The organism is Thermanaeromonas sp. DSM 22490 (assembly GCF_056378755.1).
On sequence record NZ_JBJHHE010000002.1, the window covers coordinates 1 to 111535 of the forward strand.

A 111535-nucleotide genomic window follows, 5' to 3' on the forward strand; every position below is an offset into this window, starting at 1 on the left:
GGGTGGAGGAACAAAATTTACATATGGTGACACTCAGTACTTCTTGCCAGGGAAAGGGAAGTGTGGGGTCATAGAAGTTAGGGGAGGCTGACTACAGGGCTGTCCAATTATTCCACTGGGTGCATGCCCACCAGGTTACCGACTGGGAAGCCATGACTAACCTTCCTCGAAATTTGCGACAGAAATTGGCAGAAATTTCCTTTATACCCAAAGTTCGAATAATCCGCACCCTCAAAGATAACGAGGATGGAACTGTTAAGCTCCTGCTGGAACTGCCTGATGGGGAAAAGGTAGAATGCGTTTTAATGACTTATGAGAGACAAGGTGAGGGCAGGAGGTATACTGCTTGCCTTTCCAGCCAGGTGGGCTGCCCGGTAAGGTGCAGTTTTTGCGCTACTGGTTTATCCGGTTTCCGCCGAAATCTCACGGCCGGGGAAATTATCCTTCAAGTTTTGGCTTTGCAGCGCCATCTGGGTCCGCGGGAAAAGGGGGAACGGATTAGTAACATTGTTTTCATGGGGATGGGGGAGCCGCTTTTCAATTATGATGCTGTCCTGAAGGCTCGCCGCATTTTAATGCATCCTGAAGGGTGGGGCATAAGCCATCGGCGCATTACTATTTCTACCTGTGGCGTGGTTCCCCGAATCAAGCGTTTAGCCCTGGAAGAGCCCCCTGTCGAGCTGGCTATTTCCCTTCATGCTACGACCGATGAAATACGCAATAAACTAGTACCCCTTAATCGGCGTTATCCTTTACGCGAACTACTGGCGGCCTGTCGCCATTATACTGAAGTTACGGGCCGCCGGATTACCTTGGAATATGTTTTAATAAAAGGAGTAAACGATACTCTGGAGGATGCGAAACGCCTGGCCAGGCTGGTGAAGGGTATTCTAGCTTATATAAATATATTGCTTTTTAACCCGGTTCCAGGCGTGGGCTTTAAAGCCCCTGAACCGGAAAGTGTACAGGCCTTTGTCCATCGTTTACAAGAGCAGGGCTTAGAGGTGGGTATCAGGGAAAGCCGGGGCTGCCGTATTGCTGCTGCCTGTGGGCAACTACGCGGCCAGGAAGTGTAGGAGGTATAACTGGAAATGGGATGGATGGAAACCATGGAAAATTTTTGGCGCCGCCTTTTCGAGGGTCTTTTCCAGCGGGGAAAAGAAAATCAGCTTCAACCTGTAGAAATTGCTAAAAAGCTGGTTCAGGTCATGCGGGCTAATCGTTCAGTAAGCGTAAACAGGGTGTATGTCCCCAATATCTACCTGGTTCATTTAAATCCCCGGGACTATGAGAAATTATCCATGTATAAAAAAGCCTTGGCAGAAGAACTGGCGGGGTATTTGCGCGAACGGGTGGCTGCTAGAAATTATACGTTAGTGGGAGAGGTACGGGTAGATTGGGAAATAGACGAAGAGTTGGCGCCGGGTGAGCTGCGTATTCATGCCCGGATGGAGGAAGACTGGCCAATGGAATCGCAGGAAGATACTTTAATTTACCCAGCTATAAAGAATGGAAACCCGGAGGAAAAGCAGGGGCCTGAGATGAGACTGGTGGTAATAGAAGGACCAGACCTGGGTCGCAGCTTTGTCCTTCACCCAGGAAGGCAAGTATTAGGCCGTAATCCTACTTGTGAGATTTTCCTTACCGATGAACAGGTTTCTCGCCAGCATTGTCAGATTGAAGTTGAAGCGGATAAAAGTATAGTGACGGATTTAGGCAGCCGGAATGGTACTTTAGTCAACGAGCAATTGGTTAAAAGGGCATTGCTAGCGCCGGGCGATCATATAAAGGTGGGGCGGACGGTATTGGAAGTGCGGGTGGTCTAAAGGTGTTTACCGTAGTAATAATCATTCTACGGTTTGGTGTGGTGCTCCTGCTTTATTTATTTTTATTTCATATATTGCGCTTAATGTACCGGGATTTGCATCAGGATGCCCGCAAAGTTCAACAACCTAGGGGATTCAAAAGCAAGCCCCTTGTTGCCGGTCCTTTGGTTTTACAAGTACGGGAAGCAAAAAATAGCAATGTAAAAAAAGGAGATGTTTACCCCCTTGGCGAAAGTATCATAATCGGTCGAGATGAGCTAAATGATATTGTGCTAAAGGAAACCCATGTATCCGCGCGCCACGCCGCTATTACCCGCCAGGGACAGAAGTGGCAAATTCGCGATTTAGGGAGCACTAATGGTACCTTTGTCAATGGTATACGTATTTGCGGACCCGTAGATTTGTCACCAGGAGATGAAGTGCGCATTGGAGGCGTTATTTTTGAAGTGAGGTGGGAGAATGCGGGCCGAGGCGCTTACTCATACCGGACTGATCCGTCCCGATAATGAAGATGCTTACTTAATAAACCTGGATATGGGCCTTCTAGCAGTGGCCGATGGTATGGGTGGCCACCAGGCGGGGGAAGTAGCGAGTTTCTTGGCCTTGGAGGCCTTGGCCGAAAAGCTAAAGGAAGACTATGGCCAGGATCCTCTGGCCCATCTCGTAGCAGCTGTATATTTTGCTAATGAAGTTGTTTACAGATCGGCTTGTACAACGCCGGAATACCGCGGTATGGGTACTACTTTAACAGTCGCTTGGGTAATTAACTCCCAGGCTTTTCTGGCCCACGTAGGCGATAGCCGCGCTTATCTTTTCCGGGACGGCCAATTACAAGTTTTAACTCACGATCATTCTTATGTAGGAGAGTTGGTTCGCAGCGGCGATTTAACTAACGAAGAAGCCAGGATGCATCCTCACCGTAATATTTTAACCCGGGCCTTGGGTATAGGCGCGGAAGTAATGGTAGATAGTAGGATTATTTCCTTGCAGGAGGGCGACCTATTGCTCTTATGTACGGACGGCTTGTTAGAAGTTGTAAGGGATGAAGAAATTGCTTCTGCCTTGCACCTAGGGAAAAGCCTGAAAGAAATCCTGCAAAATCTACTGAGGCTAGCTTTAGACCGTGGAGGACCAGATAATATTACGGTGGTGCTAGCAGCCTATGAGTAAAAGGCGGCGGGAGTTTGTCCTGCTTTTCTGGCCTTCGCTTATCCTTTTAATAGTTCATGCATATGGTTTCCTTACCAGGGAACAATTTGCCTACTTGGGCAGTTATGAAGTAACTCTTTTAATAGCGGCCTTTTTCGGTGCGCATTTAATTTTAAAAGCTAGCGGTCACCAAGGTGATGAGTATTTGCTACCGCTGGCAGCTATGTTGACTGCTTTAGGGCTAGTTTTTCTTTTTCGGCTGGACCCGGTTCTGGCCAGGAGACAGGTGGCCTGGAGCGTAATAGGCTTACTGGTACTGGTGGCCACAGTTTTTGGAGGTCGCGATTACGAGCGGCTCACCCAGTACCCTTATCTCTATTTAGTCCTGGGGCTCTTTTTTCTGTTTTTGACTGTAATTGCCGGGACCCGCATAGGTGGGGCTAAAAGTTGGTTAACATTAGGATCTTTTAGCCTGCAACCGGTGGAAGCGGTTAAAGTTCTGGTAGTGCTCTTTTTGACAGGATTTTTGGAGGAAAAGCGCGAACTTATGGTAGAACATTCAAGGTGGCGCTCTACTTGGGCTCCCTTAATTACGGCCGTTACCTTGTCTGTGCTGCTTTTGGTCTTACAGCGCGATCTGGGTTCAGCGTTAATTTTGCTGGTAGTTTTTCTGGCTATGATTTACTTGGCTACAGGACGTAAGCGTTACATAATCTGGGGAGGAATCTTGTTTTCATTGGGAGCGGCAGCAGCATATACCCTTTTTCCCCACCTGAGGGTGAGAGTAGCCGTCTGGTTTAATCCCTGGGCTGATCCCCAGGGAGCCGGGTATCAGGTAATACAGGCGCTTATTGCCCTGGGGAGCGGAGGCCTTACTGGAACAGGAATGGGCTCGGGTTATTCCCAGATTATTCCGGCGGTGGCCACTGATTTTATTTTTGCTACCATGGCTGAAGAAATGGGATTCTTAGGGAGTGTGGGGATAGCCCTACTTTATCTTTTACTTTGCTATCGCGGTTTTCGGGCAGCCTTATTGGCCACCGAAAGCCAGGGTACCATGCTGGCAGCAGGCTTGACAGTTCTAATTACCTTTCAGGCCTTTATTATTATGGCAGGGGTAAGCAAACTTTTACCCTTAACAGGAGTTACTTTACCTTTTGTAAGTTATGGAGGAAGCTCCCTGGTGATAAGTTATGTAATTTTGGGTCTACTCCTTAATGTAAGCGCTATGAGGCGGCAGGTGTGATTTCTTTGCTAAAATCTGTACGACATTTAGCCTTATTGTTGGCTACTTTTTTTGTAATTCTTATCCTACACCTGACTTATATCCAGGTGCTAAAGGGGGAGGAATTATATTTGAACCCCCTGAACCCGCGCCTGCGGCTGTTGGAAGAAAAAACCTGGAGGGGCCAGATTGTTGACCGGCAAGGAGAAGTATTGGCACGCTCCTATCCTTTTCAGGGCTACTTTCGTAGGGAGTACCCTTTAGGACCGGCTGGAGCCCATGTGATTGGCTACGTTAGTTCACGCCTGGGACTGAGCGGCCTGGAAGCCACCTATGACGGTGAATTATTAGGTCTGGTAGGTTGGCAGGGTTTTATCAATAAAGCACGGGGACTAAAAGGTGTGCCCAGGCGAGGGAATAGCTTGGTATTGACCTTGGACGCTTCCTTACAGCAGTTGGCTTTTCGTCTCCTGGCGGGATATCGGGGAGCAGTGATAGCCTTAAACCCTCAAACAGGTGAGGTGCTGGCCTTAGCTAGTAGCCCGTCGTTTGATCCCCATTCTGTAGAAAAAGAATGGGATTATCTCAATGATCCCCTCCAGGGTAGTCCTCTGCTTAACCGGGCGCTGCAGGGGCTCTATCCGCCGGGATCCACCATGAAGCTGGTGACCGCGGCAGCAGCTTTAGGCAAAAACCCTGACATCCAGGAACGCCGATTTTACTGCCCAGGCTATATAGAAATTGAAGGTAGGAAGCTGACTTGTCCTCAGGTTCATGGTAATATAAATTTTAACGAGGCGTTAATGTACTCCTGTAATGTTACCTTCGCTCAACTGGCTTTGGAAATAGGGGCGGAGGAGTTTGTACGGGTAGCAGCTAATTTTGGCTTTAACCAGAAGCTTGATTTTGATTTGGATTTGGCTATATCGCGGGTTCCGGCGGCAGAAAAACTTAACCTTAACGCTCTGGCCGAAGCGGCCATTGGTCAAGGAGAAATACTGGTCACACCTTTCCAGATGGCCCTGGTGGCAGCGGCCATTGCTAACAATGGTTGGCTAATGCGGCCTTATATGGTGGCCAGGGTGGAAGACGAAAAAGGATCGATAATCAAGGTAACTCGGCCGCGGTTACTGAAGGTGGCTATTAGCCCTGTTGTGGCGCAAGTACTTAAAGGTGCCATGGTAGACACGGTCAAGGCAGGAACGGGACAGAGCGCAGCTATACCCGGCATAAAAGTAGGTGGTAAAACAGGCTCTGCCCAAAATCCGCAGGGCAGAGCCCATTCGTGGTTTGTCGGTTTTGCCCCGGCGGATAACCCGCAGATCGCAGTGGCGGTAGTGGTCGAAAATGCAGGAGCCGGCGGGGCAGTGGCAGCACCCATAGCAGGCAAAATTATGGCGAAAGTCTTAGGACGGTGAAGATATGATCGGCAAGATACTGGATGGCCGTTACGAGATTAAGGAAGCCCTGGGAGGCGGCGGTATGGCCCTGGTATATCGCGGTTATGACCGGCTGCTTCACCGGAGCGTGACTATTAAAATTTTGCGGGAGCAGTTTGCCAGCGATAAAGATTTTGTAGCTCGTTTTCAACAAGAAGCTCGGGCAGTAGCCCGCCTCTCGCACCCCAATGTAGTCAGCATCTATGACGTAGGGCAAGAAGAGGGATTGCACTACCTTATTATGGAGTATGTGGAGGGCCATTCCCTCAAAGACATTATTGCCCAGAGGGCCCCCTTGCCGATCCTAGAGGCTATTGATATAGCCTTGCAGATTTGTGATGCTTTGGAGCATGCCCATGAAAATGGCGTCATTCACCGCGATATCAAGCCTCACAATATTCTTATCACTAAACACGGGCGGGTAAAGGTTACCGACTTTGGCATTGCCCAGGCGGTAAATGAATCTACTATGACTTATGGCGGGACCTTGATTGGGTCAGTACATTACCTGGCGCCGGAACAGGCCCGGGGGGAACCGACGGGAATTACGGCCGATATTTATTCCTTAGGAGTAGTGCTGTATGAAATGGTTACCGGCCAGCTTCCCTTCAATGGAGAAACACCGCTGGCTGTAGCGTTAAAGCACCTGCAGGAGGACCCCCGGGCCCCGCGGGAACTGAACCCCCAAGTCCCCCCAGCTTTGGAGCGGATAATCTTGCGAGCTTTAGCCAAAGATCCCGCTCGCCGGTATCCCAACGTGGCTTCTTTAAGGGCTGATCTGCGAGCTTTGCGCAATGTTCTGGAAGAGGATAATTTTGCTACCCAGGAATTGCCTCCGGTAATGGCTTTGGCGGCTGACCCGCCCCGAGAGAAAAAGACCAACCGCCGCCCGCGGGTATGGGCTTGGGCGCTGTTGATCCTGCTTTTTTTAGCCCTGGCGGCCGGGGGTTTGTGGGCAGGGTTTCGCTATTACTTAGTAGTGGGGGAAACAGTGGTGCCTGCGGTACAGGGGCTGCCGGAAGGAGAAGCTTTGAACAGACTGGCGGCTGCTGGTCTTAAAGGGCAGATCACCGGGCGTAAAAATGATGCCGAAGTACCTCAGGGATACGTTATTTCCCAGGACCCGGGACCAGGAGAGAGGGTAAAACGTTCGCGGCCGGTCTTGTTGGTTATTAGTCTGGGGCCCCGGTTACGCCAGGTGCCCAATGTAGTTGGCGATCCCGAACGCATAGCCAGGATGAAGCTGCAAAATGAGAAATTCAACGTAATCATAGACCCCAATGAGGTTTACCATCCCACCATTGCTGCAGATTCGGTAGTCAGGCAGGACCCGCCAGCAGGGGCCTCCCGGCCGGAGGGCAGTGACGTGCGAATCACTTTAAGCAAAGGTCCGGAGCCCCAGTGGATCAATGCCCCTAATTTGATAGGGTCTACCCTCATAGAGGCCCAACAGAAGCTAAAAGATAAAGGCCTGCAGCAGGGAGTAATAACTTACCAGCGGAGCGAAGAACAATTTGCCGGGATAATAATCGGGCAGGATCCTCCGCCGGATACCCGGGTTTTGCAGGGGAGCGCTGTCAACCTTACCATCAGCCAGGGCCCGGGCCCATCTCGCCAGGACGCGGTGGTAACCATTGAGCCCCTCAACGATGATAAAGAGCATAACATACGCATTGTAGTTATCGATGCTAAGGGACCTCATGAAGAATATAACGGTGTACAAAAGCCGGGGGAGAAGCTGGTTGCCGTGGTACCTTATTATGGCAAAGGCAAGTTACAGGTCTTTCGAGATGGGCAGATGATTTTTGAGGGACAGGTGCCTACGAAGAATATAACAGTGCAAAGGAAAAACAGGTAATTTCTGAAAGGCAGGTGCCATAGGAGGAAAGTTGTGCTGGAAGGGATATTAGTAAAGAGTGTTGGCGGTTTTTACTTTGTAGAGTATGAAGGGAAAATCTATGAATGCCGCCTGCGGGGGCGTTTACGGCTGCAAGAAGAAGAGATTTTACCCGGAGACAGGGTTCAGTTTCAAGAAATAGCGCCAGGCCAGGGCGTAATTGGGGGTATTTTGCCCCGGAAAACTAAGTTGGAAAGGCCCGCAGTGGCTAACATAGATCAGGTTATCATAGTATTTGCATTGAGCGAGCCTCCTCCTGATCTGGAACTCCTAGATAGACTCCTAGTGTTAAGTTTAGCCAGTGGCACAGAACCTGTTATCTGCTGGAATAAAGCAGATATAGCCCGCAAAGAATTTTTGTATTTACCCGGCTTATATGAGGGGCTGGGCTATCGCGTGCTGATCACCAGCGCGCGAACCGGTCAAGGCGTTGATCTGTTGCGAGAGATATTAAAGGACCATATCAGCACCTTTGCGGGGCCTTCAGGGGTAGGAAAGTCTTCCTTGCTCAATGCTATCGAACCTGGCCTAAACTTAAGGACAGGTGAAGTGAGCCGCAAAAAAGGGCGAGGACGTCATACCACGCGCCAGGTGGAACTGCTGCGCTTAAAAGAAGGCGGCATGGTAGCCGATACCCCTGGTTTTAGCCGGCTTTATTTGACGGAGATTAAGCGGGAAGAGCTGGCCACCTACTTCCTCGAGATGGCTCCACATGAGAACCAATGCCGTTTTCATTCTTGTTTACACCGCGCCGAGCCGGGATGTGCCGTGCGCAGGGCAGTGGAGGAAGGCAGGATCCCGCGGCACCGGTACGAGCATTATCTTAAGTTCTTGGCTGAAGTTATAGAAGCCGAAAGGAGTTACTAAAGAGTTGGCCATCATCGCTCCTTCTTTGTTGGCGGCTGATTTTGGAAGGTTGAGGGAGGAAGTAGCTAATATAGAGGCAGCGGGAGCTGACTGGCTGCATCTAGACATTATGGATGGACATTTTGTGCCTAATATAACTGTAGGCCCGGCGGTGGTGGCTGCTTTAAGGCCTTATAGTAAATTGGCCTTTGACGTCCACCTCATGTTAGCCCGGCCGGAGGAATACATCGTTTCTTTTGCGCAAGCTGGTGCTGACTGGATCTCAGTTCACGCTGAAGCTTGCCCGCACCTCCACAGAGTTATCCATCAGATCCGGGAAGCGGGCTGCCGGCCAGCAGTAGCTTTAAACCCGGCCACCAGCCTGAGGGTTTTAGACCACATCTTGGAAGATGTGGATATGGTTTTACTTATGACAGTAAATCCGGGTTTTGGGGGCCAGACCTTTATTTCTTCCATGCTGGCTAAAATAAAGGAATTGGCCGGGGCTTTGCACTCTTTGGGTAGAGAAGTGCTAATTGAAGTGGATGGCGGAATTACTCCTGATAATGCGGCGGCTGTTTGCCGGGCCGGCGCGCACGTGCTGGTGGCCGGTTCGGCCGTTTTTGGTGCCCCTGACCGGAAAGCCGCTATTCGCGCGCTACAACAGGCAGCGGAGCAGGGAGAGAAGGAACGTTCCTGAAGTTTTTACCACTGGCGTATCCCTAGTTTTGAGGCTGGGCCTGCTTGGCTTGCGCTCGCTCTGGAAACCTTCGCGGGCCAAACTAGCGCTTGGCTCAAGGCTCCGGCAGGCTTCCCGGCAAATTCGGCGTCCTGCCTCAGTTGCCGGCCTCGGCCATCCATGGCCTCGGGCCTGCCTCCGCCTTTCGCCAATCTTAAGTTTGGCTACCGCTCAGGTTTAGTCGCTCGCTTCCAAGCCTAAGCAGGCCTACCCTGTAAAAACTGGGGATAACTCAGGTTTTACCAACCTTGACGTTTTACCGGAACCGGTGCTATAATCAATCTGACGTCTTCGGGGTTAGGTGAAATTCCTTACCGGCGGTGAAAGCCCGCGAGCTGCTAAATGGCAGTTGATCCGGTGGAATTCCGGAGCCGACAGTGAAAGTCTGGAAGGGAGAAGGCGTCTGATAAAGTTTGTTATTTGCCGGCCCCGATGTTCGTTTGGGGCTTTTTCTTTTTGTGAGGTTTGAAGAATTATGGAAGAACTTTTTATGCGGCGAGCTCTAGAATTAGCCCGCCGGGGGTTAGGCCGCACCAGCCCTAATCCTGCTGTAGGAGCAGTTATTGTCAAGGATCAGGAGATTGTAGGAGAAGGCTACCATGAAAAAGCCGGGACACCCCATGCCGAAGTTCACGCTCTGAGGCAAGCGGGTGAGAGGGCTCGGGGCGCTACCCTTTATGTTACCCTGGAACCTTGCTGTCACTATGGTAAGACGCCTCCCTGTACCGAGGCCATTATTGCAGCGGGCATCCGGAGAGTAGTGGCCGCCATGTTGGACCCTAACCCCAAGGTGGCCGGGGGCGGTATCAGGCGCCTGCGGGAAGCGGGCGTTGAGGTGAAGGTAGGACTTTTGGAGGCAGAGGCTCGGCGGCTGAACGAGGCCTTTTGCAAGTACATTACTACAGGTGTACCGTGGGTAACTCTAAAGATGGCTTTAACCCTGGACGGCAAAATAGCCACCCGTACCGGTGCTTCCCGCTGGATAAGCAGTGAAGCTTCGCGTCTTAAAGCCCATGAATTGCGCAATACCCATGATGCTGTTTTAGTGGGCATCGGTACAGTACTGGCCGACGATCCAGAGTTAACTACCCGGATACCGGGCGGCCGGGATGCAGTACGGATAATCCTGGACAGCCGCTTGCGCTTGCCCTTAAAGGCTAGGGTGGTTAATCTTACTTCCTCCGCTCCTACCCTGGTGGCTACTACGGAGCAGGCGCCTAAAGAGAGGCAGGAAGAGCTGGCCAGGGCCGGAGTGGAAGTAGTAGTTTTGCCCGCAGTAGAGGGGAAGGTTTCCTGGCCGGCGCTACTAACAACCCTGGCTAAACGTCAAATAACAAGTATTTTAGTGGAGGGCGGAGCTGAAGTTAATGCTTCAGCCCTCGCATGTGGGGTGGTGGACAGGGTAGTGGCTTTTATAGCCCCCAAGATTTTTGGGGGAAAGGAAGCTCCCAGTCCAGTGGCCGGCTTAGGGGTTGCCCATCCCGATGAAGCCTGGAGGCTGGAAAAGGTGGAAGTAGAACGTTTGGGTGAGGATGTAATGCTCACCGGGCTTATTAAAAAAGATCGAACACCCGATAAAAACTGAAGGAGAACAGCGGCTTATGTTTACGGGGATTATTGAAGAAATAGGTAGAGTACGTAATCTGGAAATTGGAGGACAGGGCGCCCGGTTAACCCTGGGAGCTAGAAAGGTTCTGGAAGGAACTAAAATTGGCGATAGTATTGCGGTGAACGGGGTATGTCTGACGGTAGTGGAACTTCTGCCGGAGGGTTTCACCGTAGAGGTGATGGCTGAAACCTTGCGGGTTACCAATCTGGGACGGTTGTTGCCGGGAGAAGGTGTCAACCTGGAGCGCGCGCTACGTCTGGGAGATCGCCTGGGAGGGCACCTGGTCAGCGGGCACGTGGACGGAGTGGTCCGGATTTTAGAGCGACGTAAGGTAGGCATAGCGGAGGAGATCACCCTGAGTTTGCCGGAAAGCTTAAGCCGTTATGTGGTACCCAAGGGTTCGGTCGCCCTGGACGGAACTAGCCTTACGGTGATCGAAAGTGGCGGCGATAGATTCAGGGTAGGCCTTATCCCCCATACTTTGCAAGAAACGGTCCTGGGGTTTAAGAGGGAGGGGGCCGAAGTCAATATTGAGGTGGATTTGCTGGCCCGGTACCTGGAAAGGCTTTTATATTCTAGAGAAACCGGCCAACGGGAAGGTTTAAGTTGGGAATTCTTGGCTAGCCACGGTTTCATTTAGAAAGGAGGGAGCAAGCTTGGTAGAAGAATTTAAATTCAACACTATTGAAGAAGCTATCGAAGATATTAGAGCTGGAAAAATGGTTGTAGTAGTCGATGATGAAGACCGGGAAAATGAAGGGGATGTGGTAGCGGCGGCGGAAAAGGTGACTCCCGAAATAATTAATTTTATGGCCACATATGCCCGCGGCCTGATATGCATGCCTATTCACGGGCAGCGCTTGGACGAGCTGGACCTAGGGCTGATGGTAAGCGAAAATACAGAAGCCCAGGGCACGGCTTTTACTGTATCCGTGGATGCCGCTGAGGTAACTACCGGCATTTCTGCTTATGAGCGGGCCCTAACTATAAAAAAGATCATTGATCCCCGTACCAGGCCCCAAGACCTGCGGCGACCCGGGCATATTTTCCCTCTGCGAGCCCGGGAAGGTGGGGTATTAAAACGGGCCGGCCACACCGAAGCTGCGGTGGATCTGGCCCGCCTGGCCGGTCTTTATCCGGCAGGAGTCATTTGCGAGATCATGAACGATGATGGGACCATGGCTCGCGTCCCACAGTTGATGGAGTTTTGCCGCCGTCACGGATTAAAGATAATTACCATTGCCGACTTAATTAAATACCGGAGGCGCACCGAGAAACTGATCCGTCGGGTAGCCGAAACCAACCTGCCTACTCGTTACGGCCATTTCCGGGCCATTGCCTACGAAGATATATTGGAAAAACAGGGCCACCTGGCTTTGGTCAAGGGCACGGTGGACGATGGTCAGCCGGTCTTAGTTAGAGTTCACTCGGAATGTCTAACAGGCGATGTTTTTGGGTCTTACCGTTGTGATTGTGGGGAACAACTGGAGCGGGCCCTGGCTATGATTGAAGCCGAAGGACGAGGGGTTTTGCTTTATATGCGCCAGGAAGGCAGGGGCATTGGTCTTTTAAATAAAATCAAGGCTTATAAACTGCAAGAGGAAGGCAAAGATACTGTAGAGGCCAACGAGGCCTTAGGCTTTCCCGCCGATCTCCGCGATTACGGTATAGGGGCTCAGATTTTGGTAGACCTGGGGATCAGGGAATTGAGACTTTTAACCAACAACCCGCGCAAGATTGCAGGTTTGGAAGGGTATGGGCTTAGAGTGGTCGAGAGAGTGCCTCTGGAAATAAAGCCTAACGGCGTTAATCAACGCTATCTGCGAACCAAAAAAGATAAGCTCGGCCATCTACTGCAGATCTAACGTATCACCTCTCGGGCGATAGAGGCCTGCTCTGGTCGGAGAGCCGGCGACCAGACGAAACGGGTGGAAGCCTGGCAGGCCCGGAAGCCAAACTGGAGATACGCCGGACTGCAGAGGGGTTAATGGGCGAGTTCAGGTGGAGGGAAAAACATGCGTATCTTAGAAGGGAAATTAACTGCTGAAGGTCTAAAATTCGGTATCGTGGTTAGCCGCTTCAACGAATTCATTACCAGTCGTTTACTCTCAGGCGCTCTGGATGCTTTACAGCGTCACGGGGCCGATCCCGAAGCAGTGGAAGTGGTCTGGGTGCCGGGAGCTTTTGAGATACCGCTCACCGCTCAGAAGATGGCCGGGCGGGGTTATGACGCCATCATATGCCTGGGCGCTGTTATTCGCGGGGCCACACCTCACTTTGAATATGTGGCCGCCGAGGTAACCAAAGGCATCGCCCAGGTAGCTCTGGCCAGCGGCTTGCCCATCATTTATGGAGTAATTACAGCCGATAATTTGGAGCAAGCCATCGAACGGGCAGGCACCAAAGCCGGGAATAAAGGCTTTGAAGCGGCCGTAGCAGCTATTGAAATGGCTAACCTATTTAAAGAGTTGAGCTAGGGGATAGTGGCCTGACTAAATGGAGAGCCCGGGCACTTCCACCTTTGCCCGGGCCCTCAAACCACCGATTTAAACAGCGCGCTGAACTTTACCGGAGCGCAGACAACGAGTACATACATAAATTCGCTTACGCGAACCATTAATAATAGCCTTTACCCGTTGAAGGTTGGGGAACCACTTCCTTTTGGTCTTAATATTGGAGTGGCTGATTTGGTGACCTACAGCGGCCTTTTTCCCACAGATGCTGCAAACGGCCATGCTAATTTTCACCTCGCTTTAGACTACCACTCGCTTATTTTACCAGAGTTCCCCGCCGGACGCAAGGAGAAGCAAGGATATTAGTAGCTGAGTTATTCCCAGTTTTGATTCCAGGCCTGCTTGGCTTCAGCTCGCTCCAGAAACCCTCGCGGGCCAAACTAGCGCTTGGCTTAAAGGCTTAAGGCAGGCTTCCCGGCAAATTCGACTTCCTGTCTCAGTTGCCGGCCGCAGGCTTCTCATGGCCTCGGGCCTTTCTTAAGCCTTTCGCCAAGCTTGAGTTTGGCTGCCGCGAAGGCTTGTTCGCTCGCTTGAAGCCTAAGCAGGCCTCCCCAGCCAGAGTGGGGATTCGCCAGTATTAGCAGGGATATTGTGGTCACATGTCGAAAATAGAACTACTAAAAAATTTCAAGGAGTGAACACTATGGCCGAGGGCAAAAAAGCAGAAGTCATCCCCCTCAAGATAACCAAAGATCTTTCCATCCTGGAAGTCTTACGGGCCTATCCTGAGGTGCGACCCATTTTTGCCCGTCACGGCATGGGTTGCCTGGAATGTATGGGAGCTATGGCCGAGACCATCGAAACCGGTGCCCGGATGCATGGCATTAAACTGGAGGAATTGTTGGCGGATCTAAATAGTGCAATTAAAAAATAGTAAAAAATAGTAAATTGGGAGGAAGATAGAGATAAGAGCATGGAAAGGCCGATAGCCAGCTTAAAATACGTAGGTCCTCAGCGTAAAAAACAGCTGGAGCGACTGGGCATTACTACCGTAGGCGAGCTTATTTACCACTTCCCCCGGCGCTACGAAGACCGGCGTCAGCTACAGTCCCTGGACCGGTTGGTTCCGGGAAGCAGGGCTACAGTTAAGGTTACTATCGGAAGCTGGGAAGAAAAGAATGTACGGCCTCGCTTGACGATAGTAAGGGCTCAAGTGGAGGACGGCAGGGGACAGGGATACGCAGTCTGGTATAATCAACCTTATATTAAATGGCGGCTGCTGCCCGGAAGTCAAGTTATCCTTACAGGTAGAGTAAGCCGCCGTTCTATTTTTCCGGAAATCCAGGTGGAGGAATATGAGCTTTTGGAGGGAGATAATACAGGCTTAAATACCGGATATCTGGTACCCTTTTATCCTTCCACTGCCGGATTAACCCAGCGCTGGTTCCGGCAAGTTGTATACCAGGCTTTGGCAGAATGTCTGCCGCGGATCAAGGAGACAATACCTCTGGAACTAAGGCAGAAATACCGTCTGGTAACCCTGGCTACTGCTTTAAAGGATATCCATTTTCCTTCCGATGAAAAGGCTTTACGCCAGGCCAGGAGAAGACTGGTTTATGAAGAACTTTTGGTTTGGGAACTAGCTCTGTCTTGGCATAACCAGAGGAGGAAGCTGGCCAGAGCAGGGATTTCCCATATCCGGGATAACACCCTGGTAGAGAAATTTTTAAAGGCTTTGCCCTTTTCCTTGACTAAAGCCCAACACAGGGTTTTGCAAGAAATTTTTGCGGATATGGAGGCTCCTCACCCCATGACCCGGTTGCTCCAAGGGGACGTGGGGTCGGGTAAAACAATTGTAGCGGCCGCTGCCCTCGTTAAAGCAGTGTCTGGCGGCTGGCAGGGAGCCCTGATGGCCCCCACCGAAGTTTTGGCGGAACAGCATTTTTTGACCTTTAAACGGTTATTAAAGCCCTTAGGCTTGCCCCTGGCCTTGCTCACAGGCAGCACCTCGCGCAAGGAAAAAGAGCATATTTTAGAGGGACTAAAAGAGGGAGAAATCCCCCTGGTTATAGGGACTCATGCCCTTATTCAAGAAGGAGTGGAATTTAAAGACTTGGGTTTAGTGGTCATCGACGAGCAGCATCGTTTTGGTGTGCGCCAGCGGGCCGAGCTGTCAGCTAAAGGCAAGCTGCCTGATCTCCTGGTTATGACCGCCACTCCCATTCCCCGGACTTTAGCCCTGGTCGCCTATGGAGATCTGGATGTTTCTTTAATTGATGAATTGCCCCCGGGTAGAAGGCCGGTTTTAACTTATATTTTAAACCAAAGCCAGCGCCACCAAGCCTATCGCGTCGTTGCCAAGGAGGTTCAGGCTGGCCGGCAGGCCTATATTATTTGCCCCCTTATCGAAGAAAGCGAAGCCCTGGAGGCTGCTGCAGCTACGGCCCAAGCTAAAGAATTGCAGGAAAAGGTATTTCCGGCCTTTAAAGTAGGTTTGATTCACGGTCGCCTGCGGCCGGCGGAAAAGGAAGAAGTTATGGAACAATTTCGTCAAGGTGTAATCCAAATATTGGTAGGTACTACAGTGATAGAAGTAGGAGTCGATGTACCCAATGCCACGGTCATAATAATTGAAGGTGCGGAACGTTATGGACTAGCTCAGCTGCACCAGCTGCGGGGGAGGGTGGCCCGCAGTCAGCATCAGGCTTATTGCTTTCTCATAAGCGCTAACAGCAGTAGTACCGTCAACCAGCGCTTAAAGGTGTTGGTACATAATAGCGATGGATTTGCTATTGCTGAAGCAGATCTGCGCCTACGAGGCCCGGGGGAGTTTTTCGGCACGCGGCAGCACGGCTGGCCGGAATTCCGTTTAGCCGAATTTCCCCGGGATCTAGCAGTTTTGGAGCAAGCCCGTAAGGATGCCCACTTTTTAACCCTTTCCGGACAGCTTAGTCAGCCGGAGTATGCTGAACTGAGGAGATTGGCTGAAGCCAAGCTTATGCAGCTGCAATTATGAATGCCCCCTTTATTTTTAAGGCAAACTAGAGGCAGCCGAAAAAAATAAGGGGGCTTTTTTATATGCAGCTTAAGGAAGGAGAACAATCTTTATTGGCATCTTTTCCCAGTAGCACTCGAGCTCAGGAATGTTTAGTAGCTTTAAAAGAAGCTGGCTTCAGGGAGGTGCAACTGGATCGGGTAGGCCGGTTTGGCGTTCGCTTTAACGACCGCTATAATAATCCTTTAGCTAACCAGGCCAATACCATTACCGGTTTAACCCTTTATAGCGCTGACATTAACCCTCTGGTCAAGACGGATACCAGGGCCCTTTTAGGGGCAGATCCCTCCGTTAGCGGTGTGGGGCTAAATAACTATGGGGTCGCAGGTAATGAAGGATTCTTACTGGTGGTAGTAACCTCTAAAGACAGGATCGCTGAGGCCAGGAGAATTATAAAACAACATGGTGGACAAGTTTAACCAAATTAAAGATAAAAGCCGTTTTTCTTTTTTTTAGTATGAAAGTAAGAATTTCGCTGACCAAATAATGTTAGCCGCTATCTAGCATAAAAGATTTTTAAGGACACATACTAGAACTAGACTTAAGGCAGAAGGAGGTGAAGTAAATGCCGCGAGGAGGTAGGACTAACCGTCTGTTGATCCCCCAAGCTCGGGCTCAGATGGAGAGATTTAAACAGGAAGTAGCCAGCGAGCTGGGGATCTCCAATTACGACGGTTACCTCGGCGATCTGCCTTCCAAAGTTAACGGTTCAGTTGGAGGGCTGATGGTTAAGAAGATGATCGCCGCCTACGAACAGACGCTGGCCGGGACTGCCGCTGGCGGTGGCCTTGGTGGCGATGTAGAACTAGGTGCTGCCGAGCAAGTTACTGGCCGTATTAGCGGGCCCAACCCTGCTTTTACTACCGGCGGCCAGAAGCTGAATATCAACGCTCAGCAGTATAACGCCCAGTCTACCGGTTTAGTCGGTGGAACCGGCGGTATAGTAAGCTAAGGCCAACTTTTTCCCTGCTTGCCAGAGCGGGCTTAAAAGCCCGCTCTTCTTTATCGGGTTTAATGAAGGGGTATAGCAGCTTTTGTTTGTAACAGAGTGGTATGGAGACTTTGGTTCAAGGCTGCTCCTATAACCCAGGCCAGATTACGTACAAGATCATCAATTTCTTTAGGAGTTACTGTAAGGTTACCACCAAAAGGCTCCAGGATTTTTTGCGTTAATTTTGGTACTGGGTCCTGATTTAGTTGCCAATTGAGCCCCGGAAAGACCTGGCTCATTTGGGCCAGGGTTTCATAAATGATTACCGCAGCATGTACCACCGTCGGTATGCCGATGGCTATAACCGGGATTCCCATATTTTCTTTATTTATAGCCAAGCGCTGTTTACCCACGCCTGAGCCGGGGCTGATCCCTGTATCTGTTATTTGAATGCTAGTACCGATGCGATGAAGGTCGCCAGCGGCCAGAGCATCAATGGCTATTAGGGCCCGGGGTTGTGTTCTGTCTATAACACCCCGAATTATTTCTGCTGTTTCAATACCTGTAGTCCCAAGAACTCCCGGAGCTAGAGCGCTAACAGGCCTGCTGCCTGGTGGTAAGGCTTGAGGCGCATATTTAAAGAGGTGTCGCGTTACGGTAAAGTCGCCAACTACCCTAGGACCTAAGGAGTCGGGAGTAGCTTGCCAGTTTCCTAAGCCCACTACTAAAACAGGTTCGGTTGCTTTGACCTGAAGTTTGTTTAACAAAAAGGTAATTTTTTGGGCTACTAAACTGGCAATGGCTTCATGAGCTGGAGGATCAGCTGTAAGCAAGACAGGTGCTTCGATGGTAATGTATGTACCCTGCGGTTTACCCAGCGCCTGTTCTCCTACAGCATTTAAAATTGTTATGGTACTAACACTAGCATGGGGATGAGTTTCTTTTTCTTCTTTGACTCCCGGAACTTCCTGTTTGGTAGCACCGCGCAGGAGAGCATGGGCTTCCAGCGCGAGATCTAACACTACCCCACATGATCGATAAAATTGATAACGGTCCAAGGGTGTTCTCCTCCTTGAAACTCCTCTCATAGGGTATCCAGATTTAAAAAAAATATACATAAGCAGGGAAATCCTGTAGAAATGTTGAATTAATGTTTTATGGCAACTTATATTGACGGCGAAATACAACTATAGTATAATCCTAAACAAAGGAGGGAAGGAGAAATGGAAATACGTATTTCACCGAAAGCAGAGGAGTTTATAAAAGGAAAAACCAAGGCCGTTACCATTAAGATGGAATGGTGTGGAGGTTGAGCTGGCCTGACCCTTCGCCCTGCCGTGCATGCAGGGGCTCCTCATGATGTCAGCAGTTACCAGGTAAAGCAAATTGATGGCTTGCAAGTATATATCCAAAAAGGTATTAAAGCTAGCTCTGAAGGCATCGATATTGATCTGGTAGGTTTTGGGCCTTTTAAGCAGCTGGTGGTGGATGGAGTATTACTTCACTAAAAAAGGGGGAATTACATTAATGGCTGGGCAGGTTATTAATATAGATCAAAACGAATTTGAAGCCGAGGTGCTAACTGCACCACAGCCGGTAGTGGTAGATTTTTGGGCTGCCTGGTGTGGGCCCTGCCGTATGATGGCTCCGGTGCTGGAGCAGTTGGCTGCAGAATATAACGGCCAGATTAAATTCGTAAAGATCAATGTTGATGAAAACCAGGAAATTGCGGCCAGTTATGGCATCATGAGCATCCCTACCCTGATTATTTTTAAAGAGGGCCAGGAAGTAGGGCGTTTGGTCGGTTATATGCCCAAAGATAAATTAAAAGATAATCTGGAAGCTCTCCTTTAAATCCTAAACAAGGGGCAAGAAACAATGCAGCGGCGACAAGCTTATATCGATCCTTCTCGTTGCGATGGGAGTGCAGATTGTCCTCCGCTAGCTAATTGTCCAGCGCGTGCTATTTTCCGGGAAGGGAAAGAAGGACCTTATTTTGTTGGTCCCGAGTGCCTGGGCTGTGGTCGCTGTATTTCTCATTGTCCGCTGAAGGCTATCAGTCTTCTCTGATACGCCGGACATACTGTCCATAAAGAAAGGCTAACAAGAAAACAAAGCTGGCAATTAAGACTATAGTGGCGCCGGAAGGTAAATCCAAATAATAAGATACGAGAATCCCCGATAAAACTGCCAGTAGACTGGCTGTTAGAGAATAGACAAGCATCAGTCGGTAGTCCGGGGCCAGTTGATATCCGGTAGCTGCAGGGAGTACTATAAGGGCGGAAGTTAAAAGAATCCCCACTACTTTTACGGCTACAATAACAGTTAACGCCAGGAGCGTTAAGAGTGCGAAATAGAGGGGAGCCACCGGGATTCCGGTGGCTTCCGCTGTTTCCTCATCAAAGGTTAGGGCTAAAAGATCATGAAAATAAAAAGTAAGAAACAAGATGACCACCATAGTTATTCCACCCAAAAGCCGAAGTTCGGGTAGAGAGACGGTTAGAATATTGCCAAAGAGGTAGCTGAAAATGTCCACATATCCCTTATAAAAGTTTAAAACAATTAACCCGAGGGCCATGGCAGCGGAAAAGGCGATACCAATGGCCGTGTCTTCAGGTAGATGCCCCTTCCGGCTTAGCCATCCTATTACCCAGGCGCTGCTGGTAGCCAGCACGCCGGCGGTAAAAAGAGGATTTATGCCCGTGACCAAACCCACGGCAATACCACCAAAGGCTGCATGAGCAATACCGTTGCCGATAAAGGCGAGGCGTTTTAATACGACGAAAAAAGAAACCACTGCCGACAACAGGGCTACAAGTATACCAGCTATAAGAGCGCGCTGGATGAAGGTATAGCCTAACATTTCCATGGGGCTCACCTCTGGTGTATCGCCAGTTTTGCCTAGCCGACCCCCTGAGCCGGGATAAGATGGGCCCCGGCGAGGGGGTTATTAAAAAATTGATAAAGAATTTTAGAAGGAGGACCGGAAGCGATAATTTTTTTATCCAGGAGCAAAAAACGATCGGCTACCTGCGCCAGGGCCAAGATATCGTGGGAAACTGCTAAAATAGTTAAATTTATCCTCTGGCGTAATTCAGCCAATAAATTATAAAAGCGGTGTTGAGCGGCTAGATCCAGGGCGTTAGTAGGCTCGTCCAGGAGCAGCAAACTGGGTTTATGAACTAGGCAGCGAGCCAGAAAAACGAGCTGCTGTTGGCCGCCCGAGAGGGACCGTAGGGGTGTATCCAAATATTTTTCCATTCCTACTAAAGCCAGAGCCTCCCTTATTTTAGCCCTTTCGGCGGAATTAGGGCCCAGGGCAAAGGGGCGACGGGGTAAGGTCAAAAATACGGCTTCACCCGCGGTCAGGGGAAAATGAGTATTGTAAACAGCGCGCTGCGGTAGGTATCCTATCCTTTGGCGTACAACCGGGTCTTTGTAAGGGTTACGGCCCCACAGGTAAATCTCACCGCTGTAGGGCTGGGCTAGCCCTAGAATTAGCCGGAGTAAAGTAGTTTTACCCGCACCATTGGGCCCGATAAGGCCTACCAATTCTCCCTCTTTCAGGGCGAAAGTTACTCCGTGAAGAACGTTGCGCGGACCGTAAGAATAGGATACTTCTACTATTTCCAGAGGCTTCACTAATTGGTGCCCCCTCCGCTCAAGGCTTCCTTAAATATCCGCAAGTTGTAATACATTAAATCAAGATAACTACTTAAGTTGGCACCCACCGGATCTACGGTATAAAGGCGGCCCCCATATTCTTGGGCTACCACTTGAGCTGCCTGAGGATTAAACTGGGGTTCGATAAGTATTGGCGGTTTGCCTTGCACTCGCGCCTTCTCAACCAAATTAGCCAGGTGGCTGGCTGTAGGCTCTTGTCCGGGTTTTTCTTCTACCACTTCTAGTTCTATAAGATCATAACGGCGGGCAAAGTAGGACCAGGCCGGATGGAAGCTAATAAAGTATCGCTGGGGTACTCCCTTTAGTGCTGAACGAATATCGGCATCAAGCCTGGTAAGCTTTTCTTGCCAAAGTTTGAGGTTGTTCATAAAGTAATCTTTTTCTGGCGGTACCAGCTCGGCTAAAGCTTGGGCCACGGCCGGCCCCAGATGATCTCGCATTAGAACGGGGTCCAGCCAGATGTGAGGATTGAAGGCGCTGTCCTCTGAGGACATGTGGCCCGAGTTTTGGCCTTCGTGCGAGCCGTTTTCCCCCTCATGTGCGTCTTTACGGTGTTCATGTTTTTCCGGTATAAGCTCCAGGCCCTGGCTCAAGGTTAAGATTTTAGCTTCCGGGGCGGTGGAAGTGGCTACCTTACCGACCCAATCATCCAGGCCCGCACCGATTTTCAAGATGAGGCTGGTGCCAGCAAGGGCTTTTACCTGGGCCGGAGTCGGTTCGTAAGTATGGGGACTGGCTCCTGGTGGTAGAATGGTAACTACTTGGACCTTTTCTCCGCCAATCTGGCGGGCTATATCGGCCAGAGGCATGATAGTAGCGGCTACCTTCAAAGGGGCCTTGACACCAGAGGGTGCTCCCTTGTTACAGCCATTTAAGAATACTGGGATAAGGAGGAAAAAAATTAAAAGCCAGGCCCGCTTGCTCCAACCATACTTCCGCAACCTTATCCTGCCTCCTTCGTGTGCCCCCGGCAGCGTCCGCAATAACCGTGGAGTTCAAAGGAATGGCCTGTCACCAGAAAATCGCCCAGAATATGGGAGGGTGGCTGCCAGTCATTGACGGGGCAGCCGGGTAAACAGGTTATGGTGCCGCACTTCAGGCAAACTAGGTGACAGTGATGCTCTTTAAGCAGCTCGAAACAGTCGCTATAAGCCGTGCTGGAACGTATTTGGGCTACCAAACCTAAGGCGGCCAAAAGGCGCAGGTTGCGATAAACAGTATCCTGGCTGGTATCCGGGAAAAGGGGCTGAAGTTGCTGGCTTATTTCAGCAGCGGTTAAGGGTTTGGCAGCGTGCAGCAAAATTTGCACTATAGCCCTCCGTTGCGGGGTTATTTTATAGCCGGCCTTTTTCACTGATTCTAATATATTGACCAGGGTCATATTATATTCTCCTATTTAGGATTTTTCTTATTAAGTATTAATCATATTTGGTAATCTGTCAAGGCTTCCATTAAAATTTTACTTTATTTAGAAGGTGTTAATTGAGTAGTGTAGAACGTTATTTAAATAAGGAGGCAAGAGTCCATGAAAAAACTTCGGGTGGAAGATAGCATTGGTCATGTTCTGGCCCATGATTTAACCAAAATTGTCCCGGGCCAATTCAAAGGGCGACGTTTTAAGAAGGGGCATATAATTAAACCGGAGGATATCCCGGAGCTTCTACAAATGGGGAAAGAGCATATTTATGTTCTGGAACTGGGACCCGAGGAGATCCATGAGGATGAAGCTGCTTTGCGGCTGGCTCAGGCTGCTATAGGTCAAGGTGACAATGGTATAAGGCTGGGCGAACCTAACGAAGGAAAAGTGAATTTGGTGGCCAGCCGTACTGGGCTCTTTAAGGTTAATCTTCCTGCCCTGCAGGAGGTTAATAAAGTGGGAGAGGTTATTCTAGCCACCCTGCATAATAATTATCCTGTGCAGGAAGGGCAGGTAGTGGCCGGTACTCGCCTCATTCCCCTGGTAACTAATAAAAAGGTGATAATCGAGGTGGAAGAAATTTGTAAAGAGGCAGGAGGAATCTTGCAGGTAGTACCTTACCGCCGAATGCGGGTAGGGCTGATTACTACAGGAAATGAAGTGTATAAGGGCCGGATAAAAGATGCCTTTGGGCCGGTGGTGCGGGCTAAAGTGGCCCAGTACGGTTCGGAAGTCCAGGAAGAGAGAATTGTTCCCGATGATGCTGTTATTATTAGCCAGACTATAAGAGAGATGGTAGGCCGCAACCTGGATTTAATTATTTTAACCGGCGGCATGTCGGTGGACCCTGATGATGTAACACCGGCGGGAATACGCTTGAGCGGGGCGGAAGTAGTTATATACGGAGCCCCTGTATTGCCGGGCGCCATGTTTATGCTGGCTTATCTGCATCATATCCCCCTGGTAGGGCTTCCCGGCTGTGTAATGTATTACCGCGCCACTATTTTCGACCTAGTGCTACCCCGGCTTTTGATCGGCGAGCGTCCCACCAGAGAGGATATTGCTGGCCTAGCGGCAGGCGGGCTGTGCTTAGGCTGCCCGGAGTGCCGTTACCCCGCCTGCCCTTTTGGCAAAGGAAGTTAGTAGAAGGCCTCATTCGTCCCGGTAGTCAAAAACACGCCGGGTTTTCTTTTCGCTCCGCGGCAGGCTTCCCTGGGGCACTACTGTTACTTGAACCGTTATCCCAATTTTACTTTTAATATGGTGGCGACAATGGGCGGCTACGGCAGCAGGATCGGCTCCCGGTTCAGATTCAATTTTAATTTCCATCTCATCTTTCCCCTGGTTCCGGCGGAGAATAATTTGGTATTCGCTGCTGGCACCGGGAACAAGGTGTAAGACATGATCGATCTGACCCGGATAAATATTTACACCTTTAACTTTAATCATATCATCCGTACGGGCAAGAATTCTATCGATGAGGGGATAGGGGGAGCCGCAGGAACAAGCTTCTAGCTTAAGCCTGGTAAGATCGTGGGTGCGATAACGCAAAAGGGGCGCCCCTTCCTTGGTAAGGGTAGTTATAACCAGTTCGCCTTCTGTTCCGGGAGGTAGCGGTTCTCCGGTGTCCGGATCGATGATCTCTAGCAAGAGATGATCGGTCCACATATGAATACCTTCATGGGCCGGGCAATCGATACCTATACCGGGACCGTAGATTTCGGTAAGCCCGTAGATATCAAAGGTTTCTATTTCTAACATTTGTTCGATGCGCTGGCGCATTTTTTCGCCCCAGCGTTCCGAACCAAATATACCTAAGCGCAAGTGCAGTTTAGGCCTCAAGCTGCGCCGGCCTATTTCTTCCGCCAACAGCAGCCCGTAAGAGGCTGTAGCAATCAACACCGTGGTCTGCAAGTCCTCCATGAGCTCTAGCTGTTTTTCCGTATTACCGGCTCCGGTGGGTATGGCCATGGCACCCAGCTTTTCTACTCCTGCCTGGAAACCAATGCCGGCCGTCCAGAGCCCATAACCCGGAGTAATTTGCACCCGGTCACGAAGGGTAACTCCCGCCGTTTGTAGACAGCGGGCCATCATTTCGGCCCAGACGGTTACATCTTTTGCCGTATAAGGAATGATAATGGGTTTGCCTGTAGTGCCGGAAGAAGAATGGATGCGCACAATATCTTCTTCCGGCACAGCTGCCAGGCCTAAGGGGTAACCCTCGCGCAGCTCATGTTTGTCGGTAAAAGGAATCTTAGCCAGGTCGGCCATGGTGCGTATGTCTTCCGGAGTTATCCCGGCGGCCTCTAATTTTTTACGATAAAAGGCTGAGTTTTGGTACAGGCGCTGGATAAAGGCGGGGAGCTTTTTTTCCTGCTCTTGATATAAAACTTCATAATCGAAATTCCTGCTCATTGTTTTTATCCCTCCAGAGCTTGCCGGCCTAAGGCAAAGGCACGGCGATTAACATGATGAATTTCAGGCGGTAAAAGTTTAAGGGCTGTACTCAAAAGTTCTTCTGCGGGGAAAGGTAGCTCCAGGGTGGATAGAGCGCCTAGCATTACCATATTAAGGGCCTTGAGGTTTCCCGCTTCTCTGGCTAAACTGGCAGCGTCCAGAAAATAAGGCTTATCAATGTGATTTTGAAGGAAATGCAGGATAGTGGATAAATCGTAGGAAGAAGCCCCCAGAGAAACGGAAACCGGTATAACAGGAGAAGTGGAAATAATGGCCCGGCCGCCCTTTTTTAAAAAGGCTAAATTGCGGGCTCCTTCTGCCGGTTCGCAGGCTACTAAAATATCAGCTGCACCGCGAGGGATTAAAGGGCCGTAAGTTAGTCCGCCTATTCTAATATGACTGACGACCGGCCCTTCCCTCTGGGCCATGCCGATGGTTTCGGCTGTCCGCACAGGCAGTTCAGCAGCCAGGGCTGCTTCGGCAATGGCCCGCGAAGCCAGTATGATCCCCTGACCGCCGACGCCGGCAATAAGTATGTTCATCTTAACACCTCCCGTATGGCACCAGAAGGGCAGATCTGGGCACAGAGTCCACAACCGTTGCAAGTGGGATTAATGGTTATCTTATCCTCATTTTTAACCAGGGCCGGACATCCTAGCTCTTTAAGGCAAAGGGCACAACCGGTACAGGCCGAAGGGTCCACTGCGCAATAGATGGAAGAAGGCACCAGTTGCGGGCAGGGCCGGCGCAGTAAAACTAGGGAAGGGCCTGGTGTGGCCAGAGCCTGGGAGGCGGCAGCTACCGTAGCCTCAAGATTATAGGGATCAGCTTCCAGAACCGTTTCTACACCTAATCCCCGGGCCACAGCAGCGATATCTATGGATAGTCCGGGATGGGGCTGGTGCCCGGTCATGGCTGTAGTGCCGTTATCCAACACCGCAATGGTAACCTTCGTCTTGTTATGCACCGCATTGGCCAGGGCCGGCAGGCCGGCGTGGAAAAAAGTAGAGTCACCGATGAAGGCCACCACCCGCCGGTGGGGTTCTACCCTGGCCAGCCCTTGGGCGAGGCCCAGGCTGGCTCCCATGCACAGGCAGGTATCCAGGGCTTTAAGGGGTGGCGCAGCTCCTAAAGTATAGCAACCGATGTCCCCCGAGAAGATAACATCCTGTCCCCGCGCAGCGCGCTTAAAGGCGTAAAAGGACCCCCGGTGAGGACAGCCGGCGCAAAGTAAGGGGGACCTGCCGGGCAAATCGGGCAGGCTCACTTCTTCCGGTGGGGCTACCCCTATACCTAAAAAGCGGCCTAAAGCATTTTTTACTATATCTACATTGAACTCCCCGGTTCGGGGCAGGTAATTATCATGTTTCCCTGAGACGTGGCAGGGAATAAGATGGCGCCAGGCCATACGGATGACCTGGTCTTCGACCACGGGCTCTTGTTCTTCCACTATTAGAACTTGATCCAGGTGGGTCAGGAACTCCACTACTTTTTCTTCCGGGAGAGGATAAGGGGTGCCGATTTTCAATAGAGAAACCTCTGCTCCCAAGGCCTCCAGAGCCTCCACCACATAACTATACGAAATTCCGCTGGCGATAACCCCTGTACGGCCCTGTAACGAGGCGTAATTAAAAGGGCAATCATTAAAAAGGATTCGGGCTCGGTTCTCTTGTTCAATTAACCAGTGATGCTTGCGGGCGGATAGAGAGGGCAATATAACCCACTCGGGGCTTTTGGCGAAACCGGGCACCGGTCTGGGGGGAGATATGGTACCCACTTCTACGTCTTGGCAGGAATGGCAGCAACGCGTGGTGGGACGCAAGATTACGGGTAGCTGGAGTTCCTCGGAAAGGGCAAAAGCGTACTTAGTCATGGCGTAGGCTTCGGCAGGAGAGGAGGGGTCCAGGACCGGAAGACCTGCAAAGCGGGCGAACAGCCGGGTATCCTGTTCAGTCTGAGAACTGTGGGGTCCGGGGTCGTCGGCCACTACCAAGACCAGCCCGCCGCGGACACCGATATAGGCCAGGCTCATAACCGCGTCGGCCGCCACATTCAGGCCCATCTGTTTCATGGAAACGATAGCCCGGGCACCGGCATAGGCAGCTCCGGCGGCCATTTCCACCGCTACTTTTTCATTGATAGACCATTCAGCATAAAAACCCACGTCCTCAGCGTGGCGGGCCAGAGCCAAAAAAATTTCCGAAGCTGGAGTGCCCGGATAAGAGGTGGCCAGATTTATCCCTGCTTCCACAGCTCCCCGGGCGATAGCTTCATTCCCCATGAGCAACATTTTCATATCCAGCTAACTCCCCTCGCAAAAGTAAAGGCCGGGTCGGAGCCCGGCGCAAAGCTTTTTCTTCGTTACTCGACTAAGCTTAAGCTCCTCTCCTCTCATCTCACAGCTTTGGGTATTAAATTTGGTTTGCTTTAAGTATACCATATGGGCTGTAGTGAAGAATAGTGCTAAAGAATAAAAATAAAAAAAGCCGCTCCTGTGGGGAGCGGCAACAAGTTGGACCGCCGGTGGTTAGCCGGCGGCCTGGGAGAGGAGAAACCGGAGGAAGAGCTCATGGGGGAGGGTTGAATAGATAACCCTTAGCTCTTCTGGTAAATTGAATTTACCAGTATATATTATGGAATTTAACGGGCCTTATTATACCTGGACATGGAAAAATTTTTACCTAAAAGTCAAATTGAGTCAAAAAAAGTGTTATAATACGCCCAGGGATGTCCGATGATACGAGTCATAGGGGGAACAGCGCGAGGTAGGCGGCTTAAAGTACCCCCGGGCGGGATAACCAGACCTACTTCTGAACGTTTACGGGAAGCTCTCTTTAATATAATACAAGTAGGCGAAAAATCTTTTCTGGATGTTTTTGCTGGCTCAGGGGCAGTGGGTATAGAGGCCTTGAGCAGGGGGGCCAGCAGAGCTACCTTTATAGAAAAGCACCCCCTGGCTTTAAAGGCTTTGCGGGAAAATTTGTTGCTGACCGGGTTTACCAGCAGGGCTGAAGTTATGCCTTTGGATGTCTTCAAGGCTATACCCGAGCTGGTAGCCAAGGGGCGCCGGTTTGACTTTATTTTTGTGGACCCGCCTTATCAGCGGGGGTTAGGGGAAAAGGTTTTACCCTGGATTGTTCAGCTGTTAACAAATGAGGGATGGTTAATTCTAGAAACAGGCAGCAGAGAGGTAGCTCCTGTGGTAGCAGGAGTTACGTTAAAGGAAAGTCGACGTTATGGTGATTCCGTTTTAAATTTTTACCAAAAAATATGGGGGTAGGCCAGGGTGAAGGTCATGGAGGTTATCGAGGAACTGGAAAAGATGCTAGAAAGGGCACCGCGAATTCCTTTTACGGGCCGCATTTTTGTGGATGGCGATTTATTGTTGGATTACCTGGACCGGCTGCGCACTTTGTTACCGGATGAGCTCCGGCAGGCCCAGTGGATTAGACAGGAAAAAGATCGGCTGCTGGAAGAAGCCAGACAACAGGCGGAGCGTTTGGTGGCCGAAGCAGAACATAAAGCCCAACTGCTGGTCCAGGAAACCGAGGTAATAAGGCAGGCTCAGGCCCAAGCGGGGGAGATAACGGCTAAGGCCCGGCGCACGGCAGCCGAACTTAAAGCAGGAGCGGTGGCATATGCTGACGAAGTGCTGAGGAACCTGGAAGGGCATTTATCAGAAGCTTTGGCCAGGGTGAGGCAGGGGCGCCAGGAGCTGGAAGCCCACCGGCCTTCTCTGCAAGATAAATAATTATCTTTTGCGAGCTAAAAGAGCATAAGCAAGCAACCCTAAAGCAGTTAAAGAAGTAAAGAACATCAGGGTTAACAGAGCGAAGCCGGTATAATATACCCAGATGGTAATCCAGGATGCTGGAAAGGAGAGGGGGAAGGGTGCCTGCAACAAGGCCATTACAGGCTTTACCGGGCCGTAGAAGAGCAGGACCAGCCTGGAGGCCACCAGGGCATGAAGGAAACGGGCTAGGATAAAGGGGGCCAGGCTGAGATCAGTAGAACTTATCATGGCCGCCACCTGGGCATGGATGGAAAAGCCAGCCCATCCCAGGATAAAACTAATAGTTATCAGGCGAGTGGTTATAGGCAAGGGCAATTCGCTGGCCGTTTTGGTTCCTATGGTCATTTCCAGTAGGCCGGCGGCCACGGCCGGAGTACTTTGCGGGTCCAGGAGAATAAACCGGAGAAAAGGTGACAGGAGGTGAGCTAGCCAGCCGATTATCCCGAAAAGCTGGGCTAGCTGGATAACTACCGAAAAAACAGTGATAAAACCTCCGATGGTGAGCAGAACCTGAAAAGAGCGAGTGACGGCATCGCTCAGGAGTTGTCCGAGGGGGCGGCCATCTTGCCGTTGGGCCCATAGGAGGGCCTGCCAGGCGCGGCGGGGCAAATCCCCAAGAGAAAAGATGGGCATGGGTGTAGAAGCTGCCCCCCGACGGTAAAAGCGAAATAAGAGGCCTAAACATAGATTGGCCCCATAATGGGCGGCAGCTATTGCAGGCCCTAAGTGAGGGTCCTGTAACATGCCCACAGCTACTGCTCCCAGCATAAAGAGGGGGCTGGCATTATTAGTAAAACAGATCAACCTTTCACCTTCGGCTTGAGTGAGGAGGCCCTGGTTTCTCAGCTGGGCAGTTAGCAAAGCGCTTAAGGGTGCACCCGAAGTGTAACCCATAATTACCACGAAGGCGGCTGTCCCGGGCACATTGAACAGAGGTCTCATGAGGGGTTCCAAAAACACCCCCAAGAAATGGACAATACCCAAGCCCATCAGGAGCTGAGAGAGGATAAAAAACGGCAATAACGCGGGGACGACTATCTGCCACCAGGCTTCTAAGCCGGTCAGGGCGGCTTGAAAAGCCTGGCGAGGATAGAGGACGATACTGGTGCAGAGGAAGACTATAGCGAGGGCAAAGATTATGTAAGGCCATTGGAGGCTATTTCTGGATGACGGCAAGGACTTCACACCTCACCGGGCAAGGACTTGTTTTAGCTCCGTTATCCCAAATATACTGGAGGAGAAGGCCATTTATACCGGTATTATTGGATACCGGGGAAAGAAACAGCAAAAAGTCTACGTTAAAAAGGGAGGGTAACCATGAAAATCCTGGTTCTTAATTGCGGCAGCTCTTCAGTAAAATACCAGCTTTTTGATATGGCGGAAGAAAAATCTTTGGCCAGGGGTCTGCTGGAAAGAATCGGCCTCAGCGGTTCTCTCCTGACTCACCGGCCCGCAGGGAAAGACAAGCTGGTTAAAGAAGTGGAAGCCCCAGATCATGAGGCGGCTATCAAGCATTGTTTGGAGGCTTTAACGGATCCCGGATACGGGGTGATTAAAGATTTCAGGGAAATCGAAGGGGTGGGTCACCGCGTAGCTCACGGGGGCACCTTCCCCGGCTCGGTTTTAATAAATGTTAACACCAAAGCCCGCATCGCTGAGCTCGTGACCCTGGCTCCTTTGCACAACACTCCTGCCCTGCGCGGCATCTCCGCTTGCGAAAATTTGTTACCGGGTGTCCCCCAGGTAGCCTGCTTTGACACCTCTTTTCACCAGACCATGCCCGACTACGCCTATGTCTATGCTCTGCCATATGAACTGACGGAAAAATACCATATACGGCGCTACGGCTTCCATGGCACCTCCCATAAATACGTAGCCCAGCGCGCCGCCGAGCTGGTAGGGCGATCCTTTGATGAGTTAAAAATTATTACCTGCCACCTGGGCAATGGTTCCAGCATAACAGCCATTAAAGGCGGCAAATCCTATGAAAATAGCATGGGCTTCACCCCCATGGCCGGTTTGCCCATGGGCACTCGTTGCGGCGATATTGATCCGGCCATTGTTACTTTCCTGATGGAAAAAGAAGGATATGAGCCCAAAACCATGGAAGATGTCTTGAACCGTCGCTCCGGCGTGTTGGGGGTTTCAGGGGTGAGCAGCGACTTCCGGGACATAGAGGAGGCCATAGACAAAGGACATGAACGGGCCCGTCTAGCCTGGGACCTTTTCGTGCATAGCGTGCGAAAATATATCGGAGCCTATACTGCCGTCCTGGGCGGGCTGGATGTTCTGGTCTTTACTGCCGGCTTAGGAGAAAATTCCCCGCGCGTGCGCGAGGCCATTTGCCGGGACTTTGAATACCTGGGCTTAAAAATTGATCCCGAGAAGAATAAGGTGCGGGGAGAAGAGCGGGAGATAACTGCTGACGGGGCCAGGGTACGAACTTTTGTAATACCTACCAATGAAGAATTGATGATTGCCCGGGACACCCTAGCTATTATCCAGGGGAAGCTTTAAGGGAGGCTGAGTTATCCCCAGTTTTTATCCCAGGCCTGCTTGGCTTACGCTCGCTCCGGAAACCTTCGCGGGCCAAACTAGTGCTTGGCTCAAGGCTCCGGCAGGCTTCCCGGCAAATTCGGCCTCCTGCCTCAGTTGCCGGCCTCGGCCATCCATGGCCTCGGGCCTGCCTCCGCCTTTCGCCAAGCTTAAGTTTGGCTACCGCTCAGGTTTAGTCGCTCGCTTTCAAGCCCAAGCAGGCCTGCCCTGCAGAAAGTGGGGATAACTCAGTTAAGGGAGGTCGTTGACAGGCGAAAAGCTCTTCCGCTATAATGGGCGAGGTGAACCTTAAGTGATGAAAATAGAAGTGGCCGAGCTAAAGCTTAAGCGCGGCAGCCGCGTAAAATTCGATTTCACGGAAACCTGGCCGGAACTGGAAGTGGGCGGCGAAAGCATCCCCTTGACCGAGCCCGTCAATGTGGAAGGGGAAATAACCAATATGGGCAAGTTCCTTTCCCTTAAGGGCAAAGCTTCTACCACCTTCCAGTTAAGTTGCGGCCGCTGTCTGGAAACCTTTGCCTGTTCAGTAGAAGTGCCATTACGGGAAGAATACTGCACAGAGAGCGTATATGCCTCTCTCCCGCCGGATGACGAACTGAGGGACGAAGTGCGCATCTACGAAGGGGACAGCATTGACGTTACAGCAGCGGTGGAACAAGCCCTCATCCTGGCCCTGCCCATGAAATGGGTTTGCCACGACGAATGCCAGGGTTTATGCCCATATTGCGGCCAGAATTTAAATGACCACCAGTGTGATTGTCGGGAAAGGGAAATAGATCCGCGCTTGGCTGTTCTGGCCAAGCTCTTATCCCGGGAAGAGAAAGGGGGTCCATAAGTTGGGTGTACCGAAGCGAAGGGTTTCCAAGGCCCGGAAGAATAAGCGCCGTTCTGCCTGGGCCAAGATGGCGCCGCCTACCCTGGTGGAGTGCCCACAGTGCCATGAGCTAAGGCTAGTACATCGTGCTTGTCCCAAATGCGGTTATTACAAAGGGCGTGAGGCGCTAAAAGTGGCCGAAGAATAGATAAATTGGTAGGATGATCCCCTTACAGGTTGCTGGTAAAATCTAGGTTTAGCTTAAGAGTGGAGGTTTAGGGAACCTGGTCCTTTATCCCTTTTCTGGGGATAAAGGGCCAGGTTTTTTGTTTTCTGAGGCTATAGTATTTACGAAAATACTTTTCGCGATGACTGGGAGCAAAAGGGGAGTGGAAGCGGAGTGGAAGTGGAGCGGGTCTTCACTATCGAGCGAAATAGATTTAGCGAAAAAAGATGGCGATGATAATCCCAGGCCAGCCCAACTCCTGCAGTTTTGAGTCAAGAGCGGCGTTTCAATTGAAATGCTAGTATTTGAGTATTATAATACTTAAGAGGTGATAAGGGATGCGGACGACCATTGAAATCAGCAATGAAACCCGGGCTAAACTGAGGGCTCTGGCAGCCAAACGAGGTCTAAGAGGCTATTCAGAAATTGTCAATGAAGCTATTGAGGAATATTTAGCGAGGGTGGAGAGGCGGGAACAAGACATAGCAGAGATCCTAAAACTGGCTGGTAGCTTAAGTGAGGAAGAAAGCCAACAATACGCTGCCCGTACTAAGGAGTTCTGGTCGCGATGGCAGCCGTAACCGATACCTCTATCATTATAGGCTTTTTAAAGGGCCATCAGCCCGAAATTGATTATGTCGAGAGAGCTTTAAAAAGTGGCACCTTAACCATCACTGCTGTTTCAGTTTTTGAGCTTAAAATAGGCCTCATTACTAATAGTAAACGAGAAAAACTGTTGGAGAAGTTTTTCCAGCAGGTCACCATATTACCCTTTGACGGCCCGGCAGCCCTGGCAGCAGCCAAAGTGGAAAATGATCTGCGGGCTAAGGGCGAGGTAATTGGGGTCCCTGATACTCTGATTGCTGGCATCTGCTTGGCCAGAAATCTCCCTTTGTACACCTTGAATGGGGAGCATTTCCGGCGCGTCGCTGGGCTGGAAGTATATGAGTTGCCCCCAGGAACTGCTAATTCACCAGCCGGGCAACGGCAGACTGACTCATAGCTGAACGCGCGAAGAGTTTGCCAGGAAGCATATTCTATTTTTCGGTGGGCTGGGTAGCAGCGTGGGACGTGCCTTCTTTGGTGGAGGAAATGGTAGAACAATACGAACGACTAAAGGGAGGAGAGCACCCGGTATGGCGGGCTGCGTGGCTCCACTGGCGGCTGGTGTGGATACACCCTTTTACGGACGGCAACGGCAGGACGGGGAGATTGCTGATGAACTTTTCTTTGATGAGGGAAGGTTATCCGCCTGCGGTTATTAGGAAGGAAGACCGGGAGCGGTATCTGGAAGCTCTGGAGACAGCTTCTATCGACGGGAATCTGGAACCGTTCGTAGAACTTGTGACGGACCGGCTCACCCAAAGCCTCCATCTTTACCTGGAAGCAGCGGGCGCGCGATAGTCAAATTTAGTACTTTGAGAGGAGCCGGTGGACAGAAGGGCCAGCCGGCTCCTCCCTTCAGGGTTCTGACGTATCCCCACTCTTTGCAGGGCAGGCTGTGGTCTTTGCAATGTGGCCTCATTTATGCTATAATGTAGCTACTGGAGGTGATTTTATGAAAGCGGGTATTAGAGAGGTGAAGAACCGTTTCAGCAAGTACCTCAAACGCGTGAAACAAGGGGAAATCCTCCTCATTACCGAACGTAACATACCCATTGCTAAGCTGGTTCCAATTAGAGATAATGAACAGTTGCCTATTTTAACTCTGATGGAACAGGGAATAGCTTCCTGGCGTGGAGGGAAGCCACAAGGAATGGTCTCGCCGCCAGCGATTCGCAGTACTGCTTGTATTGCAGCTTTGGTTGTGGAGGACCGTCGATGATCTGCTACCTGGATACCAGTGCTCTGGTGAAGCTCTACGTCCAGGAACCAGGCTCAGAGATGGTGCGTAAATTGGTGGACGAAGCTTCTGTAGTATCCACTTGCAAAGTTGCCTATCCAGAAGCACGTGCCGCTCTCGCCCGGGGTTTCCGGGACGGTTTACTGGAGGAAAGGGATTACCACCAGGTTGTCGCTGCTCTGCAAAACGACTGGCCGAGCTACCTTGCCTTGGAAGTATCAGATTCCCTCGCTTGGCTTGCCGGGGAGCTCGCCGAAAAACACCGCCTTAGGGGTTTTGATTCCATTCATCTCGCCGCGGCAGTAACCTTGAAGACACGGGTAAAAGGCCGCGTGGTGGTAGCCTGCTTCGACGACAGGCTGTGGGAAGCTTTATGCGCTGTGGAGCTCGAAGCGGTGCCAGAAGTAAAGCCTTCTCTGTTCCTGGGCGGGTATCCGGTTGAAGCTCGCGGGCCTTAATGAGGATATTTTTGCCCCTGCTGCCTTAGATGCTATCTATGCCATAACCCACGGCTTACCTGGGGGACATTCAAGTGGGTCTAATGAATTATCTCGCCGGTTATATCTTCCGCATTATATAATGTCCAAGGATCAATGGTCAGGCAGTTTGTTTCATCCCTTTTTCCTGTTAAATCCCATGCAGCCGTATTATCCAGGATCGTTAAAGCGTTTCTAAACACATCCTTGTTTTTCAGGGGTTCAAAAACCCCATATAAGAGATTTTTCATATCGTAGCGGGTAACTTTGCCGTCAACGAACTGGCAGATAATGGCGTAATCCCTTTCCTTATCAGCATATACCTGTATTAATGCCGGGGGAATCATGTTTATCACGCTCCTATCTGAGGGGATCGATTTTAAACAGCTCTTTCTTATGATAAGCATTGTGCCAGTTATCCATTAATTCATCCTGGTGCAATAAAGTCCATGCTATGACCAAACTTGCCTGTTTTTTAGGAAGCTGGCCTTTAATAATTACCGCCTTTTGGATATCCACAATGGCATGGTATTCTCCGTATTCTACGTGGAAATGAGGCGGCAAATGTTCGTCGTAAAACATGGAAATCTTGATGCCATAGAACCAACTGATTTGTACCATAGAAAACACCTTCCCGCACTGCCCTGCAAACCTCAGTCGGCTTTGTCATTCCCTAAAGACTGCTTATACCTATAATTATTATACCATGATGTACGCCTCAAAAAAGCCTCTTTCTACCTTATGACATCAAGTCAAAATACGCCTGGCACATAGGAGGTGCCAGGGGTTCTCCTTGACCTATGCCAACGCCACCTACTGGCTCCTACACCCTACTTGTGATTATTGATATTATGGTAAGATTCCTACACCGACCAAGGTCTTTGTCTGACTGTATCTCACAGATGGCTCACAGCATCTCATATTTTTTCTTGCATAAAAAGGCCATGATGTTTATACTAATGCTATAGCCTGGTAATATTACGTGGTACCAAAAGCAGCTTGGGGTGAACTCCCGGTGGCGCGGACTCAGAGTAAAAGAGAAGAGCGCCAAAAAGCCCTTCTGCATTACTTACAAGAACAACCTTTTGCCACCGATGAGGAACTGGCAGCGCGGTTTAAGGTAAGTATTCCCACTATTCGCCTGGATAGGTTAGCTTTAGGTATTCCGGAAGTGCGTGAGCGGGTAAGAAGTTTGGCCCAGGAAGCCAGGGCCCGGATGCGGGGAGTTACGTCAGAAGAGCTGGTAGGCGAGCTGGTGGAGCTCCAGCCGGGGCGTCTGGGTATTTCTTTTTTAGAAATACTGCCGGAAATGCTGTTAAAACCTGGGGGGGTATGCCGGGGATATTATCTCTTTGCGCAAGCCAACTCCTTAGCCCTGGCCACCGTAGGAAAGGAAATGGTGTTGACCAGCAGTGCCCGGGTACGCTATCGCCGGCCGGTGTATGAGGGGGAAAAGGTGATAGCCAGGGCCATGGTGAAAGTTCAGCGGGGTTGTACTTTTTTAGTTTCTGTCCATTCGCGGGTGGGTTCGGAGATAGTTTTCAAAGGGCAATTTGTGATTATAGCGCCTGAAGTACAGACAGAGCAGGAGGAGTGAATCTTTGAAGATAGCCGTAGATGCCATGGGTGGGGATTACGCCCCAGGGGCTGTTGTCCGCGGTGCCTTGGCCGCCGCCCAGGAAGGTATAGCGGATATCATCCTGGTGGGGGATGCCCTGGCCATTGAGAAAGAACTAAAGAATTGTCCTGCGCAGGCTAACTTGGAAATAATACATACGGATCAGGCCATTGCCATGGATGAGCAACCGGCCCTGGCTTTGCGCCGCAAAAGGGAGGCGTCTATTGTTCTGGCTACCCGCCTGGTGAAGGAAGGGAGAGCCCAGGCAGTAGTTTCGGCGGGGAGCACCGGTGCCCAGATGGCAGCAGCCCTTCTTATCCTGGGCCGCAGTGGCAATATACAGCGCCCGGCCATCGCTACCCTGTTGCCCACCCTGGAAGGAGCCAAGCTCTTGCTGGATGCCGGGGCTAATGTAGACTGCCGGCCGGAGAACCTTTACGAATTTGCCCAGATGGGAAGCCTCTATGCCAGCAAAATATTAGGCATCCCCAACCCCCGGGTAGGGCTCATCAATATCGGTACCGAACCTAACAAAGGGAATGAACTCACCCTTAACACTTATGCCCTCCTTAAAAACTCTTCCCTCAATTTTGTGGGCAATGTAGAGAGCAGGGACTTGCCCCGGGGAGTAGCTGATGTCTATGTCTGCGACGGTTTTACCGGTAACATCCTTCTCAAATTCGGGGAGGGTTTGGCCCAGGCTATATTCGCTAAAATCCAGGGAGAGGTAAAGCGCAGCTTTAGCGCGCGCCTGGGCGCGGCTCTTATGTTACCGGCTTTACGGCGGCTGAAACAAGAAGTGGACTATGCCGAGTACGGCGGTGCTCCCCTTTTGGGCGTGCAGGGTATTAGCATTATTTGCCACGGTAGTTCGGATGAGAGGGCTATCAAAAATGCCATCAAAGTAGCGGTGCGCTGTGTGCAGGAAAAATTGGTAGAAAATCTGGGTTACCTGCCCGGAATAAATGAGAGAAAGAAGGTGGAGGATTGTCAGCCCATATCAGGCAGGTAGGAATTATAGGTACTGGTTCTTGCCTGCCAGAAAAGATATTGACTAATCATGATCTGGAAAAAATAGTGGATACTAGCGACGAATGGATACGCACCCGGACCGGAATCCGGGAACGCCGGGTGGCGGGAGACGATACGGCTGCCTCCGATTTGAGTGTAACGGCAGCCGAAAGAGCGCTGGCCAGCGCGGGCGTCTCCCCGGAAGAAATCGACCTCATTATTGTAGCTACGGTTACCCCGGATAACCTCTTCCCGTCCACCGCCTGCCTGGTACAGGAGCGCCTGGGCGCCCAAAAGGCAGCTGCTTTCGATCTGTCGGCGGGTTGCACCGGTTTTCTTTATGCCCTGGGGGTAGGGCAGCAGTTTATCGCCAGCGGGACCTATGAAAAGGTCCTGGTCATAGGGGTGGATCTGCTTACGAAAATTATCAACTGGCAGGACCGCAATACCTGCGTGCTCTTCGGCGATGGAGCCGGTGCTGTGGTCTTGGCTCCCGCTCCTCCGGGAGAAGGGATCTTATCCCTTTACCTGGGTGCCGACGGCAGCGGTGGCCCCTTGTTAATTATACCTGCCGGAGGTTCGCGGCTGCCAGCCTCTCTGGAAACGGTTAACCGGAAGTTGCATACCATCCATATGCAGGGATCGGAGGTCTTTAAATTTGCCGTTCGGATCATGGGAGAGGCCTCTTTAATAGCCCTGGAGAAAGCCGGTCTAAAGAAAGAGGAAGTAGATCTTTTGATTCCCCACCAGGCCAATATTCGCATTATTGAAGCGGCCTTAAAAAGGCTGGGGCTACCGCCGGAAAAGGTGTATGTTAATCTGGACCGCTACGGCAATATGTCCAGCGCCTCCGTTCCCGTGGCCCTGGACGAGGCGCGCCGGGAAGGGAAACTGAAGAGGGGAGATAAGGTGGTTCTGGTGTCCTTCGGGGCCGGCCTTACCTGGGGTGCAGCAGTGGTCAAATGGACTATGGATTAAAAGGGGGCTTAAGGAGCATGTGGCGCACGCCCTTGTGCGATTTACTGAATATCAGGTATCCCATTTTGCAGGGCGGTATGGCCTGGGTGGCCACCGGAGAACTGGCTGCAGCTGTTTCGGCGGCTGGAGGTCTGGGTATCATAGGTGCGGGCAATGCTCCACCGGAAACGGTGCGCCAGGAGATTCGTAAAGTCAGGGAGCGTACTGACCGCCCCTTTGGCGTAAATCTATATTACATGTCCCCTTACATAGAGGAACTGGTGGACTTGGTGGTTGAAGAAAAGGTGCCCGTGGTGACCACCGGAGCCGGCAACCCAGGCAAACACTTGCCCCGGTTCCGCGCGGCGGGCATCAAAGTTATTCCGGTGGTAGCCTCGGTAGCCCTGGCCAAACGGCTGGAGCGCCTGGGTGTAGATGCCCTTATCGCTGAAGGCATGGAATGCGGGGGGCATATAGGGGAGATTACCACCATGGCCCTGGTGCCCCAGATTGTAGAGGCCGTAAAAATCCCGGTTATCGCTGCCGGGGGCATTGCGGACGGGCGCGGAGTGGTAGCTGCGCTAGCCCTGGGAGCCGTGGGGGTCCAGATGGGCACCCGCTTTATCTGTGCCGCTGAGTGCACCGTGCACCCCAATTACAAAGAAGCTATTCTTAAAGCAGAAGATCGCGATACTGTAGTTACGGGCACTCGCGGACACTACGTCCGCGTCCTGCGCAATAAGCTGTCCCGCCAGTTTGAGGAGTTAGCTGCCCGGGGAGCTAGCTGGGAAGAGATGGATAAACTGGGGGCCGGGAAGTTGCGAGCTGCCGCCGTGGATGGCGATGTGGAATACGGGTCGGTAATGGCTGGCCAGATTGCCGCTCTGGTGAAGGAGATTAAGCCGGCGGCAGCTATAATTGAAGAAGTGATGACCGAGGCAGCCCAGATCATGGCTAGGCTGGGCAAGCTGGTAGGAGTATAGGGGGTAAAAGCTTTGCGGGAAGGCATTGTTCTTGTATTTCCCGGCCAGGGTTCTCAATATGTGGGTATGGGAAAGGAGCTGGCGGAAAAGTTTCCGGTGGCGGCGGCTACCCTGGCCGAAGCGGAACGGGTGCTGGGCTGGCCTTTGACCAAGCTTTGCTTTGAGGGGCCGGCGGAGGAATTGGCCTTGACTAGAATTACCCAGCCGGCGGTCCTAGCGGTGGAAGTCGCCTGCTTGCGGGTGCTGCTGGAGGAGGGAGTAAAGCCAGCTGCAGCGGCCGGCCATAGCCTCGGTGAATACGGTGCCCTGGTAGCCGCCGGGAGCCTGGAGTTTAGCGACGCTTTACAGGTAGTGGCTCGCCGGGGAGAGCTGATGGCCAGGGCTTGTGAGCCGGGCAGAGGAGGCATGGCTGCCGTCTTGGGCCTTCCGGCCGAAAAGGTAGAGGAAATTTGTCGCCAGGTGAGGAAGGGCCTGGTGGAACCGGCCAATTACAATGCTCCCGGCCAGGTAGTTATTGCCGGCGATAGAGAGGGTTTAAGGGAGGCGGAGGAGCTGGCCAAAGAAGCCGGGGCCAAGAAAGTGATACCCTTAAACGTAAGCGGGCCCTTCCACTCTTCCCTGATGCGGCCGGCGGCGGAGGGTTTAAAGGAAGTGTTGGCCGCTATCGATATAGCGCCGCCTGGAATTCCCGTAGTGGCCAATGTGACGGCTGATTATTACCTGGCAGATGCCGGGGAAATTCGAGAGCTTCTGGTGGAACAGATGGTACGTCCCGTGCGCTGGGAAGAGTCTATCCAGAAACTGGTGGCGGACGGTTACCGCCAGTTTGTAGAGGTGGGCCCGGGTAGTGTTTTGAGCGGGCTGATTCGCCGCATAGCTCCTGAGGTCACTGTCACCCGAGTAGAAGATAGCGTAACTCTGGCTAAAACACTGGCGCAATTCTGAAGAGGGGGTATAAAATGGTATTGGCGGAGCAGGTGGCCATAGTGACAGGGGGGTCGCGGGGCATTGGCCGGGCCACGGCTTTGACTCTGGGTAAAGCAGGGGCCAGGGTGGTGGTGAATTATCTCCACCAAGAAAGGGCAGCCCAGGAAGTGGTAACCCTTATTGAGCGGCAGGGAGGCCAGGCGCTGGCCCTTAAAGCGGATATTTCCTGTCAATCCGAGGCTCAAGCCCTGGTGGAAAAAGCCCTTGAAGCCTTTGGCCGGGTAGATATCCTGGTAAATAACGCTGGCATTACGCGAGATAACCTTTCCCTGCGAATGAAACCTGAAGAATGGGAAGCGGTTCTACATACTAATTTAACTGGTGTCTTTTTCTGCTGCCAGGCGGCTTTAAAGCCGATGTTACGCCAGAAGTCGGGGCGCATTATCAATGTTACCTCGGTAGTCGGCTTGACAGGTAATGCCGGGCAGGCCAACTATGCGGCAGCCAAGGCGGGTATTATAGGTTTAACGAAGTCCTTGGCCAAGGAGGTTGCTTCCCGCGGTATCCTGGTAAATGCGGTGGCACCTGGTTTTATTTCTACGGATATGACTGAAGAATTAGGGGAAGATGTGCGCCGGGCCTTTTTGGAACGGATCCCCCTAGGCCGCGCAGGTTCCCCGGAAGAGGTGGCAGATGTTATACTTTTCTTGGCTTCACCTGCTTCGCGGTATATTACCGGACAGGTCATTGTAGTTGACGGTGGCCTGACTATGTGACAAGCTAAGGATTATAGGAAGGAGGTGAGGTCAGTGGACAGCATTTTTAACAAGGTCAGGAGTATAGTAGCCGAACAACTAGGGGTAGACGAAGAAGAGATAACTCTGGAAACCTCCTTTGAGGATCTCAATGCCGATTCTTTGGATATTGTTGAACTCATCATGGCCCTAGAAGAAGAGTTCGATATTGAGATCCCCGATGAGGATGCTGAGAAGCTTACCACCATAGGGGCGGCAGTGGAATACATTAAAGAACATACCAAGTAAAAAAGGGTATAAGTCCCGTGGGGAATGATTTTTCTTCCCTACGGGACCATCCTTAGGAATGGCGAGGGAGATCCTTTGCGCAAACGTGTGGTTATAACCGGACTGGGAGTTATTTCACCGGTAGGCAACGACAAAGAAAGTTTCTGGGAGGCGCTTAAAGAGGGCAAATCGGGGATCGGCCCCATCACCCGTTTTGATGCCTCAGGGATGCCTGTGCGCTTTGCGGGGGAAGTGCGTGGCTTTGATCCCAACCTCTTCTTGGATCGTAAAGAGGCTAAGCGCATGGACCGCTTTAGCCAGTACGCCGTAGCCGCAACTAAAATGGCTTTAGAGGATGCCGGATTGGATATAGCCCGGGTGGACCCTGAAAGAGTAGGGGTGGTTTTTGCTACGGGCATTGGCGGTATGGAGACCTTTGAAGAGCAAAGCCGTGTTCTACTGGAAAAAGGCCCCGCCAGGGTCAGCCCCTTCTTTGTGCCCATGATGATCGCCAATATGGCCGCCGGCCAGATTGCCATAAATATCGGTGCCCGGGGAATCAATTTTACAGTAAACACTGCTTGCGCTTCGGGTACCAATGCCGTGGGGGAAGCTTTCCGTGTTTTGCAGCGGGGAGAGGCTGAGGTGGTAGTTACCGGGGGGACCGAAGCCAGCGTTACACCCCTGGCCGTAGCGGGCTTTAGCTCTATGAAAGCCCTGTCCACTCGTAATGAGGACCCCCAGGCTGCCAGCCGGCCTTTTGATCGCCTGAGGGATGGCTTTGTTCTGGGAGAAGGCGCAGGTGTCCTGATACTCGAAACCCTGGAACATGCCCTGGCCCGGGGAGCGCGGATCTATGCCGAAGTAGCCGGTTATGGCTGTACTGCCGATGCTTATCATATAACGGCACCAGACCCTCAAGGCGAGGGCGCGGCTCGCGCTATGGCTTTAGCTCTGGCCGATGCCAACCTTTTGCCGGAAGAAATCGACTATATCAACGCCCACGGAACCTCCACGGATCTCAACGACCGCCTCGAAACCTTGGCCATCAAAAAAGTGTTCGGGCCCCATGCCTATAAGCTGGCTATCAGTTCCATTAAATCCATGATCGGTCACCTGCTGGGAGCAGCCGGGGCAGTAGAGATAGTGGCTACCGCTTTGACTATTTATGAAGGCATTATACCTCCCACCATTAATTATCAGGAACCGGATCCTGATTGCGATCTGGATTATGTACCTAACAAAGCGCGCCAGCAAGAGGTAAGGGCAGCCCTCTCCAATTCTTTCGGCTTTGGCGGCCATAATGCAGTTGTTTTGTTAAAGCGATTGGAGGTATAACACCTGGTGGGGTGGAGTAAGTGGACGCTAAAAGGCGGCAGCAATTAGAAGATTTTCTACAGAAACTTGGTTTACAGGTGCAAGACTTGAGCCTGTTAAACTTGGCCTTAACCCACCCCACTTATGCCTTTGAACATGATCTGCCTGCCCATAACCAACGCCTGGAATTCCTGGGCGATGCGGTCCTGGGGTTGGTGGTGACCGAATGCCTGTACCAGGAGTTTCCTTCCTTACCGGAAGGAGATCTTACACGCTTAAGGGCAGCTATAGTTTGTGAGGCGAGCCTGGCTCGGGCTGCCCGTCGGTTAGGGTTAGGGGACCTGCTTTTGTTGGGCTATGGCGAAGAGCAAAGCGGCGGACGACAGCGCCCCTCTAATTTAGCCGACGCTCTGGAAGCTGTAATAGGCAGTTTATATCTTACAGAAGGTTTATCCGTGGTTCAAAGACTGGTGCGCCAGCTATTTGCTGATTCTCTTAAGGAATTGGACAGCCGGAGGATAATGGATAGTAAAACGAGGTTGCAGGAATGGGTGCAGAAAAGGGGAACGGATAATGTAAGCTATCAGATTTTGGCCGAATGGGGGCCTGATCACGCTAAACAATTTAAAGCAGGAGTTTTTTACCGGGGCAGGTTATTGGCGACTGGTGAAGGGAAGAGTAAAAAAGAAGCTGAACAAGAGGCTGCCCGGGCAGCCCTGGCCTTGCTCATTTCCGCCGAAGAAGGCCCTTCTCCTAGTTGATCAAGGGTTATTACAAAGGAAGGATTTGTAACTTCTGCGTCGAAATAATATTCTATAACTTTTTAGAGCAAGACGCGAGAAAGAAAGTTACACAATCCCTAGTGAGAAACGAATTCCAGATCGAGGGAGGAGGACCATGGAGGTACTAAAGGTATCCGCACAATCTAATCCTAAGGCTGTAGCTGGGGCTCTGGCAGCTGTCTTTCGCCAATACGGTAGAGCGGAAATACAAGCAGTAGGCGCAGGCGCCGTAAACCAAGCAGTTAAAGCTATAGCCATTGCCCGCGGTTTTATCGCACCCAATGGAATCGACCTGGTGATGATCCCCGCCTTTACTGAAATTAATATTGATGGGGAAACAAGAACCGCTATAAGATTTATTGTCGAACCTAGATAAACAATAAAAATTACCAGCGAAAAGGGGAACTGCTCTAAGCGAGCAGTTTCTTTTATGGAGGTCAAAGCATCCTTGTTGCTGAAGGCTCTGGAGATGCAAGGTTTTAAAACCTTCGTGGACAAGATCAGGTTAGAGTTTGGCCCTGGCATCACCTGTATTGTGGGTCCTAACGGGAGCGGTAAAAGCAATATTGTCGATGCCATTGCTTGGGTATTGGGCGAGCAGAGCGCCAGGGTTCTTAGAGGAGCCCATATGGAAGATGTTATTTTTGCCGGCAGCGAAAAACGCCGTCCGGTGGGCCTAGCTGAAGTTACCCTGATTTTAGATAACAGTGATGGCGCTTTACCCCTCGATTATCCGGAAATAGCCATTACGCGGCGTATTATGCGCTCGGGTGAGAGCGAGTACAAGTTGAATAAAGTCCAGTGCCGCTTGCGGGATATACAGGAGCTGTTTTTAGATACGGGCGCAGGTAAGGAAAAATTTGCTATTATAGGCCAAGGGAAGCTAGAAGAGATTTTAACCCTTAAGCCCGAGGAAAGGCGTTTATTTTTAGAAGAAGTAGCCGGCATAGCCCGTTATCGCTGGCGTAAGGAACAGGTGGTACAGCGGCTAATAGAGACGGAACAGAATCTAGTACGCTTAAGGGATATTTTAAATGAGCTAGAATTACAATTACGTCCTTTAAAGCAAGAAGCTGATCGGGCACGGCGGCACCTGAAACTGGTGCGGGTCCTTAAGCTGGTGGAACTGGTCCAGGAGGCGGAAAGGCTCAAAAATTTGGCTAGAAAACGGGATAAGATTTATCAGCTCAGGCGGGAGATTAAGGAAACCCTGGTAAAGCTAGAGAAGGAAAAAGACCAATTAACCCGGATTTTGGCGGAAAAGAGCCGGGAAATTGAGGAAGGGACAATAAAGAAGCAGAAGCTCCAAAGGGCGCTGCAAAACCTCCAGACGCAGCTGGAGCGGGCCTGTGGGGAGAGAGAGCTGGTCAAGCAAAAATTGGAGAGCCTGACCAACCAGTACCGGGAATATCAAAAAGAGGCTTCTTCGCTGGAGCAAGAGGAGAGGCTCCTGAACCAGGAAAGGGAAACTGGTAAGAACCGCCTGGAGGCTTTGCGCGAGGAAGAAGAGAACCTAAGGATAGAAACTGCCAGGCTGGAACAGGTAATAAAAGAAGAGCAAACCTTGAAGGCCAATTGCTTGAATCACCTGGCCCGTTTACAAGAAGAGATGCGCAGGATCGAGGAGGATATTTCCCTCCTTAAAGGTGAACGGACCAGAATGGAAGAGCGCCAGGGGCTGGAAGAACGCCACCTTGGTAGCAGAAAGCAGGAGCTGCAGGAGCTAACCTTGAGGCTCGACCGGCTACAAGGAGAGATAAGCGCCTGGCGTGAAGAACTTAAGGACCTGGAAGCCAGGTTGGAACTCCTGGAGACCGAGAAACATCTGCTGGCCGGTGAACTGCCCTGGCAGGAAAAGGAATTAAAAGAACTGCAGCGCCGTTTAAAATCTCTAGAAGAACGACGCCAGATGGCCCTGGCCAATTTAAGGGTATTGCACCAGGCTCAGCGGGAGCGCGAAGGATTCGGAGAAGGAGTAAAGCTGGTACTGGCTGCCAGCGAGGAAGGAAAAATAGGAACCGGCATCCTGGGGGTAGTAGCCGAAAAAATAGTGGTCCCTCCCGGGCTGGAAAGAGCTATAGAAATAGCCCTGGGTTCGTCGGCTCAAAACATAATTGTGCGCACTGCCCGGGATGCGGAGGAGGCTATTAAATTTCTTAAGGCTTCCCGCCGGGGGCGGGCTACTTTCTTGCCTCTGGAGTGGCTCAGTCCCAGAGCTCTCCCGGTAGATGCCAGGTGGATATTGCAAGAAGAGGGTGTCTTGGGGATAGCTTCGGAACTGGTCCAATATGAAGAGGACTTGAAGCCTGCCGTGCAGTACCTTTTAGGGCACACCATTATTGTAGCCGAACTGAAACAGGCGCTGGCGTTAGCTCCCCGGTTGCGGGCTCCCGTACGGCTGGTCACCCTAGATGGGGAGCTGATTCAACCCCAGGGGCCCATAACCGGTGGAACCGGCTATAAACGGCGCAGTTTCTTCAGCCAAACCTCGGAGATCAGGCGCTGGGAAAGGGAGTTGGCAGAGGTTAATTCCGGGTTGACAGCCGGGAGAGAAGAGGAAAAAGAGCTAACTTCCTCCCTGGAGGAAAGGCGTGGGCAACTTGCCCGGTTGGAGCAGGAGATAGCTACTTTGCGCAATAAAATTCACCTGCTTTTGCAGAAGATAAGCGATGCCGTTGAGGAATCCAAGGGTTTAGAAGAAAAAATAAAGATTAAAAAGGAAGAGTTAGCCCAAATAGCAGGTGTTTCCCTAGGTGCCGGCCACAGGAAAAAGCTCATAGAGGAGGAATTGGCCGCTCTAGGAGCCAAAAAGGAAAGCTTGGAGCAGGAATTGAAAAAAGGCCAGGAGGAGTTGGCCCGGGTAGAGGAAGCCCTGCTGCAGCATCGCCAACAGCTGGCAGGTGTCAAGGCCCGACTGGATACGCTCCAAGTGACGGCCAGGGAGCTTAAGGCCAGTCTGGCTTCTTTAGACAGGCGGTTAGAAAACCTGGTGCGCAAACAGCAAGAGCTTGAGAGAGGGCAGGAAGAAGCTCTGAAGGCCAGTGATAACCTGCAAACTGAATATAATAACTTAGTGGAAAGAATAAAAAGCCTCACTGAAGACTATTCCCGGCTGGAAGCCACCCTTCAGGCCCAGGAAGAGGTTGAAGAGAAACGGCAGGAAGAGCACAACCAGCTCCAGAGCCAAAAAGAGGCGTTGTCCGAGGAAATAGCCAGCTTGAACTGCCGTTTGCAGCGAGAGGAGATAAATTTAGCACGGTTGGAAACTACTATAGAACACGGTTACCAGCAGTTAACGGTTACGTACGGACCCAACTGGCAGGAGGTGGTGGCCAGACCCTATCCTCATTTGACCAGAAAAGCTGAAGAAACAAAAACTAGGCTGGCAGCGGAATTGGAGAAATTGGGCGAAGTTAATCCGGGAACTATTCAGGAATACAAAAGATTGCACGATCGCTACCAGGAGCTGACCTCCGAAATTGCCGATTTAGAGGGCGGTAGATCGGCCCTGCAAAAAGCTCTGCAAGAAATAGATGCTTTTATGGCTCAAAAGCTGCAGGTTACTTTGCATGCTGTGCAAAAAGCCTTTAGTGCCCTTTTTGGCGAGCTTTTTGGCGGGGGTACAGCTGAACTCGTGCTGACCGGAGAAGAAGATATCTTAAAGGCTGGGGTGGAAATTATGGCCCAGCCGCCAGGCAAAAAAACGCGGCATTTGGCTCTGCTTTCGGGAGGAGAAAAGTCCTTAACTGCTTTGGCTTTTATTTTTGCCCTCCTTAAGGTAAGGCCGAGGGCCTTCTGTATCTTCGATGAAATTGACACGGCCTTAGACGATGCCAATGTGGAGCGCTTTGCCAGGCTGCTGCGCTCCTTCGCGGCGCAGACACAATTTATCGTCGTCTCCCACCGTCAGGGCACTATGGAAGCTGCCGACGTGCTTTATGGGGTAACCATGGAAGAAGAAGGTGTTTCCCGTTTGGTTTCGGTGCGCATGGAACAGATTTCGGCCTAAGAGGAGGTACGTGTTTAAAGTTGGAGGTACTAAAAAAGCTCAGACATAGTTTGGCCAAGACCAGGGAAAATATAGCCGGTCGCCTGGTGAACCTTTTGGGAGGAAAAAAACACCTGGATGAGGATTTTTTTGAAGAACTGGAGGAAATCTTACTTACGGCAGATGTGGGCGTCGCTACTACCCTCAGGCTAGTAGAAACGCTGCGCCAGAGGTCCAAGAAAGAAAATATCGTTGATTCCTTTTCCTTGAGTGCTATACTACAAGAAGAAGTGGTAAGCTTGCTGGGCGAAGAGGTGCCGCGCTTAAATTGGTCACCTTCCGCTCCCACTGTTATTCTAATAGTAGGGGTTAACGGCACAGGTAAAACAACCACCATCGGTAAACTTGCTTATCGCCTGCGGCAGCAAGGGAAAAGGGTGATACTGGCGGCTGCTGATACCTTCCGGGCTGCAGCGGCCGAGCAACTGGCTATTTGGGCCGAGCGGGCGGGGGCAGAGCTCATACGGCATCAGCCTGGGGCAGACCCTGGAGCGGTGGTCTTTGATGCCCTGAAGGCGGCGCGTAACCGGCAGGCGGAAGTAGTGCTGGTGGATACGGCCGGTCGCTTACAGACCAAGACCAATTTGATGGAGGAACTGAAAAAAATTCGCCGGGTCATTGAGCGAGAGTTGCCGGGAGCCCCTCACGAGGTGCTATTGGTGTTAGATGCCACCACCGGCCAGAACGCCCTCTCCCAGGCCCGACTTTTCCACGAAGCCGTGGGCGTTACCGGGATCGTTTTAACCAAGCTGGACGGTACGGCCAAAGGCGGGGTTATTTTGGCTATTGTAAACGAGTTAAAGATTCCGGTGAAATTAGTGGGCTTAGGGGAAGGGCTGAATGATTTGGAGGAATTCCGCCCCCGAGAATTCGCCCTGGCTTTATTTGGCGGAAGAGAGGAGTAAAAAGGTTAAGACTTAACACGAAGGGAGAGAACAAGCCTTGGGCAAACTGCTCATCAAAGGGTGTACCATCGTTCCCGTCAGAGGCCCGGTTATTGCCAAGGGGGCTATAGCTATCGAGGATGACCGCCTGGCCTATGTGGGCCCTGAGAGAGACCTGCCTTCCGCCTGGGAAGCCGAAGAAACAATTTTGGCCGAAGATATGGTGGCCCTGCCCGGACTGGTAAACTGCCACACCCATGCGGCCATGACTCTCTTCCGGAGCTACGCAGATGATCTGCCTTTGCGCCAGTGGCTGGAAGACAAAATTTGGCCCCTGGAAGGCAAACTACAAAAGGAGGATATCTACTGGGGCGCCCAGCTAGCTTTAGCGGAAATGATCCGTTCGGGTACCACCACTTTTGCGGATATGTATTTTCATATGGACATGGTGGCCCGGGCCGTAGTAGAGGCCGGAGTGCGGGCTTGCCTCAGCCAGGGCCTTATAGGCGTGCAGGACGTAGCGGGACTCAGGCTGAAGGCAGGGGAAAGTCTGGTTCGCGAGTGGCATGGCGCCGGAGAAGGCCGTATTACTACCATGCTGGGCCCCCATGCTCCTTATACCTGCTCACCTGATTATCTGGTAAAGGTGGCCGACCGGGCCGCCAAGCTGGGTGTAGGCCTGCACATTCATCTGGCCGAAACGAAGCAGGAAGTAGAGGAGATACAGGCCAGATATGGCTTGCGGCCGGTAGCCCATGTAGCCAAATTAGGGTTGTTCCAGGTACCCACTTTAGCCGCTCATTGCGTACATTTAACAGAAGAAGAGATAAACCTTTTGGCCGAGAATAGAGTGGGAGTAGCGCACTGCCCAGAGAGCAACTTGAAATTGGCCAGCGGCGTAGCGCCAGTACCTGCTATGCTGGCCTCTGGGGTGGTGGTGGCCATGGGAACCGACGGCGCTGCTAGCAATAACAACTTGGACCTGCTGGAGGAAACCCGCACGGCTGCCCTCCTGGCTAAAGGGATTTCCGGTGATCCTACTGCCCTTAAGGCAGACGAGGCCCTGGCCATGGCCACTATCAACGGGGCTAAGGCGCTTGGGCTGGAGAAAGATATCGGTAGTTTGGAAGTGGGTAAGAAGGCGGATATTATTCTGGTCAATACTCGGGTACCCCACTGGCAACCCCATAATGATGTAATCGCCCATCTGGTTTACTCGGCCCGGGGGAGCGATGTAGATACGGTTATCGTCAATGGCCGGGTTTTGATGGCCGGCCGCCAGCTAAAAACCCTGGATTTAGAACGAATTTATGCTGAAGTCAACGGCCGGACAGCCTTACTTAAGGGGCTGTCAAAGTAATGCCCTTGACAGCCCGATACAGAGGGGTTATAATCTAAAGCCGATGGCCAACGTTTTAGATCGCCTGACACGCATTGGCCGGTTGTATGATTTTTACGGCCCTCTGCTTACCCCTAAACAGCGTCAATGGCTGGAACTGCACTATCATCATGATCTCTCTCTGGGAGAAATTGCGGCTCTGTGCCAGGTGAGCCGTCAAGCTGTTTATGATGGCCTACAGCGGGCCGAGAAAGCCCTGGAGGAGTATGAAGCTCGTCTGGGGTATTTAGCTCGTTACTTACAGGAAAGGGAAAAATTGGAAGAAATAGTCCGTCACTTGATAACCTTTCGCCAGAGCAAGTGCTGGGAGGAGTTTGAGAAAGCCTTGGAATTGTTGGACCAGCTCCTTACATGGCCATGGGATACTAATGGAGCTCAGGGAGGATCATGATGATGCTTTTCAGTTCCTTGGCGGAAAAACTGCAAAACACGTTAAAGAAACTTAAGGGCAAAGGGAAGCTCACCGAAGCTGATGTCAATGAAGCGCTGAGGGAGATAAGATTCGCTCTGCTAGAAGCAGATGTCAATTTTAAGGTTGTAAAGGATTTCCTGAATAAGGTTAAGGAGAGGGCTGTCGGCCAGGAGGTCTTGAAAAGCCTTACTCCGGGCCAGCAAGTAGTAAAAGTTGTTTATGAAGAATTAACCGCTCTTATGGGGGGTGGTGAAACCAAAATAAATTGGGCCAGCCACCCGCCCACAGTTATAGTGCTAGTAGGGCTCCAGGGAGCGGGCAAGACGACCACAGTGGTCAAATTAGCCTCTCATTGCCACAAACAGGGTCGGCGGCCCCTCTTGGTGGCTGCTGATGTCTATCGCCCGGCGGCCGTTAAACAGCTGCAGATTCTAGGAGAACAGGTAAAGCTACCGGTTTTTAGTTTAGAGGGAGAGCGGAACCCCCTTAAAATTGTACAGCTAGCCTTGGAGCATGCCGGTAAATTTGGCCATGATCCCGTGATTGTGGACACAGCAGGGCGTTTGCATATCAATGAAGAAATGATGGCCGAACTCAGGGCCATAAAGGAAGCCTTTAATCCCCACGAGATACTGCTGGTGCTGGATGCTATGACCGGGCAGGATGCCGTGCGAGTGGCGGAAACTTTTCACCAGCAGCTGGGGTTAACGGGGGTTATTTTGACCAAGTTAGATGGCGATACCCGGGGTGGGGCGGCCCTGTCGGTCCGGGCCGTTACTGGGTGCCCTATTAAATTTATCGGTGTAGGGGAAAAAACTGACGCCCTGGAAACCTTTCATCCGGACCGCATAGCTTCCAGGATTTTGGGCATGGGCGATGTTCTCACTATTATTGAGAAAGCCCAGGCTGCCCTGGACCAGGAGCACGCCCAGGAACTCCAGCGGAAACTGCGGCAGCAGGAATTTACTCTGGAAGACTTTTTGCAGCAGCTAAAGCAGATGAAGAAGATGGGACCCTTGGAGGAGCTCTTAAGCCTTTTGCCGGGTGTAGGCCCCTGGAAGCAACTAAGGGAACTTCAACTGGACCCCAAGGAGCTTCTGCATGTAGAGGCTATCATCCAGTCCATGACACCTGAGGAGAGGCGGAATCCCAGTATTATTAATGCCAGCCGCAAAAGAAGGATCGCCGCAGGTAGCGGTACCCGGGTACAGGATGTTAACCGGTTACTGCGCCAATTTCACGAAGTACAAAAGTTAATGCAGCGTTTGGGCGAGCTCAGCGGAGGTAAGAAGTTCAAAAGTAAGGGAAAATTTCCCTTCTGGTAAGTTAACTTTAATAAGGAGGTGAAAGAGGTACAGTGGCAACCCGAATCAGGCTTAAAAGGATGGGCGCCAAAAAGGCTCCCTTTTACAGACTAGTGGTAGCCGATTCCCGCTCTCCCCGGGATGGCCGGGTAATTGAGGAGCTGGGGTACTATAACCCGGTTCGGCAGCCCGAGGAAATATCCATAGACGAAGAGAAGGCCTTGCGGTGGTTGAATGTAGGGGCTCAGCCCTCGGAAACAGCTCGGGCGCTTTTGAAAAAGGCAGGAGTTTGGCAGAAATTTCTAGCTGCTAAAGAGGCCAAGTAAGCAAGGGGGTGCAACTGTGAAAGAGTTGGTAGAAACTCTGGTTAAGGCTCTTGTGGACAATCCGGAACAAGTAAGCGTAACTCAAATTGAGGGAGAAAAGTCGGTAATCCTGGAGCTGAGGGTAGCACCGTCGGATATGGGGAAGGTTATCGGCAAGCAGGGGCGCATCGCCCGGGCTATTCGTACGGTAGTTAAGGCGGCAGCCGCTCGCGAAGGCAAGCGGGTGGTGGTGGAAATTATTTAGTAAGCTTATGATGGAAAATAGTGGAAAACGCATTGCTGTAGGTAAAGTGATTTCCACCCACGGTCACCGGGGTGAGGTAAAGGTGTGGCCGTGGACGGATTTTCCGGAGCGTTTTCGTCCGGGAACTAGACTTTTTTTGCGCGACGAGGGAAGTTGCTGTTTGACCGTTACCGACTCTCGCCTTCAGGGAAGAAACGTAATCCTCAAGTTTGCTGAAATTCCTGATATGACTGCAGCTGAAAAGCTGCGAGGAGCCATTTTAGAGATAGAACCCTGGGAAGTAGAGCCTTTACCCCCGGGGAGATACTACATTTTTCAGCTGGTAGGTTGCCGCGTGTATACAGAAGAAGGGGAGTTACTGGGGGAGCTCAAGGATGTCCAGCAGACAGGGGCCAATGATGTTTTCATCGTCGGAGGCCCGGGGGCCAAGGAGATTTTAATTCCGGCCCTTAAAGAGGTAGTAAAAGAAATCGATATAGCTAGAAAAACTATCAAGGTGAAGCTATTACCCGGATTGCTGGATTAGGGGGATAAATCTCCAGTGCGGATTGACGTATTAACCCTTTTTCCCGAGATGTTTAGCGGTCCCCTGAACGAGAGCATCATTAAGAGGGCCCGGGAGAAGGGAATATTGCGAATCAATCTAGTAAATATCCGCGATTTCTCCCAGGACAAACACCGCACAGTAGACGATTATCCCTATGGCGGCGGTCCGGGTATGATCTTAAAACCCGAGCCCGTTTTCCGGGCTGTGGAGTTTTTGTTACAAGGGGTAACGGATAAGCGTCCCCCGATAGTTCTTTTCTCTCCCCAGGGAGAGGTGTTTGACCAGGACATGGCCATTGAGCTGGCCAGAGAAGACTGGTTGATTCTTATCTGTGGCCATTACGAAGGCGTGGATGAGAGGATACGCACGCATTTGGCTACCCGGGAAATTTCTATCGGCGACTATGTCCTGACTGGGGGAGAACTGCCGGCCATGGTTTTGATCGATGCTATTACCAGGCTCTTACCGGGAGCCGTGGGGGCAGAAGACGGGCCTTGGGAGGACTCCTTTACCTGGGGCCTACTGGAATACCCTCAATATACGAGACCCCGTTCCTTTCGCGGTCTAGAAGTGCCGGACGTTCTCCTCTCCGGGGATCATGAAAAAATAAGGATCTGGCGCCGGAAGAAGGCCTTGGAACGTACCCTGGAAAGAAGGCCTGATGTTTTAAGCAAGGTTAATCTGACAGAGGAAGACCGTCGTTTATTGGCTGAGATTGTAAAGGAAAGAAAGGACATGATATAATATTTGCTGGTGCACCAGCGGGAAAGGAGGGCTAGGACATGAACATAATGGAGACTCTGGAAAAGGAGCAAATGCGCCAGGATATTCCCTCCTTCAAGCCTGGTGATACTGTCCGGGTGCACATTAAAGTTATAGAAGGTAACCGCGAACGTATCCAGGTTTTTGAAGGTGTGGTCATCGGTCGCCGGGGCAAAGGTTCCCAGGAAACCTTTACCGTACGTCGCGTTTCTTACGGTGTAGCCGTGGAAAGAATTTTCCTGTTGCATTCGCCCCGCATTGAACGCATAGAAGTGGTACGCAGGGGTGACGTGAGGCGCGCTAAGCTGTACTATCTACGGGAGCGCGTGGGCAAGGCGGCTCGCATTAAGGATGAAAGATAGTTATCACAACAAGGGGTTGGTTGAGAGGCAGCCCCTTGTTTAACTTTAGGAGGTCTAAATTGGTGATGGATATGGATATTACGGAAAAAAAAGAAGCAAAGAAGGGGTCCTTCCTTACAGAACTGTTACAAGCTCTGATAATGGCGGGTATCCTGGCTTTTATTATTAGGGCTTTTTTAATAACACCCTTTTATATTCCTTCCCGTTCCATGGAACCCACCCTTTACCCTGGGGATCGTATACTCGTTAACCGGCTGGCCTACCGTTTTGGTGAACCTCAGCGGGGAGATGTAGTAGTTTTTCGTTATCCCCTAGAACCTAACCGTGATTATATTAAGCGGGTCATTGCTGTGGGTGGTGATACGGTAGAAGCCCATGACAATAAGATTTATGTTAACGGCGAACCTCTGGTAGAAACCTATCTGCCTCCTGGAGTGGTTTATAGCAATTTTGGTCCCCTAAAAGTTCCGCCCAATACTTATTTCATGATGGGAGATAACCGAAATATTAGTGCAGATAGTCGTGTTTGGGGCCCCTTGGAGCGCAAATTTATTATTGGTAAGGCGGTGCTCATTTTTTGGCCTTTAAACCGGCTGGGCCTGATAAGATAAGTAGGTGAGGCTGTGCCTGTCCCTTTAACTTTGCAGCGTTATTTGAAGGTAGTGGATGTGGTACTCGAGGTGGTAGATGCCCGTTTGCCTGCTTCTAGTCGCCACCCTGAACTAGGAAAATTATTAAGGGACAAAAATTTAATCCTTGTTTTAAACAAGGCTGACTTGGCCCACCCACTGGCTACCAGGAAGTGGCTAAATTATTTTAACCTACAGGGAACCCCAGCAGTAGCGGTCAACTCCAAAACAGGTGAGGGGTTAAACAGATTAAAGCAAATGCTTAAGGAACTTGCCACTCGTAAAAAGGAAAAGTTAAGCCGGCGAGGAATTCAGCGGTCCGTTCTAAGGGTTATGATAGCGGGCATTCCCAATGTAGGCAAATCCTCCTTGCTCAACCGGCTGGTGGGTAAGGCCGTAACTCGGACCGGGGACCGACCGGGTATAACGAGGGGACCTCAGTGGGTGCGCCGGCCGGACGGGTGGGAGATATTGGACACCCCGGGAATTGTAACTTTCCCGCAGGGGGACTCCAGGGAGGCCTTGCTCCTGGCGGCTTTGGGCTGCGTTCCTGAAGTAATAGCTCAGCCGGAAAAAATAGCCGGCGAACTGGTAAGGGTGCTCCAACAGCAGGATCGCTGGAAAAGTGAGGAACCGACGGAGGAAATCCTGGAAGAAATCGGCCGGCAACGCGGCTTTTTGTTAACAGGGGGTGAAGTAGACCAGGAAAGGGCGGCCTTGAGCTTGATCAACGAGTTCCGTCGAGGCGAGCTAGGAAGGATAACCCTGGAATGGCCAGGGGAGGAGAGGAAGGAAGGCATTGATGAGGGCGAAGGGGGAGGGTAGAAGTGGAGTATGAAAACAAAATAACTGTCTTAATTGCTGACGATCATCCGCTGGTGCGGGAGGGAATACGCAAAATTCTGGCTTTGGACTCCCGCCTGGTAGTGGTGGGCGAAGCGGAGGATGGTAAAAAAGCCATAGATTTAGCCCGGCATTTGAAGCCTCGCGTTATTTTGATGGATATCAACCTGCCTGTTTTAAACGGTATTGAGGCCACCAAAATCATCCGGCAAGAGGTGCCGCAAGCAGCGGTTATAGCTCTAACTATACATGACGATGAAGAGTATATAGTCGAATTATTGAAGGCCGGAGTCGCTGGCTATATTCTAAAGGATATCAGTGCGGAAGGGCTCCTTAATGCAGTTTTACAAGTGGCTGAGGGTATTCCTGCCATGCACCCGGGTGTAACCAAAAAGGTATTACGCTTTTTGCAAGAAGTCAAGGTGGATAAAGGGCAAGGGGCTGAAGTAAACCTAACTCCTCGAGAAAAGGAAATCTTAGCCTATGTAAGCAAGGGAGCTTCCAATCGGCAGATAGCCACTCGATTATATATCAGCGAAAAAACTGTTAAAAACCATTTAACAAGGATATTTCGCAAGATCGGGGTACAAGACCGCACACAGGCAGCAGTTTACGCCTTGAAACATGGGCTTACTGATGTTAATCTAAAATAGGTGAGTTGGGGGATGGAGGAGGAGCTTTATACCTGGGAACGGAACTTGCTTTCCCAGGGGATAAATTACATAGCCGGGGTTGATGAAGTAGGGCGAGGTCCCCTGGCGGGGCCGGTGGCTGCCGGTGCCGTAATTTTACCTGCAGGACTATACCTGCCAGGCTTGGCGGATTCCAAGAAGCTATCACCCCGGCAGCGAGAGATTTTAGCAGTGGAAATAAAGGAAAAGAGCCTGGCTTGGGCTATAGGGTGGGCTTCGGTCGTGGAGATAGACTGTTTAAATATTGCCGTGGCTGCTCGTTTGGCCATGCAGCGAGCGGTAGCGGCCTTAAAGCTTACACCCCAGCATATTCTGGTAGATGCTTTTTATCTGCCGGGCATAAAAATTCCCCAGACCCCTTTGGTGGGGGGAGATACTTTAAGCGCGTCTATAGCTGCTGCGGCTATTATAGCCAAAGTGGCCAGGGATAAGCTTATGGAAAATTATGACAAAGCCTTTCCCGGATACGGTTTTAGCCGGCATAAAGGATATCCCACTCCCGAACATCGGGCAGCCCTAGCCCTACGCGGTCCCAGCCCTATCCACCGGCGCAGCTTTAAGCTGGAGAGTTTAGGAAACAGCAGGAATTCTGCTCTCAGTGGCGAATAGATACATAGATTTTTGTTCAATTTTTTTGAGGAGGTGTTCAAAAATACTATATCAATATATCATTGTGGCTGTATTTTTGCTGGGAGCTATAGGCGTAGCTGTGGCTGCGATAGTCACTAACTGGTTTGTAAGGCCCAAAGGGGTAGCAGCAGGTGATAAGCAGGAAACTTATGAGTGCGGGCTGCAAACCAAAGGGCCCACATGGGTCCAATTTAAAATCAGTTATTTTCTTTATGCCCTTATCTTCTTGTTGTTTGATGTGGAGACTGTTTTCTTGTATCCCTGGGCGGTGAAGTTCAAAGTTCTGGGTTTATTTGCCTTTATTGAAATGCTCATTTTCATTGCCATCCTGGTCCTGGGCCTCTGGTACGCGTGGAAGGAGGGAGCACTGGAGTGGCTATAGTAAGGTTAAAACCCCAGGAAGTGGAAATGCCCCAGAATATACTTCTGGCTTCTCTGGAAAAACTGCTGAATTATTGCCGGGCTCACTCCTTTTGGCCGCTTACTTTTGGCCTGGCCTGTTGTGCCATTGAAATGATGGCCACCGGCGGAGCCCGCTATGATATAGCCCGCTTCGGCTACGAAGTATTTCGTCCTTCTCCGCGCCAGGCGGACCTAATGATCGTGGCCGGTACCGTGACGCACAAGATGGCGCCTTTGGTAAGAAGGCTGTATGAGCAAATGCCGGCCCCCAAGTGGGTTTTAGCCATGGGAAGCTGCGCCATTAGCGGCGGCCCTTTTGTAGATTCTTATAACGTTGTCCCCGGCGTGGATACCATTGTACCGGTGGATGTTTACGTTCCCGGGTGTCCTCCGCGACCGGAAGCGTTGATCCATGGTCTGCTAAAGTTAAGGGACAAAGTTATAAATCCTGAAATCACGTTGGTGAAGCAAAAATGATGGAGTTAAAAGAGCGTTTTCCCGGCCTTGAGCTTAGCGAAGGCCTCGATATGCCTACGTTATTAGTACCGGTGGAACAATTTTTGGAAGTTATGGTTGCGTTAAAAGAAGAATATGGTTTTAATTTTCTGGCCGACTTGACAGGCGTGGACTTGCCAGCTGAAGAACAGTTAATTTTGGTATACCATTTGTTGGCGGTGCCCGGGGGGCAAGCAATTCGAGTTAAAGTGCAGGTACCGCGCGCGAAACCCCAGGTACCTTCTCTAGTTAATTTGTGGCCGGCGGCCAACGTACAGGAGAGGGAAACTTATGACCTGCTGGGGGTAGTCTTTTCCGGCCACCCCCATTTAAAGCGCATTCTGTGCCCGGATGATTTTACAGGTCATCCGTTGCGGAAGGATTTCCTAATAGCTAGAGAGGAAGGGGTGAGCGCGAATGAAACCTGAGCCTCAGCTGGCCACCGAAGAGATAATTCTTAATATGGGTCCACAGCATCCCAGTACCCATGGGGTTTACCGGGCTATACTCACGCTGGATGGCGAGACGGTGGTAGGGGTAGAAAATGTTATAGGTTATCTCCACCGGGGTATCGAGAAGCTGGCTGAAGACCGGACCTACACCCAGGTGATCCCCTATACGGATCGTTTGGATTACCTGGCTGCCATGCTTAACAATTTGGGATACGTGCAGACAGTAGAAAAGCTCATGGGTATTGAAGTGCCTGAAAGGGCCGAGTACTTGCGCATTATTATGGCGGAACTTTCCCGTATAGCTAGCCACCAGGTAATGCTGGCTTCTATGGCTCTAGACGTAAGCGGCTGGACGGCCTGGTTTCCGCCTTTCCGGGACCGGGAGAAGATCCTGGATCTTTTTGAAATGACTTGTGGTTCCCGCCTAACCTTAAGCTACATGCGCATTGGCGGTGTGGCCGCCGACATTCCTTCTGAATTTATCCCGGCCTTGAAAAGCTTCCTGGCCGAACTCCCCCGGGGGCTAGAGGAGCTGAACGGCCTTATTACGGGAAATGAAATTTTCCAGGCCCGTTGCCGGGGAGTGGGTAAGATCGATTTGCAAACAGCCCTGGCTTACGGTATTACTGGGCCCAATTTAAGGGCCTGCGGTTTGCCCTTTGATCTGCGTAAAGTTAAACCCTACGGTATTTATGACCGCTTCGAATTTGAGGTTCCTACCTTAAGTAATGGCGATGCCTATGACCGCTTTGTAATCCGGATTTTAGAGATAGAGCAGAGCGCTAGGATCATTGAGCAAGCTCTAAGGGATTTGCCCGAGGGTCCCATAATGGCCAAGGTGCCGAGGGTAATAAGACCGCCCAAGGGGGAAGTTTACCACCAGATTGAAGGGGCCAAGGGGATTTTAGGATTTTACCTGGTAAGCGATGGTTCAACCAAGCCCTACCGGCTGCATATTCATAGCCCTTCCTTTGTGAATTTAGGGGCCTTTCCCCTGATGGCCTATGGCGGAACCATCCAGGACGCAGTGGTCACCCTGGCCTCTATTGATATAGTGCTGGGCGAGGTGGACCGGTAAGGGAAAAAGAATTTTATCTTTAGGGGAGTGGAGGTATGCCGGCAGCGGAGAATATTCTAACAATATGGTTAACCGGGTGGGGCTTTCCTCCCTGGCTAAATAGCCTCCTTACAGGGCTTATTTACTTGGTGGGCGTGCTGGCCTTTGTGTTTTTGAATGCTATTTACCTGATTTACCTGGAACGGAAAGTCAGCGCTTACATGCAGCAGCGCCTGGGTCCCAACAGAGTAGGGCCCCATGGATTGCTGCAGTCGGTGGTTGATGCTTTAAAGCTATTGGGCAAAGAGGATATAGTCCCCCGTCATGTGGACAAGTGGGTGTTTATAATAGCGCCCATTGCCATCTTTATCCCGGCCATTATGCTCTATGCCGTTATACCCTTCGGCAAGGGTATAATAGCTGCGGATCTGAACATCGGTGTATTTTATTTCCTGGCCGTAGCTTCTACTACCACCATTGCCATACTAATGGGCGGCTGGGCGGCCAACAACAAGTATGCCCTCCTGGGGGCTATGCGGGTCGTAGCGCAGATGGTGAGCTACGAAATCCCCTTAACTTTTTCTATCCTGGGAGTAGTTATGCTAGTGGGATCTTTGAAGACTTCGGACATTGTGGCAGCCCAGAAGGATATCTGGTTTATCTTCTTACAGCCGGTGGCGTTTTTGATCTATTTTATTGCTGCTACCGCGGAAGTTAATCGCGGCCCCTTTGACCTGGTGGAAGGGGAACAGGAGATCATTGCCGGGCCCTTTGTCGAATACACGGCCATGCGCTATGCTCTCTTTTATCTTTCCGAATACGCCAACCTGGTAAGTGTTTCAGCCCTGGCCGTAACCCTTTTTCTAGGGGGCTGGCAGGGACCTTGGTTACCCTCTTGGTTATGGTTTATAATTAAGGTTTATATTATGATTCTCCTTTTTATGTGGGTACGCTGGACCTTCCCTCGTATCCGGATTGATCATTTGCTGCAAATAAACTGGAAGTTTCTCTTGCCGCTGTCCCTGGCCAATATCTTGGTTACGGGTATAGGTATTAAAATTTACCAGTTGCTATCTGCAGGGAGGTGGTGAGGGTGTTTGGGAAGGGATTGCTTAAAGGTTTAAGCATTACCTGGCATTTTGCCTTCGGCAGGGCCATCACTGAGCAGTATCCGGAAAGGCGCCCAAAACTTGCTCCGCGTTCGCACGGTTCCTTTGTGCTGGAAAGGGAAAAATGCACAGCCTGCGGGGTTTGCGCCAACGCCTGTCCCAACCATGTGATTAGCGTGGAAAGCCGGCGAGATGAGAATAAGAAGCGCCATTTAACTAAATACAGTATGAAATTGGGGCAGTGCCTTTTCTGTGGCCTGTGTGTGGAGAGCTGTCCCAGTCAAGCCTTGCATTTTAAGCCCGATTTTGAGCTGGCCTGTTACCATTATGAGGATACTATCCACGTTTTGGCGGAAGACAATGGGTATTCGGCAGCGGAAGGGACAGTTTAAGTAATAGAAGGGAGTGAGGGAGTTTTATGGGCGGCGCAAGCCTGGCTGTCTTCTGGATTCTGGCAGCAATAACTATTGGTTCGGCTCTGGCGGTAGTATTGCTTTCTAACATTGTGCACAGCGCCCTGTACCTGGTTCTCACCTTTATTGGGGTAGCCGGTATCTACCTTTTACTGGAAGCAGAATTCTTGGCAGCCGTCCAGGTCTTGGTGTATGCGGGCGCAGTGGCTATCCTCGTGATCTTCGGAGTTATGCTTACCAGGAGAGGGGATATCAGAAAGAGCAATCCTTTTAATAGCTACCACACAGCAGCGGGGGTTGTTTCCCTGGCTCTCTTTATCCTAGTAATACTGGCCTTGGGCCGGAGCGCTTATGGGACTCAGCCTGGCTCTTGGCCGGAGAACACGGTAGGGGCTATTGCCGAAGCCTTTTTAGGCCCCTTTGTCATCCCCTTTGAGATAGCGGCGGTGCTGCTGCTGGTGGGCATCATAGGCGCGATCCTGCTGGCAAGAGAGGTGAAGCAGGAAAAATGATTACGCTAAATCACTATTTAGCCCTGGGCGCCCTTCTGTTTACTATAGGCCTTTTCGGTGCCCTGGCCAAGAAGAATGCGATAGCAGTATTGATGGGTATAGAGTTAATGCTGAACGCAGTCAATATTAACCTGGTGGCTTTTAATCGCTTTCTTAACCCGGCGAACGTAGGGGGACAGGTTTTTGTTATCTTTGTAATTGTGGTAGCGGCAGCAGAGGTGGCCGTGGGCTTGGCCATCGTCATCAATCTTTACCGCCAGCGGTTGGCCAGCAATGTAGATGAAGCCGACTGGCTTAAGTGGTAAAAAATATTTGCTTAATAGGCAGGTGAAAGACAAGCCATGATTGAATATGCCTGGCTGGTACCCCTTTTTCCGGCCCTGGCCTTTCTGGTAATTGTGTTTATTACCCGTAGGCTGAGACTCTTGAGCGCCCTGGTGGGTATTGCGGCCATTGCTGCTTCCTTTATCCTGGCCGTAGGTATTTTGCGGGAAGTGCTGCTTACTGGGGTGACTATGGAGAAGCCGGTAGAATATGCCGTCAACTGGCTGGCTATTCCCGGTCCCAAGGAATGGTTATTAAGGATTGAAGCCGGGATTTTGATAGATCCCCTGACAGCAGTTATGCTCTTAGTGGTTACCCTGGTAGCTCTGCTGGTAGAGATCTACTCGGTGGGCTACATGCACGGGGATCCCGGTTTTAGCGTTTTCTTCAGTTACCTATCCCTCTTTAGCGCTTCTATGTTGGGCCTGGTAGTAGCCAATAATTTTTTCATGATCTTTTTCTTCTGGGAACTGGTAGGCTTGTGTTCTTACTTGCTAATAGGCTTTTACTTTCATAAACCGGAGGCAGCCCGGGCCAGTTTAAAGGCTTTTGTTACTAACCGGGTGGCGGACTTCGGGTTTATGCTGGGGTTCTTCTTCCTTTTCCTTATGTTCGGCACCTTTAATTTCCGGGAGCTGGCCGAGGCTATACCGCATGCCCAAAACTTGGGGCTTTTAGCCCTGGCTGCTGTCCTGGTATTTATCGGCCCTATAGGCAAATCCGCCCAGTTCCCCCTCCATGTGTGGCTGCCGGATGCCATGGAGGGTCCTACTCCCGTTAGCGCTTTAATCCATGCGGCCACCATGGTAGCCGCCGGTGTTTATTTGCTGGCGCGAGCCTTTGTCTTATTTGCCAGTGTACCGCAGGTAATGTGGATTGTGGCTTATGTGGGCGGATTTACAGCCCTTTTCGCGGCAACCATCGGCGTGGTGCAGAGGGATATCAAGCGTATCCTGGCCTATTCCACCATAAGCCAGCTGGGCTATATGGTCATGGCCATGGGTGTAGGGAGTATGACGGCGGGTATGTTCCACCTGACCACTAATGCCTTCTCTAAGGCCTTGCTTTTCCTGGCAGCCGGCAGTGTTATTCATGCCCTGGAGGTGCAGGATATTTTCCGCATGGGCGGTTTAGCTAAAGATATGAAGATAACGGCTATTACCTTTATAATAGGCGCCCTGGCGCTGGCCGGAATCCCACCCCTGGCAGGCTTTTGGAGTAAAGATGAAATTCTTCTGGCAGCTTATACCCACGGCTATACAGGGCTGTATATCCTGGGCACCATAGTAGCCTTTTTGACTGCCTTCTATATGTTCCGCCTAATCTTTGTGGCCTTCTTTGGACCGAGACGGGCCGGCCTTCATGGTCATGAGTCTCCCTGGGTCATGACCGTACCCTTGATTATACTGGCCGTATTATCGGTGGTGGTGGGCTTTGTAGGAGCTCCCTTTGTGCCTAATGGGTTCAGCTCCTGGGTATATTTTGGCGAACCCCATCACCTGGAACCCAACTACTTCGTAATGGTGTCCTCTACTCTGGTGGCCTTGTTAGGCATCTACGTGGCCTGGCTCATTTATGGCCGGGAGGTTATTTCTCACGAAGCTCTGGCCCAGCGCTGGCGAGGCATCTATACGGTCCTATACAACAAGTACTATGTGGATGAGGCCTACTTATGGTTCTTCCGCAGGGTAGTTCTAGGACTGGCCGAGGCCTTTAACTGGCATGACCGCCACGTGGTAGATCGTATTTTCGATGGTGTGGGAGATATGGTGCGCTGGGCAGGGCGCAAATTGCGGTACCTGCAAACCGGTAGTTTGCCCACCTATGCCTTGGTTATCTTTGCCGCGGTAGTTGTCTTAGTAATCTGGATGGCAGCGCCGGTGATAGGAGGGATAAAATGAATTTTCCGCTTTTAACCTCGATTCTTCTAGCGCCGGTAATAGGGCTTATCCTGATTTTGTTTATACCGGAAAGGGAACAACTGCTCATTAAAATTACAGCAGCAGTGGCCACTTTTGTTTCCCTGGTACTGTCTATCTATGCTTATGTGGCCTATGACCAGGCAGCAGGTGGCCTGCAGTTTTTGGAGGACATTACTTGGGTGCCTGCCTTCGGTATCAATTATTCTGTAGGCGTGGATGGAATAAGTTTGCCCATGGTATTGCTCACGGCCATCGTAATTTTTACCGGGGTCTTTGCCTCCTGGGATATGACCAACCGGATAAAAGAATTCTTCATTTTCCTTTTGATGCTGGTTACCGGGGTTTTCGGCGTGTTCATCTCCCGCGATCTCTTCTTTTTCTACCTCTTCTTTGAGGTAGCAGTAATTCCCATGTATCTGCTTATCGGTATATGGGGCAGCACCAGGAAAGAATATGCAGCTATGAAGTTAACCCTCTATCTTTTGGTGGGCAGCGCCTTTGCCTTGATCGGCATTATCGCCCTGTTCCTCTATGCTGCCAACCAACTGGGCTATCCCACTTTTGATATTCAAACCCTGGCTACAGTGAAATATGATCTGGGCTTCCAAAAATTTGTCTTCTTCCTCATGCTTATCGGCTTCGGGGTGCTGGTCCCCATATGGCCCCTGCACCTCTGGTCACCGGACGGCCACGTGGCGGCTCCCACGGCGGTGAGCATGCTGCACGCCGGCGTATTAATGAAATTAGGAGCTTACGGTTTAATCCGGGCGGGCGTTTTCTTTTTCCCGGAAGGAGCCAAGTTTTGGGCTCCCCTTATTGCGGTGCTCTGTATTGTAAATGTGGTATACGGGGCCATGATAGCTATGGTCCAAAGGGATTTGAAATTTGTCATCGGCTATAGCAGCGTTAGCCACATGGGCTATGTGTTGTTGGGGATAGCGGCTCTTAACACATTAAGTTTGAGCGGAGCTGTGACGCAGATGTTCGCCCACGGCATAATGACCGCCCTATTCTTCGCTCTGGTGGGCAATATTTACCATAAAGCCCATACCCGCGAGATCGCCCGCTTTGGCGGGTTGGCCCACCAGATGCCGCGGGTAGCGGCCGGTTTCCTGATAGGTGGCCTGGCCTCGTTAGGTCTACCAGGGCTTAATAACTTCGTTGCAGAGTTCTTGATTTTCTTAGGAGCCTTTACCAGGGAACAAACCCTGTGGGGCGGCATTTTGAGCTACCGTATTTTAGCTATTTTGGCTATTTTAGGCATTGTAATTACGGCCACTTATGTTCTGCGAGTAGTGCAGAAGACCTTTTTTGGACCGCGCAAGCCTGAATGGGACGAGCTGGAGGATGCCCGCGGGGTAGAGTTGGTGCCCATTGTGGTGCTGTGCTCTACTCTCCTCTTCTTCGGCCTGTTCCCCTCCTTTATGGTGGATCTTATTAATACCGGCGTAGCGCCGCTGGTGGCTAGGATCGAGGCTGCGCGGGCGATAGGGGGGATTTTCTAGATGGCTATTTGGCGGCTACTGAGCGTAGAACTCTTGACGGCTGCTCTGGGCCTGGGATTGCTGGTTGTGGGGCTCTTGGTGCCGCGGGAGGAGAGGAGAGGGATAGCTTACCTCGCCACCGTGGGGTTAATAGGTATTATGGCGGTTGCCTTTGCCTTAAAGCAGGCCCGGGGCGTGATTCTCAACAGTTATATAATCGATCCCCTGGGAACCTACTTTAAAGTCCTTTTTCTAGCAGCTGCCGTACTAACTTGCATATGCTCTTTCGATTATATTGGCCGACTTAAGTACGGCGAAGGAGAGTTTTATGCCTTAATAGTTATAGCTACCCTGGGCATGATGATTATGGCCTCAGCGGGCGAATTGATTACTTTATACCTAGGACTGGAATTGATGACCATTAGCCTCTGTATCCTCGCATGCTGCCGCAAGGGCGATATGAAATCAGCCGAAGCCGGTATTAAGTATATTATCTTGGGAGCTCTGTCCTCGGCGGTTTTGTTGTACGGCCTGAGCTTAATTTACGGAGCTACAGGCAGTACCATAATCAAGGAGATCCGCCTGGCTATAGCCGGCGATGGTGTACCGCCTCTTTTGGCTCTGGGCATAGTTTTTGTCCTAGCGGGTTTTGCCTTTAAAATGGCAGCCGTACCCTTTCATATGTGGGCGCCCGATGTATATGAAGGAGCACCTACCCCGGTTACCGGTTTTCTTTCAGTGGCTTCTAAGGCTGCCGGGTTTGCAGCTTTCTTGCGCGTCTTTTTCGGGGCTTTGCCCGAAACTCACAGCCTCTGGGCAGAGTTAATCATTGCCCTGGCGGTCTTAAGCATGGTAATAGGTAATTTGGTGGCTATTCCCCAGAAGAATATCAAGAGGTTGTTGGCTTATTCGAGTATTTCCCAGGCAGGATATTTGCTGCTGGGCGTGGTAGCCTTTTCCGTTCTGGGTGTGGGCGCCATCCTGTACCATTCCATGCTCTATGTATTTGCCAATATGGCAGCTTTCATGGCGGTCACAGCCTTTTACAATGCCCGGGGAAGCGATGAGATAAAGGATTATACGGGCCTGGCGCGTCGTTCACCCTTGTTGGCAGCCTCCCTGCTTTTTTCCCTTCTCTCCCTGGCCGGCATACCGCCGCTGGCGGGGTTTGTGAGCAAGTTTTACCTGTTTATGGCGGTTATTAACCGGGGCTATATCTGGCTGGCCATCTTGGGCGTCCTTATGAGCATGGTTTCCGTATATTACTACTTGCAAGTGGTGAAAGCCCTCTATTTTGGTGAACCACCGGCAGGCAGCCCGTCTGTAGATGTGCCCCTGGGGATGCAAGTGGCCCTGGTCGTATCTCTGGCTATACTCTTTTTCTTCGGCCTCTATCCCACTCCCCTTACCAGTTACGCTTTTAACTCGGCCATGGCTTTTCTTGCCCCTTAAAGAAAATTGCTTGAGGGCCAGGATGAGGATTTTGCTCCTGGCCCCAAAATTTTGGGGAGGTACCCGTTAGTGACTTTAGTCAAAAGGCAGAGAGGGAAACAGGGGGAGGCCGCAGCGGCCTTTTTTCTTCAGGAGAGAGGTTACCGCTTAAAGGAGAGAAATTTTCGTTGCGGTTTGGGCGAAATAGATATAGTGGCCGAAGAGGGCGGAGATATAGTTTTTGTGGAAGTCAGGACTCGTTCCTCGAATCTTATGGGTACCCCCCAAGAATCGGTAGACTGGCGCAAGCAAAATCGCTTGCGCCGGCTGGCGGACTATTATCTAAAACACCGGGGATTATGGGGGCAGCCCTGTCGATTTGATGTGGTGGCCGTATGGCTGAATAAAAGAGGAGAGGTGGCAGCCATAGAGCTGATACGCGGCGCCTTTTAGGTAATACAGCTGAACCATATCCGGCTTTGTTTCTAGGCCTGCTTGGTTTACGCTCGCTCCTGAGCCTCAAATAGGTTTCATTTCTTAAGTAATATATCCCGCGGCCGGTCCTGGAGGTACACACGGGTATAGCTACGCCGTTCGGCCTCCCGGAAAAGCCTTTCGCCCTCCTGGCGGCAGCGAGGGCAGGCATCCCGGGGAATGAAGATGGCCAAAATATGCTCGCCCCGCTCTGAACAGCGGGACTCTATCCAGGTAAGGCCGGCACACTCTTCACAAACTAAGGTGGTCTCCTTTTGTATTTCCAGGAGCCCTTCGGTGTCGTAGTAGACGCGGCGCTGGCGGGTGATTTGTTTTTGCCCCCGGGCAGTCTGCGCCCGTATTTCCTCGCGCTGCTGCCAGGCTGCATAGGTTTCGCGGCACAGGTGGGCAATATAGTCGGTAATTTCCTTGGGCTGAGATACTTTAGCCGGGCTGTAATCGGGTTCGCGGACGTAGGAATAATCCAGCCCCGCCAGGGCCAGGATGATGCCTAGGTTGACATAGGGGAGGGCGCCTTCAATGGAGTAGCCCCCTTCCAGGACCGCGATGTGGGGCTGCAAGAGTTCGGTAAGCCTGGCGTAACCTCGGGCGGAGAAACGCATATTGGTAATGGGATCAGTGTAATGGTTATCCTGTCCCGCCGAGTTGATAATCAGGTCGGGCTGAAAATCGTTGAGTACAGGGAGGATCAAATTTTCCAGGGCATAGAGGAATCCTTCCTCCCCGGTTTCCGGGGGTAGAGGGAGGTTCAGGGTATATCCGCAGGCATTGGGACCGCCGAACTCGGGCAAAAAACCGGTGCCCGGGTAGAGGGTGCGGCCGTCCTGGTGAATGGAGATATAGAGGGTCTCCTTGTCGTGCCAGTAAATATCCTGGGTGCCGTCACCATGATGGCAATCAGTGTCCACGATGGCAATGCGTTTGGGCCCGTACTTTTGGCGGATGTATTCGATCATAATGGCTTCAGTGTTGATATTGCAGAAACCGCGGTTGCCATAGACAATGCGCTGGGCATGGTGGCCGGGGGGACGTACTATAGCGAAGGCCCGGTCTACTTCCCCCTGGAGGACGGCGTCAGCCGCCACCAGAGCCCCGCCGGCGGCAACGAGGTCGGATTCTGTCGTTCGGCTTTTAACCTCAGGAACGCAGATGTGAACCCGCTCAACATCCTTGGTGCTTGCCAGCCGGGGACGGTATTCTGTGATCCCTTCGATATCCAGGATACCCTCTTCCCAGACCTGATCCTGGGTATAAAGGAGGCGCTCCTCCCGCTCCGGGTGGGTAGGAGAGATAGCCCAGTCGTAGGCCGGAAAGAATATCAGGCCCAGGCGGCGGGGAGCCTTAAGCATAGGTGGAGGTTCCCCCTTTCAACCCGGTAATGGATGGCTTATTCTGCACCTTGAGGCGAATATTCCTGCCGACAGTGTAAAAACCGCGCACCATATTGAAGGCTTGCTCCTCTATCACTTCCAGCTCAGGAACGCCCTCAGTGTAACCCAATTCCTTAAGACGCTGCTCCAGCAAAGCGAAGGCCCGCTGCCGCGCCTGCTCCAGGGAAAAATGAGGCGAAATGTTCTCATTCCACCCTATTTCGGGAACAGTCAGGATACCCCTTTCGGTATCGGCGAAGAGGGCCAGGCTGGCCGTAGGTTGGCTTAAAGCCGCGCCTATGGCATTGGCTACCCCGGCCAGGGAAGGTACTTCTACCGGTAAGCCTGAGGCTTTTTCCAGGAAGGGTTTTAAGAGTGGAGCAGGAGCGCCTACGGCAATTATCCGGCTCGGCTCCAGCTTCTTTTCGGTCAAAACTTCCCGGACCGTGTACACAGGCCGGCTGTTTAGGTGGTGGAGAAGCTGTTTTATAGTTCGGGCTATACGTACGGCAAATTCTTCAAGGATACTTTGAGCCGTTTCCTTAAGGGATAAGCCTAAAGCCTTACCCAGATTTTCTATAGCAGCTCTGGCCAGCCTTTCCTCTCCCAGTTGTACCAGACCCAAAGTAATCAGGGCGTCGGTAGGGGTGGGAGCGGGGCCGCCCAGGGCAGCCGGAGGGCCCTGGCGCTGGGGACCGATGACCATACGCCCGTCTATGATTTTGATGGAGCTATCCCCGCCTAAGCCCAGGGAGTGGGTGAAAAAGGACCGCACCAGAGTGGGATAAGGCCCCAGGCGTATGCCCTGAGGTTCAAAAAGGGGGATACCCCCTGCGCAGAAGGCCATATCCGTGGTGGTACCCCCGATGTCCAGGATGAGGGAATCTTCTTCAGCCGGTACTAGGGCTAAAGCCCCGATGATGCTGGCCGCCGGTCCAGAAAGAATAGTTTCCACGGGGGTATTCACCGCGGCGCCTAAAGTTAAGGTACCCCCGTCGGCCTTGAGCATAAAAGGCTCTAACTTTAAACCCTTACTTTCTACATAGGACCGGACTGCTTCGGCAAATTGATTATAAACCCGCCAGACGGAGCTGTTCAGGTAGGCCGTATATACCCGCCGGGGGAATGCCAAGCGGCCCGATAACCTATGGCCCAAGGTGATAAAATCATAGCTTCCTTCCAAAACTTGAGCTATTCTTAACTCATGGGCTGGGTTGCGCACGGAGAATTTTCCCACTGCCGCCAGGCAGCGGATACCGTTAGCCTGGAATTGCCGCCTGGCGGACTCCAGTTCCTCTGGTTTAAGGGGGCTGGTTTCCCGGCCCCGGTGGTCAATGCTGCCCTGGAGAATTACATTTACTTTTCCGCAGGTTAAAAAAGAAGGGTTAAGTCCCGGACCGGGTATAAGGAGCAGGCCCACGGGTTCCGTTTTCCCTTCCACGATAGCGTTGGTGCACACAGTGGTGCTCAAGTTTATGCGCCGTATGGCGGCAGGATCAATGTTTTCCAGCAGGGAGTCCAGGGCCTGTCTGATGGAAGCCAAAAAATTGGCGGGATTGGTAAGGGCCTTCACGTGGCGAATAATCCGGCCTCCGGAGATAAGTACAGCATCGGTATGGGTGCCGCCCATGTCCAAGCCAATAAGCATGAGTATGCCGCCTCCGGATTTAGTAGGGTTTTAGAGTCAATAACCCTTCAACAGGCTCAAAGTGCTTCGTATTCCTCGTCACCAGCGGGACTTTCAGGTCTAAGGCAGTACTGGCAATAATGGCATCTACCGGGGTAAGTCCATGGGTTCTATATTTTCGCAAAAGCTCTCCGGCGCGCCGGGCAATAGTAGACGATACAGGAAGGGGATTGAAACGCTTCAGGAGTCTCTCTACCTGCTCTTTTTCACCTTTCTTGGGCATAGTGCCAGCCAGCAATTCCATTTCCGTAAGTACAGATATATGGCCTGCAAACTCACCCTGAAAGATACGCAATAAAAAATCAGTGGCAGGCTGAAAGCCCCGAAGGTGATCAATGAGGATGTCTGAGTCTATTATAATGCTATTCATCTAGTAATTCCTCCAGGCGCCGGCGGTCTGATTCACGTAATTCCCGAATGAAATCCTCATGGAGATCAGTTCTATCTTTCCATAAGCCAGCCGTAGCCTTGAGTATATCTTCGCGTGTACCCTGGTTACCAGTTGAGACCTTCCTTTTTACCTCAAGTATAATACTGTTTTCTCCCAACGCTTTGACCAGCAGGGTATCACCAGTATGAATTTTTAACTGGCGTCGAATCTCCGAAGGTATGGTTATTTGTCCTTTCGAAGAGATGCGTGTTTCCATAAAAAATATCTCTCCTTACCAGCTGCTTTACCGGTTATAGTTTATCATACTTAGTAAAGCAAAATCAAGAAAGGCAGGAGATGGAAGCTATCGATCAGGGTGGACACTAGTGGAGGCGGGTACTGCTCAAAAAGGGCCAAACTTAGCGTAGAGGGGACTAGCTCAAGGAGACTTAATTGCGTATAATAAGAGGCGTAATGGCTTTAGCTAGCGGAGGTGGCAAAATTTGCGGCATGTAGTAACTTTGATACCTGGGGATGGGACAGGCCCGGAAGTGATTGCCGCCGCCCGGCGGGTCCTGGAGGCTAGCGGGGCCCAGCTGGAGTGGGAAGTGGTGGAGGCAGGAGAAGCTGCTCTAAATAAATACGGCACTGTTCTGCCCGAGGAAGTGCTGGAATCCATCAGGCGGAATAAAGTGGCCCTGAAAGGACCTATTACCACCCCTGTGGGCACCGGTTTTCGCAGCGTGAATGTAGCCCTGCGCAAAGAGTTAGATCTCTATGCCAATGTGCGGCCGGTTAGGAATTTGCCCAATGTACCTTCCCGTTATCAGGGCATAGATCTGGTAATTTTCAGGGAGAACACCGAAGACTTATATGCCGGTATAGAACATATGGTGGGCGAAGAGGCGGCGGAGAGCATAAAAATTATTACCCGTAAAGGTTCGGAGAGGATAGCCCGGGCTGCTTTTGAGTATGCGCGTAGGAAAGGGCGGCGCCGGGTGACGGCGGGACACAAGGCCAATATTTTGAAGTTTACTGATGGGCTTTTCCTGCGCTGCTTTTATGAGGTGGCCAAAGATTATCCCGAAATCGAAGCTGATGACCGGATTGTGGATAACTTGAGTATGCAGCTGGTACAAAAGCCGGAACAATACGATGTGCTGGTATTGCCCAATCTATACGGCGATATTCTCTCGGATCTCTGCGCCGGCTTAGTGGGCGGCCTGGGGGTAGCTCCGGGAGCCAACCTGGGCGAAGGGGTCGCGGTTTTTGAGCCCATACATGGCAGTGCGCCCAAATATGCCGGCCAGAATAAAGTTAATCCTCTGGCTACTATCTTATCCAGCGTTATGATGTTGGAGCACCTGGGTGAAGAGGAGGCTGCGGCGCGCATCCAGCAGGCCATTATCGAGGTCTTGACGGAAGGCAAATATTTGACCTACGACCTGGGTGGCACGGCAGGAACCCAGGAGATGGCGGAGGCCATTGCACGGAGGCTGAAACAAGGCACAGGAGGATAAAAATGGCCCTTTTTGCCCTAGGAGACCTGCATCTGGGTCGCGATATGTCCCTGTTCGGACCGGACTGGGAGAATCATGAGCAAAGAATTGTGCAGGAATGGGAGAAGGTGGTTCAACCACAGGATACCGTTTACCTCCTGGGAGATCTTAGCTGGGCTATGCGCCTGGAAGAAGCCCTACCCCATTTGCGGCTGTTAAAAAGTTTGCCCGGCCGTAAGAGACTGCTTAAAGGCAACCACGATTACTGGTGGCAAACAGAGAAGAAGATGCGGGCTGCTATTTTGGATGCTGATTTCGACCTCTTGAAACCTGAAGTGGTAGAAGGATTGGCCATCTGCGGTACTCGCGGCTGGTTGGTGCCGGGCCATCCCCTTTTTAACCCGGAGACAGACGAGAGGGTTTACCGGAGGGAAGCCCTGCGGCTGGAAAGGGCCCTGCAGGAACTAGCCCGGCTCAGGCAGGGAACAGAGCCCATAATAGTAATGCTACATTTTCCACCAGCTCTGCCGGGTGAGCTGTCGGCTTTTGTAGAACTTATGCGCAAGTACGGCGTTAACCGTTGTTATTACGCCCACCTCCATGGCCAGGACCGCTTAAAAGCCCTGGAGGGAAGCCACTGGGGAATGGAATTTCATCTGGTATCGGGAGACCACCTAGCCTTCAGACCGGAGCGGTTAAACTGAGAAGGTCCCTCGAATGGTGAGGGACCTTTTATATTTAACGGTCGAAATAAATGTTTTTTCCGGTAGCCGAGAGGGGTATGCCCACAGCTATTTCCGCGTCAATGAGGCCCAGACGCCTGGCTACCACACCTATACGATACATAATGCGATTATCAACATTGAGGATACTGGCCATTTTGACTGCCGAACCTATGGCTATCCCTAAATCCAGCAGGCGCCAGGCGCATATAGGGCCGGCAAACTCCGGGCCAGGCTGTAAGTCCTTTAGTTCTGCGCAGCGGGGTTCCCCGCAAGCACCACAATCCAATCCGGTCTTTTGGGCGTTCTTTAACCCTATCAGCAGAACGGCTGCGGAACGCCTCACGTTTTCCCCGTCCCGGTCGAAATTCTTGCGGTTGGTCTGGCGCCCGTACTCGACCATAGCATCCGCCAGCCTTTCCAACTGGTCGCCTTGAAGAATTTCCAGAACTACGAAGTCCTTACCGACAGCCTTGGGAGCTGTGCGGGCGGCTACGGCCATGAGTTCGGCAGCGGTAAACATAATGCTGGACATTAACTTATCGCTCCTCTCCTATAAGAATTGTATATTAGTCGGAAAACTTGCCTCCCGTGGTTTATATTTCGGCAAGGCAGTTTTAAAATCCTTCCAGTTTCTTAGCTTAACCCAGTCGATACTTGATTAAAAAGGAGACTTAAGCAGGAAGTAAATTTTTAAGCAAAGAATATTATCTTGGAGGTGGTCTGCATGTCCCTTAATGTTCGACAAGCCTTGAATATTGGGCCTTTGCGCCGGGCTAAAGTAGTAGCCGGTCTTCAGGGTTTAGATAATGAGATAACCTTTGTAAACATCATGGAAGTTCCAGAGGTAGCCCGCTGGATGAAAGGCGGAGAACTCCTGCTCACCGCCGGTTACGCTTTAAAAGACAATCCTCAACTGCGCCAGAGGATTATATATGATCTGGCGGGCAAAGGGGTAGCTGCCTTCGGGATTAAACCAGGCCAGTATCTCCATAGGGTTCCCGAGGATATGACTGAACATGCTGATAGGGTTGGTTTGCCCCTGCTGGAGCTGCCTCCCGATGTGCCCTATATGGACATTATGCTGCCCATCTTCGAATTATTGATTAATGAACAACTCTACCGACGTCGGCGGGCTGAAGAAATCCATGATCTTCTCCTCAATGTACTTTTGGGTGGCACCGGGTTACAAGGGGTATGCATGTCTTTAGCCCAATTTACGGCTAATCCTGTCTTTATCTTTAGTCATGGCACCTGTCTCGGAGCCGGTTATCCGTCCCTGACCAATAGTGAAGACTTGTTTGTTTTGGAGCATGCTTTGGAACGAATCTTCCATGAGGTGCCTAAAGAATTAAAGGAGTTGGTTCCCCATCGAGCTACCCTCCTGCAACTAAGCCCGGATCTGCCAGAAAGTGTGGTTGTGCCGGTAGCCTCCCAGGAAAGAATAGATGGTTATCTCGTCATCCTGCAAAGCAATCGCTATTTAGACGATGTGGAAATAAGAGGGATCGAAACTGGTGCTACCATCGTGGCTCTGGAGTTTGCCAAGGAGAAAGCTGTTGCCGAGACGGAAATTCGCCTGCGGGGCGAACTGCTGGATGAGCTGCTCCAGGGGAAGATAGAAAATATAGAAATAACCATGAAGCGGGCTGCCCACTTGGGCATAAACCTGGCAGGACGCTTGGCGGTGATGATAATAGGTTTTTATTCGGAAAATAAGATGTCTTCTTATCAGGTAAATCTTCATTCAGAAGTGATTCACCTTTTACGATCTCGATTTTCCCGGCATCCCGGCGGTATTTTATTGTCTAGCAGGGGGAATCGGGTCGTAGGGCTACTCCGTTTTTATTCGGAGACAGAAAAAGAACTCTCTGACCGCCTCTGCGAGATTTTGCAGGTGACTAAAGTCCGATTTCCCAAAGTGAAATTGGGTATAGGTGTGGGCAGAACCTACGAGGGGCTGCAGTATATTAAAACTTCTTATGAAGAAGCACAGGTTGCTTTAAAGATAGCCCTGGAAAAGGGTGATTATAGCCGGCCTGTGTTCTTTTCCGAGCTTGGGCCTTTACGCATCCTTTTTAACGTTAAAGATCTGCCCCTGGTCAATGACTTTTGCCGGGAATATATAGGGAAACTCCAGGCCTATGATGCTCAAAATAAAACCGATTTAATAGCCACCCTGGCCTGCTATTTACAAAATGATGGTAATTTACGTAAGACAGCTCAGGCTTTATTTGTCCACAAAAACTCTGTTATATATCGGATTAAAAAGATAGAAGAAATTACCGGCCTCAATTTAAACGATGCGGAAAATAGATTTACTTTAATGCTGGCTCTAAAACTGGCTCAGCTAACCCCTTAAATAAAAGGCGTGGCTTTACCCAAGGTCCAATAAAAGTGTAATTTGTTTGTACCATAAGTCTAAAGGCAAAGCCCAAGGAAGTGTAGAAATATTCTACCTACAATGCAAGGCAAGTGACAACCACAGGGGGAAGTGACAGATGTACCAGCGGCTAGGTTTATTAATACCATCTTCTAATTCGGTTATGGAAGTGGATTTTTATCGCAATCTCCCCAACCATGTTACCCTCCATGTAGCGCGTATGTACCTCAAGGACACCACTGTAGCGGGCGAAGAGGAGATGCTCGATATTCATTTCCCCCGCGCCCTTAAGGATTTGACTACGGTAGAACCTCATGCGATTGTGTTCGGTTGCACTTCGGCAGGAGCGCTACGGGGTAATGCTTATGATGAAGAATTATGCAGGCGAATAAGCGCTACTGCCCGTTGCCCGGCCATCAGCACCGTAGCCAGTGTGCGAGGGGCTTTAAAGCAAAGAGGTATCCAAAGGGTGGCCGTTATAACACCTTACGTTGAAAGCCTAAACCAACGAATACAGAAAAGTCTAGAAGACGATGGGCTAGAAGTAGTGGTAATTGCCGGGTTGGGAATAGATTATAATTTCGCTATTGCCAGTGTTCCTTCCGAGGAGATTCTGGCCCTTGCTTTAAAGACCATAGAAGGGCTGTCTGTAGACGGCATTTTTATTTCGTGTACCAATTTCCGTGCTTTGGAAATTAAGGACCGGCTGGAATACCTTACCGGCCTGCCCGTAGTTACCAGCAACCAGGCTGCACTTGAACAAGCTTTGAAGATACTGCAACAATTGAGTACAGCCGCATAAGATAAACATTTTATAATTGTTCCTTTAGCCCAAAGGTAACTAAATTTATTCGGAGAATTTTAAGTCATGACCTATACCCTAAAAAGATAAAAAAGAGGTGTCTTGCTGTGGCAGATCTTAAGGTGAACTTCGCCGGTGTAACTTTCCGCAACCCTTTGGTTCTTGCTTCGGCTACGCCGGGTTGGGATGGTCTTAGGCTAAAGAAGGCCGGAGAAGCGGGTTTTGGTGCGGTTATACCTAAAACAATAGGGCCTATTCAGGATTGGGCTGTTCATCCAAGAAATGGGCGCCTGTTTCTTTACCGGGTAGGCAACCGCCCCATAGGTATGGTTAACTTAGAATTATTTACTACCAAGACCCGTGAGGAATGGATCGCGGAGGATTTAGCCCTGGCCCGGGAAGGCGGTGCTAAAATCTTCGCCAGTATCCTGGCCATGCCGGAACCCGAACAGACGGCCGAACTGGCCAGCCAGGTGGAAGCTACCGGTCTGGTGGACCTTTTTGAATTAAACGTTTCCTGTCCTATGCCGGCCTCTACCGTAGGTATGCATATCGGCAAAAATCCGGAATTAACCTACCGCCAGGTCAAGGCGGCCAAGGGAGCCATTAAACTCCCCCTTTCAGTTAAACTGACACCCAATGTATCCGATATGGTAGAAATTGCCCAGGCTGCGGTAGAAGCAGGAGTGGATGCCATTACCATCAGCAATTCCATTCGTTCTTTTGCTGGAGTAGATATTGAGACGGGGAAACCTTATTTGAGGGGTTATGGCGGTTATACGGGTCCGGCCATTAAACCCATAATCATGCGCCATTTTTCGGAAGTAGCCCGGGCAGTAAAGGTCCCTCTTTCGGCTGTGGGCGGTGTGAGCAGCTGGCGAGAGGTAGTAGAGTATATTATGCTGGGAGCCACTACCGTGCAGCTGGCTACGGCCGTTATGTGGGAAGGTTTGAGCAAAGTAGGCAAGATATTGAGCGGATTAGCAGAATTTATGGACCGCAAAGGCTACCGCACTATTGAGGATTTCCGCGGCATTGCCCTGCCCTACATCAAAACTGTGGAAGAACTGGCCCAGGAACCTCCTCGCTTTGCCACCATCAATCCGGATCTTTGTAAGAATTGCGATATTTGCTCCCGGGTCTGTTTTTATGGTGCCATTCACCAGGAAGATGGCCGCACCTGGGCGGATAGAGATGCCTGTGATGGCTGTGGCCTCTGTGCCCAGTGGTGTCCGGCTGGAGCCATTGAGTTGAAGGAATAGGGGGTTCTCTTAAATGCTGGTGAGCCTCGAAGGGGCAATCGACCTTCACGTGCATACTTATCCCTGTCTCTTTCCCCGGCTGTGCGACGATTATACTGCGGCCCAAGCTGCGGCTCAGGCGGGGATGGGAGGTATGGTCATAAAATGCCACCATGAAAGTACAGTTTCGCGGGCCAGGGAAGTATCGCGCCAGATAGAAGGATTTCAAGTGTTTGGCGGTATAGTCCTTAACTCTTACGTGGGCGGCATTAACCCGGCTGCCGTGGAGGCCTCCCTAAAGATGGGCGGGAAAATGGTCTGGATGCCTACTATTGATGCGGCCTACCACGCCGAGGTTCATGGTTCCCGGGGCAAGTATGATGTGCAAGAGGGAGGGAATACGGGCTCAGCAGGGGATGGGCTGGGAATTACCATATGGGATGAAGAAAAGAAGCTTACTCCGAATACGTGGGAAGTGTTAGAGCTGATCGCTAAATACAAGGCCGTCTTAGGTACCTGTCACCTTTCGCCTGAAGAAATTTATTCCCTCGTCAAAGCCGCCCGCCAAAAAAAAGTCCAAAAGATTTTGATCACCCATCCCTTTTTTAAGGTGCCTAGGCTGTCCGTTCAGCAATTGAAAGAACTGGTAGCTTTAGGAGCCATAGCTGAGTTCGGTTACTGTACCGTTTCTCCCATGTGGCATTATGCTACTGTGGAAGAAATTTTTGCGGCCATAAAGACTATCGGAGTGGAAAATGCTGTCTTAATCAGCGATGCCGGTCAGAGGCACAATCCCATGCCTCATGAATCCTTACGAGTTTTTGCCCAGTGTTTGTATGAAAAAGGCCTAACCGAAAAAGAAATCCGCCAGATGGTGGTCACTAAACCCGCCGAGCTATTAGGAATTGAAGTGAGGTGAAGTGGGGTGTCTAAACGCCAGGTTAGTTTGACCGTTAATGGAGAGCGGGTAACGGCTACGGTAGATGCTGATTTGACGCTGCTCCGTTTCTTAAGGGAGACCCTAAGGCTAACAGGCACTAAAGAAGGTTGCGGTCAGGGTGAATGCGGCGCGTGCACGGTCTTGGTCGATGGACAGGCTGTAAATTCCTGCCTTATTCCGGTGGTGGCGGTGGATGGTTGTGAAGTGGTCACCATAGAGGGTTTAGCCCGGAACGGTGAGCTGGATCCTCTGCAACAAGCCTTTATCGATGAAGGGGCTATCCAGTGCGGTTTTTGCACGCCGGGAGCCATTATGTCTGCCAAGGCTTTGCTCCTGGCCAATCCTAAGCCCTCGGAGGAGGAGATCAGGGAGGCTTTATCGGGTAACCTGTGCCGTTGTACAGGGTACCAGAAAATGGTGCGAGCCGTAAAAGTGGCTTCCGGCCAAGTACCTCCGAGAGAAATACATCCTTCCTCCCCAAATGACAGTGTCATTGGCCGCAAAGTCCGGCGACGTGACGCCATAGACAAAGCTACCGGCAAAGCCACATATGCGGATGATATTTCTTTACCCAATATGCTTTACGGGAGAGCGTTGCGGAGCGCTTATCCCCACGCGTTAATTAAGGGGATCGACTGTTCGGCTGCCGAAAGGGTACCAGGCGTAGTGGCTGTGCTAACGGCTAAAGATGTTCCTGGCCTAAACCGTTATGGCCTGGTTTACCTGGACCAGCCCGTATTAGCCGATGATAAAGTACGCTGCCTGGGAGATGCGGTAGCCCTGGTAGTAGCGGAAAGCGAGAGGGCAGCAGAAGAAGCCTTGGGACTTATCCAAGTAGATTATGAGGAATTACCCGGTGTCTTTTCCGCTGAAGAAGGGCTCAAGCCCGGTGCGCCTTTGGTCCATGAAAAGGGCAACTTAGTTCAACACACGAAAGTGAGGAAAGGAGATGTTGCGGCCGGTTTCGCCCAAAGTGAGGTGGTGGTAGAAAATACCTTCCGTACCCAGTGCGTGGAGCATGCTTATATAGAGCCGGAGTGTAGCGTAGCTGCCCTGGACCACCACGGTAACCTCACGGTATGGACTTCTACCCAGTATGTTTTCCGGGACCGGCGGCAGATCGCTCCTGTTTTGGGCCTACCGGTTAATAAAGTTAGGGTTGTACAAATGACTACCGGTGGAGGTTTTGGCGGTAAAGACGACATTACCACCGAGATTTTAGCCGGCCTGGCAGCCTTAAAAACCGGTCGACCGGTCAAGGTCCGCTTTACCCGTGAAGAATCCATGCGGGCGACCACCAAGCGCCACCCCATGGTGATTAAAGCCCGCCTGGGAGCTAACCGGGAAGGCAAATTGCTGGCTCTGGAAGGAGAAGTCTACGCGGATACCGGCGCTTATGTATCCCTTGGTGTTTACGTGGTGAAAAAAGCCGGTCTACACCTTAGCGGACCCTATTACATTCCTAACATTAAGGTGGATACCTACACGGTTTATACCAATAATCCTCCTTCGGGAGCGATGCGGGGCTTTGGGGTAGTCCAGGCAGCTTTTGTCCATGAGTCTTTAATGGACCTGCTGGCAGAAAAGTTGCAGATGGATCCCTGGGAGATCCGATATAAAAACGCCCTGGAGCCGGGATTGAGCACGGGTACGGGCCATGTATTAAAACACGGGGTGGGCATTAAAGCTGCTCTGGAAGAAGTGAAAAGATATTTAGAAGCTCACCCTTTATAGGAGGCTTTCTTAAAGGTGGGGGTGATTAACAGATGAAGAAACGGGGTATAGGTTATGGCTGTATGATGTACGCTCTGGGCTTCGGCTTTGGGCGCCCGGATAATTCTGCGGCTTCGGTAGAAGTGGGGGAAGATGGCACGGTTACAGTCTTGAGCGGTTGCGCCGATATGGGCCAGGGCTCCACGGAGATGATCGCCCTTATCGTGGCAGAAGAATTGGGTATTCTACCTGAAGATGTGCAAATTTTTACCGCTGATACGGCCACTACTCCTGATGCGGGTCCCAGCACGGCCAGCAGGCAAACTTACGTTACGGGGCATGCTGCCAAGAAGGCAGCGGCTGAAGTGAAGGAGAGCCTGATCCAAAGTGCCGCGGAATTACTAGGGGTTAACCCAGAAGGCATTACCTTTAGGAACAGGGAAGTGTACTATAACGGGGAAAAAACCCGGCTGACGGTGGCCGAGGCAGCTGCTCATTGCCGGCGCACTGGCCGTAAATTTATCGGCTGGGGATGGCACAACATCACTACGCCGGATGTGGACCCGGAGACCAATCAAGGTGATGCTTATGCGGCTTATACCTTTGCCGCCCAAGCAGCCGAAGTGGAAGTAGATACGGAGACGGGTGAAGTAACTGTCTTGCGGGTAGTGGCTGCCCACGATGTAGGAAAAGCCATTAACCCCTTAGCCATTGAAGGCCAGATTGAAGGCGGGGTGGCCATGGGCCTGGGTTATGCGTTGATAGAAGAGGTAATTCTAGATCGGGGTAAACCCTTAACCCCTACCCTGGCAGAGTACCTTATACCCACCGCTAAGGACGTCCCGCGCGAGGTCGTTAGTTTAATTGTAGAAGAAGAGGAACCCACCGGCCCCTTCGGAGCCAAGGGAGTGGGCGAACCCCCTAACATAGCCACTGCGCCGGCTATTATAAATGCTATTTATAACGCTGTGGGGATAAGAATTACCGAGTTGCCGGCCACACCGGAAAAAATTCGCCAGTTGCTCAAGGAAAAGGGGTACTAGACAGGGAGGTGGGAATATGTGGCAGGAGTATTACCGGCCCCACACGCTAAAGGAAGCCCTGGAAATTCTGGCCTCTCATAACGGTGAAGCAAGGGTGATTGCTGGTGGCACCGATCTAATACTCGATCTTAAAAAAGGGAGCAAACACGCGCGATACCTGGTAGACATTCGCAGTATCGAAGACATGGATGTGATCGAGGAGAGGGAAGGCAAAATTTACCTTGGCGCCGGGGTAACCCATAGCCGCGCAGCAAATAGCCCACTCATCAGGGAAAAAGCTACCGCCCTGGCAGAAGCGGCAGCTCAAGTGGGAAGTGTGCAAATTCGCAATGTGGGCACGGTTGTCGGTAATGTGGTTAATGCGCAACCTGCCGCCGATACGGCTGTAGCCTTGGTGGCTTTAGAGGCAGAGGCAGAAATAGTTCATATTGATGGTAGCCGGCAATTGATAAGAGTGGAAGACCTTTACACTGGGCCGGGAGAATCCAAAGTCGACAGTACCCGTAGCATTGTGACCGGTATATACGTTCCTTTAAGGGTTAATAACAAGTCTACTTTTCAGCGGATAGCTCGCAGGCGAAGTTTGGCTTTGCCGGTCATAAATGTAGCTGTGGCTTTAATGTTGGAGGAAGGCATTATTACCGGTTCCAGGATGGCCGCCGGGCCGGTGGGGCCTCAGCCTACGCGCTTAAAGGAAGTGGAAGATTTCCTGGTAGGCAAAACTCTTACCAAGGATATTATAGCCCAGGCGGGCAGGATGGCTGCTGCTATAGCCCGGCCCAGAAGTTCTGTATTAAGGGGAAGCCGGGAATACCGGCAGCATCTGGTGGAGGTGTTAATTAATCGCGGTCTCCAGGTGTTAGCTAATACAGCCTAAATAGGAAGCGATGCTTTATGGAAGGTTTGGGTCAGTCCGTTGCCGGGTAAATTAGGGAGAAAACGGACCACAGCAGTGTTCCAAAAATAGAAAAAATTATTTGTGTCATTGGTCCAAAGGTAAATATACACTTGAAGTTGAAATATTCTTCAGTACTCTCGGGGCCTATCTGTCCGCCAAGGGAGAAGATAAGCCTGTAAAAAAGGAGGATTTAGAAATGCTTAAAAAGAACTTGACTGTTCTGGCGTGTTTACTCTTTTTGGTCTTTCTGCTAGCCGGATGTGGACAAGCCAATAAGCAATCAGGGGACACCAAGCAGGAGCAAAGTAGCAACCAGAAGGTAGAGAAGATTGTACTGCGGGCCGTTACACCTTTTCAAAAAAATTCTCCCGAACATGTAGGTTTTTGGATGTTTGTGGAAGAAGTGGAAAAACGCTTGGGTGACCGTATTGAGATTAAGTACCTTGGAGGTCAAGAGGTGATACCTGCCTTCCAGCAGATAGAAATGTTAGGCAAAGGTAGTTTTGATATAGGACACCTACCGGGGAATTATGCGGAGAACTTTGTACCGGTGGCTGATACTCTGCACCTAAGCCGCCTTAAGCCCTGGGAAGAGCGGGAAAAGGGTGTTTATGATACCTTGCGCCAGGAGTTTGAAAAAGCGCTAAATGTAGTTTATCTCGGCAAGACATCGGGGCCGGGATACCTTTATCACCTGTACACCAATTTTGAAGTAAAAAGCCTGAATGACTTCAAAGGTAGGACTATACGGGTAGCACCTGTATATGTCCCGCTTATTAAAGCTCTAGGCGCGGGTTCAGCTTCCATACCGCCAGGTGAAATCTATACCGCCATGGAGCGTAAGACCGTTGACGGCTATGGCTGGCCTTCTTTGGGTGTACTGGCGTCGGGTTGGGCGGAAGTAACTAAGTACCGCATTGATCCAGGTTTCTATCCGGTAGGCATGGGATTTTTCATTAATGGTAACGCATGGAAAAAGATGCCAGAAGATGTGCGCAAAGAATTAGAAAAAATAATGGCCGACACGGAGAAGAAAGCCTATGACAGATATGCGGAGTTAGTGGACAAAGAGACTAAAGGGATACAAGAAAAGGGGATGAAAATCCTTAATTTACCGCCAGAGGAGGCTGAGAGATTCCTAAAACTGGCCTTTGAGGAAGGTTGGAAACAAGTTATTGAAAAGGCACCACAGCTTGGTCCCAAATTAAAAGAGTTGACCACTCCCAAGCAATAGTATAAGAGCGCGGGCGGGTGAGGTGGCGCGGGGTATTCACCCGCCTTACTTTAAATTAAATATTTTTGAAAGCCTGGGACACTGGGCGGTTCCCGAGGGGGTGAAAAAAAGATGGAAAGTATGGCGTCGTATGCGCGGAGGATTTGCAGTGCGTTTATAGTAATTATCGACCGCCTTACCGAGGGAATGGCCATCGTAAGCGGTGTACTTCTCTTCGCTTTGGCACCTATGATCACGGTGGCGGTCCTGTTACGCTATTACTTCAAAGTATCAGTGGCTTGGTCTACGGAAATCGAGGAATATTTTCTCTACCTGGGCGTTTTACTGGCCTCCGCCTGGGTGCTCAGGAACGACGAGCATGTGCGGGTAGATGTGGTTGTTAATCTGATGAGCCCCCGGGTAAAGAGGGTTATGAATTTGCTTAGTAATTTCCTGGGAGCGATAACAAGTGTAGGGCTTTTCTATTACGGGCTACTGGCTACTTATGAGAACTATGTCAAAGGCACCTTAACTATCAAAGTAATGCCTATACCAAAGTATTTACCCTTTTTATTTGTACCAATTATGGCAGCTATGGTATTCTTTCAGTTCCTACGCAAAGTAATTTATTACTGGCGCTTGTCTCCCGATGGGGAGGAGAAAAAGAAAAGTCGGGCCTGATTTTGACTGCTAGAGGTGAGAATTGTGGAGTGGAGCGCACTTTTGATAATCCTTTTACCCTGTATGTTGTTGTTTGCTCTAGGTATGCCCGTAGCCTTTGCTTTCTTGGCTGTAATGCTCGGCGCCTCTATTGTGTTAATGGGGTCGCCGGTAGGCCCCTACCAGACCATTCACAGCCTTTTTGACTCCATTGCTACTTTTAGCCTCACACCCATACCGCTCTTTGTTCTCATGGGGGAAGTGATGACCCATTCAGGTTTAGCTACCCAGAGCCTCGACGCCCTTTCCAAACTGGTAGGGAAAATCCCTGCCCGGTTGAGTATTCTAGCCAATATGGCGGGCGCCCTTTTCGGGATGCTGAGCGGGTCCACCGCTGCCAGTACTGCCGTGCTGGGTTCTTCCTTGGTACCTGAGATGCTGAAACGCGGTTACAGCAAAACGCTGACCTACGGCCCTATAATGGCGGCAGGGGGATTGGCCATGATTATTCCGCCCAGCAATATAGCCGTAATATATGGCACCATAGCCGAAGTTCCTGTAGGCCGCCTCCTTATTGCTGGCTTTATTCCCGGTTTTATAATGGCTTTGCATTATATACTTCTGATACTCATTCGCGTGAAGTTCAATCCTTCCTTAGCCCCCCCTTACGAAGTGCCCAAGATAAGCTTGCAGGAAAAACTGCGATTGTTTCTGGTGGACTTATTGCCCTTAAGCATCATTGTTTTTCTGGTGACGGGCATTTTTGTAATTGGGGTGGCCACGCCTACAGAAGCCGCTGCTTTGGGCGCGGTAGGTACTATCATAGTAACTGCTTTTTACCGCCGCTTAAACTGGCAAGTGATATATAAGTCTGTGCGCGGTACTGTCAGCATTACCACCATGATCTTGTTGATCATTGGCGGTTCCCAAATTTTCAGCCAGCTGTTGAGTTATTCGGGTCTCACGCAGGCCGTAGTAAATTGGGCCACAGGTTTAAGTGTTCCACCCATGATTTTATTAATTTCCATGATACTGGTGGTAATAGTTTTAGGGTGTTTTATGGAATCCGTCCCTATTATCATGGTCACAGCACCCATTTTCGTCCCCATAGCCAACCACCTCGGTTTTGATCCTATATGGTTTGGGGTGATAATGCTTATCAGCCTGGAAGTAGGCTTGCTTTCGCCCCCCTTCGGACTGGTCCTTTTCGTTATGAAAGGGGTGGCCGGTGAAAAGGCCACCATGGGAGATATTTATCGCAGTGCCATACCCTTTGTGCTATGTGATGCCCTGGCCATCACCTGGGTAATACTTTTCCCGTCTCTGGCGCTGTGGTTGCCCAATCATATGTTGAAACCCATGTAGTACTCACAACTTGCCACGCGACAAAGGTGACTCTCAGATATCAACCTGGGAGTTTGGGCGTAGTTAAACATCTTTCAACTTTGTCTGAAAGGGCGAGGTGGACATGCAATACGAGATCCGGTTTCATGGTCTGGGAGGGGAGGGGGTAGTGAGGGCCGCCGAAATGTTGGGGAAAGCAGCTGCCCTGAATGGGAGATGGTCCCAATCCTTCCCCTTTTTCGGGACGGAATTGAGGGGTGCTCCGGTCAAAGCTTTTACCCGGGTCAGCGATGCGCCGGTCCGGAAGCATTGCTTTATCTATGCACCCGATATACTGGTGGTGACTAACTATGTTGTGCTGTCCAGCCCAGGAGTCATCGAAGACTTGAGGGAGGATACCAAGGTAATTATCAATGCACCGGCCGGTACAACCTTACCCCAGCTTCGTGGCAGGGTAACTACCTTGGATGCTACTCAAATAGGCTACCGGGTCTTTAAGCGCCCCATTGTAAATACCGTTATGCTGGGGGCCCTGCTTAAGCTCGCCCCCATAGTATCCCTGGAGTCCGTATTGCAAGTGATCCAGGAAGAGTTTCCAGGTGATTTAGCCGCTAAGAATATACAGGCTGTAGAAGCCGGATTTGCGGCAGTGGAAGGGGAGGTGTAAAATGGCAGTTCATCCCTGGGAAGAACAACGCCCCTTATCTTCGTGGTTGCCAGGGGGGGCCTCGGAAAAGCTGGCAGGAAAGGTAAGCAGGAACCTCAGGCCGGTTATAGACGGGGAGAGGTGTCGCCAGTGCCTCCTTTGCTGGCTGTATTGTCCCGATGGAGCCATCAGTCGGGGGGAATTATATACTGTTGATTATACCTTTTGCAAAGGTTGCGGGTTATGTGCCAAGGAATGTCCACATGCGGCCATAACCATGATCAGGGAGGGTTAATGGTGTCACGGCGATTGTTTTTGTCCGGCTGCAGTGCAGTGGCAGAAGGTGCCTGTCTGGCCGGTGTCCAGGTTATCGCTGCCTACCCTATTACGCCCCAGACAGGCATAGTAGAAGCTCTGGCCCGCAAGGTTTATGAGGGTTCTTTGAAAGCAGAGATGATACCGGTAGAAAGTGAGCATAGTGCCCTGTCGGCGGTGGTGGGCGCTGCCTTAACTGGAGCCCGAGCCTTTACAGCCACAAGTTCCCAGGGGCTGGCGTTGATGCATGAGGTTCTTCCCTATGCCTCTGGCTTGCGTTTGCCCATAGTTATGGCTGTAGCCAACCGCTCCCTGGCCTCCCCGGTGACTATTTTTGCCGATCACCAGGATAGCCTCCCCGAAAGGGACTCTGGCTGGATACAGATTTATGTCGAGAATGCCCAGGAAGCCCTGGATACTTTGCTCATCGCCTACCGCCTGGCGGAGGACCCGAGGGTTCTCCTGCCGGTGATGGTTTGTCTCGACGGCTTTTTCGTTTCCCACACCTCCGAGCCGGTGGAGATCCCCGACCCGGATCTGGTAGCCAAGTTTTTGCCGGCTCCTGTTCCCCGTTATCCCCATATAGATCTGGCAGAACCGAAGATCTTTAACGTTATGGCCTTCCCCCAATATTTTGAGGAGTTCCAGCGGGATAAACACGAAAGCTCTTGTCAGGCTGGGTTAATCCTCCAGGAAATATATGATGAATTTGCAGCTATCTTTGGTCGTCGGTATAAAACCGTGGACTGCTATCGTACCGAAGACGCGGAACTGGTGCTCTTCGGCCTCGGATCCATGATGGGTACGGCCAAAGAAGTTGTTGATGAATTAAGGGCTCAGGGTCATAGGGTCGGCGTGGCCCGCATTGCTTGTTTCCGCCCTTTCTGTGATCGGGAAATTGTGGCTGCGGCGCAAAACGCTAAGAAAATCGGTGTCTTGGACCGGGATATAAGCTTCGGTTCAGGAGGAATAGTTTATAAGGAAGTTTTACGCAGTTTATATGTTAATGGCTTTACCCTTCCCGCCCTTAACTTTATTGCTGGCCTGGGCGGCAGGGATGTTTCTCCCCAAACTATTAAGCGCTGCTTTGCCATTCTGAATGAGGATGAAAGTGGCAGGGAGAAAAATCGCGGAGAAGACGTGGTCTGGGTGGACGAAAATAAGAATTTGCTTAAGGCATGGGGAGTTGGTGAACGATATGGCCGTTAGTTTGAAAAACTTGCCGGAGGAAGAATATATAGCTCCCGGTAGAGGAGGGTGTCCGGGCTGCCCTGCAGTCCTTGGCGCCAGGATGGCCTCCAAGATTCTGGGACCAAGAGCTATCATGATAACTCCTACGGGATGCATGTGTGTAAACTACGGCTATGCCGGAGCCCCCAGGTTTCCCTTCGTACACACCCTTTTTGAAAATGCCGGTTCCATCCTATCCGGGATCGATGCCGGACTTAAGGCTCTGGGCAAAAGGGAGGGGATTAACCTTTTTGCTTATGCCGGGGACGGAGGTACAGTTGATATCGGCCTTCAAGCTTTATCTGGCGCTGTAGAAAGAGGGCACCGCTTTCTATACATCTGTTATGATAACGAGGGTTATATGAATACAGGCACCCAGCGTTCGGGTGCCACTCCTCCTGGTGCTAGGACGAGTACGACGCCAGTTACGGAACACAGAGCCGGGGAATCCAGGCCTTTCCGGCGCAAGAAGGATATGGTCCGCATTATGGCTGCCCATGGCATACCTTATGCTGCTTCGGCCTCCCTGGCTTATCCTCTGGATTACCTTAAAAAAATCCAGAAGGCCCTTCAAATAGACGGCCCTACCTATATTCACCTTCAGAGCCCCTGCATCAACGGCTGGGGTTTAAAGGAGGACCAGGGGGTGGAAGTGGCCCGCCTGGCGGTAGAGACTTGTGTCTTTCCCCTTTATGAGATTTATCATGGTTATGCCTTGAAGATTACCGTACGCCCACGGCAAAAGAAACCGGTGGAAGAATACCTGAAACTCCAGGGACGTTTTCAGCATTTGTTTAAGGAAAAGTGGCGCTGGCAGATTCAGGAGTTCCAGCGGCAGGTGGATGAAAACTGGGCTGTATTACAGGCCTGGGAAAAGGTGTCCCCGTTAATGGAAAGGGAGGTATTGGATGGGCAAAGGTCAACTTGAGACATTTTTTTACCCCGCAAGCATTGCCATAGTGGGTGCCTCGCGCAATCCCGGTAAAGCCGGCTACCAGATAGTCAAAAATCTGATACAGCGGGGATATAAAGGTGGAATTTATCCGGTCAATCCTTCTATTCCGGACATTGAGGGCCTTCCCTGTTATCCAAGCCTTCAAAGCATCAATAACCAGGTCGAACTGGTGGTAATAGCCATTCCGGCTCCCGGTGTGTTAGATGTTATGCGGGAAGCAGTGGAACGCACCGATGTTCGAGGAGTGGTAGTTGTTTCGGCAGGCTTTGCTGAAACCAAGAGACCGGAAGATATAGCCAGAGAAAAAGAGTTGGTGCGCCTGGCCCGTTCAGCGGGTATCCGTATTTTCGGGCCTAACTGTACTGGAGTAATCAATACGGAAATAGGACTGGACACAACTATTGAACCTACCGGGGAGCAGGTCCGGGGTGGCATAAGCATATATTCGCAGAGCGGTGCCATGGGGGGCAGTATTCTCTTATTTATGGAGGACCAACCGGTACCCCTGGGGTTCAATAAATGGGCCCATACGGGGAATACCTGTGACATTAATGTTCTGGATGTCCTATCCTATTATGGCGAAGATGATAGCACTAAGGCGGTTCTTCTTTACGTGGAAGCCATTGACCGGGGGAGAGATTTCCTGGATATTGCCAGCCAAGTCTCCGCCCGCAAACCCATCTTAGCCTTGAAAGTGGGCAAAACCGACCTGGGAGCTAAGGCCGCTTATTCCCATACCGGCGCTCTGGCAGGGAGCGACCGGGTCTACGAGGCAGCCTTTGCCAAAACCGGTGTCATTCGGGTGCAAAACCTGGAAGAAATGATAGATACAGCCAAGGCTCTAACGATGCAACCCCTGCCCAAGGGCAACAGGATTTGCATCTTGACCGAGGCCGGAGGACCGGGAACTATGGCCATGGATGAAATTGGATCCTGGCGTGAAGCCGTTCTGGCGGAGATTTCGGAGAAAGGTAGAAACGATTTGACCAGGGTTTTACCACCTATGGCCATAATATGCCAGCCCCAGGGATATATTGATATCACAGCAGCAGCTATGGAACAGCACCACTATGATGCCTTACGTATTGTCCTGGCCGAAGAACAGGTAGATGGGGTAATTCTTATAAGTGTGCCTCCTACTTTTCTCCGCCCGGAGAGCCTGGCCCAAGCCATTATAGAGGCTGCGCATGATAGCCAAAAACCCATTCTGACCTGTTTGCTGGCCGGCAAGTGGGTGGAAAGTGCTCGGAGAATGCTGGAAGAGGCTGGCCTGCCTACTTTTGACACACCGGAGAGAGCGGCACGGGCCATGATCAATATGGTCCGGAGGCGGCGCTACCTGTCTCAGCACTGCGAGGGGGGAGTAAGTTGAGGGACGAGCACAAAACATGCAGGCATCTCCTGGAACCGGAAGGAAGAGCTTACCTGGCCGCCAGGGGCATTCCCGTTCCCCCTTATAGGGTAGTAACAGAGGCGGAAGAGGCGGTGCGGGCTGCTGAAGAGCTTGGTTATCCAGTAGTTATGAAAGTAGTTTCTCCTCAGATCATCCATAAGAGCGAAGTAGGGGGAGTTAAAACTAACCTTAAATCACCAGAACAGGTGCGGCAGGCCTTTGCGCAATTGAGCAGTATTAAGTTATCCTCAACTCCTATAAGCATTGACGGGTATTTGGTTACCCGGCAAGTTGATAACGCCCTTGAAGTTATTATCGGCAGTATCTGGGATCGTCAGTTTGGGCCGGTAGTCATGTTCGGCTTAGGGGGCATTTTTGTGGAGGTATTTAATGACGTGGCCTTTGGAATTGCTCCCTTAAAGAGATTTGAAGCTCAGAACATGGTTAAAAGCATCAAGGGTTATCCGCTTTTGAAAGGCATCAGGGGTCAAAAGGCCAAAGATGAGGAAGCCCTGGTAGAACTCTTGCTAAAAATTTCAGAGCTCGTTTGGCAGGAAGAAGAGATCCGGGAATTAGATTTAAATCCGGTATTCGTTACAGAAAAAGGGGTTCAAATTGGAGATGTAAGGCTTCTCTTAAGCACGGTCTAGTTCCATAGCCTAATCCGCTGTCCATCTCAGGCTAAAATGTGCCGGTATTGGGAATTACCCCTGGCCGGCTTTATTTTTAGAAGTATAATTAAATAAAGAGCAGTAGCGGCGACGGGAGGGAAAAAGATGGATCTTGCAGAGATTAACCGGAAAGCGCGAGAGGTTTTAAAAGGGATCTGTCAGGTATGCCCGGTATGCGATGGACGGAGTTGCCCCACTGGGGTACCGGGTATAGGGGGTATAGGTACGGGAGAGGCCTTCCGCCGGAATATCGAGGCTTTGAAGCAGTGGAAACTAAATTTGAGGGTTTTGCATGATAAAAAAGCGCAGGATATTTCTTTGAAATTTTTGGGGCATAGTCTGCCTTTTCCCATATTAGGTGCACCGGTAACCGGGACCAGAGTGAATTTCGGGAGCCGCGTGGGAGAAGTGGAGCTGGCCAGAGCCATGGTTCAGGGGGCTAAACTTGCGGGGACGCTGGCCATGACGGGCGATGCGCCGGACCCAGAGGTTTTTAAGGCGGGCCTTATTGCTATAAGGGAAGCCGGGGGTTGGGGTATTCCCGTTATTAAACCGAGAGCCAACAAAGAGATTATCGCCTTAATACGGCAAGCAGAAGAAGCAGGGGCCTTGGCTGTAGGTATCGATGTAGATGCAGCAGGCTTTATCAACATGACCAGGGCCGGTCAACTGGTGGAACCCAAGAGTGTGGAGGATATAAGAGAAATTGTACGGGCTACCTCCTTGCCGGTAATTTTAAAGGGCATAATGACGGTAGCCGATGCTGAAGCGGCAGTAGAGGGCGGCGCAGCAGCTATTGTAGTATCCAACCATGGTGGACGCGCTTTGGACCATACCTTGGGGACGGCCGATGTCCTGCCGGAGATTGCCAACAAAGTTAAAGGGAAGATAGCCATTTTAGCCGATGGCGGGATACGCACTGGGGTTGATGTCCTGAAAATGCTGGCTCTAGGAGCTGAGGCGGTATTGGTAGGGCGTCCGGTGTTTATAGCTGCCTGCGGAGGTGGGGCAGAAGGGGTGCAGAAAAAATTGCTGGCTATAGTTGAAGAATTGCGGGCGGCTATGCGGCTAACAGGGTGTGGGTCTCTGCCAGATATCAGTGTCTCTATCCTTAGGCATATATGACCCGGAAGGTCCTGAGGAAGATCTGCTTAATACTTGGCTGGTATGCTGCGCTAGCGAGGCTTGGGATAAGATTTTGGGGGCCTCAGCGGTTGAGCCTTGGAAGTTTTTTGCCTTGAAGAAGGGGGAGAACAGCGGAGCCCTATTTTGGAGCGCGCCCTGCAGAGTAAGAATTATCTGGACAAACTCAACGCTAAAATAGTAATATGGCTGTAAAAAGAGGTTAAATCTGGTTAGGGGAAGAGGGGTGAAAGGGTGGAATTATTGAGAAACTTTTTTAGCCCCCGGTCAGTAGCTGTTATTGGAGCCTCCCGTACTGTGGGGAAAGTGGGACATTCTATTGTCAAGAATTTACTGAATTCCGGTTACCCCGGCAGGATATATCCGGTAAATCCTAGGGAAAAGGAAATAGAAGGTCTCAGCGCTTATCCTGCGGTTAATGACATACCTGAGCCGGTGGAGCTAGCGATAATAGCTATACCTGCCGCTGGTGTAATCGAAGCAGTTAAAGAGTGCGGGGAAAAGGGAGTAGAGAACCTGATCGTAGTAACAGCAGGGTTTAAAGAGACCGGCAAAGAAGGCCTAGATTTAGAGAAAGGTCTGGTCGCCACTTGCCGACGCTATGGCATGCGTCTGCTCGGCCCCAACTGCGTGGGCATGATGGATACCCATACTCCTATTAACGCTTCTTTTGCCAAGAATTTTCCCCTTAAGGGGGATATAGCCTTTCTTTCCCAGAGCGGGGCTTTTCTCATCGCCATCCTGGATTGGAGCTTGTCCACCGGCATCGGTTTTAGCAAAATGGTCAGTCTGGGCAACAAAGCAGATCTTTCGGAAATCGATTTTATCGCCGAGGCCGCGGAAGATCCTTATACCCGGGTGATAGCCTGCTATCTGGAAGATGTGGCCGGTGGTGAGCGCTTTTTAGAAGTGATCCGGGCTGCTACCGCCAAAAAGCCGCTCATTATTTTGAAATCCGGAACTAGTCAGGCGGGTGCCCGCGCGGCTTCCTCTCATACTGGAGCCCTAGCAGGAAGTGACCTGGCCTATGATACGGCTTTTCGGCAGTGCGGTGTTATTAGAGCTCGTACCATGCCCGAACTTTTCGAGCTGGCCGTAGCTTTCTCCCGTTGCCCGGTACCGGCGGGGAAGAGGGTAGCCATTGTGACTAACTCGGGAGGCCCTGGAATAGTAGCTACCGATGCTGTAGAGTCTAATTCCCTCACCATGGCGCGCTTCGAAAAAGAAACCCTAGAAGAATTGCGCGGCGGTCTTCCTCCTGAGGCGGCCGTGTACAATCCGGTAGATGTTTTAGGGGATGCCAAGGCAGACCGTTATCGCTTTGCCCTGGAGAAGGTATTAGCCGATCCTAACGTGGACAGCGTACTAGTGCTCATGTGCCCTACAGCCGTAGCAGAACCTTTGGAGACTACTAGGGCTATAATTGAATTACATCAAGAATATCCTCATAAACCGGTGATAGGAGTCTACCTCGGCGGGGAATCGCTGGCTGAAGGCGTCAAGCTCATGAGTGAAGCAGGGATACCTTGTTTTACCTTTCCTGAGCCCGCCGTATCGTCTCTAAAAGGGCTGGCAAGTTACGGCGAGTATCGGAAAGCGGCCGTCGAAAGAGGGGATTTAAATTATCCTGATGTAGATCGAAAAACAGTCAAGGCTGTGTTTTATGATGTATTGCGGGACAAGCGACTGGTCCTCTTAGGCAGCGAGGCTGCAGCAGTGGCCCAGGCTTATGGTATACCTGCCGCCCCCATAGTCCTGGCTACTACCCCTGAACAAGCTGTTGAGGCGGCAGACAAAATGGGTTATCCGGTTGTTCTTAAGGTGGCCTCTCCCAAAATACTCCACAAGACGGATGTGGGCGGAGTAAAGGTAGGATTGAATTCACCGGAAGAAGTGCGCCAGGGATTTACGGAAATAATGGAAAACGTGCACCGCCTTATGCCCCAGGCCTCTTTGTACGGCGTGGAAGTACAGAAAATGATGCCTAAAGGGATTGAGATGATCATCGGGATGACCCGGGATGTGCAGTTCGGACCTTTAATGGCCTGCGGACTGGGGGGGATATACGTAAATTTGCTAAAGGATGTTTCCTTCCGCCTGGCCCGGGACCTTACGCGCAAGGAAATAGAAGCTGTGCTCAGCGAGACTAAAGCTTACACTCTGCTCCGGGGATATCGGGGAGAGAAGCCGGCCGATGTGGCAGCTCTGGTCGAGGCCATTGGCCGTACAGCCCGGCTGGCGCTGGATTTTCCGGAGATTACAGAAATCGATATTAACCCGGTTTTTGTATATCACCAGGGCCTGAGCGCCCTCGATGTAAAAATAACCATATCCTAAGGAGGTTAGGAAATGAAAAGCCTCTATATAATGGGAAGCCCGGCGAGCGGCAAAACCGCCCTGGCCTTGGGCCTGGCCCAAAAACTGCAGAAAGAAGGCTTTCGGGTGGCTTATTTTAAGCCTATAGGGAATCCCACCCATGGCCCGAAACGGTTGGATGAAGATGGGGTGTTGATGAAGGAAGTGTTGGGTATGGAGGCACCCTTAGAGGTTATAGTCCCCCATATGGTCGGCCCTTCTTATCTTTCCAGTGAGTGTTGTAAAGAAGTTTTCCCCAGGGTACGGTCGGCTTATGAGGAAATCGCTCGGGAAGCGGAAGTGGTAATTATAGGGGGTGCCGTTTATCCTTTTGCTTATGCTTGTTGCGGTACGGATGATATAACCCTGGCCAGAGAATGGAATGCTCTGGTAATTTTAGTTATTAACGTAGAAAACGACTTCAGCTTGGATCAAGCCCTTTTCTTTAACCGCCATTTAGCCCTGACAGGGGTTAAAGTTTTGGGCAACGTATTTAATAATATACCGCGCCCCCTTTGGTCTAAAACGGAGGGCATTTATGGCCCTTTGCTGGAAAGGCATGGCTACCGTACCCTGGGAATTATACCTCGCCGGCCTGAGATAGCCTCTCCCACGGCTAGGGAATACTACGAAGTCTTGGGAGGGGAAATATTGGCAGGGGAAGAAAACCTGGATCGACTCGTGGAAGAAGTTATGGTGGGGGCTATGACGGCGGAAAGCGCTCTTTCTTATTTTAGGCGTGCTCTAGATAAAGCGGTAATACTGGGGGGCGACCGGGCGGATGTGGCCCTGGCTGCACTGGAAACCAGCACCTCGGTGCTTATCCTGACTGGCGGTTTATATCCAGACGTTAGGGTCATTGCTCGGGCTCAAGAAAAGGGAGTACCTCTTATCCTGGTCCACTACGATACTTACACTACTATTGAAAAGATCCGGCATCTTTCGCGCCGTTTAAGTCCCAACGATGCTGCTAGCATCAAAGTGGCCCTGGAAAACATAGAAAAATACTGCCAGTGGCAGGCCATAATGGAAGCACTGGGTTAACCTCACAAGGCACGGGCTTTGGCAAGACCCGGGACATTCTAATCTTCGGCCCGCAACCTCTGGGCAACTTCTTATTTAGAAGGAGGTGAGGAAGTTATGCCGGTAATTCAAATTGACGCGGGTGTAATGACCAAAGAAAAAAAAGCAGAGTTGATCAAAGCCCTCACTGAAGCTGCGAGTTTAACCCTGAACATACCGGCCCAGGCTTTCGTGGTCATTATCCGGGAAAATTCACCGGACAATGTCGGCACCGGCGGCCGCCAGCTATCGGAATTGCAGAAGTAATTGGCCTTCCTGTAATGGACCTTAATAAAGAGCAAACTACCAGACAAAAGAGTATATCAGAGTAAAAAAATAACCACATTTGTAAGCAATCCGCTTTGTATTTTCGGAACTTCCATGATATCTTAGGTTTAAGATTTAAAACCTGCCGTCAAGAGCAAACCCACCGAAAGGCGGGGGCGCAAAGCTGGGGGGCCTAAAGCTGTTGGCAGGGCTATGGCAGCCGGGCCACCGGTGGGGAAGGGACTTGCATTAATGGGTAGAGATATGATCTGCACCAGGTGTCACGGTTGCCGCCTGGTGTTTTTTTTGTCCGGTGTCCCCGGCAAGGGACGTAGACTTGAAAGCTTGCGCTGGCTACTTCTTACAAAATTAAAACCTCAACCTTGGGGGGCAGAAGTCCTTATTTAACTCCCTAACCTATTTGGAAAATTCACGGGTAAAAGTTATAATCATCTTGGGACAGGGTCAATGGCTTGCGTCCTGGCAGCAGGAGGGGTTTTACTCCCTCTGGCACGACTTCAAGGTTTTGGCCCTGGCTCTGCGGTGATCCCGTTTAGCCGGGTTCGGACAAACCTGGCAGGCGTTTTGACAGAGCGGCCCGGGCGGCAATTACCCTTGTCCCGGGGACTCAACCTGCGGGTGCTTTAAGCACCCCGCAAGTCTGTACGGGTTGAGGCCGGGGCAAGAGGGCAGGGAACCGCCCTGTCCGGGTTCCGGGTGGGACTCCCGGGACGAGACCCCCTCGCACCTGCCTGGTAAAGGCAAATTTTGGAGAAAAGGAGGTGTGCGCCTGGTTCAGGGGGTCGCTTGGCCGGAGTCAAAAACGGTCACGCTTTACGAACCAGGACAGGTGCATGGTGGAAAATTTTCATGGAGTATATCAAAAAGTGTGGTATGAATGGAATAGGTACCTCAGCACTAGTACCATTTCGGGACAAATCATAAGGCCGGAAATACTCAACTCTTGGGAAAGATGTAAGAATATAGGCGTCAATCCATACCAGAAGCAAGGGCAGGAGATTATCGGGGGCTCGGCCTTAAAGGAAGCCAGAGAGAGACAAGAGGAGCTGATCCGTGCTGCCCGGCCGGTAATGGAAAAGCTTTTGGCGCTATGCGGTAGCTTGGGCTTCCTCGCAGTTTTAGTAGGAGAGGACGGCTATATACTGGAGATATTAGGGAACTACCCGGAAACTATAGATATGGCTCGAAGGATTAATTTTATTTCTGGCGCTTGCTGGCGAGAAGATAAGGTGGGTACTAACGGTATAGGTACTGCCTTGGTTTTAGGGCAAGCCCTGGAGGTCACTGGAGCCGAGCATTTCTGTTGTGGCCTTCACTCCTGGACATGCGCTGGTTCTCCCATTTTTGGCCCCGAAGGGCAACCTATTGGAACAATAGATCTCTCTGGGCCTTGGTACCTGGAAAATAAACAGGCACTAGCTACTGTAGTAGTTGCTGCCCTAGCTATCGAGAACAATTTGAGGCAGAGTAGGGCCCAAAAAGAAACTATGACTTACAGGCAACTCACAGAATACTTCTTAGAAAACAATGGTGATCCCTTATTAGTGATAGATAGGACGGGAAGGTTAGTCAGAGTTAATTGTGCTTCTGAGAAGGTTCTGGGATGGAAAATAGAAGAGTTAATAGGGCGAAGAGTTGAGGAAATATTTGATAATTCGCAGGAAATTTTATCCTTTATAGAGATGCGACAAGGTATAAAGGACAAAGAAATATTGGTACAAAGCAGGAAAGGAATGTTGCGGTGCAGGGCGGATGTTTCACCTGTAACTGGTAACTACAATGAAAGTGTAGCGGCTCTGATAGCCCTTAGACTGTCTGACAGCAGCCAATTTTATGTAAGCTCTCCCCTAACTTTACAAGGATTCGAACAGATTTTAGGATATCATCCTCGTTTGCGCGAAAGCGTACGATTGGCCTCCATCGCGGCCCGTAGTGATGCTCCGGTGCTTATTCTAGGTGAGACAGGGACCGGTAAAGAACTTTTTGCTAGGTCTATACATGAGGCTAGCGGTCGGAAGGGGCCTTTCGTGGCGGTAAATTGTGGCGCCTTGCCGCGGGAGCTAGTAGGTAGCGAGCTCTTCGGGTATACTGGCGGGACTTTTACTGGGGCACGGCCGGAGGGTAAGCCGGGCAAATTTGAACAAGCCCAGGGGGGTACTCTGTTTTTAGATGAGATTGGCGAGATGCCTCTGGATATACAGGTGTATCTTTTACGAGTGCTGGAGGAAAAGAAGGTAGTACGGCTGGGTGGATATAAGGAGATCTCGTTAGACGTCCGAGTTATTGCGGCGACCAACTCGGATTTACCGAAGCTGGTTAGGGAGAAAAAATTCCGAGAGGATTTGTACTTTCGTCTGGGAGTTTTTACTATCCACCTATGCCCATTACGCGAGCGCAAAAGTGATATACCCCTTCTCTTTGAGCATTTTGTCCGTAAAGTTTCGCAAAAGTTGGGTAAAAATATCACCTATATAGATCCCTCGGTTTGGCGTTTATTAGAGAATTATGACTGGCCGGGAAACGTGAGGGAACTGCGGAACGTGGCCGAATGGGCAGTAAATTTGGCGGAAGGTAATATTCTTTTGCCCGGTCATCTGCCACCTTACTTATCGGATTCCCGAACTCCCCGTGAAGACAGTTGTTGCTCTTCTTCAGTCACTCTGGCCGAGCTGGAAAAACAGGAGATCAGGCGCCTTCTCGAGTATTACGGTGGAAATATAACTAAGGTGGCAAAGGCCTTGGGCATAGCCCGGAACACCTTATATAGGAAACTGTATAAGTATGGGCTTAAGACTCGTTAGCGTGTTCCAAAACATAACGTTTTAAAAGGGGACAGAAGTAACAGGTCGGCAGTTTATGATCTTCCTAGCTTTTAGAGGAAATCAAGGGGCGAGCGAGCCAGCACTCCATAACGGGTGCTGGCATATTTTTTGCAATAAAAAGAACGTAGAAAGATAAATTCAGCTAAAGGAGGGATTAAACAAAAATAACTCACTCAAACTTATTCAAATGATTTTTTATAGTATCGACAAGCACAAAACGGGGGATTCTAAACCTATCGAGAGCATTTTGATGGGTCGCTGCTGTGTACAACCCCCAAGGATGTAAGTCAACTAATTTTAGCTTAGCAATTCCTGAAGAAAGAAAGCACTGCAGTAATCTAGGCAGGATCAGTTGGGCTGGTCGTGCCTATCTAAGAGAACACAAGAGATGTATTCAGCAGCGACTTCGTACGGGCTAGTGGCATAGTACGAGAAATCTGGCAATTTGTGTCCGGTAGGAGTGATGAAGCATGAACATTCCCAAAGAAACCCTCTTGCGCATGTACCTCGACATAGTCACTATCCGGTTGTATGAAGAAACCATGGCGGAGGCCTACCAGGAGGGGAAGCACCCGGTCTTTAACATCGCAGTGGGCCCGGTCCCCGGGGAGATGCACCTGGCCGCGGGCCAGGAGCCGGTGGCTGTAGGAGTATGCGCGCACCTGCGTAAGGATGACGCCGTGGTCGGCACCCACCGGCCGCACCACTTCGCCATTGCCAAGGGCGTGGACCTCCGGCGCATGACCGCGGAAATCTTCGGTAAGGCCACCGGTCTGGGGCGTGGAAAGGGCGGTCACATGCACCTCTTTGACCCTGACGCGCACTTCGGGTGCAGCGGCATCATCGGTGCCAGCATTCCTCAGGCAGTGGGGGCGGCCCTGGCCTTCAAGATGCGCAAGGAGGAACGGGTAGCTGTGGCCTTCTTCGGTGATGGTGCCGCGAATCAGGGTGCCTTCCACGAGGGGCTTAACCTCGCCGCCCTCTGGAGGCTGCCCGTAGTGTTCGTGTGCGAGGACAACAGCTGGGCAATTTCGGTACCGAAACACAAATCCACGGCCATCAGCCGGAACGCTGACCGCGCCGTCGCATATGGCATGCCCGGAGTCTACGTGGGAGAGAACGACGTCTTGGCCGTTTACGAGGCCGCTGGCGAGGCGGTGGCCCGTGCCCGCCGGGGTGAGGGACCAACGCTGATCGAGGTCAAGACCGACCGCTTATTCGGGCACTTCCAGGGCGATCCTGAGGTCTACCGGCCGAAGGACGAGGTTCCACGCCTCCGGCAGAACGACCCGATCAAGCGGTTCCGCAGCCACCTCCTGGAGAGCGGCATCGCCAGGGAGGCAGAACTCGACCAACTGGACGTTGAGGCTCGGCGGCGGGTGGAGGACGCCTTCACGTTCGCCCGAGAGTCCCCCTACCCGGCACCGGAAGAAGCCCTGCTCCACGTTTTCGTCGAGTAGCGCCGGTTCTGCTTTCGGTTGGGACTAGCACAGTGAAGGAGGAGAAGGTTGTGTCGGTGACCACCACGCGAAAGCTCACCATGGCCAAGGCGATCGCCGAGGCCATCAGTCTGGAGATGGAACGAGATCCGAGGGTCTTCGTAATGGGCGAGGATGTGGGTGTGTATGGTGGCATCTTCGGTGCCACGACTGGGCTTTATGAAAAGTTCGGGCCGGACAGAATTATCGACACCCCCATTTCTGAAACCGGCTTCATTGGTGCGGCCCTGGGAGCCGCCATGGAGGGAATGCGTCCCATCGTCGAGCTGATGTTTGTGGACTTCTTCGGAGTTTGCATGGATCAGATCTATAACCACATCGCCAAGAACACGTACTTCTCGGCCGGAAACGTCCGGGTACCCTTGGTGTTGCTGACGGCGGTGGGCGGCGGTTACAACGACGCGGGTCAGCACTCCCAGTGCCTGTGGGGGACTTTCGCCCACTTGCCCGGGCTCAAGGTGGTTATCCCGTCCACTCCCTACGATGCCAAGGGGCTGATGATTTCAGCCATCCGGGACGATAACCCGGTAATCTACATGTTCCACAAGGGCCTGCTGGGGCTGGGCTGGATGACCCTTATCAAGGACAGCACCGGCCCGGTCCCGGAGGAGCCCTATATGGTCCCGTTCGGCAAGGCAGACGTGAAACGGGAGGGGAAGGACGTTACCATTGTCAGCGTGTCCATGGGCGTCTACCAGGCCTTGGAGGCCGCTAGGGAGCTGGAGAAGGAGGGTATCAGCGTCGAAGTGCTGGACCTCCGGACCTTGGTACCGCTGGACCGGGAGGCCATTATCAATTCCGTGAAGAAAACCCGCCGGCTGCTGGTAGTGGACGAGGACTACCTGAGCTACGGCATGAGCGGTGAAGTAGCCGCCACCGTCGCTGAGCACGCTTTTGACTACCTAGAGGCGCCGGTCAAGCGACTGGCCGTGCCGGACGTCCCTATCCCGTATTCGCGGCCGCTGGAACAGTTCGTCTTACCTCTGGCTCCCAAAATTGTAGCAGCGGTTAAGGAATTGCTCAGGTCCTGAGCCATAATTCCCGTGCTTGAGGAGTGATACCCCATGCCATACGAGTTCCGCCTGCCCGCCGATGTCGCAGTCCCTGAAATGGATGGATTCGTTGTGAATTGGTTCAAGGACGAGGGTCAGCCGGTGCAGGCAGGCGAACTGCTGTTGGAAGTCCAGTTCGAAAAAGTGACGTTCGAAGTTAATTCCCCGGTGAGTGGGGTGCTAACTAAAATCCTCTGCCCTCAGGGGCAGGTGGTAAGGGTCGGGCAACCGCTCTGCCTCATCGAAGAAGAGGCTATGGCGGAGGCCGGGGGTAGCGAATCCGCACCGCCCCCGGCCCGTACGCCAGAGGAAGCGTCCTATATCCACGGTGAGACGGATCAGAGATCCCGGACTACAGTGGAACCTCAGGCCACCGGTAAGGAGACGGGGGAGGTACGGGCCACCCCGGCGGCCCGGCGGCTGGCTCGCGAGTTGGGGATCCCGTTGGAGGCAGTACCGGGTTCCGGGCCGGGCGGCCGCATCACCGAGGAGGATGTGCAGGCCTTTGCTCGCCGTTCCACGGGGGCGGCGGGTAATGAGCTAACTGGCGCTGGCCCAGCCGCGCCGGCCGCGATCCCCGGAGCATTTGGAGGTACCACCGAGGCAGATACCAGCCCCCGGCGGGTGCCCCTGACGCCTACCCAGCGCCTGGTCGGTGCGCGAATGCTCCAGAGCCTGCGAGAAACCGCCCAGTTCACGGTGGGGCGGGAGGTCGATGTCAGCGCCTTGACCGCACTCCGGGCAGAGCTGAGGAGGGCGGGTTCACCGGTTACCATGACGGATCTTATTCATCGGGCCGTGGTCCTGGCGCTTTTAGAACACCCTGAATTCCAGGCCGTTCTGGAGGGGGAGGAGCTGGTCCTGCCTGCCGCGGTGCACCTGGGGTTCGCCGTCGCCCGCGGCGATGACCTGCTGGTGCCGGTGATTCGAAACGCCCAGAACCTAAGCCTGGACGAACTGGCTGCCGAGCGGCGTCGGCTCACCGAGGCGGTGCTACAGGGCCGTATCCGGCCCGAGGAGCTCCAGGGTGGCACTTTTACGGTTACGAACCTGGGCACTTATGGTATCGATTTCTTCACCCCGGTGCTCTATCCGCCCCAGCCGGCAATCCTGGGTGTCGGGCGAACGGTGGAGCGGCCGGTCCTGGAGGGTGGTAACGTCCGCCCGGCGCATATTCTAACCCTCAGCCTTACTGTGGACCACCGAGTGATCAACGGTGCACCTGCGGCCCGGTTCCTGGCCCGGCTGGCGGAACTTCTTTCCCGACCCGAAGCCCTCTTGGGGGCGGAAGGGCGGACCCTTTAAGAGGAAAATCTGCAGCGTGGAACCCGTTTCTTATACGAGAAAAAGGGCAGCGCGCCTGCGCTGCCCTTTTGGAGTACACCGACCGAAGAGGTAAGCCATGGCCTCCCGGTTAATGCGCTGCAGCATAGCTCTTGCAATAAAAAACTGTATTTAAACCGGAGGAGTGGTTTCCTTGAAGTATCAAATCGCTATTCTGGGGGCGGGCCCGGGTGGCTACGTGGCAGCTATCCGGGCAGCTCAGCTGGGAGCCAAGGTGACGGTAATCGAGCAAGATGCTTTAGGCGGTACTTGTCTAAACCGCGGGTGTATCCCGACTAAGGCCCTCCTGGCCGGAGCATCCTTAGTGGAAGCCATAAAGAGGGCGGGCTCCTTTGGGATACAGGTACAAGGTTACCGGGTTGATTATAGCCGTCTGGTAGCCCGCAAGGACACGGTGGTGAAACAACTGCGGCAGGGTATTAGCTACTTATTTAAAAAGAACAAGGTGGATCTATTCCCTGGCACAGGTTATCTCACCGGCCCCCACCGGGTGGCAGTCACCGGTCCCGATGGGGTCCGGGAGATAGAGGCAGAGAATATTATCCTCGCCACCGGGTCAGAACCAGCTATATTCCCAGACCTCGGTTACAACGGTAGAACTGTGGTAACTAGTACTGAAGCGCTGGCCTGGGATAGCTTACCCGAGAGTATAATTGTTATCGGTGGCGGCGTTATAGGGTGCGAATTTGCGACCCTATTTAATACCTTGGGTGTGAAAGTAACCATAGTGGAGCTACTGCCCTCCATTTTGCCTATGATCGACAGCGAGCTATCGCGCCGCTACCAGATGCTGCTCAACAAGGCCGGTGTAGAGGTTAAAACCCAAGGCCGGGTTACAGCAGTAGAGGAGGAAGGTGAACAGGTTAAGGTAATCCTGTCCAGCGGCGAAACCTTGGTTGCTAATAAAGTGCTGGTTTCCATCGGTCGGAAGTTTAACACCCAAGGACTGGGGCTGGAAAAGGTGGGAGTAGCCCTCGGGCCAAAAGGGGAAATTGCGGTGGATGATTACCTGCGCACTAACGTAGAGGGCGTGTACGCCATAGGAGATGTAACGGGTATAATGCAGCTGGCCCATGTGGCCTCGGCCCAGGGTATTGCGGCTGTACAAACTATACTTGGGCGTCCGACGAAGGTAAATTATGATGCTGTGCCCAGTTGCATTTTTACCTCCCCGGAGATTGCCACCGTAGGCCTTACCCAAGAGGAAGCGGAAAGGCGCGGATTTAAGGTTAAAGTAGGCAAATTTTTATTCCTAGCCAGCGGTAAAGCAGTGGCCAGTGGAGAAACAGAGGGTTTGGTTAAGATAGTGGCTGATGCCTCCAATGATCGGGTTCTAGGGGTTCACATCATGGGTCCCCATGCTACGGAGCTTATTGCTGAAGCGACACTTGCCGTAACCCAGGGAATTAAGGCCCGGGAGCTGGCGGATTGTATCCACGCCCACCCCACCCTTTCCGAAGCTGTAATGGAGGCGGCGGAGGCAGTCCACGGGTTAAGCATACATTCTTAAAGTGTAGTTCAAAAATTCGCCCGGCCGGGTGACGCTGTTGGAGTAGGGCTGCTTTTCTTCCTCAAGCAACCAGTGTATTATAGAGAGGAAGGGCCCGATAACTTCTGTGGTCCTTTGTTTCGTCAAGCCGTACTTGGGGGGGACGGCGGGAGCCAGTACCCCCCTAACGGTTTGGCGGTCCGACTGCAAGATGCGGTTTATCCTAACCGGAGCAGTCATACTACTGGCCCTAAGTTTGATTTTTTTGGCCATTATTCGGGGCAGGAGGAAGATTTCACGCAGGATGGACCGGCGGCTGGGACAATACTGTCTATACCTGGATTAAAACTAAATGTAAAATGGCCGTTTGGCCCTGGAATTAGCTGAGGTTTGGCAAGTTGGATACTGGTTATTATGAAGTACACTAAAGACGGAGGAGGTAGTTACTAGCCTTTACCCCCGGCTCGCAGTTCCCAGATGCGCGGGTCTTCTAGCCCTAGGCGCCAGACACCGATGCCAGGAAGGTCGTACTCCCGCACCAGCCCCAGCTTTGCGCTAAAGCTCCGCACATCTTCAAACCATACTACATGGGGAATATTATCTTCTACATAGCTAAAGGTGGATTCCTGGGCCGCCTGGTCATAATAAATAGTTGCGCCCACGCGGCGGGCAAGCTCTAAAGCTTGGCTATGGGAGAGGGTTACGGGAGTGGGCGCTCCTTCAGCCCAGTCGTAACCATAAACAGCCATACCGAGGCGTATTTTTTCGCGGGGGATAACGCTTACAGCGTAGTCCAGCACCCGGCGAACAAAACCCAGGGAAGCGATAGGGCCCGGTGTACCGAAATGTTCGTCGTAAGCCAGAATATAGACCTGGTCACTAAGGGCTCCCAGTTCCGGGTAACTAAAGGCGCCCGAGAAGGGGTGGCGGGGGTTATCCTCCAGTTCTGCCGGTACGGAGATGGTGGTTAAAAAGCCTGCCGGGCGGAGGGCTTGGGAGAGTTGGCGCATAAACCCGGTCAAGGAGGCACGATCCTCCGGAGGCACAAATTCAAAATCGATATTGACGCCGGCGAAACCCCAGCGGTACATGAGGGTTAAGATACTGTTTACCAAGGTCTGGCGCAAGCTTGGCGTAGTCAACAAGCGGTGTATCAGGGGGCCGTACTGGGGACTGGAATAGTTATGGACTATGGCCAGCACAGGGAGATTAAATTGCCGGATAGCCGCCAGGCCTTCGGTGTCGGCTTGATCCACGAGGCTTCCTGTCTCGGTGACGCCGAACCAGAAGGGTAGGATATATCTTAACAGACGGCCGTGGCTGCGTAAAGAAGCTAGCCCCGGAGGATCGGGAACATAATACCAGTTGTTTTCTAGCTGTCGTTCCTGGATGGCCATGTTTAGAAAACACCTCCTGTTTGTATTACATAATATGTTATTCCTGGCAGATGTGCCCGGTAGCCTGGCGGAGAGCCAGGCCTGAGGTTTGTCACACATATGAAGTGGGAGGCTTTCAAGTGTACCGCGAAATAAGGAGCGAAGCACTTTTATCCCGGCCGGTGCTGGCTATAGATATAGGGGGCGGTACCCAGGATATCTTCCTGTATACTCCCGGTTTCCCGGTGGAAGGATGCGTGCAACTGGTGCTCCCTTCCCCTACTGTGGTAGCCGCCCGGCAGGTAAAAGAAGCTACTGCTAGAAGGAGGCCTTTATGGCTTAAAGGTACTATTATGGGCGGCGGTGCGATAGTCGAAGCTTTGAGGAGCCACCTTAAGCAGGGTCTGCCTGTGTACGCCGAACCCCAGGCTGCTAAGACCGTGCATAACAGTTTAGAAGTGGTTCGAAGCTTAGGCATTCGGGTAGGGGAAAAGCCGGATAAGGAAGCGGTTGTGGTGGAAACCCGGGACCTGGATCTTGCGCGTCTGGCTGCTCTCCTTAGGCCTTATCAAGTAGAACTTCCCCCTTTAGTACTGGTAGCTGCCCAGGACCACGGTGAAGCACCAAAAGGGGTAAGCAACCGCGCCTTCCGGTTTCAATACTGGAGGGACTTTGTGGAGGCAGGAGGCCATATCCAGGAACTCCTATACCGGGAGCCGCCTTCTTATTTCACCCGCCTAGTAGCCATCCGGGATTCTGCTCCAGCCGGGTATGAAGTGCTAGTGATGGATACCTGTGCAGCGGCCGTCTGGGGAGCCTTGGCCGATCCCCGGGTACGCGCATGGGCTGAGGACGGTGTTACAATTTTAAACCTGGGCAACCAACATACTCTAGGTGTCCTGCTTAAAGGTCAGAGGGTGCGGGGCCTGTTTGAGCATCACACTGCCATGGTGGATGAAGAGAGGCTGGCTAGCCTGGTCGAGGGATTACAGGAGGGCCAGCTTACCCACGAAGAGGTATTTAATGATGGGGGTCACGGGTGTTTTATTGGTCCCCATTTCCGGCCTCAAGAACAGTACCGGAGGGTAGCAGTCATCGGTCCCCAGCGGGAGCGGGCCCGTGGGCTGGGCTACTACGAAGCTGTACCCTATGGTAATATGATGCTCGCTGGTTGCTTTGGCCTCTGTCTGGCTTTCTTAGCTCAGGAAGAAGCCAGGGGGGAAGCTTAGGCTGGTGGGGTGCCTACCTAGCCTACTGGAACCTTTCGGGCATAATGCGCTGCTTTAAGACATCCTGAAACGTAGGTACTCCGGCGAAATCACTAGGGAGGAATTTGAACAAGGAATTTGAACGTATGAGACACGAACTTAAGGAATAAAGAAGGTGGGCTTGTTTGTGGCCCCATATCCCTATCCGGTAAAAGAGTCGAACTTACCAAGCTAAGCCAGAGGTGATAAAATAGAACAGGGAGGCGGTGCCGCTTCCCTGTTGTGGTTTAACGATATTGCCTTTATAGTATTTTTGGACAAAGGCCGCTCCCAACCATAATTTATATTATTGGGGCGGGATTTGGGGCTCGGCAAAGGACGGAGGTTGGGGGTTATGCAGGGAGGAACCCACATATTGGCCGGGTGTAGACAGGTTAAAAACGAGACGGGCGTCCTTGTCCACACCCCAGTCCCGGGTGGAGCCGGTGCCCTGAACCTTCTGGAAGCATTCCCGGAACATGGTGTTGTGCGCCTCTTCTCTGTTCAACAAGAAATCGATCATCTGCCGCACATACCGGTCCGCGATTTGCCGGTGCAGATATTCATAAACAACCTTGGCGCGTTGTTCAGCAGCGATGTTGGAAAGCAGGTCAGCGGGCAGGTCACCGGTGGCTTCGATATAGGACGCGGTCCACACCTGACCGGAGGCGTTGCTGTAAAAGGGATTGAGTCCGGTGGTTACATGCGCCTGAACATTGCCGATGGTGGCGTTCATGGCCTGAGGTTCATGGCCGTTCAAGAGGTTGACTGCCGTACATACCATTTCCAGGTGACTGAGTTCCTCCGCGGCGATGTCAAGGAAAATATCCTTGATAGCCGGATCTTGGATGCGAAAACTTTGGGCCAGGTATTGTAACCCTGCTTTCAGCTCACCGTGGGGGCCCCCAATCTGCTCCTGCAAAAGCGCCGCGTAGTTTGGGTTCGGCCGTTCCACACGTACCATTTCTAGCAGATTCTTATCGTGCTTGAACATGTGATTCCCCCTTTCTAAGTCTAGTATCCCATGCTGGGCTACATGGTATGTACTTAATTCGGCGGTGACGGATGGAATAGGCTGGAAAGCAATGGGGAAGTATGTTGGTTGCCGCAGGGCCCCTTTTAATCATGGATCGGCCGGGACGGTAGTGACAAATTTACGTGAAGTTAGCGCCGCCCGAGGGCGGGGTGAAGTCGGTTTTGGTTTCGTCAAATGCGAGGACGCTAGGTCTGTATTCAAGGAGAGGCTTATAGAACGCCGGGGAAGAATTAGACCCGAAACTATGGAAGCTGTGGAAGACAGGTTGAGGATTTTACTGGGGCTTTTGTTTACTACCTGGAGGCGGCTCCTGCGGCAACAATACTTAGGGAAGATCGTGAGATCGTGCCCCTTCGAGGAGCCCTTGCGAATTATGTTTAACGCCACGTTGCCGTCAGCGTGCCAGACCAAGCCGCAGTATAGCTGCCGTCCACGTTGTTTTTCGCTCTCTATCGCTTAAATCCTTTTTTCTGGAACCCGAAAACATACCTAACTTCACTTGGCAGCCTCACAGTCGGCCTGAGAATTGAGAGATTTGCTGGCTTATGGTACGATATTACTTGGAACGCTTTTCCTTCCCTTTAATTGTATACCCACTATTTTTTAAGAAAGGGGCTAAATCTATGGAATGTTCAGCGGCACAGGAAATGGTATTCGTCAACACCTTTACCAATGGTGTCTTGGATCCTTCTCAACCGATGTTGGGTCCTGTGCGTGACAAGGGTTACATCGTAGCCCATACGGCTCCAGGGTGTTGGGGACCAATGATCACTCCAAGCATCCGAGGCGGTCATGAAGTAACGCAACCGGTCTACGTGGAAGGAGCAGAGGTGGGCGATGCCATTGTCATTCGCATCCTCTCCATCCGGGTAACCTCTACAGTGACAGCTTCTGGGAACGATCGGGCTATAGAAGGTAGATTTTTGGGGGACCCATACGTTGCAGGCCGCTGTCCGGGGTGCGGTGCATTATACCCTGAAACGCATGTTGTGGGAACCGGGCCGGAGGCTGTACGATGCGTACATTGCGGGGCAGAAGCCTCGCCGTTTGTATTCACCCACGGATATACCATAGCATTCGATCACCGACACCAACTGGGTGTAACTCTTCACCGCGAAGCGGCAGGCCGTATCGCTAGTGCCGGGCGCTATTACATGGCAATCCCGGGAAACTCCCAACAAAACCCTATTGTTACATTCGCTCCGAGCGACTTGGTAGGAACCGTGGCCAGGATGCGCCCGTTCTTGGGCCAATTAGGAACCACGCCTTCCGTTCCGATACCGGATTCGCATAATGCGGGTGACTTTGGGACGTTTTTGATCGGAGCCCCCCACGAGTATGCTCTAACACCCGAGCAGTTGACCCAGGCCCGCACGGATGGCCATATGGACATCAATCGTGTGCGGGAGGGAGCCATTCTGATTTGCCCTGTTAAAGTTCGAGGAGGAGGCGTGTATATGGGAGATATGCATGCCCTGCAGGGAGATGGTGAAATCGCAGGGCATACTTGCGACGTCTCAGGTGTAGTAACATTACAAGTTGAAGTAATTAAAGGACTAACACTTGAGGGCCCAGTTCTCCTCCCAGTCCCTGAAGACCTCCCATATTTAGCACGCCCCTTGAGTGTAGCAGAGAAAGAAATTGCCCTACGGGAAGCCCAACGGTGGGGATTAGACCGGATCGAAGAGACGGCTCCAGTTTCCGTAATTGGCACCGGACCGAATTTAAATGCGGCGACTGAAAATGCTCTTGAACGGGCCGCCAGACTGTTTGATATGTCTATACCAGAAGTGAAGAACCGGGCAACTATTACCGGGGCGATCGAAATCGGGAGACTTCCTGGTGTGGTGACGGCCACTTTCCGGGTACCGGTAGACCGGTTGGATAAAGTAGGTCTGCTGCCACTGGTCCGGGAACAATACGGTTTAGAATAGGCGAAATTCTGGGATCAGGTGAAACGGGTTAAGTTTTACCAGTCCTTCCGAAGCGAAGGGATGAAAAAAAGAGGGTGGCATGGAGCCAACCTCCTGTGCTTGCGTCAACAACAGGCGTATCCGGGTAAGGCAGGGGCTCCTCGGCAGGACTGCGGCTTGCGAGGTGCCCTGCTTTTTTGTTTTCCCGGTGAATGACAGGGTCGATGCAGTAAGGGCATTACGCTTAACATCACTAACTGAAAGCGCCGGAGAAGGGGTGGCGGGGGTTATCCTCCAGTTTTGCCGGTATGGAGATGGTGGTTAAAAAGCCTGCCGGGAGGAGGGCTTGGGAGAGTTGACGCATAAAGGCAAAGACGGTCATTGGAGGGGCCAGGCTGCAAATGAAAAACGCCACGGCATATAGCTAAACCTTCAATTTCAGGAGCTCTTCTTTGAAGGCAGGCTTTCTGGTATAAGTTGTTAGGAGCTGGGAGATGACCTGGCGGGCTTGATCTTTCCCGCCTGCCTGGGCCAATCTCAATTACACTGCCTATGTATCCACTAGAATCGTCGGCATATTGAAGCAACGGGACCATTTCTCAAAATTAAACAGGTTCATCTTTGTCCACTCCTATAATAGGCTCAACGTACAAATCCCCTGGTCACCAGAGCGGAAAGTCTTGGGCTTTAGAAGAGATGGGGAGCACGAAATTACCTGCTCCACTTGAGAGCTTCTCAAATGGATTAAATATTGGAATGTCCTTTTTTCATACGTTAAAATAAGATTACATAAAGATTTCTACTGTGTAGGAGGTTTTTGTCTAATGTCTGAGGATATCATTATGGAAACACTAAAACTCGGAACCAGGTGCCAAATGGTTTTGCCTTATAAAATCCGGAAAAGCCTCAACCTGTCCGGAGGGGACGAAGTTTTAGTTCAAAAAATAGGAAACACAATAGTAATAATCCCTAAGCCGAAGAGTTACGCCGATCACCTCCTAGGCCTCCACCGCGATATATGGAACGGGGTAGACCCTGACAGCTATGTTAAGAAGGAGCGGGATTCATGGGAGAATTAGCCCAAGTTGTTCGCAGTCATAAAAAATTGCACTTGATACCAACTGCTTTGTTCACTACCTGGAGGCGGCTCCTGCGGCAACAATACTTAGGGAAGACGTTTTTAGCCCTTTAGAACAAGGGAGATTTCAAGCGGTTACTTCCACCTTAACACGGGCATAGATACCGTCCGCTGTGCAGAGATCCGGGCCGAATACCGTGTACGCATACCCGGTGCCATACAGTTAGCCACAGCAATCGAAAGCCAAGCTACCCTATTTCTCACCAACGATCTGAATTTACCCCGACAGATAGGCCCACTTACCATATTGTTTCTTAAAGATTATTTACAGTCTTGAAATCGTGGTGTAGAGCCATATTTAGCCCTGTAGCCTTAAGATTTTTAGCCACTCGATCTTCATAGCATTTATGTATTGGTGCTGAAAAAATGGTGCTGCAAAAGGAGTACTAGGTTTACCGCAATGAATGCTCACATTAAGGTTGAAAAAGTGACGGTGGAAGAGGAATTGGATGAACGTGATCTACCGTTACTCAGAGATATAATAGCTCGCCTGGGGCTACCCTTGGCCACCTTGAGGTACAAGAAAGACTATAGAGGTAGACCCCAAATTATCCAGCAGTGAAGACAGTCTAGAAACGGAGAAGAGGGATACCACTGGAATTGTACAATGAAATGCATTTTCCTCCTACCTTAAAGGTTCCACCACTAGGCAGGCGAGGAGGCGAGACGTATAGGAACTCCCTGCTGACAGCAGTCCCGAATAAACCAGCTCTCGGTGCAGTAACTCCGCCGCCCGGTTGTTGATGAGACCGGCGATTACCGCCGAGCTAAGACGAGTTTGCGGACGGGAGGCATGCAGTGCCATAACATCCTTGGCGAGCCGCTCCAGGTACGGAGTCCGCTCACCGTCCGCACTGATGCCTAACCTAACTATCCTTTGAGTTATCCGGCCATCCTTGCCTTGAACCGTTACGTGCCACACGGTGACCAAACCCGTCGCCTCACTGTTGCCTTCCAAGTTCCCGATTAGAGCCCGCTGCTCGGGTAGAAGGGAAGAATATTTGTTAAGCCACACCTTGATAACAGGGTGCTCAAGACCGAGAAGGTGAAGGTCATCGCGTTGCAAAGCCTTCGTGCGATCAGTCGTGAACAGCAGTTTCCCTTCTTTACCGGGTTGGACCAACTCATAAATCCCTTCTTCAAGCTGGCGAAATTCGCCGCCGTCCACACGAGCCGCCCGCTGGGCAAATGCCACCAGCCGGCGCATACCGTGCCCTTTGTCTTCAATGTTCTTATATTGGCTGAGGTCGAACTTCTCGAGGTCCTGAAATAGCTCGAAGACCACTTCCCGGGCCAGATTGGCATTGGCCAGAGCAACTTCGAGTTCCCTCCGGCTCCGTTCAAGCGAGGGATCAAGGATCGCTTCCCGGTAAAGTTGATCGTAACTTAGGCGGCTGCTTAGCTGCCCGAGAACCTGAGCCCGAAAATCCTCGGCGATCTGGCCCTGCTCATCAATTTTCCCTAGGGTTTTGGCAATCTCCTGAAGTTTCTCCTCCAATAGCAAGAAAATGCGGCCTTCGATGGTATCAGTGGCTACTAAATTGTATACCTGGGCAGTGTGCATCTGCCCGTAACGGTGAATGCGGCCGATGCGTTGCTCAAGATCCATCGGATTCCAGGGCAGATCGTAGTTGAAAAGTACCCTGGCGAACTGCAGGTTAATTCCTTCGCGGCCCGCGGCCGTGCACAGAAGTACCTTCGGTCCATCCTGGCGACGGAAGCGGCGCTGGGCCGCCAGCTTTGCACCGTGGTCACCACCTTTGAGGACTTCTACTCCTTTGTCGGGGAATGCCTTCTCAATGGCGTCTTTCAACGCCTCTATACTACCCAGATAGGTGGCAAAGACGATGACCTTTTCGCTCGGGTTGATGTGCCATAGTTGCTTCAAAGCATTAAGCAACACAGCAGTTTTGGTTTCCGTACCGGCCGGAATCTTCTGCAGAAGGTCCCGAATTTTTTGCCTTTCCCTAGGCAGGGCCGCAGTAACCATCGCGGCGGCTGATTCTTCGCTTGCTGCGACCGCAGTCTCAGAGGCATCGTAGGATTCAGCGGCCGACGCAAAGGCCACTGCCTCCCTCCACTTCTTTAGCAGTTGGACCCGGGCCTCCGCGAGAAGTTGATCCGCCTGGGCCCGTCCCACCGCATCGTCGGGAAGCCCATGCATCTCCCGGATGAGGGCCCGAGCCTCCTGCAAGGCCCGATCGCGGCCGTCCACGTCCAAGAGTTCATCTCGTTCAATGGCCTCCTGGATCGTAAGCATCAACAGGCGCCTCTTGAGGGTGGCTTTGACGGCAGCGAAACTGCTCGCCGCTATCTTTTGGAAAACCGTCATCACAAACCCGAGCGCCCGCCCTTGGTTCCCTTGCTTGGCGGCCAGACTATACCCTTCGCGCAGGTAGTCCAGCAGGGCACCGTAGAAAGCCCGCTCGGGCACGGAAAGGGTGAA

The 111535-nt window shown here is 51.6% G+C and carries 120 protein-coding genes, 1 pseudogene and 2 riboswitches (1 of these 123 cut by a window edge); of the genes and pseudogenes, 99 read left to right on the forward strand and 22 right to left on the reverse strand.

What is annotated here, in order from left to right:
• Positions 1-86: 86 nt before the first annotated feature.
• The 13 genes and pseudogenes from rlmN to ribH form a co-directional block, all read left to right on the forward strand.
• A pseudogene (gene rlmN, locus AC1BI1_RS01545) lies at positions 87-1076 on the forward strand (dual-specificity RNA methyltransferase RlmN); the annotation flags it as partial.
• A 15-nt stretch (positions 1077-1091) separates the two neighbouring features.
• Positions 1092-1826 (forward strand): FhaA domain-containing protein, encoded by a 735-nt coding sequence (locus AC1BI1_RS01550; RefSeq protein WP_476715509.1) that lies wholly within the window; start codon positions 1092-1094, stop codon positions 1824-1826.
• A gap of 2 nt (positions 1827-1828) precedes the next feature.
• Positions 1829-2332: an FHA domain-containing protein gene (locus AC1BI1_RS01555; protein ID WP_476715510.1), complete on the forward strand. Its 504-nt coding sequence runs from the start codon at positions 1829-1831 to the stop codon at positions 2330-2332.
• Positions 2286-2996, forward strand: coding sequence for a Stp1/IreP family PP2C-type Ser/Thr phosphatase (locus AC1BI1_RS01560; protein ID WP_476715511.1), 711 nt, complete (start codon positions 2286-2288; stop codon positions 2994-2996). Before AC1BI1_RS01555 ends, AC1BI1_RS01560 begins: the two co-directional genes overlap by 47 nt.
• On the forward strand, positions 2989-4221 hold the full coding sequence (locus AC1BI1_RS01565) for an FtsW/RodA/SpoVE family cell cycle protein (RefSeq protein WP_476715512.1): 1233 nt from the start codon (positions 2989-2991) through the stop codon (positions 4219-4221). Before AC1BI1_RS01560 ends, AC1BI1_RS01565 begins: the two co-directional genes overlap by 8 nt.
• A gap of 5 nt (positions 4222-4226) precedes the next feature.
• Positions 4227-5618, forward strand: coding sequence for a peptidoglycan D,D-transpeptidase FtsI family protein (locus AC1BI1_RS01570; RefSeq protein WP_476715513.1), 1392 nt, complete (start codon positions 4227-4229; stop codon positions 5616-5618).
• Positions 5619-5622: 4 nt separating this feature from the next.
• Positions 5623-7497, forward strand: coding sequence for a Stk1 family PASTA domain-containing Ser/Thr kinase (gene pknB / locus AC1BI1_RS01575; RefSeq protein WP_476715514.1), 1875 nt, complete (start codon positions 5623-5625; stop codon positions 7495-7497).
• Positions 7498-7530: 33 nt separating this feature from the next.
• Entirely contained in the window at positions 7531-8403 is an 873-nt protein-coding gene (gene rsgA / locus AC1BI1_RS01580) for a ribosome small subunit-dependent GTPase A (RefSeq protein ID WP_476715515.1), read from the forward strand.
• A gap of 4 nt (positions 8404-8407) precedes the next feature.
• The gene (gene rpe / locus AC1BI1_RS01585; RefSeq protein ID WP_476715516.1) at positions 8408-9082 is read left to right on the forward strand and encodes a ribulose-phosphate 3-epimerase; all 675 of its coding nucleotides are present in this window, start codon (positions 8408-8410) and stop codon (positions 9080-9082) included.
• A gap of 322 nt (positions 9083-9404) precedes the next feature.
• Positions 9405-9526, forward strand: a riboswitch (FMN riboswitch).
• Between the two features lie 85 nt (positions 9527-9611).
• On the forward strand, positions 9612-10706 hold the full coding sequence (gene ribD, locus AC1BI1_RS01590; protein WP_476715517.1) for a bifunctional diaminohydroxyphosphoribosylaminopyrimidine deaminase/5-amino-6-(5-phosphoribosylamino)uracil reductase RibD: 1095 nt from the start codon (positions 9612-9614) through the stop codon (positions 10704-10706).
• Between the two features lie 16 nt (positions 10707-10722).
• Entirely contained in the window at positions 10723-11370 is a 648-nt protein-coding gene (locus tag AC1BI1_RS01595; protein ID WP_476715518.1) for a riboflavin synthase, read from the forward strand.
• Between the two features lie 16 nt (positions 11371-11386).
• Complete coding sequence (locus AC1BI1_RS01600; RefSeq protein ID WP_476715519.1) at positions 11387-12595, forward strand: bifunctional 3,4-dihydroxy-2-butanone-4-phosphate synthase/GTP cyclohydrolase II; 1209 nt, start codon at positions 11387-11389, stop codon at positions 12593-12595.
• 150 nt (positions 12596-12745) lie between these two features.
• Positions 12746-13207: a 6,7-dimethyl-8-ribityllumazine synthase gene (gene ribH / locus AC1BI1_RS01605; protein WP_476715520.1), complete on the forward strand. Its 462-nt coding sequence runs from the start codon at positions 12746-12748 to the stop codon at positions 13205-13207.
• Between the two features lie 69 nt (positions 13208-13276).
• Here ribH and rpmB read toward each other — a convergent pair whose 3' ends face one another.
• A complete protein-coding gene (gene rpmB / locus AC1BI1_RS01610; protein ID WP_476715521.1) occupies positions 13277-13465 on the reverse strand; it encodes a 50S ribosomal protein L28 in 189 nt (62 codons plus the stop codon).
• 421 nt (positions 13466-13886) lie between these two features.
• On the opposite strand from rpmB, the gene AC1BI1_RS01615 reads away from it, so the two are divergent.
• From AC1BI1_RS01615 to AC1BI1_RS01630, 4 genes are all read left to right on the forward strand, one after another.
• Complete coding sequence (locus AC1BI1_RS01615; protein ID WP_476715522.1) at positions 13887-14117, forward strand: DUF1858 domain-containing protein; 231 nt, start codon at positions 13887-13889, stop codon at positions 14115-14117.
• A gap of 6 nt (positions 14118-14123) precedes the next feature.
• Positions 14124-16199, forward strand: a complete 2076-nt coding sequence (gene recG, locus AC1BI1_RS01620; RefSeq protein WP_476715746.1) for an ATP-dependent DNA helicase RecG — start codon at positions 14124-14126, stop codon at positions 16197-16199.
• Positions 16200-16261: 62 nt separating this feature from the next.
• Complete coding sequence (locus tag AC1BI1_RS01625; protein WP_476715523.1) at positions 16262-16657, forward strand: hypothetical protein; 396 nt, start codon at positions 16262-16264, stop codon at positions 16655-16657.
• A 146-nt stretch (positions 16658-16803) separates the two neighbouring features.
• A complete protein-coding gene (locus tag AC1BI1_RS01630) occupies positions 16804-17190 on the forward strand; it encodes a small, acid-soluble spore protein, alpha/beta type (protein WP_476715524.1) in 387 nt (128 codons plus the stop codon).
• 59 nt (positions 17191-17249) lie between these two features.
• Here the strand turns inward: AC1BI1_RS01630 and gpr are convergent, their stop codons facing one another.
• Positions 17250-18227 (reverse strand): GPR endopeptidase, encoded by a 978-nt coding sequence (gpr, locus tag AC1BI1_RS01635; protein ID WP_476715525.1) that lies wholly within the window; start codon positions 18225-18227, stop codon positions 17250-17252.
• A gap of 165 nt (positions 18228-18392) precedes the next feature.
• Between gpr and AC1BI1_RS01640 the strand changes: the two genes are divergently transcribed.
• The 3 genes from AC1BI1_RS01640 to AC1BI1_RS01650 are packed head-to-tail and all read left to right on the forward strand — an operon-like array spanning position 18393 to position 19239.
• Positions 18393-18677, forward strand: coding sequence for a CC/Se motif family (seleno)protein (locus AC1BI1_RS01640; RefSeq protein ID WP_476715526.1), 285 nt, complete (start codon positions 18393-18395; stop codon positions 18675-18677).
• Between the two features lie 19 nt (positions 18678-18696).
• Entirely contained in the window at positions 18697-19023 is a 327-nt protein-coding gene (trxA, locus tag AC1BI1_RS01645; protein ID WP_476715527.1) for a thioredoxin, read from the forward strand.
• A gap of 24 nt (positions 19024-19047) precedes the next feature.
• Positions 19048-19239: an ATP-binding protein gene (locus tag AC1BI1_RS01650; protein ID WP_476715528.1), complete on the forward strand. Its 192-nt coding sequence runs from the start codon at positions 19048-19050 to the stop codon at positions 19237-19239.
• Here AC1BI1_RS01650 and AC1BI1_RS01655 read toward each other — a convergent pair.
• The 4 genes from AC1BI1_RS01655 to AC1BI1_RS01670 are packed head-to-tail and all read right to left on the reverse strand — an operon-like array spanning position 19226 to position 22234.
• Positions 19226-20038, reverse strand: coding sequence for a metal ABC transporter permease (locus AC1BI1_RS01655; RefSeq protein ID WP_476715529.1), 813 nt, complete (start codon positions 20036-20038; stop codon positions 19226-19228). The genes AC1BI1_RS01650 and AC1BI1_RS01655 overlap by 14 nt on opposite strands.
• A gap of 32 nt (positions 20039-20070) precedes the next feature.
• Complete coding sequence (locus AC1BI1_RS01660; RefSeq protein WP_476715530.1) at positions 20071-20811, reverse strand: metal ABC transporter ATP-binding protein; 741 nt, start codon at positions 20809-20811, stop codon at positions 20071-20073.
• Positions 20811-21794, reverse strand: coding sequence for a metal ABC transporter substrate-binding protein (locus AC1BI1_RS01665; protein WP_476715531.1), 984 nt, complete (start codon positions 21792-21794; stop codon positions 20811-20813). The genes AC1BI1_RS01660 and AC1BI1_RS01665 overlap by 1 nt, the downstream gene beginning before the upstream one ends.
• 2 nt (positions 21795-21796) lie before the next feature.
• On the reverse strand, positions 21797-22234 hold the full coding sequence (locus AC1BI1_RS01670; protein WP_476715532.1) for a Fur family transcriptional regulator: 438 nt from the start codon (positions 22232-22234) through the stop codon (positions 21797-21799).
• 144 nt (positions 22235-22378) lie between these two features.
• On the opposite strand from AC1BI1_RS01670, the gene AC1BI1_RS01675 reads away from it, so the two are divergent.
• Positions 22379-23413 (forward strand): molybdopterin-binding protein, encoded by a 1035-nt coding sequence (locus AC1BI1_RS01675; protein WP_476715533.1) that lies wholly within the window; start codon positions 22379-22381, stop codon positions 23411-23413.
• Positions 23414-23422: 9 nt separating this feature from the next.
• On the opposite strand, the gene AC1BI1_RS01680 is transcribed toward AC1BI1_RS01675, so the two are convergent.
• The 3 genes from AC1BI1_RS01680 to iorA are packed head-to-tail and all read right to left on the reverse strand — an operon-like array spanning position 23423 to position 27023.
• Positions 23423-24685 carry a phenylacetate--CoA ligase family protein gene (locus AC1BI1_RS01680; protein ID WP_476715534.1) on the reverse strand — a complete coding sequence of 421 codons (1263 nt, stop codon included), beginning with the start codon at positions 24683-24685 and terminating at the stop codon, positions 23423-23425.
• A 5-nt stretch (positions 24686-24690) separates the two neighbouring features.
• Positions 24691-25269: an indolepyruvate oxidoreductase subunit beta gene (locus tag AC1BI1_RS01685; protein ID WP_476715535.1), complete on the reverse strand. Its 579-nt coding sequence runs from the start codon at positions 25267-25269 to the stop codon at positions 24691-24693.
• Positions 25266-27023, reverse strand: coding sequence for an indolepyruvate ferredoxin oxidoreductase subunit alpha (iorA, locus tag AC1BI1_RS01690; protein WP_476715536.1), 1758 nt, complete (start codon positions 27021-27023; stop codon positions 25266-25268). The genes AC1BI1_RS01685 and iorA overlap by 4 nt, the downstream gene beginning before the upstream one ends.
• 438 nt (positions 27024-27461) lie before the next feature.
• Here iorA and rsmD point away from each other — a divergent pair, with 438 nt between their 5' ends.
• On the forward strand, positions 27462-28007 hold the full coding sequence (gene rsmD / locus AC1BI1_RS01695) for a 16S rRNA (guanine(966)-N(2))-methyltransferase RsmD (RefSeq protein WP_476715537.1): 546 nt from the start codon (positions 27462-27464) through the stop codon (positions 28005-28007).
• A gap of 6 nt (positions 28008-28013) precedes the next feature.
• Complete coding sequence (locus tag AC1BI1_RS01700; protein WP_476715538.1) at positions 28014-28478, forward strand: ATPase; 465 nt, start codon at positions 28014-28016, stop codon at positions 28476-28478.
• On the opposite strand, the gene ylbJ is transcribed toward AC1BI1_RS01700, so the two are convergent.
• Positions 28479-29696, reverse strand: a complete 1218-nt coding sequence (gene ylbJ, locus AC1BI1_RS01705; protein ID WP_476715539.1) for a sporulation integral membrane protein YlbJ — start codon at positions 29694-29696, stop codon at positions 28479-28481.
• Between the two features lie 141 nt (positions 29697-29837).
• Here ylbJ and AC1BI1_RS01710 point away from each other — a divergent pair, with 141 nt between their 5' ends.
• Positions 29838-31037, forward strand: a complete 1200-nt coding sequence (locus tag AC1BI1_RS01710; RefSeq protein ID WP_476715540.1) for an acetate/propionate family kinase — start codon at positions 29838-29840, stop codon at positions 31035-31037.
• Positions 31038-31061: 24 nt separating this feature from the next.
• Here the strand turns inward: AC1BI1_RS01710 and AC1BI1_RS01715 are convergent, their stop codons facing one another.
• A complete protein-coding gene (locus AC1BI1_RS01715) occupies positions 31062-31193 on the reverse strand; it encodes a hypothetical protein (protein ID WP_476715541.1) in 132 nt (43 codons plus the stop codon).
• 178 nt (positions 31194-31371) lie between these two features.
• On the opposite strand from AC1BI1_RS01715, the gene AC1BI1_RS01720 reads away from it, so the two are divergent.
• The 7 genes from AC1BI1_RS01720 (at position 31372) to AC1BI1_RS01750 (ending at position 34417) form a co-directional block, all read left to right on the forward strand.
• Positions 31372-31911, forward strand: a complete 540-nt coding sequence (locus AC1BI1_RS01720) for a YceD family protein (protein WP_476715747.1) — start codon at positions 31372-31374, stop codon at positions 31909-31911.
• Position 31912: 1 nt separating this feature from the next.
• Positions 31913-32098, forward strand: a complete 186-nt coding sequence (gene rpmF / locus AC1BI1_RS01725; protein ID WP_476715542.1) for a 50S ribosomal protein L32 — start codon at positions 31913-31915, stop codon at positions 32096-32098.
• A gap of 356 nt (positions 32099-32454) precedes the next feature.
• Complete coding sequence (locus tag AC1BI1_RS01730; protein WP_476715543.1) at positions 32455-32697, forward strand: CopG family ribbon-helix-helix protein; 243 nt, start codon at positions 32455-32457, stop codon at positions 32695-32697.
• Entirely contained in the window at positions 32685-33119 is a 435-nt protein-coding gene (locus tag AC1BI1_RS01735; protein ID WP_476715544.1) for a type II toxin-antitoxin system VapC family toxin, read from the forward strand. Before AC1BI1_RS01730 ends, AC1BI1_RS01735 begins: the two co-directional genes overlap by 13 nt.
• A gap of 17 nt (positions 33120-33136) precedes the next feature.
• Positions 33137-33520, forward strand: coding sequence for a Fic family protein (locus AC1BI1_RS01740; protein ID WP_476715545.1), 384 nt, complete (start codon positions 33137-33139; stop codon positions 33518-33520).
• A 154-nt stretch (positions 33521-33674) separates the two neighbouring features.
• A complete protein-coding gene (locus AC1BI1_RS01745; RefSeq protein ID WP_476715546.1) occupies positions 33675-33941 on the forward strand; it encodes a type II toxin-antitoxin system Phd/YefM family antitoxin in 267 nt (88 codons plus the stop codon).
• On the forward strand, positions 33938-34417 hold the full coding sequence (locus AC1BI1_RS01750; protein WP_476715547.1) for a type II toxin-antitoxin system VapC family toxin: 480 nt from the start codon (positions 33938-33940) through the stop codon (positions 34415-34417). Before AC1BI1_RS01745 ends, AC1BI1_RS01750 begins: the two co-directional genes overlap by 4 nt.
• 80 nt (positions 34418-34497) lie before the next feature.
• On the opposite strand, the gene AC1BI1_RS01755 is transcribed toward AC1BI1_RS01750, so the two are convergent.
• Positions 34498-34782 carry a DUF2442 domain-containing protein gene (locus AC1BI1_RS01755; protein ID WP_476715548.1) on the reverse strand — a complete coding sequence of 95 codons (285 nt, stop codon included), beginning with the start codon at positions 34780-34782 and terminating at the stop codon, positions 34498-34500.
• A gap of 13 nt (positions 34783-34795) precedes the next feature.
• On the reverse strand, positions 34796-35056 hold the full coding sequence (locus AC1BI1_RS01760; RefSeq protein WP_054937554.1) for a DUF4160 domain-containing protein: 261 nt from the start codon (positions 35054-35056) through the stop codon (positions 34796-34798).
• A 394-nt stretch (positions 35057-35450) separates the two neighbouring features.
• Between AC1BI1_RS01760 and fapR the strand changes: the two genes are divergently transcribed.
• From fapR to AC1BI1_RS01940, 36 genes are all read left to right on the forward strand, one after another.
• Positions 35451-36032, forward strand: a complete 582-nt coding sequence (gene fapR / locus AC1BI1_RS01765) for a transcription factor FapR (protein ID WP_476715549.1) — start codon at positions 35451-35453, stop codon at positions 36030-36032.
• A gap of 4 nt (positions 36033-36036) precedes the next feature.
• Positions 36037-37065, forward strand: coding sequence for a phosphate acyltransferase PlsX (plsX, locus tag AC1BI1_RS01770; protein WP_476715550.1), 1029 nt, complete (start codon positions 36037-36039; stop codon positions 37063-37065).
• Entirely contained in the window at positions 37053-38042 is a 990-nt protein-coding gene (locus tag AC1BI1_RS01775) for a beta-ketoacyl-ACP synthase III (RefSeq protein WP_476715748.1), read from the forward strand. The genes plsX and AC1BI1_RS01775 overlap by 13 nt, the downstream gene beginning before the upstream one ends.
• Before the next feature lie 17 nt (positions 38043-38059).
• Positions 38060-39004: an enoyl-[acyl-carrier-protein] reductase FabK gene (fabK, locus tag AC1BI1_RS01780; protein ID WP_476715551.1), complete on the forward strand. Its 945-nt coding sequence runs from the start codon at positions 38060-38062 to the stop codon at positions 39002-39004.
• 12 nt (positions 39005-39016) lie between these two features.
• The gene (gene fabD, locus AC1BI1_RS01785; RefSeq protein ID WP_476715552.1) at positions 39017-39949 is read left to right on the forward strand and encodes an ACP S-malonyltransferase; all 933 of its coding nucleotides are present in this window, start codon (positions 39017-39019) and stop codon (positions 39947-39949) included.
• A gap of 14 nt (positions 39950-39963) precedes the next feature.
• On the forward strand, positions 39964-40707 hold the full coding sequence (gene fabG, locus AC1BI1_RS01790) for a 3-oxoacyl-[acyl-carrier-protein] reductase (RefSeq protein WP_476715553.1): 744 nt from the start codon (positions 39964-39966) through the stop codon (positions 40705-40707).
• Positions 40708-40740: 33 nt separating this feature from the next.
• Complete coding sequence (gene acpP / locus AC1BI1_RS01795; RefSeq protein ID WP_476715554.1) at positions 40741-40974, forward strand: acyl carrier protein; 234 nt, start codon at positions 40741-40743, stop codon at positions 40972-40974.
• Positions 40975-41049: 75 nt separating this feature from the next.
• Positions 41050-42291 carry a beta-ketoacyl-ACP synthase II gene (gene fabF / locus AC1BI1_RS01800; RefSeq protein ID WP_476715555.1) on the forward strand — a complete coding sequence of 414 codons (1242 nt, stop codon included), beginning with the start codon at positions 41050-41052 and terminating at the stop codon, positions 42289-42291.
• A gap of 20 nt (positions 42292-42311) precedes the next feature.
• A complete protein-coding gene (rnc, locus tag AC1BI1_RS01805; RefSeq protein ID WP_476715556.1) occupies positions 42312-43031 on the forward strand; it encodes a ribonuclease III in 720 nt (239 codons plus the stop codon).
• Between the two features lie 136 nt (positions 43032-43167).
• On the forward strand, positions 43168-43428 hold the full coding sequence (locus tag AC1BI1_RS01810; protein WP_173298941.1) for a stage V sporulation protein S: 261 nt from the start codon (positions 43168-43170) through the stop codon (positions 43426-43428).
• 54 nt (positions 43429-43482) lie between these two features.
• The gene (gene smc / locus AC1BI1_RS01815) at positions 43483-47061 is read left to right on the forward strand and encodes a chromosome segregation protein SMC (RefSeq protein WP_476715557.1); all 3579 of its coding nucleotides are present in this window, start codon (positions 43483-43485) and stop codon (positions 47059-47061) included.
• 20 nt (positions 47062-47081) lie between these two features.
• Complete coding sequence (gene ftsY, locus AC1BI1_RS01820; RefSeq protein ID WP_476715558.1) at positions 47082-48005, forward strand: signal recognition particle-docking protein FtsY; 924 nt, start codon at positions 47082-47084, stop codon at positions 48003-48005.
• A 37-nt stretch (positions 48006-48042) separates the two neighbouring features.
• Positions 48043-49344 carry an amidohydrolase gene (locus AC1BI1_RS01825; RefSeq protein ID WP_476715559.1) on the forward strand — a complete coding sequence of 434 codons (1302 nt, stop codon included), beginning with the start codon at positions 48043-48045 and terminating at the stop codon, positions 49342-49344.
• A gap of 43 nt (positions 49345-49387) precedes the next feature.
• Positions 49388-49774: a YlxM family DNA-binding protein gene (gene ylxM, locus AC1BI1_RS01830; RefSeq protein WP_476715560.1), complete on the forward strand. Its 387-nt coding sequence runs from the start codon at positions 49388-49390 to the stop codon at positions 49772-49774.
• Between the two features lie 2 nt (positions 49775-49776).
• Positions 49777-51120: a signal recognition particle protein gene (ffh, locus tag AC1BI1_RS01835; protein ID WP_476715561.1), complete on the forward strand. Its 1344-nt coding sequence runs from the start codon at positions 49777-49779 to the stop codon at positions 51118-51120.
• 32 nt (positions 51121-51152) lie between these two features.
• Positions 51153-51425 carry a 30S ribosomal protein S16 gene (rpsP, locus tag AC1BI1_RS01840; protein WP_476715562.1) on the forward strand — a complete coding sequence of 91 codons (273 nt, stop codon included), beginning with the start codon at positions 51153-51155 and terminating at the stop codon, positions 51423-51425.
• Between the two features lie 16 nt (positions 51426-51441).
• The gene (locus AC1BI1_RS01845; protein ID WP_476715563.1) at positions 51442-51669 is read left to right on the forward strand and encodes a KH domain-containing protein; all 228 of its coding nucleotides are present in this window, start codon (positions 51442-51444) and stop codon (positions 51667-51669) included.
• A 10-nt stretch (positions 51670-51679) separates the two neighbouring features.
• Positions 51680-52195: a ribosome maturation factor RimM gene (gene rimM / locus AC1BI1_RS01850; protein ID WP_476715564.1), complete on the forward strand. Its 516-nt coding sequence runs from the start codon at positions 51680-51682 to the stop codon at positions 52193-52195.
• A gap of 15 nt (positions 52196-52210) precedes the next feature.
• Positions 52211-52960 carry a tRNA (guanosine(37)-N1)-methyltransferase TrmD gene (gene trmD, locus AC1BI1_RS01855; RefSeq protein WP_476715565.1) on the forward strand — a complete coding sequence of 250 codons (750 nt, stop codon included), beginning with the start codon at positions 52211-52213 and terminating at the stop codon, positions 52958-52960.
• 38 nt (positions 52961-52998) lie between these two features.
• A complete protein-coding gene (rplS, locus tag AC1BI1_RS01860; RefSeq protein ID WP_476715566.1) occupies positions 52999-53340 on the forward strand; it encodes a 50S ribosomal protein L19 in 342 nt (113 codons plus the stop codon).
• Between the two features lie 65 nt (positions 53341-53405).
• On the forward strand, positions 53406-53951 hold the full coding sequence (gene lepB / locus AC1BI1_RS01865; RefSeq protein ID WP_476715749.1) for a signal peptidase I: 546 nt from the start codon (positions 53406-53408) through the stop codon (positions 53949-53951).
• A 12-nt stretch (positions 53952-53963) separates the two neighbouring features.
• Positions 53964-54794, forward strand: a complete 831-nt coding sequence (gene ylqF, locus AC1BI1_RS01870; RefSeq protein WP_476715567.1) for a ribosome biogenesis GTPase YlqF — start codon at positions 53964-53966, stop codon at positions 54792-54794.
• 2 nt (positions 54795-54796) lie between these two features.
• A complete protein-coding gene (locus AC1BI1_RS01875; RefSeq protein ID WP_476715568.1) occupies positions 54797-55465 on the forward strand; it encodes a response regulator in 669 nt (222 codons plus the stop codon).
• Positions 55466-55477: 12 nt separating this feature from the next.
• Positions 55478-56113 (forward strand): ribonuclease HII, encoded by a 636-nt coding sequence (locus AC1BI1_RS01880; protein WP_476715569.1) that lies wholly within the window; start codon positions 55478-55480, stop codon positions 56111-56113.
• Positions 56114-56156: 43 nt separating this feature from the next.
• Positions 56157-56516, forward strand: coding sequence for an NADH-quinone oxidoreductase subunit A (locus tag AC1BI1_RS01885; RefSeq protein ID WP_476715750.1), 360 nt, complete (start codon positions 56157-56159; stop codon positions 56514-56516).
• 26 nt (positions 56517-56542) lie between these two features.
• Positions 56543-57013 (forward strand): NADH-quinone oxidoreductase subunit B, encoded by a 471-nt coding sequence (locus tag AC1BI1_RS01890; protein WP_476715751.1) that lies wholly within the window; start codon positions 56543-56545, stop codon positions 57011-57013.
• Entirely contained in the window at positions 57010-57459 is a 450-nt protein-coding gene (locus tag AC1BI1_RS01895; protein ID WP_476715570.1) for an NADH-quinone oxidoreductase subunit C, read from the forward strand. The genes AC1BI1_RS01890 and AC1BI1_RS01895 overlap by 4 nt, the downstream gene beginning before the upstream one ends.
• Positions 57449-58561, forward strand: a complete 1113-nt coding sequence (locus AC1BI1_RS01900; RefSeq protein ID WP_476715571.1) for an NADH-quinone oxidoreductase subunit D — start codon at positions 57449-57451, stop codon at positions 58559-58561. The genes AC1BI1_RS01895 and AC1BI1_RS01900 overlap by 11 nt, the downstream gene beginning before the upstream one ends.
• 35 nt (positions 58562-58596) lie before the next feature.
• Positions 58597-59631 carry an NADH-quinone oxidoreductase subunit NuoH gene (nuoH, locus tag AC1BI1_RS01905; protein ID WP_476715572.1) on the forward strand — a complete coding sequence of 345 codons (1035 nt, stop codon included), beginning with the start codon at positions 58597-58599 and terminating at the stop codon, positions 59629-59631.
• Positions 59632-59633: 2 nt separating this feature from the next.
• Positions 59634-60041, forward strand: coding sequence for a NuoI/complex I 23 kDa subunit family protein (locus tag AC1BI1_RS01910; protein ID WP_476715573.1), 408 nt, complete (start codon positions 59634-59636; stop codon positions 60039-60041).
• A 26-nt stretch (positions 60042-60067) separates the two neighbouring features.
• Positions 60068-60574, forward strand: coding sequence for an NADH-quinone oxidoreductase subunit J family protein (locus AC1BI1_RS01915; RefSeq protein WP_476715574.1), 507 nt, complete (start codon positions 60068-60070; stop codon positions 60572-60574).
• On the forward strand, positions 60571-60879 hold the full coding sequence (nuoK, locus tag AC1BI1_RS01920; RefSeq protein WP_476715575.1) for an NADH-quinone oxidoreductase subunit NuoK: 309 nt from the start codon (positions 60571-60573) through the stop codon (positions 60877-60879). Before AC1BI1_RS01915 ends, nuoK begins: the two co-directional genes overlap by 4 nt.
• A gap of 36 nt (positions 60880-60915) precedes the next feature.
• Positions 60916-62799 (forward strand): NADH-quinone oxidoreductase subunit L, encoded by a 1884-nt coding sequence (gene nuoL, locus AC1BI1_RS01925; protein ID WP_476715576.1) that lies wholly within the window; start codon positions 60916-60918, stop codon positions 62797-62799.
• Positions 62796-64325, forward strand: coding sequence for a complex I subunit 4 family protein (locus tag AC1BI1_RS01930; RefSeq protein ID WP_476715577.1), 1530 nt, complete (start codon positions 62796-62798; stop codon positions 64323-64325). Before nuoL ends, AC1BI1_RS01930 begins: the two co-directional genes overlap by 4 nt.
• Entirely contained in the window at positions 64326-65756 is a 1431-nt protein-coding gene (locus AC1BI1_RS01935) for an NADH-quinone oxidoreductase subunit N (RefSeq protein ID WP_476715578.1), read from the forward strand.
• A 69-nt stretch (positions 65757-65825) separates the two neighbouring features.
• Complete coding sequence (locus tag AC1BI1_RS01940; RefSeq protein WP_476715579.1) at positions 65826-66188, forward strand: YraN family protein; 363 nt, start codon at positions 65826-65828, stop codon at positions 66186-66188.
• 77 nt (positions 66189-66265) lie between these two features.
• Here the strand turns inward: AC1BI1_RS01940 and AC1BI1_RS01945 are convergent, their stop codons facing one another.
• From AC1BI1_RS01945 to AC1BI1_RS01960, 4 genes are read right to left on the reverse strand one after another with little or no spacing between them, the layout of a single operon-like run.
• On the reverse strand, positions 66266-67579 hold the full coding sequence (locus AC1BI1_RS01945) for a histone deacetylase family protein (protein WP_476715580.1): 1314 nt from the start codon (positions 67577-67579) through the stop codon (positions 66266-66268).
• Entirely contained in the window at positions 67572-69248 is a 1677-nt protein-coding gene (locus AC1BI1_RS01950) for a hydantoinase/oxoprolinase family protein (protein WP_476715581.1), read from the reverse strand. Before AC1BI1_RS01950 ends, AC1BI1_RS01945 begins: the two co-directional genes overlap by 8 nt.
• A gap of 19 nt (positions 69249-69267) precedes the next feature.
• Positions 69268-69657, reverse strand: coding sequence for a PIN domain-containing protein (locus tag AC1BI1_RS01955; protein ID WP_476715582.1), 390 nt, complete (start codon positions 69655-69657; stop codon positions 69268-69270).
• Positions 69650-69934 (reverse strand): AbrB/MazE/SpoVT family DNA-binding domain-containing protein, encoded by a 285-nt coding sequence (locus AC1BI1_RS01960; RefSeq protein ID WP_476715583.1) that lies wholly within the window; start codon positions 69932-69934, stop codon positions 69650-69652. The genes AC1BI1_RS01955 and AC1BI1_RS01960 overlap by 8 nt, the downstream gene beginning before the upstream one ends.
• A 226-nt stretch (positions 69935-70160) precedes the next feature.
• On the opposite strand from AC1BI1_RS01960, the gene AC1BI1_RS01965 reads away from it, so the two are divergent.
• Together AC1BI1_RS01965 and AC1BI1_RS01970 are read left to right on the forward strand one after the other, a co-directional pair.
• Entirely contained in the window at positions 70161-71177 is a 1017-nt protein-coding gene (locus tag AC1BI1_RS01965; RefSeq protein ID WP_476715584.1) for an isocitrate/isopropylmalate dehydrogenase family protein, read from the forward strand.
• Between the two features lie 2 nt (positions 71178-71179).
• On the forward strand, positions 71180-71860 hold the full coding sequence (locus AC1BI1_RS01970) for a metallophosphoesterase (protein WP_476715585.1): 681 nt from the start codon (positions 71180-71182) through the stop codon (positions 71858-71860).
• Positions 71861-71894: 34 nt separating this feature from the next.
• Here AC1BI1_RS01970 and AC1BI1_RS01975 read toward each other — a convergent pair whose 3' ends face one another.
• Positions 71895-72413 carry a ferredoxin domain-containing protein gene (locus AC1BI1_RS01975; protein ID WP_476715586.1) on the reverse strand — a complete coding sequence of 173 codons (519 nt, stop codon included), beginning with the start codon at positions 72411-72413 and terminating at the stop codon, positions 71895-71897.
• A 192-nt stretch (positions 72414-72605) separates the two neighbouring features.
• On the opposite strand from AC1BI1_RS01975, the gene AC1BI1_RS01980 reads away from it, so the two are divergent.
• The 25 genes from AC1BI1_RS01980 to lpdA all read left to right on the forward strand — a co-directional run bounded on the left by AC1BI1_RS01980 (position 72606) and on the right by lpdA (position 102400).
• Positions 72606-74240, forward strand: a complete 1635-nt coding sequence (locus AC1BI1_RS01980; protein WP_476715587.1) for a PucR family transcriptional regulator — start codon at positions 72606-72608, stop codon at positions 74238-74240.
• A 139-nt stretch (positions 74241-74379) separates the two neighbouring features.
• Complete coding sequence (locus AC1BI1_RS01985) at positions 74380-75063, forward strand: maleate cis-trans isomerase family protein (protein ID WP_476715588.1); 684 nt, start codon at positions 74380-74382, stop codon at positions 75061-75063.
• A gap of 107 nt (positions 75064-75170) precedes the next feature.
• On the forward strand, positions 75171-76325 hold the full coding sequence (locus AC1BI1_RS01990) for a 4Fe-4S binding protein (protein WP_476715589.1): 1155 nt from the start codon (positions 75171-75173) through the stop codon (positions 76323-76325).
• Between the two features lie 13 nt (positions 76326-76338).
• Complete coding sequence (locus AC1BI1_RS01995; protein ID WP_476715590.1) at positions 76339-77223, forward strand: DUF6282 family protein; 885 nt, start codon at positions 76339-76341, stop codon at positions 77221-77223.
• 6 nt (positions 77224-77229) lie between these two features.
• Positions 77230-78978 carry a molybdopterin cofactor-binding domain-containing protein gene (locus AC1BI1_RS02000; RefSeq protein ID WP_476715591.1) on the forward strand — a complete coding sequence of 583 codons (1749 nt, stop codon included), beginning with the start codon at positions 77230-77232 and terminating at the stop codon, positions 78976-78978.
• 32 nt (positions 78979-79010) lie between these two features.
• A complete protein-coding gene (locus tag AC1BI1_RS02005; RefSeq protein WP_476715592.1) occupies positions 79011-80000 on the forward strand; it encodes a xanthine dehydrogenase family protein molybdopterin-binding subunit in 990 nt (329 codons plus the stop codon).
• Positions 80001-80016: 16 nt separating this feature from the next.
• Complete coding sequence (locus AC1BI1_RS02010) at positions 80017-80877, forward strand: FAD binding domain-containing protein (protein WP_476715593.1); 861 nt, start codon at positions 80017-80019, stop codon at positions 80875-80877.
• Between the two features lie 217 nt (positions 80878-81094).
• Positions 81095-82132 (forward strand): TRAP transporter substrate-binding protein DctP, encoded by a 1038-nt coding sequence (gene dctP / locus AC1BI1_RS02015; protein WP_476715594.1) that lies wholly within the window; start codon positions 81095-81097, stop codon positions 82130-82132.
• Between the two features lie 111 nt (positions 82133-82243).
• Positions 82244-82792, forward strand: coding sequence for a TRAP transporter small permease (locus tag AC1BI1_RS02020; RefSeq protein WP_476715595.1), 549 nt, complete (start codon positions 82244-82246; stop codon positions 82790-82792).
• A 24-nt stretch (positions 82793-82816) separates the two neighbouring features.
• Positions 82817-84136 carry a TRAP transporter large permease gene (locus AC1BI1_RS02025; RefSeq protein WP_476715596.1) on the forward strand — a complete coding sequence of 440 codons (1320 nt, stop codon included), beginning with the start codon at positions 82817-82819 and terminating at the stop codon, positions 84134-84136.
• A gap of 103 nt (positions 84137-84239) precedes the next feature.
• A complete protein-coding gene (locus AC1BI1_RS02030; protein WP_476715597.1) occupies positions 84240-84782 on the forward strand; it encodes a 2-oxoacid:acceptor oxidoreductase family protein in 543 nt (180 codons plus the stop codon).
• 1 nt (position 84783) lies between these two features.
• On the forward strand, positions 84784-85056 hold the full coding sequence (locus AC1BI1_RS02035) for a 4Fe-4S binding protein (protein ID WP_476715598.1): 273 nt from the start codon (positions 84784-84786) through the stop codon (positions 85054-85056).
• Between the two features lie 2 nt (positions 85057-85058).
• Positions 85059-86285: a transketolase C-terminal domain-containing protein gene (locus tag AC1BI1_RS02040; protein WP_476715599.1), complete on the forward strand. Its 1227-nt coding sequence runs from the start codon at positions 85059-85061 to the stop codon at positions 86283-86285.
• On the forward strand, positions 86275-87234 hold the full coding sequence (locus AC1BI1_RS02045; RefSeq protein ID WP_476715600.1) for a thiamine pyrophosphate-dependent enzyme: 960 nt from the start codon (positions 86275-86277) through the stop codon (positions 87232-87234). The genes AC1BI1_RS02040 and AC1BI1_RS02045 overlap by 11 nt, the downstream gene beginning before the upstream one ends.
• On the forward strand, positions 87215-88633 hold the full coding sequence (locus AC1BI1_RS02050) for an acetate--CoA ligase family protein (protein WP_476715601.1): 1419 nt from the start codon (positions 87215-87217) through the stop codon (positions 88631-88633). The genes AC1BI1_RS02045 and AC1BI1_RS02050 overlap by 20 nt, the downstream gene beginning before the upstream one ends.
• Positions 88630-89304, forward strand: coding sequence for an acetate--CoA ligase family protein (locus AC1BI1_RS02055; RefSeq protein WP_476715602.1), 675 nt, complete (start codon positions 88630-88632; stop codon positions 89302-89304). The genes AC1BI1_RS02050 and AC1BI1_RS02055 overlap by 4 nt, the downstream gene beginning before the upstream one ends.
• A 126-nt stretch (positions 89305-89430) precedes the next feature.
• Positions 89431-90450, forward strand: a complete 1020-nt coding sequence (locus AC1BI1_RS02060) for an alpha-hydroxy-acid oxidizing protein (RefSeq protein ID WP_476715603.1) — start codon at positions 89431-89433, stop codon at positions 90448-90450.
• 252 nt (positions 90451-90702) lie between these two features.
• Positions 90703-92805 carry an acetate--CoA ligase alpha subunit gene (gene acs, locus AC1BI1_RS02065; RefSeq protein WP_476715604.1) on the forward strand — a complete coding sequence of 701 codons (2103 nt, stop codon included), beginning with the start codon at positions 90703-90705 and terminating at the stop codon, positions 92803-92805.
• A 12-nt stretch (positions 92806-92817) separates the two neighbouring features.
• Entirely contained in the window at positions 92818-93867 is a 1050-nt protein-coding gene (locus AC1BI1_RS02070) for a phosphotransacetylase family protein (RefSeq protein WP_476715605.1), read from the forward strand.
• A gap of 96 nt (positions 93868-93963) precedes the next feature.
• The gene (gene dmpI, locus AC1BI1_RS02075) at positions 93964-94152 is read left to right on the forward strand and encodes a 4-oxalocrotonate tautomerase DmpI (RefSeq protein ID WP_476715606.1); all 189 of its coding nucleotides are present in this window, start codon (positions 93964-93966) and stop codon (positions 94150-94152) included.
• Between the two features lie 143 nt (positions 94153-94295).
• Positions 94296-94385: riboswitch (cyclic di-GMP riboswitch) on the forward strand.
• A gap of 654 nt (positions 94386-95039) precedes the next feature.
• A complete protein-coding gene (locus AC1BI1_RS02080; RefSeq protein WP_476715607.1) occupies positions 95040-96974 on the forward strand; it encodes a sigma-54-dependent Fis family transcriptional regulator in 1935 nt (644 codons plus the stop codon).
• A 491-nt stretch (positions 96975-97465) separates the two neighbouring features.
• Entirely contained in the window at positions 97466-98455 is a 990-nt protein-coding gene (locus tag AC1BI1_RS02085) for a thiamine pyrophosphate-dependent dehydrogenase E1 component subunit alpha (protein WP_476715608.1), read from the forward strand.
• Between the two features lie 50 nt (positions 98456-98505).
• The gene (locus tag AC1BI1_RS02090; protein WP_476715609.1) at positions 98506-99525 is read left to right on the forward strand and encodes an alpha-ketoacid dehydrogenase subunit beta; all 1020 of its coding nucleotides are present in this window, start codon (positions 98506-98508) and stop codon (positions 99523-99525) included.
• Positions 99526-99558: 33 nt separating this feature from the next.
• Positions 99559-100851 (forward strand): dihydrolipoamide acetyltransferase family protein, encoded by a 1293-nt coding sequence (locus tag AC1BI1_RS02095; RefSeq protein WP_476715610.1) that lies wholly within the window; start codon positions 99559-99561, stop codon positions 100849-100851.
• A 172-nt stretch (positions 100852-101023) separates the two neighbouring features.
• The gene (gene lpdA / locus AC1BI1_RS02100) at positions 101024-102400 is read left to right on the forward strand and encodes a dihydrolipoyl dehydrogenase (protein WP_476715611.1); all 1377 of its coding nucleotides are present in this window, start codon (positions 101024-101026) and stop codon (positions 102398-102400) included.
• On the opposite strand, the gene AC1BI1_RS02105 is transcribed toward lpdA, so the two are convergent.
• Together AC1BI1_RS02105 and AC1BI1_RS02110 are read right to left on the reverse strand one after the other, a co-directional pair.
• Complete coding sequence (locus AC1BI1_RS02105; protein WP_476715612.1) at positions 102383-102619, reverse strand: hypothetical protein; 237 nt, start codon at positions 102617-102619, stop codon at positions 102383-102385. The two genes, lpdA and AC1BI1_RS02105, sit on opposite strands and share 18 nt — an antisense overlap.
• Positions 102620-102825: 206 nt before the next feature.
• Positions 102826-103776 (reverse strand): glycosyl hydrolase family 18 protein, encoded by a 951-nt coding sequence (locus AC1BI1_RS02110; RefSeq protein ID WP_476715613.1) that lies wholly within the window; start codon positions 103774-103776, stop codon positions 102826-102828.
• A 119-nt stretch (positions 103777-103895) separates the two neighbouring features.
• On the opposite strand from AC1BI1_RS02110, the gene AC1BI1_RS02115 reads away from it, so the two are divergent.
• Positions 103896-104984, forward strand: a complete 1089-nt coding sequence (locus tag AC1BI1_RS02115; RefSeq protein WP_476715614.1) for a DUF1786 domain-containing protein — start codon at positions 103896-103898, stop codon at positions 104982-104984.
• A 325-nt stretch (positions 104985-105309) separates the two neighbouring features.
• On the opposite strand, the gene AC1BI1_RS02120 is transcribed toward AC1BI1_RS02115, so the two are convergent.
• The gene (locus AC1BI1_RS02120) at positions 105310-105996 is read right to left on the reverse strand and encodes a manganese catalase family protein (protein ID WP_476715615.1); all 687 of its coding nucleotides are present in this window, start codon (positions 105994-105996) and stop codon (positions 105310-105312) included.
• 91 nt (positions 105997-106087) lie between these two features.
• On the opposite strand from AC1BI1_RS02120, the gene AC1BI1_RS02125 reads away from it, so the two are divergent.
• The 4 genes from AC1BI1_RS02125 (at position 106088) to AC1BI1_RS02140 (ending at position 109651) form a co-directional block, all read left to right on the forward strand.
• The gene (locus AC1BI1_RS02125; protein WP_476715616.1) at positions 106088-106498 is read left to right on the forward strand and encodes a type II toxin-antitoxin system PemK/MazF family toxin; all 411 of its coding nucleotides are present in this window, start codon (positions 106088-106090) and stop codon (positions 106496-106498) included.
• 163 nt (positions 106499-106661) lie between these two features.
• On the forward strand, positions 106662-107972 hold the full coding sequence (locus tag AC1BI1_RS02130) for an acetamidase/formamidase family protein (protein ID WP_476715617.1): 1311 nt from the start codon (positions 106662-106664) through the stop codon (positions 107970-107972).
• An 803-nt stretch (positions 107973-108775) separates the two neighbouring features.
• The gene (locus AC1BI1_RS02135) at positions 108776-109030 is read left to right on the forward strand and encodes an AbrB/MazE/SpoVT family DNA-binding domain-containing protein (protein ID WP_476715618.1); all 255 of its coding nucleotides are present in this window, start codon (positions 108776-108778) and stop codon (positions 109028-109030) included.
• A gap of 459 nt (positions 109031-109489) precedes the next feature.
• Positions 109490-109651: a hypothetical protein gene (locus tag AC1BI1_RS02140; protein ID WP_476715619.1), complete on the forward strand. Its 162-nt coding sequence runs from the start codon at positions 109490-109492 to the stop codon at positions 109649-109651.
• A 63-nt stretch (positions 109652-109714) separates the two neighbouring features.
• On the opposite strand, the gene AC1BI1_RS02145 is transcribed toward AC1BI1_RS02140, so the two are convergent.
• Positions 109715-111535 carry the 3' portion of a DEAD/DEAH box helicase gene (locus tag AC1BI1_RS02145; protein ID WP_476715620.1) on the reverse strand. Its footprint extends 984 nt past the window's final position, so only the last 1821 of its 2805 coding nucleotides appear in the window; its start codon lies off the right edge, out of view; the stop codon is at positions 109715-109717.

What these genes read in the sequence shown, in the direction of transcription:
- AC1BI1_RS01565 (WP_476715512.1), top strand. Translation starts at nt 2,989, where the DNA reads ATGAGTAAAAGGCGGCGGGAGTTTGTCCTGCTTTTCTGGCCTTCGCTT.
- AC1BI1_RS02120 (WP_476715615.1), bottom strand. Translation starts at nt 105,996, where the DNA reads ATGTTCAAGCACGATAAGAATCTGCTAGAAATGGTACGTGTGGAACGG.
- AC1BI1_RS02005 (WP_476715592.1), top strand. Translation starts at nt 79,011, where the DNA reads ATGAAGAAACGGGGTATAGGTTATGGCTGTATGATGTACGCTCTGGGC.
- AC1BI1_RS02140 (WP_476715619.1), top strand. Translation starts at nt 109,490, where the DNA reads ATGAATGCTCACATTAAGGTTGAAAAAGTGACGGTGGAAGAGGAATTG.
- AC1BI1_RS02130 (WP_476715617.1), top strand. Translation starts at nt 106,662, where the DNA reads ATGGAATGTTCAGCGGCACAGGAAATGGTATTCGTCAACACCTTTACC.
- AC1BI1_RS02045 (WP_476715600.1), top strand. Translation starts at nt 86,275, where the DNA reads ATGGCCGTTAGTTTGAAAAACTTGCCGGAGGAAGAATATATAGCTCCC.
- AC1BI1_RS01930 (WP_476715577.1), top strand. Translation starts at nt 62,796, where the DNA reads ATGAATTTTCCGCTTTTAACCTCGATTCTTCTAGCGCCGGTAATAGGG.
- fabG (WP_476715553.1), top strand. Translation starts at nt 39,964, where the DNA reads ATGGTATTGGCGGAGCAGGTGGCCATAGTGACAGGGGGGTCGCGGGGC.
- AC1BI1_RS01970 (WP_476715585.1), top strand. Translation starts at nt 71,180, where the DNA reads ATGGCCCTTTTTGCCCTAGGAGACCTGCATCTGGGTCGCGATATGTCC.
- AC1BI1_RS01950 (WP_476715581.1), bottom strand. Translation starts at nt 69,248, where the DNA reads ATGCTTATTGGCTTGGACATGGGCGGCACCCATACCGATGCTGTACTT.
- AC1BI1_RS02135 (WP_476715618.1), top strand. Translation starts at nt 108,776, where the DNA reads ATGTCTGAGGATATCATTATGGAAACACTAAAACTCGGAACCAGGTGC.
- AC1BI1_RS01755 (WP_476715548.1), bottom strand. Translation starts at nt 34,782, where the DNA reads ATGATTCCCCCGGCATTAATACAGGTATATGCTGATAAGGAAAGGGAT.
- AC1BI1_RS01935 (WP_476715578.1), top strand. Translation starts at nt 64,326, where the DNA reads ATGGCTATTTGGCGGCTACTGAGCGTAGAACTCTTGACGGCTGCTCTG.
- dctP (WP_476715594.1), top strand. Translation starts at nt 81,095, where the DNA reads ATGCTTAAAAAGAACTTGACTGTTCTGGCGTGTTTACTCTTTTTGGTC.
- AC1BI1_RS02110 (WP_476715613.1), bottom strand. Translation starts at nt 103,776, where the DNA reads ATGGCCATCCAGGAACGACAGCTAGAAAACAACTGGTATTATGTTCCC.
- AC1BI1_RS02010 (WP_476715593.1), top strand. Translation starts at nt 80,017, where the DNA reads ATGTGGCAGGAGTATTACCGGCCCCACACGCTAAAGGAAGCCCTGGAA.
- AC1BI1_RS01890 (WP_476715751.1), top strand. Translation starts at nt 56,543, where the DNA reads ATGCCCCAGAATATACTTCTGGCTTCTCTGGAAAAACTGCTGAATTAT.
- AC1BI1_RS01745 (WP_476715546.1), top strand. Translation starts at nt 33,675, where the DNA reads ATGAAAGCGGGTATTAGAGAGGTGAAGAACCGTTTCAGCAAGTACCTC.
- AC1BI1_RS01710 (WP_476715540.1), top strand. Translation starts at nt 29,838, where the DNA reads ATGAAAATCCTGGTTCTTAATTGCGGCAGCTCTTCAGTAAAATACCAG.
- AC1BI1_RS01680 (WP_476715534.1), bottom strand. Translation starts at nt 24,685, where the DNA reads ATGAGCAGGAATTTCGATTATGAAGTTTTATATCAAGAGCAGGAAAAA.
- rsmD (WP_476715537.1), top strand. Translation starts at nt 27,462, where the DNA reads ATGATACGAGTCATAGGGGGAACAGCGCGAGGTAGGCGGCTTAAAGTA.
- iorA (WP_476715536.1), bottom strand. Translation starts at nt 27,023, where the DNA reads ATGAAAATGTTGCTCATGGGGAATGAAGCTATCGCCCGGGGAGCTGTG.
- nuoH (WP_476715572.1), top strand. Translation starts at nt 58,597, where the DNA reads ATGCCGGCAGCGGAGAATATTCTAACAATATGGTTAACCGGGTGGGGC.
- AC1BI1_RS01615 (WP_476715522.1), top strand. Translation starts at nt 13,887, where the DNA reads ATGGCCGAGGGCAAAAAAGCAGAAGTCATCCCCCTCAAGATAACCAAA.
- AC1BI1_RS01960 (WP_476715583.1), bottom strand. Translation starts at nt 69,934, where the DNA reads ATGGAAACACGCATCTCTTCGAAAGGACAAATAACCATACCTTCGGAG.
- AC1BI1_RS01915 (WP_476715574.1), top strand. Translation starts at nt 60,068, where the DNA reads ATGGGCGGCGCAAGCCTGGCTGTCTTCTGGATTCTGGCAGCAATAACT.
- AC1BI1_RS01985 (WP_476715588.1), top strand. Translation starts at nt 74,380, where the DNA reads ATGTACCAGCGGCTAGGTTTATTAATACCATCTTCTAATTCGGTTATG.
- AC1BI1_RS01880 (WP_476715569.1), top strand. Translation starts at nt 55,478, where the DNA reads ATGGAGGAGGAGCTTTATACCTGGGAACGGAACTTGCTTTCCCAGGGG.
- pknB (WP_476715514.1), top strand. Translation starts at nt 5,623, where the DNA reads ATGATCGGCAAGATACTGGATGGCCGTTACGAGATTAAGGAAGCCCTG.
- AC1BI1_RS01715 (WP_476715541.1), bottom strand. Translation starts at nt 31,193, where the DNA reads ATGGATGGCCGAGGCCGGCAACTGAGGCAGGAGGCCGAATTTGCCGGG.
- AC1BI1_RS01655 (WP_476715529.1), bottom strand. Translation starts at nt 20,038, where the DNA reads ATGGAAATGTTAGGCTATACCTTCATCCAGCGCGCTCTTATAGCTGGT.
- AC1BI1_RS01980 (WP_476715587.1), top strand. Translation starts at nt 72,606, where the DNA reads ATGTCCCTTAATGTTCGACAAGCCTTGAATATTGGGCCTTTGCGCCGG.
- ffh (WP_476715561.1), top strand. Translation starts at nt 49,777, where the DNA reads ATGCTTTTCAGTTCCTTGGCGGAAAAACTGCAAAACACGTTAAAGAAA.
- dmpI (WP_476715606.1), top strand. Translation starts at nt 93,964, where the DNA reads ATGCCGGTAATTCAAATTGACGCGGGTGTAATGACCAAAGAAAAAAAA.
- AC1BI1_RS01650 (WP_476715528.1), top strand. Translation starts at nt 19,048, where the DNA reads ATGCAGCGGCGACAAGCTTATATCGATCCTTCTCGTTGCGATGGGAGT.
- AC1BI1_RS02105 (WP_476715612.1), bottom strand. Translation starts at nt 102,619, where the DNA reads ATGACTGCTCCGGTTAGGATAAACCGCATCTTGCAGTCGGACCGCCAA.
- AC1BI1_RS01945 (WP_476715580.1), bottom strand. Translation starts at nt 67,579, where the DNA reads ATGCTTAAGGCTCCCCGCCGCCTGGGCCTGATATTCTTTCCGGCCTAC.
- rimM (WP_476715564.1), top strand. Translation starts at nt 51,680, where the DNA reads ATGGAAAATAGTGGAAAACGCATTGCTGTAGGTAAAGTGATTTCCACC.
- AC1BI1_RS01900 (WP_476715571.1), top strand. Translation starts at nt 57,449, where the DNA reads ATGAAACCTGAGCCTCAGCTGGCCACCGAAGAGATAATTCTTAATATG.
- AC1BI1_RS02050 (WP_476715601.1), top strand. Translation starts at nt 87,215, where the DNA reads ATGGGCAAAGGTCAACTTGAGACATTTTTTTACCCCGCAAGCATTGCC.
- AC1BI1_RS01895 (WP_476715570.1), top strand. Translation starts at nt 57,010, where the DNA reads ATGATGGAGTTAAAAGAGCGTTTTCCCGGCCTTGAGCTTAGCGAAGGC.
- AC1BI1_RS02085 (WP_476715608.1), top strand. Translation starts at nt 97,466, where the DNA reads ATGAACATTCCCAAAGAAACCCTCTTGCGCATGTACCTCGACATAGTC.
- AC1BI1_RS02070 (WP_476715605.1), top strand. Translation starts at nt 92,818, where the DNA reads ATGAAAAGCCTCTATATAATGGGAAGCCCGGCGAGCGGCAAAACCGCC.
- rpmB (WP_476715521.1), bottom strand. Translation starts at nt 13,465, where the DNA reads ATGGCCGTTTGCAGCATCTGTGGGAAAAAGGCCGCTGTAGGTCACCAA.
- ylxM (WP_476715560.1), top strand. Translation starts at nt 49,388, where the DNA reads ATGGCCAACGTTTTAGATCGCCTGACACGCATTGGCCGGTTGTATGAT.
- nuoK (WP_476715575.1), top strand. Translation starts at nt 60,571, where the DNA reads ATGATTACGCTAAATCACTATTTAGCCCTGGGCGCCCTTCTGTTTACT.
- AC1BI1_RS01750 (WP_476715547.1), top strand. Translation starts at nt 33,938, where the DNA reads ATGATCTGCTACCTGGATACCAGTGCTCTGGTGAAGCTCTACGTCCAG.
- AC1BI1_RS02020 (WP_476715595.1), top strand. Translation starts at nt 82,244, where the DNA reads ATGGAAAGTATGGCGTCGTATGCGCGGAGGATTTGCAGTGCGTTTATA.
- AC1BI1_RS01760 (WP_054937554.1), bottom strand. Translation starts at nt 35,056, where the DNA reads ATGGTACAAATCAGTTGGTTCTATGGCATCAAGATTTCCATGTTTTAC.
- AC1BI1_RS01955 (WP_476715582.1), bottom strand. Translation starts at nt 69,657, where the DNA reads ATGAATAGCATTATAATAGACTCAGACATCCTCATTGATCACCTTCGG.
- AC1BI1_RS01810 (WP_173298941.1), top strand. Translation starts at nt 43,168, where the DNA reads ATGGAGGTACTAAAGGTATCCGCACAATCTAATCCTAAGGCTGTAGCT.
- lepB (WP_476715749.1), top strand. Translation starts at nt 53,406, where the DNA reads ATGGATATGGATATTACGGAAAAAAAAGAAGCAAAGAAGGGGTCCTTC.
- AC1BI1_RS01630 (WP_476715524.1), top strand. Translation starts at nt 16,804, where the DNA reads ATGCCGCGAGGAGGTAGGACTAACCGTCTGTTGATCCCCCAAGCTCGG.
- ribD (WP_476715517.1), top strand. Translation starts at nt 9,612, where the DNA reads ATGCGGCGAGCTCTAGAATTAGCCCGCCGGGGGTTAGGCCGCACCAGC.
- AC1BI1_RS01735 (WP_476715544.1), top strand. Translation starts at nt 32,685, where the DNA reads ATGGCAGCCGTAACCGATACCTCTATCATTATAGGCTTTTTAAAGGGC.
- fabK (WP_476715551.1), top strand. Translation starts at nt 38,060, where the DNA reads ATGTGGCGCACGCCCTTGTGCGATTTACTGAATATCAGGTATCCCATT.
- AC1BI1_RS01675 (WP_476715533.1), top strand. Translation starts at nt 22,379, where the DNA reads ATGAAAAAACTTCGGGTGGAAGATAGCATTGGTCATGTTCTGGCCCAT.
- rplS (WP_476715566.1), top strand. Translation starts at nt 52,999, where the DNA reads ATGAACATAATGGAGACTCTGGAAAAGGAGCAAATGCGCCAGGATATT.
- AC1BI1_RS02095 (WP_476715610.1), top strand. Translation starts at nt 99,559, where the DNA reads ATGCCATACGAGTTCCGCCTGCCCGCCGATGTCGCAGTCCCTGAAATG.
- AC1BI1_RS01625 (WP_476715523.1), top strand. Translation starts at nt 16,262, where the DNA reads ATGCAGCTTAAGGAAGGAGAACAATCTTTATTGGCATCTTTTCCCAGT.
- AC1BI1_RS01975 (WP_476715586.1), bottom strand. Translation starts at nt 72,413, where the DNA reads ATGTCCAGCATTATGTTTACCGCTGCCGAACTCATGGCCGTAGCCGCC.
- AC1BI1_RS01730 (WP_476715543.1), top strand. Translation starts at nt 32,455, where the DNA reads ATGCGGACGACCATTGAAATCAGCAATGAAACCCGGGCTAAACTGAGG.
- AC1BI1_RS02060 (WP_476715603.1), top strand. Translation starts at nt 89,431, where the DNA reads ATGGATCTTGCAGAGATTAACCGGAAAGCGCGAGAGGTTTTAAAAGGG.
- AC1BI1_RS02035 (WP_476715598.1), top strand. Translation starts at nt 84,784, where the DNA reads ATGGCAGTTCATCCCTGGGAAGAACAACGCCCCTTATCTTCGTGGTTG.
- AC1BI1_RS02125 (WP_476715616.1), top strand. Translation starts at nt 106,088, where the DNA reads ATGGGGAAGTATGTTGGTTGCCGCAGGGCCCCTTTTAATCATGGATCG.
- AC1BI1_RS01560 (WP_476715511.1), top strand. Translation starts at nt 2,286, where the DNA reads ATGCGGGCCGAGGCGCTTACTCATACCGGACTGATCCGTCCCGATAAT.
- AC1BI1_RS01995 (WP_476715590.1), top strand. Translation starts at nt 76,339, where the DNA reads ATGCTGGTGAGCCTCGAAGGGGCAATCGACCTTCACGTGCATACTTAT.
- AC1BI1_RS01550 (WP_476715509.1), top strand. Translation starts at nt 1,092, where the DNA reads ATGGGATGGATGGAAACCATGGAAAATTTTTGGCGCCGCCTTTTCGAG.
- nuoL (WP_476715576.1), top strand. Translation starts at nt 60,916, where the DNA reads ATGATTGAATATGCCTGGCTGGTACCCCTTTTTCCGGCCCTGGCCTTT.
- trxA (WP_476715527.1), top strand. Translation starts at nt 18,697, where the DNA reads ATGGCTGGGCAGGTTATTAATATAGATCAAAACGAATTTGAAGCCGAG.
- AC1BI1_RS01685 (WP_476715535.1), bottom strand. Translation starts at nt 25,269, where the DNA reads ATGAACATACTTATTGCCGGCGTCGGCGGTCAGGGGATCATACTGGCT.
- ribH (WP_476715520.1), top strand. Translation starts at nt 12,746, where the DNA reads ATGCGTATCTTAGAAGGGAAATTAACTGCTGAAGGTCTAAAATTCGGT.
- AC1BI1_RS02030 (WP_476715597.1), top strand. Translation starts at nt 84,240, where the DNA reads ATGCAATACGAGATCCGGTTTCATGGTCTGGGAGGGGAGGGGGTAGTG.
- AC1BI1_RS01720 (WP_476715747.1), top strand. Translation starts at nt 31,372, where the DNA reads ATGAAAATAGAAGTGGCCGAGCTAAAGCTTAAGCGCGGCAGCCGCGTA.
- AC1BI1_RS01595 (WP_476715518.1), top strand. Translation starts at nt 10,723, where the DNA reads ATGTTTACGGGGATTATTGAAGAAATAGGTAGAGTACGTAATCTGGAA.
- smc (WP_476715557.1), top strand. Translation starts at nt 43,483, where the DNA reads ATGGAGGTCAAAGCATCCTTGTTGCTGAAGGCTCTGGAGATGCAAGGT.
- AC1BI1_RS01670 (WP_476715532.1), bottom strand. Translation starts at nt 22,234, where the DNA reads ATGACCCTGGTCAATATATTAGAATCAGTGAAAAAGGCCGGCTATAAA.